Here is a 112467-nt window from a genome sequence, read left to right on the forward strand (position 1 = left end):
GCGGCGAACGAAGTCGCCGTTGCGGCCTTTCTGCGGGAAGAGGTCGGCTTCCTCGACATTCCGGAGCTGATTCGCGAGGCACTCGAGCGGCACGAGGTCGGCAGGCTCACGACAGTTGATGATGCACTGGCCGCCGATCGCTGGGGGCGTCAGGAGGTGCGCAAACTGATGCTGGAAAGGGGTTCTGAACGCCTATGATCTACCTCGTCTCCGGAATCATCATGCTCGGGATTCTGATCTTTGTTCATGAATTCGGGCATTTCTGCGTCGCCAAGTGGAGCGGTGTCAAGGTTCTGAAGTTTTCCCTCGGTTTCGGACCGAAGATCGTCTCCCGGCAATGGGGCGAGACGGTCTACCAGCTCAGTCTGATTCCTTTGGGCGGCTACGTGCAGATGCTCGGCGAGGGGAGCGGGCAGGGGGACGAGCAGCCCGTCGATCCGGCCGACCGCGGCCGCTCGTTCGCCGAAAAGCCGCTGGCCAGGCGGACCGCCATCGTCGCCGCCGGGCCGCTGATGAACCTTCTGCTCCCCTTCGTGCTGCTGCCGGTCGCCTACATGATCGGCGTCAATGTCCCGGCCTTTCTCGACCGCAAGCCCTGCGCCGGCTACGTCTATCAGGAAAGTCCCGCTGCCCGGGCCGGCTTCCGCGCCGGCGACTGCATCCTGGCCATCGACGGCAAGAAGGTGGAGAGCTGGAACGAGGCCAACCAGGCGCTGGTGGGAGCCGCCGGCGGTCATGTCGAGGTTCGCATTCTGCGCGCCGGTGAAGAGAAGGTTCTTGCTCTTTCGGCGGATGTGGCCAATGTCGAGGACCTGCAGCTGCGCAACCTCGGCATCTTCCCCGTGCGCGAGGCCGTTGTCGGTGCCGTCATGAAGGGACTTCCCGCCGAGGAGGCCGGGCTGCGCGCCGGAGACCGGATTCTTGCCATCGACGGAACCCCGGTGCGCTCCTGGTACGATCTGACGACCCTGATTCAGCAGGGCGGAGGCCAGACGCTCAGCATCCGTCTGCAGCGCGGCGATCGGGAATTTACTGTCGAACTGAAGCCGGAAAAACAGCCGGAGCAGGGGCGCTTTTTGATCGGTATCGAGCCGCAGGTCGATACCGTCTTCAAGAAATATGGTCCCGTCGACGCCATCGACGCCGGTTTTGATCAGGCGATGGAAATCATCTCCCTGACCCTGGTCTTCATTCAGAAGCTGTTCAGCGGCCAGGTTTCGACCCAGAATATCGGCGGTCCCATCATGGTCTTCCAGATGGCGGGGCAGGCGGCCCAGACGGGGGTGACCACGGTTCTCACCATGCTGGCCTTCCTCAGCATCCAGCTCGGCATTCTCAACCTGCTGCCCATTCCGATTCTCGATGGCGGCCACCTCTTCTTCTACTTCTGCGAATTCGTCTTTCGCAAGCCGCTGTCGATGCGGGCGCGCGAACTGGCCCAGCAGATCGGTCTGGCCCTGCTGATCATGCTGATGATTCTGGCCTTTTACAACGACATCAATCGCATGGACTGGGTGCAGAAGTTCTTCGGCCTGGTTTTTGGAGGCTGAGATGGGGGGCAGGGTTCTGGTCGTCGACACCTCGACGCCGGCCGGCAGCGTCGCCCTGTGCGAAGACGGCCGGGTGCTGGCCGAGTATTTCCGGCGTCTGCCCGGCACCCATACCGACTGGCTGCTGGCGGCCGTCGATCGCCTTCTCGCCGACGCCGGCACGACACTGGGGGAACTGTCGCTGCTCGCCGTGGTGCAGGGACCGGGGTCGTTCACCGGCCTGAGGGTCGGCATTGCGACGGTCAAGGGACTGGCCATGGCCGCCGGTCTGCCGGTGATCGGGCTGTCGTCCCTGGAGCTGCTCGCGGCTGCTGTCCCCTTTGCCCGCATGCCGGTCTGCGCTCTGCTGGATGCCCGCAAGAAAGAGGTCTATGCGGCGCTGTTCGATACCGCCAATGGACTGCCCGTGCCCCTGGGAGTCGAGCGGGTTCTGCCGCCGGAACGGCTGGCCGGAGAACTGGACGGCGATATCCTCTTTGTCGGCGAAGGGGCCGAGGTCTACCGTGCTTTTCTTGCGAAGCGGCTCGGCGCGCGCGCTCATTTCGCCGGGGCGGCGTTCCAGCTGCCGCGGGCGTCTTTCGGCGGTCGGCTGGCCCTGGCGAAGGAGGCCGCCGGCGAGGCGGTGTCGGCGGCAGTTCTCAGGCCGGTCTACATCCGGTCGTCGGAGGCAGAACTGGCGCGAAAGGGGGGTGTTGCCTGTTGACAAGGTCTTGGCGGTTCGTTATTTTGGACCTGACCTGTCAACCCAGCACAAACACATCAGGAGGTGCCCATGCCGGTGAGCGATGAGGTTCTGGTTGAAAAGCTCTGCAACGAAAATCCCAGGTTCAGAAAGCTTTACGAAGAACATCAGTTGCTGGAAAAACAGCTTGCCGAATTGGATCAAAAAGCCTACCTGACAGCGGACGAAGAGATGGAAAGAAAAAAGGTACAGAAGCTCAAACTCGCCGGCAAGGATGAGATGGAAGCCATCCTCCGAAGCTACCGTTCCTGACCCATCCCAGATAAAGGTTGCCGGCAAAGGGTTTAAGCCAAAAGGCTTGAACCCTTTGCTTTTATGGGGTTTTTTAGATTTTTCAAATCAATGTTTGATCCGGCCGAAGCCGGCCAGAGGGAGTGGCAAAAGAATATGAGCGAAAAACGCAGCGACGCGATCACCAGCGGTTTTGAACGGACGCCTCACCGCGCCCTGCTCAAGAGCACGGGAGTGCCGGAAGGCCAGATGGATCGGCCGTTCATCGGCATCGCTTCTTCCTTTACCGACCTGATACCGGGCCATACCGGGATGCGGGATCTGGAGCGCTTCATCGAAAAGGGGGTTCATTCCGGCGGCGGCTATTCCTTTATTTTCGGCATCCCCGGCGTGTGCGACGGTATTGCCATGGGGCACCGGGGCATGCATTATTCGCTGCCGACCCGCGAGCTGATCGCCGACATGATCGAGTCGATCGCTGAAGCGCATCGACTCGACGGTCTGGTTCTGCTCACCAACTGCGACAAGATCACCCCCGGCATGCTGATGGCGGCGGCGCGGCTCAACATTCCGGCCATCGTCGTGACCGCCGGGCCGTCGCTGACCGGCGCCGGCAGGGGAGGCAAGCGCTATTCCTTCGTGACCGATACCTTCGAGGCCATGGGACAGTACAAGGCCGGTGTGATCGATGAGCAACAACTCAAGGTCTGCGAGGACCATGCCTGCCCGACGGCCGGTTCCTGCCAGGGGCTTTTCACCGCCAACACCATGGCCATCCTGACCGAAACCATGGGCATGAGCCTGCCCCGGTGCGGTACGGCGGTGGCGGTTTCTTCACTGAAGCGGCGCATCGCCTTCGCCTCAGGCGAAAAGATCGTCGATCTCGTCCGCAACGAGGTCAGGCCGCGGGACATTCTGACCCGTGCCGCTTTCGAAAACGCCATTCGGGTCGATCTCGCCCTGGGCGGGTCGTCCAACACCGTCCTGCACCTGCTCGCTATCGCCAGGGAAGCCGGCGTCGAACTTCCCTTGACCCTGTTCGACGAGCTGGGACGCACCACGCCGCAGCTGGCCTCGATGAATCCTGGCGGAAAGCATTTCATGGAAGACCTCGATGCAGCCGGCGGAGTTCCCGGCGTGCTGAAACAGCTCGGTGAGTTGATCAGGGACTGCCCGACGCTGCTCGGTCCTTCCACCCGCCAGATCGCCGCCAGCATCGCCGAGGTCGACGAAGAGGTGATCCACCCGCTTTCCGATCCGGTTCGGCCGGAGGGCGGCATCGCCATCCTGCATGGCAATCTGGCGCCGAAAGGGGCAGTGGTCAAGCAGTCGGGAGTGTCGGAGACGATGATGACCTTCGAGGGTACGGCCCGCTGTTTCGATTCCGAAGAGGCCGCCATGGAGGCCCTGATGGGGGGGCGGATCAAAGCCGGCGATGTCGTCGTCATCCGCTACGAGGGGCCCCGGGGAGGACCCGGAATGCGCGAGATGCTGGCGCCGACGGCGACTCTGATGGGCCTGGGCCTGGGCGAGTCGGTGGCCCTGATCACCGACGGCCGTTTCTCCGGCGGCACCCGCGGCCCCTGCATCGGTCATATCTCGCCCGAAGCGGCCGAGGGCGGTCCCATCGCCCTGGTCGAGGACGGTGACCGGATCCGGCTCGACATTCCCGGTCGGACCCTTGAGCTGCTGGTCGGCGATGAGGAACTGGCGGCGCGGCGGGCGAAATGGACCCGTCCCGAACCGAAAATCGCCTCGGGCTGGCTGGCCCGCTATGCCAAGGTTGTGACTTCGGCCCATACCGGGGCGATTTGCGAATAGGATGTCAACGCCGGCGCGAACCTCAGCCCGGGGTTCGGCGGCCGGCACGGGGAAGCCTGAGGTGATGACAGGCCGCCAGGGTGCTGGCATCGCCCTCTACAGTGCACGGGGAGGAGGTTTTTGTGAAGAAGACAGGTTCTCAGATTCTACTGGAATGTCTGCAGCTCGAGGGGGTCGACACGGTTTTCGGTTATCCCGGCGGAGCGGTCATCAACATCTATGACGATCTGGTCGACTATCCGTCGATCAAGCATGTCCTGACCCGCCACGAGCAGGCGGCCGTTCACGCCGCCGACGGTTACGCCCGGGCGACGGGCAAGGTCGGGGTCGCCATCGCCACCAGTGGACCCGGAGCGACCAATACCGTGACCGGCATCGCCACCGCCTACATGGATTCGATCCCTCTGGTGGTCATCACCGGCCAGGTTCCGACCCCGCTGATCGGCAACGACGCCTTCCAGGAAGCCGACATGGTCGGCATCACCCGGCCGATCACCAAGCACAACTATCTGGTCAAGGATATTCGTGATCTGGCCCGCATCGTCAAGCAGGCCTTCTACATCGCCCGCACCGGCCGTCCGGGACCGGTGCTCATCGATCTGCCCAAGGATGTCCAGGTCGCCTCCTGCAAGTTCGAATATCCCGAAAAGGTCGAACTGCGCGGCTACAAGCCGACCTATACCGGCAACCCGCGGCAGATCGCCAAGGCGGCCAGAATGATTCTCGGCGCGAAAAAGCCGGTCATCTATGTCGGCGGCGGCGCGACCCTCGCTGACTGCGGTCCGGAGCTGCTCGAACTCTCCGAAGCTTTGCGCGCGCCGGTGACCACTACCCTGATGGGGATGGCGAGTTACCCCGGCAGTCACGATCTTTCGTTGGGGATGCTGGGCATGCACGGCACCTACTACGCCAACATGGCGGTGACCCATGCCGACCTGCTGATCGCCGTTGGTGCCCGCTTTGACGACCGGGTCACCGGTAAGATCGATACCTTCGCGCCCAACGCCAAGATCATCCATGTCGATATCGATCCCACCTCCATCAAGAAGAATGTGCGGGTCGATCTGCCGATCGTCGGCGATCTTAAGCAAGTGCTGCAGGTGCTGATCCGCAAGCTTCACGAAGAGGGGGACGGCGTCAGGGAGCTGGCGCAGCGCAACGCCGAGTGGCTGGCGGAGATCGCTGCCTGGAAGGAGAAGCATCCGTTGACCTACACCCCCTCCGACAGCGAGATCAAGCCGCAGCTCGTCATCGAAAAACTGAGCGAGATGCTGCGCGAGGACGCCATCATCACCACAGAGGTGGGGCAACACCAGATGTGGACCGCCCAGTTCTTCCGTTTCAAACAGCCCCGCACCTTCCTGACCTCCGGCGGCCTGGGCACCATGGGCTACGGCCTGCCTGCCGCCCTCGGCGCCCAGATGGCCTTTTCCGACCGGCAGGTGATCGACATCTCCGGCGACGGGTCCTTCCAGATGAACTCCCAGGAGCTGGCCACCCTGGTGCAGTACCAGCTGCCGGTGAAGATCATCATCCTCAACAACAACTACCTGGGCATGGTGCGCCAGTGGCAGCAGCTCTTCTTCGAGCGGAACTACAGCCAGACACCCCTCGAGGTGCCGATCGATTTCGTCAAGCTGGCCGAGGCCTACGGCGCCCGGGGCTTTCAGGCTTCCCGCCCGGAGGAGGTTGAGGCCGTCCTCCGGCAGGGACTGGAGACGCCCGGTCCGGTGATCATGGAATTCAAGGTCGCCAGGGAAGAGAACGTCCTCCCCATGGTTCCCGCCGGCCGCAGCATCCATGAGATGGTGCTGGCATCCTGATCCGTCTGCATTGTGACCAAGGAGGATAGAGCATGAGACATACCATTTCCGTTCTGGTTGAAAACGAATTCGGCGTTCTGGCGCGCGTCGCCGGGCTCTTCTCCGGACGCGGATTCAATATCGAGAGCCTGTCGGTCGCGCCGACCCTCGATCCGAGCCTTTCGCGCATGACCATCGTCACCACCGGTGATGACCGGATTCTCGAGCAGATCAACAAGCAGCTCAACAAGCTGATCGACACGGTGAAAGTGATCGATTTCACCAGCGAGGACTACGTTGAACGGGAGCTGGCGATGATCAAGGTCAATGCCGACGAGTCGGTGCGGGCCGAGGTGCTGCGCATCGCCGACATCTTCCGCAGCAAGGTGGTCGATGTCACACCCCGTTCCTATACTCTAGAGGTGACCGGCGCCCCGACCAAGATCGACGCCATCATCGAGCTGTTGCGGCCGATCGGCATCAAGGAACTGGTGCGTACCGGCCCGGTCGTTCTCGGCCGCGGCCCCAAGGGCTGGCGGCAGGCCGAATAGGTTTCGGCCCGGCTGCCGGCGAAAGAATTTTGCACGCCCTGTATGGCTGTGCTATAAGTCGCCCTGCGACTGAGCAACCACTAGATACAAGGAGGAAGGACAGGGATGAAGGTCTATTACGATAAGGATGCCGATCTCTCGATCATCCGTGGCATGAAGGTGACCATCGTCGGCTATGGTTCCCAGGGACATGCCCATGCCAACAATCTCAAGGATTCGGGCGTCGAGGTCACCGTTGCCCTGCGCGAAGGTTCGGCGTCTGTCAAGAAGGCCGAAAATGCCGGTCTGACCGTTCGCCCGGTGGCCGAGGCCGTGGCCGCCGCCGACCTGGTGATGATCCTGACGCCGGACGAGTTCCAGGCCCGGCTCTACAGGGACGAGATCGAGCCCAACCTCAAGCAGGGAGCGACCCTGGCCTTTGCCCACGGCTTCAGCATCCATTACAATCAGATCGTTCCCCGTTCCGATCTTGATGTCATCATGATCGCCCCCAAGGCGCCCGGCCATACCGTGCGCAGCGAGTTCGTCAGGGGCGGCGGCATTCCCGATCTGATCGCCGTTTTTCAGGACGCCTCCGGCAACGCCAAGAATGTGGCCCTGTCCTACGCCAGCGCCATCGGCGGCGGCCGCACCGGCATCATCGAGACCACCTTCAAGGACGAGACCGAGACCGACCTCTTCGGTGAGCAGGCGGTGCTGTGCGGCGGCGTGGTCGAGCTGGTCAAGGCCGGCTTCGAAACCCTGGTCGACGCGGGCTATGCTCCCGAAATGGCCTACTTCGAGTGTCTGCACGAGCTGAAGCTGATCGTCGATCTGATGTACGAAGGCGGCATCGCCAACATGAACTATTCGATCTCCAACAATGCCGAGTACGGCGAGTATGTTACCGGGCCGAAGATCATCAACGAGCAGAGCCGGCAGGCCATGCGCGAGTGTCTGGCCAACATCCAGAACGGCGAATACGCCAAGCGCTTCATCCTTGAAGGACAGACCAACTATCCGGAGATGACCGCGCGGCGGCGGCTGATGGCGGCCCATCCCATCGAGCAGGTCGGCGAGAAGCTGCGCAGCATGATGCCCTGGATTCAGAAGATCGTCGACAAGAACAAGAACTGAAATTGACCGGGCCGGGCCGACCGGAATGGCGGCCCGGCCGTTTCCCTTTCGAGGTTGTGCCCAAGGTGCTAGACCGGAATCAGCCGATAGCCGATGAAGGCTATCCCTTCATTGTCGTTCCCGCATTTCTGACCCTGATCTGCGCCCTGCTGGGCTGGAATCTGCCCACCCTGCTGCTGTTGGGGCTGACCCTGTTCATCATCTACTTCTTCCGCAACCCTGAGCGGGTCGTACCCGGGCAGCCCGGTGTCGTGGTCGCGCCGGCCGACGGCAGGATCGTCTATCTGGGCAAGGTCGACAGCGCGCCGATGCTCGAGGGCGAGGCGTTGAAGATCAGCATTTTCATGTCGGTCTTCAACGTCCATGTCAACCGTTTTCCCTGTACGGGCCGGGTGGTCGACAGCTACTATCGCAAGGGTCGGTTCTTCAACGCCGCCCTGGACAAGGCGAGCGAGAAGAATGAACAGGCCGGTCTGCTCATCGAGGCGGACGACGGGACCAGGGTGGCCTGCGTCCAGATCGCCGGGCTGATCGCGCGGCGGATCGTCTGCTATCCGGAGGTCGGCGATGCGCTTGAGGTCGGCGAGCGTTACGGGCTGATTCGCTTCGGCAGCAGGGTCGACATCTATCTGCCGGCGGAATTCGAGCCGAAAGTGACGCTCGGACAGACGACGGTGGGCGGAGAAACGGTACTGGGGAATCTGCAATGAATGTCAGCCAGATGAAGGACCGCAAGCAGAATCTGCGCCGGGGAGTCTATCTGCTCCCCAACCTCTTCACCACCGGCGGGCTCTTTGCCGGCTTCTACAGCATCATTTCGACCATCCACGGCAACTACGATGTCGCCGCCTGGTTCATCCTGATCGCGACGGTCTTCGACGGTCTCGACGGTCGCGTTGCCCGCATGACCGGCACCACCAGCCGCTTCGGGGTCGAATACGACTCCCTGGCCGACCTGGTCGCCTTCGGGGTCGCGCCGGGGGTGCTGATGTACATGTGGGCCCTGCGCCCCTTCGGCAAGCTCGGCTGGCTGGCGGCCTTTCTCTACGTCGTCTGCGGTGCCTTGCGCCTGGCGCGCTTCAACGTGCAGATCAACACCGTCGAGTCGAAGCGCTTTCTCGGCCTGCCGATCCCCGCCGCCGCCGGCATGGTCGCCTCCTGCGTGCTCCTTTTCTACTATCTTGGCGGCGCCGGCACCATCAAGAAGGTTTCTGTGCTGCTGCTCATCTATTCCCTTGCCTTCCTGATGGTCAGCAGCATCCGCTACTATTCGTTCAAGGACCCCGAGCTGGTCAAGCGGCAGCCCTTCGGTTTTCTGGTGCTGCTCATCTTTCTCATCATCGTCATCGTCGCCCGTCCGGAGATCATGCTTTTTACCTTCGGTCTGATCTACGTCGTCTCCGGACCGCTTGGCCTTGTTTTCGGCGCCGGCAAGCATGGGCCGTGGGATGATTCGTCGGATCAGGTGGTGGCCGAAGTGAACGAGGAGAACGGTCTGTCCGGGGAAGATGAGTGAATTTTTCTTGACAGCCCGCCGACGAGTCTGTTTTATTGGGAGCTACATCGATAGCAAAGGCGTTGAAGAGGAGTAGTAGGCCTCCCTGCCGTTTCAGAGAGCCGGCGGTCGCTGCGAGCCGGTACGGAAAGGGGCTGAACTCGCCTTGGAGCCGCGATGGTCAACAGCCCGGTTGCGGGTTGCAGCCAGCGCCGTGAGCCTGCGTCAAGGGCGAATGAAGGCCTTCCCTGCGGGGAGGGTGAAACAGGGTGGTACCGCGAAGCCTGAAGGCTCTCGCCCCTGACGGGGCGGGAGCTTTTTCTTTTTGGGAGAGTTGACAACATCCGGCGAAAGGGGGTGGTCCTGCTGGAATCCGACCTGGGTGACCTGAAAGGAAGAGTTGTCGTGTATCGGTCAGCAAATGGAAACAAACAGCTGGACCCCGCCTTGCGGACGGTCCTGGACGGGAGGAAGGAATGAGCGAAAAGAGACGGATCATCATTTTCGACACCACCTTGCGCGACGGCGAGCAGAGCCCTGGCGCCAGCATGAACATCGACGAGAAACTCAGGGTCGCCCATCAGCTCGAGAAGCTGAACGTCGATGTCATCGAGGCCGGGTTTCCGATCGCTTCGGACGGTGATTTCGAGGCGGTCAAGAAGATCGCCCAGACCATCAAGAAGCCCCAGATCGCCGGCCTTTGCCGGGCGAACTTCAAGGATATCGATCGCGCATGGGAAGCGCTGGAACATGCCGGGGAGCGGGGACGCATCCATACCTTCATCGCCACCTCCGACATCCACATGGAGCGCAAGCTGCAGATGCCCCCGGAAAAGGTACTGGAAACCGCCGTCAGGGCGGTCGAGCATGCCAAGAAATATACCGACAACATCGAGTTTTCCTGCGAGGACGCCGTCCGGACCCGGTTGCCGTTTCTGGCCCAGGTGGTCGAGGCGGTCATCGACGCCGGTGCCACGACGGTCAACATCCCCGACACCGTCGGCTATGCCATCCCGCATGAATTCTACGAGATCATCAAGTATCTTCGGGACAACGTAAGGAACATCGACCGGGCGATCATTTCCGTCCACTGCCACAACGATCTCGGCTTGGCGGTGGCCAACTCCCTGGCCGCCCTGCGGGCCGGGGCCGGCCAGATCGAGTGCACCATCAACGGCATCGGCGAGCGGGCGGGCAACTGCTCCCTCGAGGAGGTGGTCATGGCTCTGCGCACCCGCCATGACATCATGCCCTATACCACCGACGTGGTGACCGAGCATATCTATGCCAGCAGCCGGCTGCTCTCGACCGTGACCGGCATCTCCGTACAGCCCAACAAGGCGATCGTCGGCGCCAACGCCTTTGCCCATGAAGCAGGCATTCATCAGCACGGCGTGCTCATGGACAAGGAAACCTACGAGATCATGACTCCCGAGTCGATCGGCCTGAACAAGAACAAGCTGGTGCTCGGCAAGCACTCCGGCCGTCACGCCTTTGTGGCGCGGCTGAAGGAGTTGGGCTATGATCTGGACAAGGACGATATCGAGCGGGCCTTTGTCCGCTTCAAGACCCTGGCCGACGCCAAGAAGGAGATCTTCGACGAGGACATCGACGCCATCGTTGCCGACGAGATCATCCGCATCGACGAGCGCTACAAGCTGCTGCAGATGAACGTCACCTCCGGCTCTTTCGCCGCTCCTACGGCGACGGTGCAGATGGAGGTCGACGGCCAGATCAGGAAAATAGCCGTGCTGGGCGCCGGGCCTGTCGACGCGACCTTCAAGGCGATCCGCGAGCTGACGGGCAGCCAGGCCAAGCTCGAACAGTACGCTGTCGGCGCCATCACCGGCGGTACCGACGCCCAGGGCGAATGCACGGTGCGTTTGCGCGAGGACGGTCGCGAGGTGATCGGACAGGGCGCCGACGAGGACATCATCGTCGCTTCCGCCAAGGCCTATATTAACGCCCTGAACAAGATGGCGTCGGTGATGGAACGCCGCCGGGTTTCGATCTGATTCGGTGCGATCAACGGGAACGCTGATACGACCGGCGGGGCGGGTGCCCCGCCGGTCAATTTCGGTATCAGGGTTGAGCAAGGAGAAAAGATGGGACAGACAATAGCAGAGAAGATTTTCGCCGCTCATCTGCGCGATGAGCCCTTTCCGGGAACCAAGGTTCTCGATCTCGACCGGGTGCTCTGCCATGAAATCACCACGCCGGTCGCCATTGCCGACCTCGAATGGCGGGGCAAGGACCGGGTCTTCGATCCCGACAAGATCAAGGCAGTCATCGACCATGTCACCCCCTCCAAGGACAGCAAGACGGCGCTGCAGGCCAAGATTCTGCGCGATTGGGCCCGCCGGCACCGGATCAGGGATTTCTTCGATGTCGGACGCAACGGCGTCTGTCACGCCATTTTTCCCGAAAAGGGCTATATCCGGCCCGGCTTCACCGTAATCATGGGCGATTCCCACACCTGCACCCACGGCGCTTTCGGCGCCTTTGCCGCCGGAGTCGGTACCACCGACCTCGAGGTCGGCATCCTCAAGGGGGTCTGCGCCTTTCGCGAACCGAAGACCATCAGGATCAATCTGACCGGCGAGCTCTCCGAAGGAGTCTACGCCAAGGATGTCATACTCCATGTCATCGGTCAGCTGGGTGTCAACGGTGCCACCGACCGGGTGATCGAGTTTCACGGCCCGGTCATCGCCGGCATGAGCATGGAATCGCGCATGACCCTGTGCAACATGGCGATCGAGGCCGGCGGCACCTGCGGCATCTGCGAGCCGGACCGGGTGACCGTCGACTACCTCTGGCCGTTCATCAAGGACGAGTTCGAGTCGCCCGAAGCGGCGCTTGCCGAGTATCGCCGCTGGTGCGCCGATCCTGACGCCGAATACGCGAAGGTTTTCGATTTCGACGTCAGCAGTCTCGAACCGCAGGTGACCTACGGCTACAAGCCCGACTGCGTCAAGCCGGTGGCCGAGATGGCGGGACAGCGGGTCGACCAGGTCTACATCGGCAGCTGCACCAACGGCCGGATCGAGGATCTGCGGGAGGCGGCGCGCATTCTGCGTGGCCGGAAGATCGCCGATTCGGTGCGCGGCATCGTCTCGCCGGCCACGCCGCAGATTTTTCGGCAGGCGCTGGCCGAAGGGATCATCGATGTCTTCATGGAAGCCGGTTTTTGCGTCACCAATCCGACCTGCGGCGCCTGCCTGGGCATGAGCAACGGCGTTTTGGCCGAGGGCGAGGTGTGTGCGGCGACAACCAACCGCAACTTCAATGGACGCATGGGCAAGGGCGGCATGGTTCACCTGATGAGCCCCGCCACCGCGGCCGCCAGCGCCGTCACCGGTGTCATTACCGATGCCCGCGAGCTGCTGCGGCAGCCCGCGGCCTGACAGGAGGATTCGCATGACCAGCAAACAGTTCGGCGGACCGGCTCTGTTGCTCGACCGCTCCGATATCAATACCGATGAAATCATTCCGGCCAAGTACCTGACCGAAGTGACCAAGGAAGCGTTGCAGCCCTACATGCTCGAGGATCTCAAGCTGGATGGATTCGATCCGAAATCGGAGCAGGTCAGGCAGGCGCGGGTGATTGTCACCCGCGAGAATTTCGGTTGCGGCTCTTCGCGCGAACACGCGCCCTGGGTATTCGAGGTCAACGGCGTTCACACCATCATCGCCGAGAGTTATGCCCGCATCTTCCGGCAGAACATGTTCAACTGCGGCATGCTGGCCATCGAGCTGCCGAAGGAGGACATCGACAGTCTGTTCGCTATGGGCAGGGCGGGGCAGCTGGTTGTCGACGTCGATGTTGACGGCCAGCGGTTGACGGCGCGGGCCGGCGGCGAAAGTCGTGAATTCGGCTTCGACATCAGCCCGTTCGACAAGGCCCTGGTCCTGGCAGGAGGCTGGGTCGAGTTTGCCGACGCAAGATACTGACCCCTGCATCCTGACCTTTTTCCGCAGCTTGGTTTGACGGCAAAGACCGGCCGGATGCTCGCATCCGGCCTCAGGCTGCTGGAAAAGGCCCGTTTGCGGCGGTTCCTCATTTCCCGGCATTTGGCATACAGGTCAAAATACGCCTCCTGCCTCGACATTCCGGATGCCAGGCACCAAGACCTTATTGGTCAGTCTGGTTTGGCTTGTTTGGCCAGTTGGTCGCTACTTTTTTGGGGAGATGGGCTTTTTCTAACATTAATTTTCTGCGCTTTTCCGGACATTCGGCCGAAATGAAGTAAAATGATACGCATGCTGTCGCAGGCATTTTTCAGGAGGCTGAAATGTCAGAGCAACTCTCATCCCAGCTGACCCGTGACGAACAGGACCTGATCCGTTTCTACCGTGAACTGCCCCAGGAGAAGCAGCTCGAGATTCTTGAGGCGGCCGAATACGGCGTCAATGCCCTGCGGCGCATGCGTCTGCTTGCCGGCCGTCCGGTCGAAAAGGGGCTGTTCGATCCCGACGCCGGTCATGCCTGACCGGTTTTTCCAATCCCCTGAATCAGTGAGCTCATCACCGGCGGATAGCACAAGTCATTTACCCGCCTGCGTTTTTCAAAAATCACCGGCGAACCTGTGGGTGCGCCCAAGATTTTTGCAAACCGCATTCAGGCCAAGTACCTGTACTCTCCATCCGGCGTGAACTCACTGATTCAGGAATCTGCGCCGCAAATTCGTTGACATCCGTCCTGCCTCTTCCTATAGTGGCTTCCGTTTAAAAATCGCCTGGTTACAGGGTTTGGGATTGCCATAATCCGGTTTGTCCAGGCCAACCAGAGGAGGGTTGGATGTCGCAAGAGTTCAAGATAGCTGTTCTGCCCGGGGACGGAATCGGTCCGGAGGTCATGGCCGAGGCGATGAAGGTTCTCGATCGGGTCGAAGAGAAGTTTTCGGTGAGGTTCGCCAGAACTACGGCCCATGTCGGCGGCATTGCGATTGACCGTGAAGGAAAGGCGCTTCCCGATACGACGGTCGAGCTGTGCCGGCAGTCCGACGCCATTCTGTTCGGTTCGGTCGGCGGCCCGAAATGGGAATCCCTGCCGCCGGACGAGCAGCCGGAGCGGGGAGCGCTTCTGCCCCTGCGCAAGATTTTCGGGCTGTTCTGCAACCTGCGGCCGGCGATCGTCTTTCCGGCCCTGACCGGGAATTCCTCTCTCAAGCCGGAGGTGGTCGAAGGCGGTTTCGATCTGCTGGTGGTCCGTGAACTGACCGGGGGGATCTATTTCGCCCAGCCGAAGGGCATCGAGGGGACGGGGCCGGAACGGACCGGTTTCGACACCATGAAATACAGCGAGGCCGAAGTCGAGCGCATTGCCCGGGTCGCCTTCGAAGCGGCCGGCAAGCGGCGTAAAAAGGTCTGTTCCATCGACAAGGCGAATGTCCTTTCGACCTCCGTTCTCTGGCGCGAGGTGGTAGAACGGGTGGCGAAGGACTATCCCGACGTCGAGCTGAGCCACATGTACGTCGACAATGCCGCCATGCAGTTGTGCCGCTGGCCCAAGCAATTCGACGTCATGCTCTGTGGCAACATGTTCGGCGACATTCTGTCCGACGAGGCCGCCATGCTGACCGGTTCGCTCGGCATGTTGCCGAGTGCCTCGCTGGCCGAAGGCTCGTTCGGGCTCTACGAGCCGTCGGGCGGCAGCGCGCCGGACATCGCCGGTCAGGGGATCGCCAACCCCATCGCCCAGATTCTTTCAGCGGCCATGATGCTGAAGTATTCCTTCGGCCTGGCCGAAGCGGCCCAGGCTGTCGAAAAGGCGGTCGAGGCGGTGCTGAACGAGGGCTACCGGACCGCCGACATCTATCAGGGGCAGCCCGGCGAGATCAAGGTCGACACCGCAGGTATGGGGGATGCCATCGTCGCCCGCATCTGATCCGGTGTGGCATCGACAAGATCCTCGGGCCCGGACCGTTTCCGGGCCCGGTCTGTTTGAGGGGTTGTGTCCGAGACCGTGTATCCGCTCCACTGCGACGAACGACATGCCGGCCCCGCCAGGGGGGCGCCGCGGTTTCTGCACCGGCTTGATCCGAGGGCGAAACTGGCTGTTGCCTGCTTGCTGATCGTGCTGGCCTTTCATGAGAACAGCGCCGGCGGCCTGTTGCTGCTGACCGGCGTTCTTGCCTTCGGCGCCCTGGCAGCGGGCGGGCCGAGGCCTGCCGACTGTCTGCGCTGGCTGCGGCCGTTGCGCTGGCTGTTGCTGTCGACGGTCCTGCTGCATCTGCTTTTCTCCCCCGGGCACACCCTGTTCGGGCTGCCCTGGCTGTCGCGCGACGGGTTGCTCTTCGGGCTCTGGACCTGCTGGCAGATTCTGCTGGCCTTCGGTTTTTCCTCCCTGCTGGCCGCCACGACCGAGAGCGAACGGCTGGCGCAGGCGCTCGGCTGGTTTTTGGCTCCCCTGAACCGGCTGGGACTGGCGAGCGGCTCCCTGCGCGTTCTGCTTCCCCTGGCGCTACAGCTGCTGCCAGAACTGCGGCGGGAAACCGGGGATGTCTGGCGAAGTCATTCCGAACTTGCCCGGCAGATGGGCCGTGGCGCTCTCTTGCGGCGGGCCCGGGCGGCCGGCGAGCTGATCGAGATTCTGGTGATCAAACTGGCCGACCGGGCCGACCGGCTGGCGGTTTTGCGGGCCCATGCGGGACCGGCGGAGGCGGGAAGCGATCTGCCGCCCATGCCCTTTCCGGTTCGGTTGGGGACTTTGGCGGTCTGTTTCTTTCTGCTGTTGTGGATCTGGTCATGACCTGCATCCGACTGACGCTCGAATATGACGGCACCGACTTCGCCGGCTGGCAGGTGCAACCGAACGGCCGGACGGTGCAGGAAGAACTGGAAAGGGCTCTGTCGCGTCTGCTCAAGGAGGAGGTTCGGGTGCATGCCTCCGGACGCACGGATGCCGGTGTGCACGCCCGGGAGCAGGTTGTGCATTTCCATACCGGGAAGAAGCTGCCGCTCAAGGCCTATGTCGAGGGACTGCGCGCCCTTCTCCCCCGTGATCTGGCAGTTGTCGGCGCCAGTGAGGCCGGGGAGGGTTTCCACGCCCGCTTTTCGGCGCGGGGCAAGTGGTACCGTTACCGGATTCTGCGGACCGGCGTGCCGCACCCCCTGCAGGCCCGGTATTGCTGGCAGCTGGCCGGACCGCTGGAGGTGGCGGATATGCGCCGGGCGGCGGAACGGTTTGTCGGCGAGCACGATTTCGCCGCTTTTTGCGCTGCGGGCTCCGATGTCCGGACCACGGTCCGCCGCATCGATGCCTGCGAGCTGCGCGAGGACGGCGACCTGCTTCTTTTCGATGTCAGGGGGAGCGGTTTTCTGCGCAACATGGTCCGTATCATGGTCGGCACCCTGGTCGAAATCGGCCAGGGGAAGCGGCAGCCGGAGTCGATCGACAGACTGCTTGCCTCGGGGCGGCGGGAAGACGCCGGCAAGACGGCTCCGCCCCAGGGCCTCTGTCTGATGCGGGTCTTCTACTGAACCCGCCTGTTGCAAACCGTGGAGCGGCGGTTATAGTCAAGAAGAATCCCGGATCCGCCGATGGCTGCCCCCGCAAGTCCGGGACGATGAAAGGGGAGGTTCCGGAGTTTGAAGAGGGCGATGTGCATCCTGGTACCCATCGATTTCTCGGTCTACAGCTGGGAAAGTCTTCGCTATGCCGTCGGTCTGCAGGAGTTGGTCGAGCCGGTTCTGATTCTGCTGCATGTCCTGCCGCCGCTGGACGACAGTCTGCCCCTGTTCGCTCCTGACGCTCCGTTTCTGCTGGACCGTGAAAAGACGGCGTTCGACCACCTGCAGAAGGAAACGGCGCCGCATCTGCCGGAAGGCGGCGGCATCGAGGTCCGCTACCGGGTCGCCACCGGGGTACCTTTCAAGGAGATCTGCCGGGTCGCCGAGGAGGAAAAGGTCGAAATGATCGTCATCGGCACCCACGGCCGGACCGGTCTTTCCCACCTGTTGATCGGCAGTACCGCCGAACGTGTGGTGCAGCACGCGTCCTGTCCGGTTCTGAGCATTCGACCCAAGCTGATCTGACGAAAAAGGCTCTTGACTTTCCGGCGGGTTTCAGCTAACTTCTGTGTTTCTGTGAGCCCCGTAAAATCACAGTTGCCAATAGAGAGGATAGCATGAGCACCAAAGCTGCAAACCCTGCCACCGTGCAGAAGAACTGGTACGTTGTCGACCTCGAGGGGAAGGTTCTCGGTCGCGCCGCCGCGCAGATCGCGCGCATCCTGCGTGGCAAGCACAAGCCGATTTACACTCCGCATGTCGATACCGGCGATTTCGTCATCGTTCTCAATGCCGACAAGGTCCGGCTGACCGGGAACAAGCTTGCTGCCAAGACCTATTATCGTCACTCCGGCTATCCGGGCGGCCTGAAGGAGATCACTGCCGAGAAGCTGCTGGAGAAAAAGCCCGAGGAGCTGATCAAGAAGGCTGTCAAGGGAATGCTCCCCAAGAACAGGCTCGGTCGGCAGATGTTCCGCAAGCTGAAGGTCTATACCGGTGCCGAGCATCCGCACGCGGCCCAGCAGCCGAAACCCCTTGAGATTCAGGACTGAGAACCAGGAGAAGATAGATCATGGCCGAGCAGAAATACTATGCTACCGGGAAGAGGAAGAGTTCTGTCGCCCGGGTCTGGATCAAGCCGGGAACGGGAGTGATCACTGTCAACAAGCGGGACATCGACGAATACTTCGGTCGCGAAACCTCCAAGATGATCATTCGTCAGCCGCTGGAGTTGACCAACAACCTTGGCAAGTGGGATGTCTGGGTCAACGTCTGCGGCGGCGGCGCTTCCGGACAGGCAGGAGCCATCAAGCACGGCATCACCAAGGCGCTGATCGAGGCTGATTCCGAGTTGCGGGGTGTGCTGAAAAAAGCCGGTTTCGTAACACGCGACAGCCGCGTCAAAGAGAGAAAGAAGTACGGTCGCCGCGGCGCCCGACGGAGCTTCCAGTTCTCCAAACGTTAAGCATTCCGGTTTTTCTGGCGTTTGTTCGCCAGACCGAAATCCGCTGGGGGAGCCGCATTTGCGACTCCCCTTTTTCTTTCGGTTCGACAACTCACAAAATAAGGTTTTTCGCAAAAACCGGCCACCAGGGCTCCAGGAACACCAAGAAAATCATTTTTAACGCAGAGACGCGGAGAGGAAGAGCCCGCGGCAAGAGACAGAAAAGATTCTGATTTCAAGCCTGCGAAAGTTACGCTTTTTCTCTCCGCCTCCGATCCTCTCTGTCTCCGCGTTGGAGAATTTCGTTTTTGACCTTTTGGGTGCCTTTGGTATCTTGGTGGCGGAGCGATGTTTGGGATGTAGGTCCGTTTCCTTTTTCCGAATCCACCAAGAGGTCGAGATGAAAAAACGCGTTGCCGTTCTCGGAGGTAGTGGTTACACGGGGGTCGAGTTGCTGCGTCTGCTCGCATCACACCCGAAGGTCGAACTGGTCTGCGTGACTTCCCGGCAGTTTGCCGGGCAGAAGGTGGAGAATGTCTTTCCGTCCCTGCGCGGCATGTGCGGACTCGAGTTTACCGACGGCGAACCCGCCGACATCGCCGGAGACGCCGATGTTGTCTTTACCGCCCTGCCGCATCAGGCCGCCATGGGGGTCGTTCCGGAACTGTTGCAGGCGGGACTGAAGGTGGTCGACCTGTCGGCCGATTACCGGCTGCGTGACGCCGCGGTCTACGAGGAGTGGTACCAGCCCCACAGCAGCCCGCAGCTGCTGAAAGAAGCGGTCTACGGCCTGCCCGAACTCTTTCGTGATGACATCCGGCAGGCGCGGCTTGTCGCCAATCCTGGCTGTTATCCGACCAGTGTCGCTCTCGGCCTGGCCCCGTTGCTGAAAGATGGTCTGATCGCCCCCGACAGCCTGATCATCGACAGCAAGTCGGGAACCAGCGGCGCCGGCCGCTCCGCCAAGCTCGACAGCCTCTTTTGCGAGGTCAACGAGGGATTCAAGGCCTACGGCCTGCCGCGGCATCGTCATACGCCGGAAATCGAGCAGACCCTCGGCCAGCTTGCCGGCCAGCCGGTCAAGGTCAGCTTCACGCCGCACCTGCTGCCGGTCAATCGTGGCATTCTGTCGACCCTTTACGCGACATTGCTCAGGCCGGTCAGTCAGCCGGAGCTGGACGAGCTCTATGCCCGTTTTTACCAGGATGAATTCTTTGTCCGCTGCACCGGCGGCGTACTGCCGAACATACGCCAGGTCGTCGGCAGTAACTTCTGCGATGTCGGGGCCGTGGTCGATGGACGGACAGGCCGGGTCGTCGTGGTTTCGGTCATCGACAATCTGCTCAAGGGGGCTGCTGGGCAGGCGGTGCAGAATTTCAACCTGTTGCTTGGCCTGGACGAAACGACCGGTTTGGAGGCGGTTGCCGTCTGGCCCTGAGCGGTCGCGGGCTTGAAGAAGGAGTGCCATGAACGGAGGTTGCAAAGCCGGAATCGACCACTGCAGCTGCACCTACACCAGCTGCGGCAAGCGGGGCAACTGCTGCCAGTGCGTCCTGTTTCACCGAAGCAGGGGGGAAGTCACCGGCTGTTTCTTTTCGCCGGAAGGGGAAAGAAGCTACGATCGTTCGCTGGAGAATTTCGTGCGCGACGCTGCGCGGCGGCAGGCGGCGGGAAGATAGCCAGACCGGGCGGCGGGTCAGGAGACGGCGTGAATCTCCTCCCGCCAGCTCACAACGCAGTTGCGTCCGTTTTCCTTGGCCCGATAGAGTGCCCGGTCGGCCATATCGAGCAGCTCGTAGATATCGGTGCTGTCGCCCGGATATTCGGCAATGCCCAGCGACAGCGTGAGGCAGCCGCCGGGCTGACTCTTCTCTTCGCCGGGGAAGTTCTCTGCCAGGATGTGGCTCCGGAGTTTTTCCGCCGCCGCTTCCGCCCCCGCCTTGTCCGTTTTGGGCAGCAGGATCACGAATTCCTCACCACCAAAGCGACCGACCAGGTCGATGCCGCGGGTGTTCTGCAGCAGGATGTCCGCCACTTTCTTCAGGACAATATCTCCCTTGAGATGGCCGTGAGTGTCGTTGAAGGCCTTGAAATGGTCGATATCGGCCATGATCAGGCTGAAATGGGAATGAAAGCGCCTGGCCTGGGCCGCCTCGCGCTTGAGGATCATCTGGAAATGTCGGCGGTTGGCCAGTCCCGTCAGTTCGTCGGTATTCGACAGGTCGCGGGCCTTTTCGAACAGTTGGCTGTTGTCGATGGAGATGGCGGCCTGGTTGGCGATAGCCTGCAGTAGCTTGAGCTCTTCGCCACTGAAAGCATCGGTTTCGATCTTGTGCAGGTTGAGAACGCCTACCAGCCGCTGCTTTACCACCAGCGGGATGGCGACCATCGAGCCGCGGGAGTGGTGCCGCCCCTTGTAGCCGAGGGTGCGCTCGTCCTTCTGCAGGTCGGCGACATAGATGATCTTCTGGGCCAGCGCCGCCTTGCCGGTGATGCCCTCGCCCAGGCTGAATGAAACACCGCGCAGCAGGTCCTGGTCGATGCCGTGCGCCTTTCGGACCAGCAGTTCCTCGTTGCCCGGATTGTAGGTGAAGAGGACCACGCGGTCGCAGAGAAACTGGTCGATAATGGTCGCCAGCATCCGTTCGAAGAGAATGTCGAGGTCGAGGGACGAGGTCATGGCCCGGTTCAGTTCCATCAGAGCAGACATCTCCTTCAGGCGCTTGCGCAACTCCCTGTTGACCCTTTCGATCTCCGCGTTTTTCGCCTCGAGGATCTCTTTGTAATGTTTTTCCTGGTCGAGGGTGGCCAGCTCCCTCTCCTTGGCGATCTTTTCCTGGTAGAGGATATCGAGCTGCCTAACCATGGTGTTGAACGAACGGGTCAGGATGCCGAGTTCGTCTTCGGATCTGACCGGAATCTCGATCTGGAAGTTGCCTGCGCTGATGGTCTCAGTGGCCTTGGCCAGCTCTCTGACCGGTGCCAGCAGCCTGCGGATGTGGCGGCTGAAGAAGAGACCCGAGAAAAGCAGGGCGGCGGCGAGGGTCAGGCTGGAGCCCAGGGCCAGGTTGCCGGCCAGGGTCGTCAGGCCTATGGTCGAGATGCCGACCGCGAGAATGACCATGTCCGTCGTCCCCAAGGGGACGGCAAAAAGCTGGTATCTTTCCCACCCCGTTGGAACCACGAGTTTTTTTCCAGCCGAAATTTCGGCAATTTGCTGGTTGTCCAGGCGGATCGGCGGGACGGTTCCGGTGGTGCCGGAAAGGTAGCGACCGTTGTAATCAAACAGAAAGCAGCGTCCCTGAAGGTTGCGCATCAGCCGCGAAAGAAAGGGTTTGCCCAGGGGTTCTGTACCGAGGAGAAAACGTGAGTGGCCATCGTTGGTTTGAAAAGGGCGGACCAGTACCAGCGCCGGACCGGTCCGGTCATCGTTCAGAAAGCGGATGCGTTCACGTCCGCTTTTGCCGGCATGTTTGAAAAGCTGGCGCAGTTCCCTGTTTTCTGTATGAACGATGTCGGTCGGCGTGAGGACGCGGAAGCGGTGCCGGTTCATGTCCTGAAGAATTTTGCGGTCATGCAGCGAACTGAGATCGATGCCCTGTTCCAGCATGGCGCTCACCAAGGCCGATTCACTCCGCAATCGGGCCTCCCGGTCGCGGATCGCCTGTTCGATGGTGGACTGCATGGCCAGCAGGTTGCTGTCGATGGTATCGGAAAGGGTTTTCCGGGTCTGGTAGACGACGCCGAGGGTTGCTATGACGCCGAGAAGAACGAGCAGGATGAAGAAAGGTGCCAGAATCCTGCCGGACAGCGGCAGGTTGCGCAGGCGTTGGAGGATGCCGCCGGTCATGACGCGAAGACCTGACTGGCCTGGTCTTCCTGCTCCATCATGGCTAGAAAGGCCTGGGCGATATCGGGGTCGAACTGGGTACCGGCGTGCTCCCTGATTTCGGCAATTGCGACTTCGTGGCTCAGGGCCTTTCGGTAGGGACGGTCGGTGGTCATGGCGTCATAGGTGTCGGCGACGGCCAGAATCTTGGCCTCGATGAGCATCTCGTCCCCCTTGATGCCGCAGGGATAGCCGCTGCCGTCGTAACGTTCGTGATGCTGCAGAATGATTTCCCGGACATGAGCGAGAAAACGGATCGGCTCCAGGATGTGGACTCCGATGGACGGATGTTGCCGAAGAGTGTGGATGTCGTCCTTGTCAAGGGCTTCTGTCTTGTGCAGAAGCGATTCGCAGATGCCGATCTTGCCGATGTCGTGCAGGATGGCCGCCTGCTCTATCTTGCGCTGTGTTTCGGCCGGCAGATCCATGAAGGCAGCCAGTCGCATGGCATAGCGTTTGACCCGTTCCGAATGCCCGCGGGTGTAGGCGTCACTCGCTTCGACCGCTGAAACCAGGGCCTGTACCGTACTCAGGTAGGTCTTTTCCTGCTCTTCGTAGAGTCGGGCGTTCTTGATGGCGACGCTCGCCTGGGCGGCGATGGTGGAAAGCAGTTCGAGGTCTTCGGAGGTAAAGCCCTGACCGTCGTGACGGTTGGCGATGGTCATGGTGCCGATGATCTCGTCGCCGCTTTTGAGCGGTGCGCAGACGACCGTTTCGCGGGTGAACCCCAGGCGGCTGACCCGACTGAATTCCCTGGCATGTTCGATGTCGGTGATCAGCAGCGGCTGCCGGTTGCGTACTACCCACTGGGAAACGCCCCCCGGTTTCATCGGGATCCGCATGCCGCGGTCGATGTGTTCGGGGATGCCTTCGGCCGCGCCGATGGTCAGGGTCCAGGAATCCTTTTCCAGCAGCAGGATGTATCCGATTCTTGCCTGCAGGGTTTCGACCGTCTGGTGGACCAGGGTGGTGAAGAGCTGGTCGAGATCCATGGTGGCGTTGATGTCGAGTCCCATGCGGTGCAGGGCCTGCAGCCGGTTGACGGCGTCCTGCAGGTTGGTGTTGCGCTCCTCGAGTTCGCTGGCCAGGTCGGCGATCTTGTAGTTGGCTTCCTCGATCTCCTCGATGCGCTCCTCGAGGGTGATGTTGAGGTATTCGATCTCCTTGAGCCGTTCCTCGAGGGTGATGTTCATGCTCTGGATTTCATCGTGATGCGCCAGTTTCTCCTGGGCTATGGCCATCTCCCGTTCCTGGGAGACCGTCCGGTCGATCAGTTCCCGCAGCCGGTCGACCATGCGGTTGAATTTTTCCGAGAGGATCGCCATTTCCTTCGAGCTGGTGATGTCGGTTCGGGCGTCATCGAAGTCGCCTTCCTCAAGATGGTTCATGGCCTTGGCGAAGCGGCGCAGGGGGCGGTCGACGTAGATGATGATAAAGGCGCTCAGGGCGACGACCATGATCAGCAGCAGTGCGAGAGAGGAGACGAGTGTGGCCTGCTTGCCCTTGCGCTGGATGGTCGCCATTTCGTCCAGGGAAAGATGGACATTGAGAATCCCGAGAACCTTGGCCTGGGGATCATGGCAGCGGTGGCAGACCGGGGCGTTTTCGATGGGAACGAGGGTGGAGTGGATTTCGTTGCCGGCGGTGGTATGGACAAAGGTATGTTCGTTTGAACGGTAGGCCAGCAGTTCGCTGCCCGGAACCAGGTCACCGACCTCTTCGGGCCTGGAGGAGATGAGAATGCGGCCGGAGTCGTCGAAGATATGGATGTCGTCGATGGCCGGTTCACGGCTGATGCGTTCAATGACCCGGGCGACTTCCTGGTTCTGGCCGGCGGCCATGTTGGCAATGATGCTGTTGCGGATGGTCTCTCCCAGCACCCGCCCGCTCTGGTCGGCGAAACGGCGCAGCATGGTTCTCTGGGTCTCCAGGTTGTGCCAGAGTGCCAGGCCCACTGCCAGGACCATGATGGCGGTGGTCAAACCGAGGATTTTGACCTTGAGAGAATTCATGCCAGCGTTATTGCCACCCGAAGTTGGAGTCCGCAGGCCGGTGTTATCCCGAAATTGCGGTGAAAAGCCTGAATGTCCCGTATACGTTCGTTCGGTCCGCCTTCACGGACGCAGCGAAGCAAAACATCTGAAAACATGACGGTTCCCGCCGCCGGACGAAGTATTGACAGGGTGCACCGGTGCAATCAAGAATGGTCCCGTGCTATACAAGCTCAGTCTGTTGCAATTAATCTGCCATCCAAGATATAGAAAATTTTAAGGTTTTTATGGAAAAACTGATGCTCGGTTTCGGCCTGATGCTGGTTTTCGAGGGAGTTCCCTGGTTCCTGTCTCCCGAACGGATGCGGCGTTTCGTCCTGCGGCTGTCGACGCTTCCGGAAGGTTCTTTGCGCCTGACGGGATTTCTGAGCATGATGGCCGGCCTGCTGGTGGTCTATCTGGCGACCGGCGGCTAGGTCCGATGGCGGAGTGGAAGCTGGACCTGGCCGGTTGAACTGCGTTGACTTTCGCCGTCGAGTATGGTCTTGTTAGTCCCCCGTTTCCGACTGACGCCCTGCTGAATCGACTGGCCCGGAATCGCATGCGACTGGATGATTTCAATTTCGACCTTCCCGAGGAGCTGATCGCCCAGCAGCCGGTTGAAAAGAGGGATGCCTCCCGGCTGCTGGTGGTCGACCGGGCCGGCGACCTGATCGCTCACCGCCGGTTCCCCGATCTCGTCGATTACCTTGCTGCTGGTGATTGCCTGATTCTGAACGACACGCGGGTCATGCCGGCCCGGCTCCAGGGCAGGAAGGAGACCGGGGGGCAGGTCGAGGTCCTGCTGGTGCGCAGGATCGGCGATGACGAGAGCTGGCTCTGTCTGACCCGGTCCTCCAGACCGGTCCGGCCCGGTGTGGATATCGTTTTCGCGCCCGATGTGCGGGCCGAAGTGGTGCGAGACCAGGGGGATGGCTTCCGCATTCTTCGCTTCCATTGCCCCGGATCGTTCCGGCAGGTGCTCGACGAGATCGGCGGGCTGCCGCTCCCGCCCTATATCCGTCGCCAGCCGGAGCCGGCAGACTGGGAGCGCTACCAGACCGTTGTCGCCCGCAACGAGGGGGCGGTGGCGGCGCCGACGGCAGGGTTGCATTTTACGCCCGAGGTACTGGAGCGGATCCGGAACCGGGGCTGTCATGTATGCACCCTGACCCTCCATGTCGGCATCGGCACCTTTTTGCCGGTGCGCTGCGACGATATCCGCCAGCACCGGATGCACGAAGAGTTCTACGACATCCCGCCGGAAACGGCCGCGACTGTGGCCCGGGTCAGAGAGAACGGCGGCCGGGTGATTGCGGTCGGCACCACGGTCACACGCGCCCTTGAGGATGCAGCCAGGAAAAGTGGCCGTGTCGAAGCCGGCTGCGGCTTCAGTGACCTTTTCATCTATCCCGGTTTCGAATTCCGGGTGGTGGACGCCCTGGTCACCAACTTTCATCTGCCGAAATCGACCCTGCTGATGCTGGTGTCGGCCTTCGCCGGACGGGAGCGGATTCTGCGGGCCTACCGGGAGGCGGTTGCGCTAAGGTACAGGTTTTTCAGCTACGGAGACTGCATGCTCATCCTGTGAGCGCAGGTTCGCGACCGAAGAGAATGGACAGACAGGGATTTCATTTTCAGCTGCTTGCCCGGGATGGCGAGACTTGTGCCCGCAGGGGGCGGATGCAGACCCGGCGTGGCGTGGTCGAAACACCGGTCTTCATGCCGGTCGGTACCCAGGCCACTGTCAAGGGGATGCTGCCCGAGACCCTGAGGCAGATCGGCGCCCAGATCATTCTCGGCAATACCTACCATCTCTATCTGCGGCCGGGGCATGAACTCATCAAGCGCCTTGGCGGGCTGCATCGGTTCATGAACTGGGACGGTCCTATCCTGACCGACAGCGGCGGGTTTCAGGTTTTCAGCCTCGGCGAACTGCGCAGGATCGACGAGGAGGGGGCCGTGTTCCAGTCGCATCTCGACGGCAGCAGGCACCAGCTGACGCCGGAAAAGTCGATTGCCATCCAGGAGGCGCTCGGTGCCGACATCATTATGGCTTTCGACGAATGCATCCCCTATCCGGCCGACAGGGCCTATGTCGCTGCTTCCACCGCCCGTTCCGGCCGCTGGGCCCGACGGTGTCGCCATGCGCGGAGGGAAGGGGACGGCGCCGCTCTGTTCGGCATCGTGCAGGGAGGGATGGAGCCCGACCTGCGACGGCGAAGCGCCGAGGAGCTGATGGCGATCGGCTTCGAGGGATATGCACTTGGCGGACTGTCGGTCGGTGAGGAGACCTCCCTGATGTATGACGTCATGGAGTACAGCCTGCCGCTGCTTCCGGAAGAGGCTCCCCGCTATGTCATGGGGGTCGGTACGCCGGAGAACCTGATCGAGGGTATCGCCCGCGGAGCCGACATGTTCGACTGTGTCATGCCGACCCGCAACGCCCGCAACGGTGTTTTGTTCACCAGCCGCGGCAAAATCAGCATCAAGCAGGCCCGTTATCGCGAGGATGAACGCCCTCTGGACGAGAACTGCAGCTGCTATGTCTGCCGACATTACAGCCGGGCGTATCTGCGACATCTGTTTCAGGCCAATGAAATTCTTTCATCGGTATTGAATACTCACCACAATCTGCACTATTATCTGCACCTAATGGCCAGCGCCCGGGACGCGATCGAGGCCGGCCGTTTTGGCGAGTTTCGCAGAGAGTTTCATGCACGCCGACAGAATGTGGAGTCCTGACGGACCGGAGACTGCCGGCCGAAACGTTTTATCATTTATCAATCAACGAAAGACCCAGCCAAGGAGGAACACATGGTTTCAACTGCTTACGCCATGGCGGCCAACGGCGGCGCAGGAGCGCAGCAGAACCCTTACAGCGGCATCATCATGCTCGTCATCATGTTTGCCATCTTCTATTTTCTGCTCATCCGTCCGCAGCAGAAAAGGGCCAAGCAGCACCGGCAGCTGATCGAGAATCTCAAGGTCGGTGACCAGGTGACGACGGCCGGCGGCATCCATGGCCGCATCAGTGCCCTGGCTGACGACGTGGTGACCGTCGAGATCGCCCAGGGCGTCAAGGTCAAGTTCAGTCGCAGCTCCATCGTGGCCGTACCCGGACAGAACAGCGACCAGTAGTCCGTTGGCGGCAACGGCCAGTCAAAGCCGGCCCGACCGGCGCATGTTCCCCTGAAAGGAGTTCAATCTGTCATGTCCAGGAGTTTGAAGTGGCGGGGCCTGCTGGTCCTGTTCTGCCTGCTGCTCGCATTCGTCGCCCTGGCGCCGACCCTGGTCGGCAAGGATAGCCTGCCGGGCTGGTGGCCTGACGCCTTTGCGCCGATCCAGAAGGGGCTCGACCTGCAGGGCGGCATGCATCTGGTTCTCGGCGTCGATGTGGACAAGGCCGTTGAAGCGCGAATCGACAGTCTCGTCGACCAGGTAGAGGGGCTGCTCAAGGAGAAGGATGTCATCTACAAGCGGGTGGAGCGGCAGCAGGTCGACCGTCTGGCCGTCATCGTCTATGACGAGGAGGCTGCCCGCCAGGTCGATGCCATCATGCAGGAGAATTTCCCCAGCCTTGAGGCGCTGACCCTGCCCGCCGAGGGGGGCTATATCCAGAAGCATTACCGGCTCAGCGACCAGGAAATCGCCAGTATCCGCGACTATGCCATCCGCCAGGCCCTGGAAACCCTGCGCAACCGGGTTGACGAGTTCGGCGTTTCCGAGCCGACCCTGCAGCTGCAGAGCGGCAACCGGATTCTGGTCCAGCTGCCGGGGATCAAGGATCCGGAACGGGCCATTTCCCTGCTCGGCCAGACCGCCCGGCTCGAATTCAAGATGGTCCTGGACGATGTCAACCCGCAGGAGGCGCTGAAAGGAAATCTGCCGCGCGGCGCCCAGGTGCTCTACCTGCGCAACGTCAACCGGCGGACGGGGGCGGTGACCGAGACTCCCATCGTGGTCGAGAGCAAGGCGGTGATGACCGGCGATCTGCTGTCCAACGCCCAGGTCCGCATCGATTCCCGCTTCAACGAACCCTATGTGGCCATCGATTTCAACGCCATCGGCGCCAAGCGCTTCGATCAGGTGACGGTGGCGAATGTCGGCCGGCGCATGGCCATCGTGCTTGACGACACCGTATACTCGGCGCCGGTCATCCGCGAGAGGATCTCCGGCGGCAGTGCCCAGATCAGCGGCTCCTTCACCGAACAGGAGGCGACCGACCTGGCCATCGTTCTGCGTGCCGGCTCCCTGCCGGCGCCGGTCAAGATTCTCGAAGACCGTACCGTCGGGCCTTCGCTCGGCAAGGATTCGATCGACAAGGGCCGCATGTCGATCATCATCGGCGGCATCCTGGTGCTGCTGGCCATGGTGGCCTACTATCGCCTCTCCGGCGTCATCGCCAACATTGCCCTGATCCTCAACGTCGTCTTCATCATGGCACTGCTGGCGCTGTTCAAGGCGACTCTGACCCTGCCGGGCATCGCCGGTATCGTGCTCACCGTCGGCATGGCGGTCGACGCCAACGTGCTGATCTTCGAGAGGATCCGGGAGGAGCTGCGCCTGGGCAAGAGCCCCCGCGCCGCCATCGACGCCGGCTATGGCAAGGCCTTTCTGACCATCGTCGACGCCAACGTGACTACGCTGATCGCCGCCCTGGTTCTGTTCCAGTTCGGTACCGGGCCGGTCAAGGGGTTTGCCGTGACGCTCTCCATCGGCATTCTCGCCTCGATGTTCACGGCGATCTATGTTACGCGTCTGATCTATGATTTCTTCCTTGACCGCCGCCAGGTCAAGAGCCTGAGCATCTGAGAAGGAGGCGGCCATGCAACTGATCAAACCGGATGTCAATTTCGATTTCGTCGGCCAGCGCAAGCTGGCGTTCGGCCTTTCCGTACTGCTGATTCTGGTCGGCCTCGTCTCCCTGGTGGTCAAGGGCGGGCCCAATTACGGCATTGATTTCGCCGGCGGCTCCCTGGCGCAGGTCCGGTTCGCCGAAACCACCTCGGCGGCCGAGATCAAGGAGGCCCTGGCGCCTCTGAACATGGGTGGCGTTGTCGTCCAGCAGTTCGGGGATGACGCCAACGAATTTCTGATCCGTGCCCAGGCGACCAGTTCGGAGCTCAAGGGGCTCGGCAAGAAGGTCAAGGAGACGCTCGAGGCGCGTTACGGCGCCGGCAAGGTCGATATCCGCCGGGTCGAAATGGTCGGCCCACAGGTCGGCAAGGACCTGCGGCAGAAGGGGATGAAAGCCGTTCTCTTCGCCATGATCGCCATCCTGATCTATATCACCCTCAGGTTCGAGTTCCGGTTCGCCGTCGGCGCCGTGCTCGCCCTGGTGCATGACGTGCTGATCACCCTCGGCGCCTTCTCGCTGTTCAACAAGGAGATCGACCTGCCGATCATCGCCGCCTTTCTCGCCATCATCGGTTATTCGCTGAACGACACCATCATCGTCTACGACCGTATCCGTGAGAACATGGGGCGCTATCACAAGGAACGCTTTCCCATTATCGTCAATCGCAGCATCAACGAAACCCTGTCGCGCACCATTCTCACCTCCGGCACGACCCTGCTGGTGGTGCTGGCGCTCTTCATCTTCGGCGGCGGGGTGATCCACAACTTCGCTTTCGCCCTTCTGGTCGGCGTCGTCATCGGCACCTATTCGTCCATCTTCGTCGCCAGTCCCCTGCTTATCCTCTGGCAGGACGTCAAGCGCCGCCGCGCCGAGGTGAAGGCGGTGGGAGGTAAGGCCTGATGAAAAACAAGGAAACCCTGGTCTTCACCATCATTGCCTTCATCGTCGGCATCCTGGTCGGCTTCATGATTGGAACCAAGGTCGGTGGTGGTGGCCCGGTAGTGACGGCGCCGCCGGTTCAGGCGCCGCCGGTCGTCAACCATCAGCAGAATATCCGCCGACTGGAGGAACTGCTGGCCAAGGAGCCGGAGAATCGCAACGCCTGGGTGCAGCTGGGCAACACCTATTTCGATTCCCAGCAGCCGATGAAGGCGATCGAGGCCTATGGCAAGGCGCTGGAGCTCGATGGCAACGATCCCAACGTGCTGACCGACCAGGGGATCATGTTCCGCCGGATGGGCTGGTTCGACCGGGCGATCGCCAACTTCGAGAAGGCGGCCGAAATCGATCCGCAACATGCCCAGAGCCTGTACAACCTCGGAGTGGTCTATCGCTACGATCTGCAGGATTTTCCCAATGCCGTCAAGGCGTGGGAAAAGTTTCTCGCTCTCAATCCTTCCGGTCCCGGTGCCGAGCAGGTGCGCAAGGAACTCGAGTTTCTGAAGTCCCATCCGCCGATTCCGGCGGGTCAGCCGGCTCCGTCGGCGGGGCAATAGGTAAGGAGGCCGGGCGCAAGCCCGGCCGTCTGTTTTCGGGGACTTTTCCCTTTGCGATCGATGCGTCTGCTGTCGCTCATATCGTTGCTGGCAATCACCTTGCTGACCGCCTGCACCCCTGCGCGTCTATACCGGGCGGAGGTGTTGCACGGGGATGTCGTCTGGCAGGGGAGGGTTGACATTGCCGGCGATCTGGTGCTGGCGGAAGACAGCCGGCTGACCATCCTTCCGGGAACGGAGGTCATTTTCCATTCTCCCGCGCCCGGTGACGACCGCTGGCGGGAGCATCCCAATTTCACCGGATCCGAGCTGATCGTCCGGGGAGTCATTGATGCTCGCGGAACGGCACAGGCCCCCATCCGCTTCCGGCCGGCGACACGGACCATCGCGCCCGGAAGCTGGGGCGGAATCAACATCGGCGACAGTTCCGAAGCAGTCTTCGCCTACTGCCGTTTCGAGGGGGCCGACAGCGCCCTGCATGCCCAGAATTCCACCGTCTACGTCGAACAGAGCGTTTTTCGTCGCAACCGGATCGCCGTGCGCTTTCATTCCAGCGAGATTCTGATCGAGCACAACCGCTTCGAGCGAAACGGCAGCGGCATCCGTTTTCATTATGGATCACCGGTGATCTGTCACAACGAATTTGTCGACAACGGCCGCAGCATCTTCATTACCGCGCATCCGAAAGAGGTGCACATCGAGTACAACAACTTCGTCAGCGCGGTCGATTATCATCTGGTGCTGGGCGAAGAGGTTCCGGAGGATGTGCCGGCGGGTCGCAACTGGTGGGGCGGTACGGAGCCGGAGCGCATCGGGGAGTTGCTGTTCGATCGCCAGCGCGATCCCTATCTCGGACGGATCGAGATTCAGCCCCTGCTGAAAGCCCCGGTCGATGGAGCCGGACCGCGATGAAGCCGGTGCAGCTTCGCCGTTGGCGGTCCAGGGACGAGACGTCCTCCGAAGCGGTTGGCCGGCTGGTGTCGGCCCTTGGCATCCATCCTCTGACGGCGAGGGTTCTGCTCGGCCGGGCGATTGATGACGAAGCCGCGGCCAGGGCTTTCTTCAGCCCGCGTCTGGCCGATCTTCCCGACCCCTTTCTGCTTCGCGGCATGCCGGAGGCGGTCGAGCGCCTGACCGCCGCCCTCAAGCGGGATGAGGCAATCGCCGTGCACGGCGACTACGATGTCGACGGCATCACCGCCACCGCCCTGCTGGTCGCCGTTTTGAGCCGGCTCGGTGGCCGGGTCGACTACCATATTCCCCTGCGCCTGAAGGACGGCTACGGACTCTCCGCGGCGGCGCTGAAACAGGCCGCCGGACAGGGAAGCCGGGTCGTTGTCTCCGTCGACTGTGGCGTTTCGGCCCTGCAGGAGGCCGAGCTGGCCGCAAGCCTCGGCCTCGATCTGATCATCACCGATCACCATCAGCCTCCCGAGACGCTTCCCGGGGCCACCGCCCTGGTCAATCCCCACCAGCCGGGCTGTGCCTTTCCCGACAAGTACCTGTCCGGGGTAGGGGTGGCCTTCATGCTGCTGGTCGCCCTGCGCCGTCGGTTGCGGCAACAGGGCTGGTTCGCCAGCCGGCCGGAGCCGGACCTGCGCGACTGGCTCGATCTGGTTGCTCTTGGCACCGTCGCCGACCTCGTTCCGCTCAGGGGGATCAACCGGGCCTTCGTCCGGCACGGTCTGTGGCTGATGGAGCGGCAGCCCCGTCCGGGTATCGGCGCCCTGAAACGGGTCGCCGGCGTACGCGAGGTCACAGCCGGCGCCGTCGGCTTTCGCCTGGCTCCCCGGCTCAATGCCGCCGGCCGGCTGGAGGATGCGGCAACCGGTGTGCGTCTGCTGCTGAGCGAGGATGCACGCCAGGCCGGGGAACTGGCCGAGCGCCTGGATGCCTGGAACCGGGAGCGGCAGCAGATCGAGCAGCAGACCTTCGACGCGGCGGTACAAAAGCTTGCCGGTTTACCGGAGAATTACACCATCGTGCTGGCGGATGACTCCTGGCACCAGGGTGTCATCGGCATCGTCGCCAGTCGCCTGGTGGAGCGCTATGGACGGCCGACCCTGCTGATCGCTCTCGACGGGGATCTGGGCAAGGGATCGGGGCGTTCGATCCGCGGTTTTCACCTCTACCAGGGATTGCAGCAATGCGCCGACCATCTTTCCGGCTTCGGCGGCCACGAGTACGCGGCCGGTTTTTCGCTGTCGCGTTCGGCGGTCGGGGAGCTGGCGGCTGCCTTCGAACGAACGGCCAGACAGCTTCTGGCCGCCGACGATCTGCGGCCGGTTCTGCTCCATGACGGCGTGGTGCAGCTGGACGAGATCGATCCGGAACTGGTCGACGAGCTGGAGCGCCTGGCGCCTTTCGGCATGGGGAATCCGGAGCCGGTCTTTGTCGCCGAACAGGTGGAGCTGCACCGGATCGAAACGGTCGGCGACGGCAGACATCTGCGCTGTCTGGTGCGGCAGGCTGGAACCAGCCTGCCGGCCATCGCCTTCAACATGGGACCGCAGGCGGAGTCGTTGCGCGGTTTCCACGACATTCTCTTCACCCCCGCCTTCAACCGCTGGAACGGCCGTGTCAGTCTGCAGCTGCGGCTGAAAGACCTGCGGCCGGCATCTCCGGCGGCATGAACCGCCGTATCGATTTTTTCCTTTGGCCTAGGCCAGATTGAAGTCGGCCGCCAGTTGCTCCCACGCCGGCAGACTGCGCTCGATCACCTCGAGGTCGATACAGTAGGCGATGCGGAAGTAGCCCGGCGCGCCGAAGCCGCTGCCCGGAACCAGCAGGATGTTCCGCGCCTGGGCGCGGCGGACGAATTCGACGTCGTCTTCGATGGGCGATTGCGGAAAGAGGTAGAAGGCGCCGCCCGGCTTGACCATCCTGAAGCCGAGTCCGGTCAGGCGCTCGTAGAGCAGATCCCGTTTCTGCTGGTAGGGCGTGATCGGAACGCTCTCTTCCTGCAGTCCGGCCACCAGCCTTTGGGCCAGGGCCGGAGCGTTGACGAAGCCGAGAACCCGGTTGCAGAAGACGGCTCCGGCCATGAAGGCCTCGCAGTCGGCCATTTTGGGGCTGGCGGCGAGAAAGCCGATGCGCTCGCCCGGCAGGGCGAGGTCCTTGGAGTGGGATGTGACGATGACAGCATTGTCGATGCAGCTGAAGACGGACGGCACCCGGATGCCGTCATAGGCGATGCGGGCGTAGGGTTCGTCCGAAATGACCACCACTGCGCGGCCGGTCTTCTTTTCGTGCTGCTGCAGCAGGGCGTTGAGCCGCCGCAGATCCTCGGCCGGGTAGACGACGCCGGTCGGGTTGTTGGGCGAATTGACGATGATGGCGGCGGTCTTCGGGCCGAGGGCGGCTTCGATGGCCGCCAGGTCGAGCTGAAAATCCGTGCCGGTCGGCACCTCTTTGGCGCAGCCGCCGTGATTGTCGATGTAGAACTTGTATTCGACGAAGTAGGGGGTGAGGATGATGACCTCGTCGCCGGGATTGAGCAGGGTCTTGAGCACCACGTTCAGGGCACCGCCGGCGCCGCAGGTCATGATCACCTGGTCGCCGGTGACGGTCAGGCCGCTTTCCCGGCTCAGCCGCGCCGCCACCGCGGCCCTGGTTTCGTCGTAACCGGCATTGCTCATGTAGCGGTGCATGCCCGGTTCCGGGTTGGCGGCCAGCTCGCGCAGCCGCCGGTGGAAGGCGGGCGGTGGCTCGACCGTCGGGTTGCCGAGGGTGAAATCGAAGACATTTTCCGGTCCGTGGATTTCCCGGAGGCGGGCGCCCTCCTCGAACATCTTGCGAATCCAGGACGAACGGTCGATAAAGGTCTGAATCTTGTCGGCGACAGGCATGGGTTGCAGGCTCCTTGAGAGTGGCGATGGTCCCTTCGCGGGGCGTCGCAGCAGTTTACGGGGTTCGCGGGGCGAAAATCAAGAACGACCTGTGGATCCTGGCGCCGGGATGAGGCGGTCGAACAATTGTTTGGCGTCCTGCAAACGGGGGCGGTAGGTTTGCTTTTTGCCGGTGAATCGGCTAATGTTTCGTTCCGCCTGAAAGGGGGAGCCAAGGCATGGACCAGAAACATCTGCAGCGGCTGCGTGAACGGATCGACGCCATCGACGATCGCATTCTCGACCTGCTCAACCAGCGGGCGAAGGTGGTCATCGAGGTCGGCAAGGCCAAGAAGGGAGCCCGCGCCGACTTCTACGTTCCCAGCCGGGAGAAGGCCATTTTCGACCGGCTGATCTTGAAAAACAGCGGCCCATTCCCCGAAGAAGGGGTGCGTCGGGTCTTCCGCGAGATCATCTCGGCCTCGCTTTCCCTCGAAGAGCCGATGAAGGTCGCCTTTCTCGGCCCGCAGGCGACCTTCACTCATGTCGCCGCCATGCAGCAGTTCGGGCATTCGGCCAAGCTGGTTCCGCAAAAGAGCATTCCCGCCGTGTTCGAGGAGGTAGGGCGCGGCCGGGCCCACTACGGGGTGGTGCCGGTCGAGAACTCCAACGAGGGGATTGTCAATCACACCCTCGACATGTTCCTCGATTCGGAGTTGAAGATCATCACCGAGATTCTGCTCGAAATCTCCCACGACCTTCTTTCCCGCAGCGGACGGATGCAGGATATCCGCAAGGTTGTCTCCCATCCACAGGCGCTGGCCCAGTGTCGGGGCTGGCTGGAAGAGAACCTGCCGGACGCCAGTCTGGTCGATGTCGCCAGCACGGCTCTTGCCGCCCGGATCGTTGCCGAGGACGAAAATGCCGCCGCCATCGCCAGCGAGCAGGCTGGGGCCATGTACGGGCTGAAGGTGGTGAAGAAGAAGATCGAGGACAATCCGAACAACTTTACCCGGTTTCTGGTGATCGGCCGCAACACGCCGCCGCGCAGCGGCAAGGACAAGACCTCGCTCATGTTCAGCGTCAAGGACGAACCGGGCATTCTCTACCGCATGCTCGAACCCTTCAGCCAGAGAGGGATCAACCTGTGCAAGATCGAGAGCCGGCCACTGCGCAGTAAGGCCTGGGAATACATCTTCTTTCTCGATCTCGATGGTCATATTGACGACCAGGAAGTGGCCGACGCCATTCGCGATCTGGGTAAATACTGCCAGTTTCTCAAGATTCTCGGATCCTATCCCAAGGTGCTCTGATGTCTACTCAAGACCGATTTTTCATCGACCGGCTCGCCATTGTCGGCGTCGGCCTGATCGGCGGTTCTCTCGCCCTGGCTCTGAAGGAGGCAGGCTGTGTCGGTGAGGTGACCGGCATCGGCCGGGGACTGCCCAACCTGAACCTGGCTCTGGAGCTCGGGGTCGTCGACAAGATCACCCGGGAGCTGGAAGAGGGCGTGCAGCAGGCCGACGTGGTCTTTCTGGCCACCCCGGTCATGACCATTCCCGACCTTGCCCGCCGAGTTCTTCCGGCCATGAAACCGGGCGCGATCCTCACCGACGGTGGCAGCGTCAAGGGGGAGATCGTCGAACGGATCGAGCCGTACCTGTCCGGCGAGGTCGCCTTTGTCCCTGGTCATCCCATCGCCGGGACCGAAAAGAGCGGCGCCGCCGCCGCCTTTCCGACCCTGTATCGTGACCGCCGCTGCATCCTTACCCCGACTGAAAGGACACCGGCCGCAGCGACCGCGCTCATTCGCCGGATGTGGGAAACGGTCGGCAGCGAGGTGGTGGTCATGGATGTCGACAAGCACGATCGGATTCTGGCGGCCATCAGCCACCTGCCGCACATGATAGCCTACACCCTGGTCAACGCCGTCGGCTCCTACGACCATTTCGAGGAGAACATTCTCGAATACTCGGCCGGCGGCTTCCGGGATTTCACCCGCATCGCCTCGTCCGATCCTGCCATGTGGCGCGACATTGCCCTGAGCAACCGGCAGGCTCTGCTCGAAATGCTCGAGCGTTACGAGAACTTTCTCGGCGAACTGAAGCGGGACATCGCCGCTGCCGACGGACAGAAGCTGTTTGAATTCTTTCTCAATTCCAAGACCTTGCGCGACGCTATCCTGTAAAATGGTTCAAGTCATGAATACGACCGAAACGATTCAGCCGGCACGCCGGATCGCCGGCGAGATCGAGGTGCCGGGCGACAAGTCGATCTCGCACCGTTCCGTCATGTTCGGCGCCCTGGCCCGGGGCCGCACCCTTGTCACCGGATTTCTCCAGGGCGAGGACAACTACGCCACCCTCAATGCCTTTCGCATGATGGGGGTCTCTATCTGCGAATGCGGTGAGGGTCGGCTGGAGATCGACGGCGCCGGACTCGATGGACTGAGGGAGCCGGCCGATGTTCTCGACTGCGGCAATTCCGGCACTACCATGCGCCTGATGGCCGGGCTGCTCTCCGGCCAGAACTTCTTTGCCGTTCTCACCGGCGACCAGTACCTGCGCCGGCGTCCCATGCGTCGGGTGACCGTGCCGCTGCGGCAGATGGGGGCCCGCATCCAGGGGCGGGAAGACGGCGAAAAGGCGCCGCTCGCCATTCAGGGCGGTCCTTTGTCCGGCATTGCCTGGAATTCGCCTGTTGCCAGCGCACAGGTCAAGTCGGCTCTGCTGCTCGCCGGCCTTTACGCCGAGGGCCCGACCACGGTTTTCGAGCCGCACCTGTCGCGGGACCACAGCGAGCGGATGCTGTCCCATTTCGGCGCCCGGGTCGAAAGGCTGGAAAACGGGGTGCGCATCGAACCCCGACCCGATTTGCGGGGAGGCGAGATCGCCGTTCCCGGCGACATCTCCTCGGCCGCCTTTCTCATCGTGGCGGCGCTGATCGTCCCCGGCAGCGAGCTGCTGATCCGCAACGTCGGTGTCAACCCGACGCGCAGCGGCATCATCGACATCCTCCAGGCCATGGGGGGGGATCTGAAACTCGAAAATTTCCGGGAGCGCTCGGGCGAGCCGGTCGCCGACCTGCTGGTCAGGCACAGCCGCCTCGAGGGGATAGAAATCGGTGGTGAGCTGATTCCGCGGGCCATTGACGAGCTGCCGGTGGTCAGTGTAGCCGCCGCTTTCGCCGAGGGCGAAACCCTGATCCGCGACGCCCGGGAGCTGCGGGTCAAGGAGACCGACCGGATTGCCGCCATGGTCAGCGAACTGGACCGGATCGGCGCCGAAGTCGAGGCTCTGGAGGATGGCATGCGCATCGTCGGCTGCGAGCAGCTCGCCGGCGGCGAGGTCGATTCCTGGGGGGATCACCGGATTGCCATGAGCATGGCCGTAGCCGGCTTGCGCTGCCGCGAGCCGCTGTCCATCGGCAACACGGCCTGTACCCGCACTTCTTTCCCCGGTTTCTGGGACCTGCTGCGGAAGGTCAGCCATGACTGAGGTGCGACGGGAACTGATCATCGCCATCGACGGTCCGTCCGGTTCCGGCAAGAGCACGCTGAGCCGGCTGCTGGCTGAGCGTCTCGGCTACCTGAATATCGACACCGGAGCGATGTACCGCTCGGTGGCCCTGGCGGCCAGCCGGGCCGGCATCGATCCCGGAGAGGAAGAGCGGTTGGCGGCCTTGTGCGCCGGTCTCGACATCCGCTTCCGGCAGAACGGCGACGGCGGGCTTCGTGTCCTGCTGAACGGTGAGGATGTCAGCGGCCCGATCCGGCAGCCCGCCATCAGCCGGCTGACTCCCCGGATCGCCAGCGTGCCCGCCGTCCGCGAGGCCTTGGTTGCCCAGCAGCGCCGTCTGGGCGCCGAGGGCGGTGTGGTGCTCGAGGGGAGGGACATCGGCAGTGTGGTCTTCCCCGATGCCGATATCAAGTTCTATCTTTTCGCTTCCGCCGAAGAGCGGGGCAGGCGCCGCTGGCTCGAACTGAAGGCGAAAGGATTCGAAGTCGAGCTCGATCAGACCATTCGCGAGGTCGAAGAGCGGGACCGCACCGACATGGAACGTGAGGTCGCGCCGCTGATCCGGCCCGAAGACGCCGTCGATATCGACACCGGCGGGCTGTCGATCGACGAGGTTCTCGAGCGCCTGCTGGCCGCGGTCGAGACCATCCGGAGACGCCGGGGGCTGCCCCCGATTAAGGAGTCGTGTCATGCCTGAAATACTGTTGGCCAAAAGCGCCGGTTACTGTTTCGGTGTCAAACGAGCCACCCAGATGGCTTTTGAGGCGGCCGACGAGCATGAGGATATCTGTTCGCTGGGGCCGATCATCCATTCGCCGCAACTGGTGAAAAGGCTCGAGGGGCAGGGGGTTCGGGTCGTCGACGCAGTGGGGGCGGTCGAAAACGAAGCGGTCATCATCCGCTCGCACGGAATTACCGCCGGCGAACTCGACGAGCTGAAAAAGAAGCAGGTCACCATCGTCGACGCCACCTGCCCCTTCGTCAAGAAGGCGCAGGAACATGCGGCGCGTCTGAACGGCGAGGGATACCACCTGGTGCTGGTCGGCGAGGAGGAGCACCCCGAAGTCCAGGGCATCATCTCCTACGCCGAAAAGGATCGTGTCCATGTCGTCGCCAATGTCGAGCAGGCGGAAGCCCTGCCACGTTTCAGCAGGTTGGCGGTCATCGCTCAGACGACGCAGGCCTTCGACAACTTCCGTGACATCATCGCCGTCTGCCTGACCAAGGCCCGGGAGTTGCGCGTCTACAATACCATTTGCGACGCCACCTCGGTCCGGCAGAAAGAGGCCAGGGACATTGCCTCCCGGGTCGAACTGATGCTGGTGGTCGGTGGCTACAACAGCGCCAACACCACCCGGCTTGCCGCCATCTGCCGGGAGATCCAGCCCCGGACCCACCATGTCGAGACAGCGGACGATCTCGATCCCGCCTGGTTCGCCGGTGTCGTACGGGTCGGCGTCACCGCAGGGGCCTCGACGCCCGACTGGCTGATCGAGCAGGTGCTGGAGCGGATTGAAGAAGTCGGCGAAAAATAGATAATTCTATTTGTTTTTTATTTGGCCATGTGCTAATTTCACGATTTCCGGGGGGCGTTTTCGGCGCATCCGGACTGCCGATGAGGCAGAACATCCTTAGGGGGTAACTGGGTTAATGGTGGATAACAACGAACTGACCAACCAAGAAAACGAACTGCTCGAAAACGAAGAGGTGGAAGACACCGAGGAGATGGAGAGCTTTGCCGAGCTCTTTGAAAACAGCCTGAAAGACAGGGAGATCCGGCGCGGCAATGTCGTGCAGGGGACTGTCGTTCAGATCAATTCCGATTCCGTCATCGTCGATGTCGGCGGCAAATCGGAGGGCGTCATCAGCATCAGCGAATTTGCCGGCGAAGATGGTGAGATCGATATCAAGGTCGGTGATACTTTCGATGTCATGATCGAAAGTACCGAGAACGAGGCTGGTCTGATCAGTCTCTCGAAGGAGAAGGCCGACCGGCAGAAGGTCTGGGCCACTCTGGAAGAGGGGGCAGTCGTCGAGGGTCGCATCGCGTCCCGGATCAAGGGCGGACTGACCGTCGACATCGGGGTCAACGCCTTCCTGCCCGGTTCGCAGGTCGACTTGCGTCCGGTGCGCAATCTCGACAAGCTGATCGGCGAAACCTTCCAGTTCAAGATCATCAAGCTGAACAAGCGGCGGGGCAATATCGTTCTGTCGCGCCGGGTGCTGCTCGAGGAGGAGCGTGCCAGCCTGCGGGAAGAGACGCTGAAGGTGCTCGAGGAAGGCAAGGTGATGGAAGGCGTGGTCAAGAACCTGACCGACTACGGCGCCTTTATCGACCTTGGCGGCATCGACGGCCTGCTTCATATCACCGACATGTCCTGGGGACGGGTCAATCATCCCTCCGACATCCTCGCCGTCGGTGACAAGATCAACGTCAAAATTCTCAAGTACGACCAGGAGAAGGAGCGGGTCTCCCTCGGCCTGAAGCAGATTACGCCCGATCCCTGGCTGTCGGTTGCCGACAAGTACGAGATCGGCGCGAAAGTAGGCGGCAAGGTCGTCAGCCTGACCGATTACGGTGCCTTCGTCGAGCTCGAGGAAGGCGTCGAGGGCCTGATTCACGTTTCGGAGATGAGCTGGACCAAGCGGGTCAAGCATCCTAACAAGATCCTCAGCGTCGGCGATGAGGTCGAGTCGGTGGTTCTGGCCGTCGACACCGAAAACCGCCGCATTTCCCTCGGCCTGAAGCAGGTCGAACCCAACCCCTGGGATGTGGTCGGCGAGAAATTTCCGGCCGGTACCATCATCGAGGGACAGGTCAAGAATATCACCGATTTCGGTATTTTCGTCGGCGTCGATGAGGGCATCGACGGCCTGGTGCACATTTCCGATCTCTCTTGGACCAAGCGGGTCAAGCATCCCTCCGAACTTTACAAGAAGGGGGACGTTGTCAAGGCGGTTGTGCTCAGCATCGACCGCGAGAACGAGCGTTTCTCTCTCGGCATCAAGCAGCTGGTACCCGATCCGTGGACCGAGATTCCGCAGCGTTACTCTCCGGGGACCATCATCAAGGGCAAGGTGACCTCGGTAACCGATTTCGGCATCTTCCTGGAGCTTGAGGAAGGGATCGAAGGCCTGATTCACGTGTCCGAAATCAGCCACGAGAAGGTCGATACCCCGAAGAGCTTCGCCCAGGTCGGCGACGAGCTGGAAGCCTGCGTGCTCAACGTCGACACCCAAGATCGCAAGATTGCCCTTTCGATCAAGCAGCTCGACGAGCAGAAGCAGAAGGCCCAGATCAACGAACTGATCGGCGCCGAAAAGAGCGCCACCTCGAACCTCGGGGAACTTCTGCAGGGTGCTTTCGGCAAGGCCGGGGCCAAAGACAAGAAAGACTGATAAACCATCTGTGGGGGGACCGGTTGTACAGGGACCGGTCCCCCCGTCTCTTTTCGGTCGGGCCATCAGCCAGGGAACGGCCGAATTCTACGCCATGAAAAACCTCGACAGGATGCCGAAGCGGCGGCTTCGGCGCGGGGAGCCGGTATGAGAAAACATCCGTTTTTGATGGCGCTACTCCTGGTCGGGTCTGTCTTTGCCTTCTTTTTCGTTTCCGTCGTGGTGCTAGCCATGGTCTTCGGTCGGCCGACCGCCTTTCACGTTGGCGAGAAGGTTGCCGTGGTTGAAATTCAGGGAGTCATCTCCTCGTCTCGCGACATCATGGAGGAGCTGGTCGACTATCGGGAGAACCCGACGGTCAAGGCGGTGGTGCTGCGCATCAATTCCCCCGGTGGTGCTGTAGGCCCGGCACAGGAAATCTACGAAGAAGTCGGCAAACTGGCCAAGGTCAAGCCGGTTGTGGTGTCGATGGGAGCGGTAGCTGCTTCGGGCGGCTATTATGTCGCCGTGCCTGCCAGCCGCATTCTGGCCAATCCGGGTACGCTGACAGGGAGCATCGGCGTCATCATGCAGTTCACCAACATCGAGGAACTGCTGGCCAAGATAGGGCTGAAGAGTCAGGTGGTCAAAAGCGGAGCCCACAAGGACATCGGTTCGGTGACCCGGCCGATGACCGAGCAGGAGAGGGAGATTCTGCAACAGCTGATCGACGATGTGCACCAGCAGTTCGTCACGGCCATCGCCGAAGGTCGCAAGATGGATCTGAAGCGGGTCAAGGAGCTGGCCGATGGGCGGATCTATACCGGTCGGCAGGCGCTCAAGATCGGCCTTGTCGACGAACTCGGCAATCTGCAGGACGCCGTGGCGCTGGCCGGCAAGATGGGCGGCATCCAGGGACGGCCGCAGGTGATCTATCCCGCGTCCGATCGGCCCGGTTTGCTGCGCTATCTGCTCGAGGAAGGAAGGACACAGCTCGGTCAGGTCCTGAACGGGAAGGAACTGTCCGGACTCAAGTTTCTCTGGACTGGATTTTGATCAGGAGGTAGGCATGACCAAGAGTGAACTGATTGAAAAACTCTCCTACAATGCCGGGGGACTGAACAAGAAGGAAGCCGAGGTCGTGGTCAACACGATTTTCGAGAGTATCGGCAACGCCCTGGCCCAGGGAGATCGGGTCGAAATTCGCGGCTTCGGGTCGTTCACTGTCCGTGAGCGCGAAGCGCGTCAGGCCCGCAATCCCAAAAGCGGCGAAATCGTCTCTATCCCGGCCAAGAAAACGCCTTTTTTCAAGACGGGCAAGGAGTTGCGTGCCCGGGTCAACAACGGCAACGGCGCTTCCTGAACGGGAAGCGGTTCCCCCTGCAAGAACGAACGAAAGGCTCCGCGATTTCATCGCGGGGCCTTTTGCCGCAAGGTCGATCCGGGATGCCGGTCGCGGTTTCAGGCATGAACCCCTTTTTTCGTATCCGACTGGGCCGGCGGCCTGCTTCAGGCTTCCCGCTCCCGGGCGGGCTTGCTCACCACATGCCGACGCGGCCTGGGTCAAACTGTCTGTTGGTCATGACTGGAAACCGGCGTGCCGTGCATCCCAGAAACCTGGATTGATCTCTCCTTTCCTTTAATCTAGCATGGAAAACGCTCCTGTCAAAACGGGAGGATGATCCACGGTGGCTCAAGAGGGAGACGGAGTTTTCCAGTTGCCTGTAGCAGGCCCGAAGCACTTGATTTTTCACGTTGACGAAGCTCATCACGGGCAGCGTCTCGATCGCTTTCTGACGGCGGTCTGTCCAGCCATCAGCCGAGGTGACTGGAAAAGAATCATCTCTGTCGGCGGAGTCCATCTCGACGGCCGGCGGATGAGCCAGTGCTCGCTGCCCATTGCCGCCGGCTGTTCGGTCGAGGTCTTCATCGACGGCCGGCCGCTGGAGAAGTGGCTGCCGACAGATGAGCAGATACTCTGGCGGGACGACTATCTGCTGGCCCTGAACAAGCCGGCCGGCATCGACTGCCAGCCGACTCCGGCCCGGTTCCAGGGAACGGTCTACCAGGGAGTGCTCGATCTTCTGGGGCGCCGGCATCGCTTCGGCCGAAAGCCGGAGATCGGCATGGTCCAGCGCCTCGACCGCGACACCTCGGGGGTGATGGTTTTCAGTATCCATCCCCGGGCGCACCGCGGACTGACCCGGCAGTTTTCGGAGCACAGCGCCCGCAAGTTCTACCTGGCCCTGGTTCATGGCCGGCCGGAGGTCGAGAACGGTGAATTTCGCTCCTGCCTGGCCCGCATCCGGGCGACGAATCTGGTGCGTTCCGTCGAAAGGGGAGGACGGCATGCCCACACCCGATACCGGGTTCTGCAATCGTCCGAGCAGGCTTCGCTGGTATTGGTCGAGCCGGTCACCGGCCGGTCCCATCAGATCCGGGCGCATTTCTCCGAGGCTGGCTGTCCCCTCGTTGGTGACGTGAAATACGGCGGCGATCCTGCCCTGGCCGGCGTGGATCTGGCCGGCCACCTGCTGCATGCCTGGCGACTGGCGATAAACCATCCCGTGACCGGCGAGCCGATGGTACTGGCAGCGCCGCTGCCGGTTCTGTGGCGGCGACTGCTTGCATGTCTGGAGCTGGATTTGCCCGATGCATCGTCCGTCGGAGACATGGGGGGGCCGACTGTCGGTTCCGTCTGAACGAACAGCTGTTACAGCCGGCCTGTCATCTGGAGTAAACATGCTGACCTACCCGAATTTCGATCCTGTCATCGTTCGCGTCGGGCCGCTGGCGATCCGCTGGTACGGCCTGATGTATCTCATCGGTTTTGCCGCCGCCTGGTTTCTGATCGGATTTCTGGCCCGGAAACGGCAGCTCGATCTGACCGGAGACCGTCTGTCCGATCTCCTTTTTCACGGGGTGCTGGGCGTGATTCTCGGCGGCCGGATCGGTTACGTGATTTTCTACAATTTCGGATACTTCGTTCGCCATCCGCTCGAAATTTTCGCCGTCTGGCAGGGGGGGATGAGTTTTCACGGCGGACTGATCGGCGTGACGCTGGCCGGGCTATGGTTCTGCCGCAAAAACAGGCTGCCGCCGATGCTGACCGCCGATATCATTGCCACCAGTGCCACCATCGGGCTCGGTCTCGGTCGGCTGGGGAATTTCATCAATGGGGAGCTCTGGGGCCGGGTGACCGATGTCCCCTGGGGCATGGTCTTTCCGCAGGCCGGTCTGATGCCGCGTCATCCGAGCCAGCTCTACGAACTGGCTCTGGAGGGCGTCGTGCTCTTTCTGATTCTCTTCTGGCTGAATATGCGGCAGGTGTGGGAGGGGATCCCCTTTTTCACCTTCTTCCTCGGTTACGGCGTTTTCCGTTTCATCGTCGAGTTCTTTCGTCAGCCCGATCCGCAGCTCGGTTTCCTCTGGGGAGGAGCGACCATGGGACAGCTTCTCTCCCTGCCGATGGTGATTTTCGGCCTGGGCGGTCTGTGCTGGGTTTTCAAAAGGAGGGGCGGTTGATGCAGGTACGCGGTCTCGTCTACGACTGTGACGGGGTGCTGTTCGAAAGCCGCCGGGCCAACCTGGCCTATTACAACGCCATCCTGCAGGCATTCGGCCATGAGCCGGTGACCGAAGACCAGCAGGAGCTGGCCCGGCTCTGCCACACCGCCGACAGCGCCACGGTTCTGCGGCGGCTGCTCGGTCCCGGGTTGGCCGAGCGGGCGCTGGAGATGGCCTCCCGGCTCGACTATCGCCAGTTCATCGGTTTCATGTCCCCCGAGCCGGGCATGGTCGATACACTGCGTACCCTGGCCCGGCGCCTTCCCTTGGCCGTGGCCACCAACCGGGGAGGCAGCATGCCGGCTATCCTGTGCCACTTCGAGCTCGAATCCTGTTTTTCGGCGGTGGTGACCAGTCGTGACGTGCAGCGACCCAAGCCGGCTCCCGACATGCTTCTGCTGGCGGCCGAACGGCTGGACGTGGCACCGCACAGTCTGCTCTTCGTCGGCGATTCCCATCTCGACCGCCAAGCTGCCGAAGCCGCCGGCATGCCTTTTGTCGCCTACGGCGGCGAGGTGACGGGAGACTGGACGGTCAATTCCCATCGCGAGCTGAGAGAGCTGGTGGATCGCGTCAGCGCAGATGCTTGATCATTTCCAGGACATATCCGTCCTCGTGTTGCTGATAGTCGACCTCGTCCATGAGAGAACGGATGATATAGACACCCCGGCCGTGTTCGTCCAGCCGGCGGAATTCGTGATTGCCGAGGGCCGTCAGATCGAATCCTGATCCCTGATCGTAGACCCTGATGATCAGGCGGTCGTTTTTGACCCCTATGCAGACCCGGATCTCCTTCTCCGGATCGTCCTCGTTGGCATGCCGGATGGCGTTGGTGATCGCCTCGGTCAGGACCAGGTTGATGTGGTAGGCGAGCTCCTCCCTGTCCCCCCGGTAACTTCTGAGGGTATGGGCGATATCTTCGCCGATCCTGCCGATCAGACCGAGATAGCGGGTCTGGTTGGGGACTCTGATATCGATCTTCAGCCGCTCCATGATTTCCAGGACGAACCGGGAGGCCGATCGACCTCCCGGTGATCATCCAGATTTATTCGAAGCTGGCCAGCGCTTCGTCGGCGTTGGGGTAGATTTCGAAGACGCGGTGCAGGCGTGTCAGTTCGAACATCGATTTGACCTGCGGCTGCAGGCCGCAGAGCTTCAGGCTGCCGTTGCGGGCGCTGGCGTTCTTGAAGCCTGAGACGAGGGCGCCCAGTCCCGACGAATCGACGAACCGGACCTCTTCGAGGTTGACGACAAGGTTGTTCTTGCCCTCTTCGAACAGGTTGAGCATCTGGGTTTTCAGCTCGCCGCTGTTGTGGGCGTCGAGGCGCTCCTCCTTGACGTTGATGAGAACCGCGGCTTCTCTTTCATCGATCTGGACAATCATCGTATAGTCTCCTTTGCTGACGGGTCTGGTATGAATCGGACAGCCGGTGAGGCTGTTTCAGGATACCATTTCTGTCTTTTCTTTTCAGCTTTCCGTTCCTGCCGCGCTGTCGTCGACTGGCTCGATTTTCATGACCACCAGGGAAATGTCGTCCCGGAAGCTGTGACTGCCGGTGAATAGCCTGACCTGCTGCAGCAGGTATTCGATGATCTCCTGCGGCGATCTGTCGGCGCAGGAGGTGAAGAGTTCGGCCAGGCGCTGGTCACCGAAAAAGTCGCCGCGACTGTTCTCCGCCTCGATAATGCCGTCGGTGAACAGGAGCAGCAGGTCCCCCGGCTCCAGCCTGGCGGTGCGGGTTTCGAAACTGACCGATTTCTTGACGCCGAGAATCAGGCCGTCGGCATCGAGCCGTTCGATTTCGCCGGTCGACGGTCGGAAGAGGATGGGCGGGTTGTGTCCGGCGCTGGAATAGAGCAGCCTGTTCTGATGCGGCAGGTAGCGCATGTAGATCAGGGTGATGAAGAGTTCGGCCTTGGTCAGGTCGTCGTAGAAGAATTCGTTGAGGGACTGCAGAACACTCTCGATCGATTCGATCCTGCCGGCGTGGGCCCGGATGAAGGTTCGGGTTTCGGCCATGATCAGGGCGGAGCCGACATTGTGGCCGGAGACGTCGGCGATGACCAGGTCGAGGGTCTCGTCATCCCGCTGCAGGTAGTCGTAGTAGTCGCCGCCGACTTCTTTTGCCGGCACGCAAATCCCGGCGAGACTGACTCCGGGTATCTGGGGAGTGGTCTGGGGCAGCAGGCTGAGCTGGATGGTCTTGGCGATCTCCATCTCCTTCTGCTGCTCGCGCGCCGCTATCAGGTCGCGGGTCTGCTGGTTGTTGCGCCAGGCGACGCCGACCTGACCGGCCAGGCTGGTGAAGAGCTCGATGAATTCGTCGGTGAAAATCCCCTTGGCCGTGCGCGAGAAGGCGGAGAGTACGCCGATCGGTTCTCCTTCCATGGTGATGGGCGCGTGGGCGAAGGAGAGGATACCTTCACGGCGGGCGATCTGCACCGTCTGTGGCCGGTTGACCAGTTCGTCGGTGTCGTTGACCACTACCGGCGTGTTGGTGAGAAAAGCCTCGCCGATGCTTGTTTCCATGGTCAGCTCCCGCGCCGACTGGCCGAGATGTTCCGAACTCATCCCCTTCTGGCTGCAGACCTTGAGCGTCATGGTTTCGTCGTCGAGCAGCCGGATGACCACCAGGTCGAACTTGAACTGCTGCACCAGCAGCTCGAGAATGTTGTCAAAGATCGTCTGCAGCGGCGCGCCGCTTGCGACCACCCTTGCCGCCTCGTAAAGGACCGAAAGCTGCTCGCGGCTTGAAGTGCGGCTGAGGGTGACCGAGCCGAAAATGTCGAAGACGTCCTCCATCTTGCTGCCGCGCGTTGCCAGGTAGTTTTCGACGATGATGTGGGCAGCCGCGGCACCGACTGAGCCCGCCAGGGTGCGTTCGGTGAACCGCTTCAGATTGGGCAGCTCGTATTCGGAAAGGCGGCCGCGCTGGTCGATTTCGCGGTCGCCGATATATTCGGCAATAGCCGTATGGGCCTGTTTTTCGCCAATGAACTTGGTCATCAGATCGACGAACTCCATGATCGTCGGCGCTTTGCTGATGCGCTGCCGTTCGATGGGAAGCGTGCGCCCGCCGAAGACGCCGATGAATTTGTCCGCCTGTTCCTCTTCGTTTTTCGAAGGGCTGGTCAAAAGGGAGAGGGTGAGGAAAGCGCCGATGTTGAAGAAGAGGGCCCAGAAGAGGGAATGGGACCACATGTCGAAGCCGCTCAGGCCGAAGAGCTCGAGGGGGCGCAGGATTGACACACCGAACGGCCCTTCGTCGAGTATGCTGCTGTCCAGCCAGCCCGAACGCGCGAATGAGGGGATGATCAGGGTGTAGAACCAGACGATGAACCCGAGAATCAGTCCCGTGGCCGCTCCCTTGCGGTTGGCCCGTCGCCAGTAGAGACCGCCGACCAGGCTGGGGGCGAACTGGGTTGCGGCGATGAAGGAGATGAGGCCGATGTTGACCAGTGCGTATGAGTCGCCGATGACCCGGTAGAAGAGATAACCGAGAAAGACCACCAACAGAATGGCCAGGCGTTTGAGGTTGAGCAGCACCACCCAGTAATTGTCGACGACGATGCGGAACTTGAGAATCAGGGGGATGATCAGCTGATTCAGGATCATGGTCGCCAAGGCGACCGACGAGATCATGACCATGCCGGCCGCGGCCGACAGGCCGCCGACAAAGGCGAGCAGTCCCAGCCAGTAATGCCCGGTCTCGATGGGCAGGTGCAGGACGAAGTAGTCGGCGTTGCCGGTATCGCCGCCGTTGAGGAGCAGGCCGCCAAGGGCGATGGGAATGACGAAAATGTTGATGGCGAAGATATAGGCCGGAAAGCGCCACATGGCGTGGCGGATGTGGTTTTCATCCGAGTTTTCGATGACCATGATATGGAACTGGCGTGGCAGGAACATGAAGGCCATCATCGAAATGAAGGTCAGACTGAACCAGGAGATGTAAGGGATCTGTTCGGTGTCGATGACCACCAGGTTGACGCGCTCGGGAAATTCCCTGAGAAAACGGTCGAAAATATCGGTAAAACCGTCGAAAAGTCCGTAGGTAACGAAAACGCCGACCGCCATGAAGGCCACAAGCTTGATGATCGATTCCAGGGCGATGGCGGCGACCATGCCCTCATGCTGTTCGGACGCGTCGAGATGGCGTGCCCCGAAGAGCACGCCGAAAAGACCGAGCAGCAGGGCGGTGATGAAGGCGGTGTCGACGTAGCCGGGAAGCCGCGGCAGGAAATGCCCCACCCCTTCACTGACCACGGCCGGCGGCAGGGTCAGGATGTCGAATGTATGGGAGACCGCCTTGAGCTGCAGGGCGATGTAGGGCATGATGCCCACCACCGAAAAGATGGTGACCAGGGCGCCGAGGTAGGCCGATTTTCCGTAGCGGCTGGAAATGAAGTCGGCGATGGTAGTGATGTTCTGTTCCTTGCTGACGCGGACGATGCGGCGCAGCAGAAACCACCAGGTGAAGGCGATGAGGGTCGGCCCCAGATAGATGGTCAGAAAATCGAGGCCGATGGTCGCCGCCCGGCCGACGCTGCCGTAGAAGGTCCAGGAGGTGCAGTAGACGCCGAGCGACAGGGAGTAGATGGCCGGGTTGGAAATGATGCTCCGACCCGCTTCCCGTCTCTTGTCGGCATAATAGGCGACAAGGAAGAGCAGCCCGAGATAGAGCAGGGAGATGGTAGCGACAAGTTTGACTGAAATCATGGAAGTTTCAGGTCGTCTCCGTTGCCATGGCTGTCGTCATGGTCGAGCTGAAGGGAGAACAGGAAGATGACCAGGATTGACAGTGGCCATCCGAGCATCAGGTAGAGGACCAGAACGGGAATGCCGAACAGGGTATCAGGCTTGTTGAAGATATGAATGAAGGGATAGTTGAGCATGATGATGCCCAGCAGAAAGCAGAGAATCCAGGCTTCGCGCAGCCGGTGTGGTTCGCTCTTCTTCATGGCCTTTTCCGGTCCCCCGTTTTTGCCCCGCCGCACCTGGGGTTTTGCGCGGCAATGCCGGCTCTGCGCTTGACGCCTGCGCCGGGGCCTGTAACAATGGCAAAATCCCGTGTGGGCCAGGGCGATACTTGTCAACTTAACCCGTTGAATTTACAATTACATTAACACAGTTGCCGGAGCTGTAAAGAGATCGGTTTCCGGTTGTTTCCCGCAACGGGGCGAAAGAGAACTCCCGGCTCCCCGTTTTTTTCTGGCCTGAATCCCGCCATCCTCCGCCGGGGGACGGCGCTGTCTGAGGATCGATGCAGCCTTTGACGAAATTCATCCCGCTTGTTCTGGTCTTTTTCACGGTTCTTCTCTTCTGGGGCTGTTCGCCCGCAGGCCGAAACGTGGCAGGTACCCCGGCAAACCCGGCCGGCCGGGGGCTTCGCCTGCCCGATCCTGAATCGCTCGCATTCTATCACTACACCCGGGCACGGCTGCTGGCGAACGATGGCCAGCTTCAGGAAGCGGAAGCCGCTCTGTTGTCGGCGCTCGACTTCGATCCACGTTCGAGTCAACTGAGGCTTTATCTTGGGCAGTTGCGGTTGCAGATGGACGATCCCAAAGGCGCGGCGCGGGCGGTCGAGGAAGCCCTGATCGAAGCGCCCGACTTTCTCGATGGCCACCTTTTCCTTGGCGGTCTCTACTTCAATCTGCGCGATTATCGTCTGGCCGCGGCCCATTTTGCCGAGGCGGCCCGAATCGCCCCGGAAAGGGAAGCCGTCTGGTTGCATCTGGGGCTTTCCTATTTCAGGCTCGGCGAGCACGACAAGGCGGTCGAGGTTTTCAAAAACTTTCTGGACAAAAAGCCCGATTCGGCCGCCGGGCTGGTTCAGCTGGCACGCAGCTACCGAGCGGCGGAACGTTTTGACGAGGCCGAAACGGCCTACCAGCATCTGATCGATCTGCAGCCTGACCATCCCGTGGGTTATCTCGAGCTGGGAGAGATGCTGATCGAGCAGGGAAATTTCGCGGCGGCGGAAAGGGTTTTCCGGCTGGGCGTAGACCGGGTCGGGCAGCCGAACCTGCTGCGGCATCGCCTGGTCGGTATCCTGGTTCGCCAGCAGCGTCCGGACGAGGCCCTTGACCTGCTCGACGTACTGCTGCGCGACAATCCGGATGATCTTGAGGCCAAGCGCAAAACCGGCCTGCTGCTGCTGGAAAAAGGGGACTGGAGTAGGGCCGCCCGGGCGTTCAGGCAGGTGCTGGAACGCCGGCCGGATCTCGACCGTGTTCGTTATTTTCTTGGCCTGGCCCAGGAACGTGGCGGACGCTGGCAGGAGGCGCTGGCGACTTTCGAACTTATCTCCGACACGTCCGAGCTCCATCCTGACGCCGTCTTTCACCGGGCTTTCGTCCTGCAGCAGATGGAGCGGTTTGAACAGGCTGTTGCCCTTCTGCTGGAGCTGATCGATTCTGGACATGGACGATCGGACGTTTACGATTATCTTGCGGCGCTGTACGACCGACTGGGGCAGAAAGAGAAAGCCCTGCAGACTCTCGAAAAGGGGTACGGTCTCTATCCCGATGCCATCGATCTTCTGTATCGGCAGGGAGTGGTCCTTGAGCGAAACGGTGAACACGAAGCGGCGGTCGACATCATGCGCCAGGTTCTGGTCCGTGATCCGGATCATCCCGAGGCTCTCAACCATGTCGCCTACAGTTACGCCGAGGCCGACAAAAATCTCGACGTCGCCCTCGAAATGGTGCAAAAAGCGCTGAAACGGAAGCAGGCGCCCCATATCTACGACACCCTGGGCTGGGTCTATTACCGGCTAGGGAGGCTGACCGAGGCCCGGAGCGCCCTGGAAAAGGCCATTTCCGGTTTGCCGCAGGACGCCATTGTCTGGGACCATCTGGCGACGGTCTATGCCGAACTCGGCGAGAGCGCCATGGCCGCGGAGGCCTGGAAGAAGTCGCTGGAACTGAAACCCGACCAGCCCGGCATAGCCGACAAACTGAACCGGCTGGAGAAAGCAGGTCGTCGATGAACCGCGTGCTTCTGCATTTGCTCATGCTGCTCTCGCTGGCCGCCTGCGCACCGCTGGCCGGCAGGGAGGCTGCTCCGGTTGCCGTCGATCCCGCTCCGCTTCTCGCCAGTGTGCGTCGGGCCGCCGACCTGGCTGACAGTCTGCGCGGCCTGGCTCAGGTCAGCAGTGACAGTCCGGGAGGACATTTCAGCGCCAGCCAGGCCATCCTTGCCGCCAGGCCGGACCGGCTTCGGACCGAGGCTTTGAGCATGTTCGGTTCGCCTCTGATGATTTTGGCGACCGACGGCGCCACCCTGCACGCCTGGCTGCCGGGACAGAACCGTTTCTATGCCGGGCCGGCGACAGCGGACAATCTCCGCCGCTTTCTGCATCTGCCTCTTTCCCTGCCCGATCTGGTGCGCCTGCTGCACTATGACATTCCGCTGATGGGGGGCGAGGCTGCAGGTAGCAGGGTCGGGGATGCCTGGCAACTGGTGGTGACCGAGGGGGAGCGGCGGGCGGTTGTCCGTTTCGACGCGAAGTTGCGGCCGGTTTCTTTCCGGCTGTTAACAGGCGAAAAGGAGCTGTTCAGCGTCAGTTACGGGCATTTTGCCGCCAGTGACGGCTTTCCGCGCCGCATTCGTTTCGAACAGAGGTCCGAGAACAGAAGACTGCAGATCGATTTCAAAAGCCTGGAACTCGGTCCCGGGCTCGATGACAGCCTTTTTCGCCTGAAGCCGCCGGCAGGTGCGGTTTTCTATCCGCTGCAAGGAGCCGATTCATGAACAGAACGACAGTTCTGGCCGCTCTGTTTCTTCTGGCCGTTCTGGGGCTTGGAGGGTGCAAGGAAAGGACGGCCGAGGTCGCCATGCCGGAAAAGGATGCCCCCCCGGCCTACGGCGATACCTTCATCGAGGCGTCGATTGCCGAACCGAGCAATCTGCTGCCCATCCTGGCCACCGATGCCTCGTCGGCCGACATCAACGGCCTGGTCTACAACGGGCTGGTGCGCTACAACAAGGATCTCATCCTCGAGGGGGAGCTTGCCGAATCCTGGGAGATTTCCCCGGACAACCTGACCATTACCTTTCACCTGCGCAAGGGAGTCAAGTGGCACGACGGTACCCCCTTCACCTCGGCCGACGTGCTGTTCACCTACCGGCTTTACGTCGACCCCAATACCCCGACCGCCTACGCCGAGGCCTACCGGCAGGTGGAGAAGGCCGAGGCGCCCGATCCCTACACCTTTCGCGTGACCTATCCCAAACCCTACGCCCCGGCACTCGGCAGCTGGGGAATGAACATCCTGCCCAAGCACCTGCTCGAAGGCAAGGATATCACCAAAAGTCCGCTGTCTCGTCATCCCGTCGGTACCGGGCCCTATCGGTTTGTCGAGTGGAAGCCGGGTGAAAAGGTCGTTCTCGAGGCCAACGAGAATTATTTCGAGGGGCGTCCCTACATCAAGCGGGTGGTTTACCGTATCGTTCCCGACCAGTCGACCCAGTTCATGGAATTGCGCTCCGGCGGGCTCGACTTCATGGAGCTGACGCCGATCCAGTATCGGACACAGACCGACACGACGGCCTTCAAGCGGTTGTTCGCCAAGTACCGCTATCTGGCATTCAGCTACACCTATCTCGGCTACAATCTCGAGCGTCCCCTGCTCCAGGACCGGCGGGTCCGGCAGGCTCTGAGTTACGCCATCGACAAGCAGGAGATCATCGAGGGGGTGCTGTTGGGGCTGGGCCAGGTGGCCACCGGGCCCTACAAGCCGGATACCTGGGTTTACAATGCCAACGTAAAGCGGTACAGTCACGACCCGGACAGGGCGCGACGCCTGTTGGCCGAAGCCGGCTGGAAGGATACGGATGGTGACGGAATACTGGACCGCGATGGCGTTCCCTTCCGTTTCACCATTGTCACCAACCAGGGGAACGACTTGCGCGTCAAGTCGGCCGAGATCATCCAGCGCCGGCTCAAGGAGATCGGCATCGAGGTCAAAATCCGTGTGGTGGAATGGGCGACCTTTCTCAAGGAGTTCATCCATCCCGGCAATTTCGACGCCTGCATTCTCGGTTGGCGTGGCGGGCCCGAGCCCGACCAGTACAATATCTGGCATTCGAGCAAGATTGGTCCCAGGCAGCTCAACTTCATTCACTATCGCAATTCCGAGGTGGATGAGCTGCTCGAAAGGGGGCGCCGGACCTTCGATCGGGCTGAGCGGAAGAAGATCTATGACCGGTTCCAGGAGATTCTGGCCGAGGACCAGCCTTATACCTTCCTCTACGTTGCCGAGGCGCTGCCGGCCGTCTCACGCCGTTTCCGTGGTATCGAACCGGCGCCGGCCGGCATTTTTCACAATTTCATCCGCTGGTACGTTCCGGCCGGTGAGCAGAAATACGCCCGCTAGGAGCGGGACGAAATGGGGGCAGGGGAGGTGACCAGGTGCTGAGATATCTCGGCAAACGGCTGTTGCTGATGATTCCGCTGCTGATCGGGATCACCCTGATCTCCTTCGTCGTCATTCATCTGGCGCCGGGAGAGCCGACCGACCTGCAGACGGAACTGAATCCCGAAGCCAGCGTCGAGCTGCGTGATCGCCTGCGCGCCCAGTACGGCCTCGACCGGCCGATACACGTCCAGTATGTCGACTGGCTCGGACGGATGGCGAAACTCGATTTCGGCCGCTCGTTCTCCGGCGACCACCGGCCGGTTCTAGACAAGATTCTGGAGCGGTTGCCGGTCACCATCCTGATCAACGTGCTGTCGATCACCCTGATTCTCGTCGTCGCCATCCCGGTGGGAATCCTGTCCGCACTGCGACGCAATTCGCTGTTCGACCGGGCAACGACGGTGCTGGTCTTCATCGGCTTTGCCATGCCGTCATTCTGGCTGGCGTTGCTGATGATGGACTATCTCGGCGTCCGGCTCGGCCTTTTTCCCATCGCTGGCCTGCGTTCGCTGGGGCATGAATACCTGAGCACGTTCGGCCAGGTGAAGGACTATGTCGCCCATCTGGTCATGCCGGTGTTCGTTTCCGCCTTCGGCGGTTTGGCCGGATTCAGCCGCTACATGCGTTCGAACATGTTGGAAGTCATCCGACAGGATTACATTCTGACCGCCCGCGCCAAGGGGCTGCCGGAAAGGGTGGTGATCTGGCGACACGCCCTGCGCAATGCCCTGCTGCCGCTGATCACCATTCTTGGCCTTTCGGTCCCTGGGCTGATTGGTGGCAGCGTCATCTTCGAGACCATTTTTGCCATACCCGGCATGGGCAAGCTTTTCTACGACGGTGTCATGATGCGCGACTACCCCCTGATCATGGGCGTGCTTGTCCTCGGCGCCATGCTGACGCTGGTCGGCAATCTACTGGCCGACATCGGTTACGCCCTTGCTGATCCGCGCATCAGAAAGTCCTGACCGCAGGACGTCAGTCATGAGGTATTCGTACATGATTTTCAGATGGTGTTGTGTTGGACTGCTCATTCTGTTTGTGGCCGGTTGCGCCGTTCACCGTCAGTCCGAGGTGGTGATTGTCGATACCGACGATGATGGCATTATCGACGCTCTCGATCGATGCCCGCAAACACCCCCGAAACAGGCTGTCGACCGTTTCGGCTGCTCGGACGACGCCGACCATGACGGTGTGTTCGACAGTGACGACCGCTGTCCGGATACCCCGCCGCAGGTGGTGGTCGACCTGAAAGGATGTGGCAGGGACGGCGATGGCGACGGCGTGTTCGACGGTATCGACCGCTGTCCCAAGACGCCGGCCGGCGTTGCTGTCGACGCGGAAGGTTGCCGTCGCAGGGAACCCGCTGGTGAACGGATGCCTGAACCGGAGCCGGACAACGTTCAGACACCCGAGTCGCTCGAGCTCAGCCTGCGTTTCCATACAGGGAGCTGCCGGCTTCTGCCCGGTAATCGCGACGAACTGGAACGGGGCATCCGTTTTCTGCGACGACATGCCGCCGCCGAGGTCGTGGTGGAAGGACATACCGACAGCGTCGGGCCGGCCGGTTACAATCTCAAACTATCGAAAAAGCGCGCCGAGGTCGTGGCCCTGATGTTGCGGCAGGCGCTTGGGACCGATGCGCCCCGCATGCGGGTCGTCGGCTTCGGCGAAACCCGGCCGGTTGCCGACAACGCCACCCAGCAGGGACGCGAACGCAACCGCCGGGTCGTGCTTCGCATCATCAACAGACACTGATATCGGTCGCCACCGGCCGTGAAAGGGGTTGGCGCCCAACGGCGCCGGCAGGACATGAAGAAGATGGCACGCAAGAATCTGAAACTGGGAGAAATGCTCGTCGGCGCGGGCATCATCGATGAATTCCAGCTCAACTCGGCCCTGTCGCTGCAGCGGAATCTCGGCGGCCGGCTCGGGCAGGCACTGATCCGACTCGGTTACATCAGCGAGGACAGGCTGCTGAGCTTTCTGTCCGAGCAGCTCAATTGCCCGCGGGTGAACCTGGCGGAGGAAAGGATACCGGCTGATCTGAGGGAGCTCGTTCCCGAAGAGAAGGCGCGGCAGTTCAACGTCGTGCCGATCCGTCGCGGTGCCATGTCGGGAACGGCCTATCTGCTGGTGGCCATGAGCGATCCGACCAACCTGATGGTCATCGATGCCCTGCAGTTCATGACCGGCTGTCGTATCCGGCCGGCCATCGCCCCGGAAAGCGAGATCAGCCAGGCGATCGATCGCTGCTACGGCAGGGACGGGAGCGAAGCGCCGCATCCGCCGTTGCGACAGGACGGCGACGGCCCGGTTGCCGGCAGCAAACGGCAGGGTGTCGAAAACGGTGTGCTGCAGCGCCCCCGTTCCACCGAGATGAAGCTGCAGGCGCTGCTGCAGAAGCTGCACGAACTCGGCGTACTGACCCGGCAGGAATACGAGGAACTGAAGTGAGTCACGGCTGACATGGCGCGAGGTTTTTTCAAGGAAATCGTCTGGCGGCGGTTGCGGCACAATCGCATGGCCATGGTCGGGGCGGGGCTGGTTCTGGTCATGTGCCTGCTGGCTCTTGTCGCCCCTCTTTCGTCGGTCGATCCCGGTGCCATCGATATCGGTGCCCGGCTGCAGCCGCCCGGTCCGGGCCACTGGCTCGGGACCGACGATCTGGGACGGGATGTCTTCATCCGTCTCTGCCACGGCGCCCGCATCTCGCTGCTGGTCGGTTTTGTCGCCGTAGGCATCGCCACCTTCATCGGCGTGATCCTCGGCGCCGTGGCCGGTTACTACGGTGGTGTCTGGGATGCGGTTATCATGCGCTTCGTCGACATCATGCTCTGTTTTCCGTCCTTCTTTCTCATCCTTGCCGTCATCGCCTTTCTTGAACCGTCGATCTGGAACATCATGATCATCATCGGCCTGACCGGCTGGATGGGCGTGACGCGCCTGGTACGGGCCGAGTTCCTCTCCCTGCGCGAACGGGAATTCGTCCTGGCCGCAAGGATCATCGGCGCGTCCGATTTCAGGATTATCTTCCGTCACATTTTGCCCAATGCCCTTTCTCCTGTTCTGGTTCACGCCACTCTCGGGGTCGCCGGCGCCATTCTGACCGAAAGCGCCCTGTCCTTTCTCGGCATCGGCGTTCAGCCGCCGACGCCCTCCTGGGGCAACATGCTCATTGCCGGCAAGCAGATGCTGGGGACCGCCTGGTGGCTTTCGGCCTTTCCCGGCCTGGCCATCCTGCTGACCGTGCTCGGTTACAACCTGCTGGGCGAGGGGATCCGTGACGCCCTCGACCCGAGAATCAGGGACTAGGCGCATGAAAGTGCAACCGATGATCGCCGCCGATCCCGAAACCTTGGTTCGGCAACGGGTGGAAGCCTTTCGCCGGCGGGATTTCGGTTTTATCTACGATTCCTACCATCCCGAAGCGCTCTTCCGGCAACAGTTTCCCGACCGCGACGGCTATCTGCGTTACGCAAAAGAGGAGATCGCGTCGCAGATGCGCATTGAACGATTCCGGATTCTGAAGGCCCGGCAGCGTCAGGAGCGGGCGGAGGTGATTTTTCACCAGCTGCTGATGACCGCTTCCGGCGCCCAGGAAAGTTTCGAAATGGCCCTGCTGGAGCGGATCGGCGGTCGCTGGCTCTACCTGGGCAGCCAGCGCATGGATCGCGCCATGTTTCAGGGCCGGCCCGAAGAGCTCGGCTTTGCCGATTTCGAAACGGCGCCGGAGCGGATCTTCTTCTGATGACCAGATGTTGCCGGTGGCGAACGGAGGCTGTCCATGCCTGAACTGCCCGAGGTGGAAACGACCCGTCGGGGGATCGAGCCGTTGCTGCGAGGCCGGCGCGTCAGCGGCCTGACCCTGAGGGCCGCGGGGCTTCGCCGGCCCTTCGCCACCGATCTCGCCGACCGGCTGACCGGTCGCAGGCTTAGGGCCGTGCGCCGGCGGGCCAAGTATCTGCTGTTCGACTTCGCCCACGGCAGTCTGTTGCTGCATCTCGGCATGTCCGGCAGCTTGCGGGTGGTCGATTCGGAGGCCCCCGCCGGCAGGCACGACCATGTCGACATCGATTTTTCCGGCCGCATCCTGCGCATGACCGATCCCCGGAAGTTCGGCGTTCTGCTCTGGGCCGGAACCGACGTCGACTCCCACCCCTTGCTGAGGTATCTGGGGCCCGAACCTTTGTCCGACGCCTTCGACGGCGCCTACCTGCTTGGTCGCTGCCGAAAACGGCGGACTGCGATCAAGGCCCTGCTCATGGACCAGAAAGTGGTTGTCGGTGTCGGCAACATCTACGCCAGCGAGGCACTCTTTCGCGCCGGAATTCGCCCGGATCGCCCCTGTGGTCGGCTGTCGGCCGCGGAGTGCGACCGGCTCGTAGCGGCGGTCAGGGACGTTTTGACGCGAGCGATTGCGGCTGGAGGTACGACGCTGCGCGATTTTCAGCGGGCGGACGGTCGCCCCGGCTACTTCAGTCTCGAGTTGCAGGTCTACGGACGCGGCGGCGAACCCTGCGTCGCCTGCGGTCAGGAACTCGAACAGATGCGGCTTGCCGGCCGTTCCACCTTTTTCTGCCGCTACTGCCAGCACTGAATTCGGGAGGACGCCATGAACGGTTTCCGCTTCACCGTGCCCATCAGGGTTCGGGTTGCTGACATCAACTACGGCGGCCATGTCTCCAATGCCGTGGTGCTCAACTTCTTTCAGGACGGCCGGATCGGCTACCTCGAACGGATCGGCGGTTTCAGCGAGCTCGATATCGGTGGCTGCGGCATCATCCTTCCCGAAGCGCACGTTCACTATCGCGCCGAGATGTTTTTCGGCGACGAACTGCTGATCGGCGTGCGTGCGCGCGATCTGGGCCGTTCTTCATTCGTCGTCGATTACCGCATCGAGCGGGCGGGAGAGGTGACGGCCGAAGGCTGGACCAGCCTGGTCGCCTTCGATTACGCGCGGCGCAGGGCGGTCCGTTTGCCGGCAGCTTTTGTCGAGGCGGTCAGAAAATTCGAAGAGATGGAGTGAGCGATGGACGAGATTCGGGTTTGCCAGATCTGCGGTTACCAGAGGGGATTCCACGTTGCCGTCAGGAAGGTGGACGGCGGCCAGAAGGTCGTGCTTATCTGTCCCGACTGCGGCCAGAGTGTCGATCCGGGCTGGATGGTCACCAGATTGCACATGCCGCCCCAGCACGGACGCCGGTACGAATAGCCGGGGCGGCTCGAAGCATCGAGCCGCCCATTCTTTTCATCGGGGGTCAATGTGCCGGCACGATCCGTTCGAGGGTCAGTTCGTAGCGCAGGGCTTCGCCGGCCAGCGGGTGGTTGGTGTCGAGGGTGACGAAGTCGGCGCCGATCTCCGTCACCCAGGCTGGATAGACCTCGTCGTTGTCTCCTGCCAGTTCGAGCATCATGTGCTCCTGCAGGGTGAAATCTTCCGGAAATTCGCTGCGGGGCACGGCGATGATGCCCCGTTCGTCCCTTTCGCCGAAGGCCTGTTCGGCCGTCAGCTCGACCACCCGGGTTTCACCCACTTCCATTCCGATGACCGCCTCCTCCAGGGCGGGGAAGACCTCGTCGCCGCCAATGGTGAATTCGAGGGGGCCTTCGCCGCCGCAACCGCAGTCGTCGCCATGTAGCTCGTCCGATGAATCGAAAACGGTTCCGTCACTGAGAGTGGCGACGAAGGTGAAGCTGACCCGGTCGCCCGGTTTGACCTTGCTCATGCGCTGTCCTTTCTGCTGCTTTTGTCATCGATGGGAGCGGGGAAGTGCCCCCGCCCCGTTTATTCAACCCTAACCCGGTTCGCCGTTGGCGGCAAGGGCTCAGAACAGAAAGGCCCCGGACATGTCTGTCCGGGGCCTGCGTGGGAAATGAAAAACGTCATGAGGGCAGGCAGGACAAGGCGAAAACAGCCAAAGCGCAGTTTGCAAAGCCGCTAGATGAACGTTTGAGGCTGTTTCCAACGCCGTATCGCCAACCGCAAAATAGTTTTTCAGAGTCCGAGCTGCTTGAAGAAGTCGTTCCCCTTGTTGTCGACCAGGATATAGGCCGGGAAGTTCTCGACCTCGATCTTCCACACCGCCTCCATGCCGAGCTCGGGAAAGTCGATGCATTCGACCTTCTTGATGTTCTGGTCGGCCAGCAGGGCGGCCGGGCCGCCGATGGAGCCGAGGTAGAAGCCGCCGTGCTTCTTGCAGGCGTCGGTCACCTGCTGGCTGCGGTTCCCCTTGGCGATCATCACCAGCGAACCGCCGTGCGACTGCAGCAGGTCGACGTACGAATCCATGCGGCCGGCGGTGGTCGGACCGAAGGAGCCGGAGGGGCGTCCCGGCGGGGTTTTGGCCGGACCGGCGTAGTAGATGGGATGTTTCTTCAGGTAGTCCGGCAGCGGCTTGCCGGCATCGAGAATCTCCTTGAACCTGGCGTGGGCGATGTCGCGGCCGACGACGATGGTGCCGCTGAGCAGCAGGGCGTCGCCCACCTTCAGCTTGTCGAGCTCGGCCAGGATTTTCTCCATCGGCTGGTCGAGGTCGATCTTGTGCCCGTGTTCGTGTCTGGCCAGCCGCAGCTCTTCCGGCAGCAGGCGGCCCGGATCGCGGTCGAGCTGCTCGACGAAAAGGCCTTCGCGGGTGATCTTGGCCTTGATGTTGCGGTCGGCGGAACAGGAGACCGCCATGCCTACCGGGCAGGAAGCGCCGTGGCGGGGCAGCCGGATGACGCGGACGTCATGGGCGAAATACTTGCCGCCGAACTGGGCACCGATGCCGAGCTTGTGCGCCGCTTGCAGCAGTTTCTCTTCCAGTTCGACATCGCGGAAGGCGCGCCCGTGCTCGTTGCCGCTGGTCGGCAGGCCGTCAAGGTACTTGGTCGAAGCCAGCTTGACCGTCTTCATGCAGGCGTCAGCCGAGGTGCCGCCGATGACGAAGGCGATGTGGTAGGGCGGGCAGGCGGCGGTGCCCAGGGTCTTCATCTTTTCGATCAGGAACTTTTCCAGCTTTTCGGGATTGAGCAGCGCCTTGGTCTCCTGAAAGAGCATGGTCTTGTTGGCGCTGCCGCCGCCCTTGGCGAGAAAGAGAAACTTGTAGGCGTCGCCGTCGGTTGCGTAGATGTCGATCTGCGCCGGCAGGTTGGTGCCGGTATTCTTTTCGGTGTACATGTCGAGGGCCACGGTCTGGCTGTAGCGCAGGTTTTCCTCGGTGTAGGTCTTGAAGACCCCTTTGGAAATCCACTCCGCATCGTCGACGCCGGTCCAGACCCGCTGTCCCTTCTTGGCGATGACGGTGGCAGTGCCGGTATCCTGGCAGATCGGCAGTTCGAACTTGGCGGCGACCATGGCGTTGCGCAAGAAGGCCATGGCGACCCCCTTGTCATTCATCGACGCCTCGGGGTCTGAGAGGATCTTGGCGACCATCTCGTTGTGCTCCGGGCGCAGCAGAAAAGAGACGTCGCGCATGGCGGTGTTGGTCAGCACCGTCAGCGCCTCCGGGTCGACCTTGAGAACCTCCCTGCCGTCGAAACTTTCGACGGAGACATACTTTTCGGATCCTTCGATCTTGTAGTAGCTGGTTTTGTCCTCGCTCAGGGGGAAGGGCTCCTGATAGAAGAAGTCGGGCATGGTCTACTCTCCTTTGCTCTGGGAATGCAGGCCGCGAACGGGAAAGGACAGGGCCTGATAACAGCCGTTGCATTATAGGGAAATTGTATACACATGCAAAGTTAAAAAAGGTCTCATTCCGGCGCGGGAAACGGGTTTTTGTCAGCCATTCTTTGCATTTGCCGGTGGTTTTGCTATGGTGTCGCGACAGACGGGGGATGCCATGCAGAAGATCCTGAAGAATATCCTGACCTCACGGGTTTACGAGGCGGCGGTCGAGACGCCGCTTGAACGGGCCGAAAACCTCGGGCGGAGGCTCGGCAACCGGATTCTGCTCAAGCGGGAGGATCTGCAGCCGGTCTTTTCCTTCAAGATCCGTGGGGCCTACAACCGGATCGCCCACCTGAGCGAGGACGAGCGCCGCAGGGGGGTGATCGCCGCTTCCGCCGGCAACCACGCCCAGGGCGTGGCCTTTTCCGCCCGCAAGCTGGGCATTCCCGCCACCATCGTCATGCCGGCGACCACGCCGCAGATCAAGGTCGACGCTGTCCGAAAAATGGGGGCACAGGTGGTGCTCAGGGGAGACAGCTACTCTGAAGCGGCCGAGCACTGCCAGCACCTGGTCGCACAGACGGGGATGGTGTTCGTCCATCCCTTCGACGACGAGCTGGTCATCGCCGGCCAGGGGACGGTGGCCGACGAAATCCTGCGGCAGAATTCCGGCTCGCTCGACGCCGTTTTCGTACCCGTCGGCGGCGGTGGACTCATCTCGGGAATCGCCGCCTACATCAAGGCATTGCGGCCCGAAATCCGGGTGATCGGCGTGCAGCCGAAAGAGAGTTCCGCCATGGCGCAATCGGTCCGGCAGGGGAGGCGGATTCGCCTCGACTCGGTCGGCATATTCGCCGATGGCGTCGCCGTGCGCGAGGTTGGCCGGCTGACCTTCAATGCCTGTCGCAGCTATGTCGACGAGTTCATCCAGGTCGACATCGACGAGATCTGCAGCGCCATCAAGGCCATCTACCAGGATACCCGGTCGATCGTCGAGCCGGCCGGCGCCCTCGGGGTGGCCGGAATGGTCCGCTATGTCGAACGGGAAAGGGCCCGGGGGATGACCCTGGTCGCGGTCAACTCCGGCGCCAACATGAACTTCGAGCGGCTGCGTTACGTGGCCGAGCGGACCCAGGTCGGCGAAGGCCAGGAGGCCCTGTTCGCCGTCACCATCCCCGAGAAACCAGGTTCCCTGCGCCGCTTCTGCAACGAGATCGTCGGTGACCGGAACATCACCGAGTTCAACTACCGTCTGGCTGGCCGGCAGGAAGCACAGATTTTTGTCGGCATCTCGGTACGCAGCAGCGAAGAACGTTTCTCTTTTGCCCGTGAACTCAATGCCGCCGGTTTTCGCAACGTTGATCTGACCGAAAACGAGTTGGCCAAGACCCATGTCCGCTACATGGTCGGCGGCCGCAGCGAAGCGGCGGTCGGCGAGGTAGTCTACCGCTTCTGGTTCCCCGAGCGCCCCGGGGCCCTGACGCGTTTTCTCGCTGCCATGGGCGAAAACTGGAATATCTCCATGTTTCACTACCGGATGCAGGGCGGTGACTACGGCCGGGTGCTCATCGGTCTGGAGATACCACCGGACGAGCAGGATGAGCTGCAGGACTTTCTCGACCAGCTCGGCTACCACTATATCGAGGAGACGGGCAACCCCGCCTATCGGCTTTTTCTATAGCATTCCCTGAACAGGATGTTGGAAACATTCCGGCTTGCAGCGGGTTTTCGTTTCCTCGGCCGCCGTCATTTTGTCATCGAAGCGCTCCGGACACTCTTTCCGGAGCTTTTTTTGTTTTTCACCCTGGTGTGGACGCTGGCATGCGGAATGCATGAGTAAAAGAGAGCGCTAATAAAATTCCATTCACGCGTCTCTTTCAGGCCGGAGGGTTGTGTGGCTGCCAGAGTGCTCATCGTTGACGATGACAGGCTCATGCGCCAGGTCCTCGGTGATCTGCTTCGGGAAAACGGTTTTGTGGTCATCGAGGCTGTCGACGGCAGGGAGGCCTGTGAAAGATGCCTTCGGGCCTCCCCCGACGCTGTCATTCTCGATCTGGTGATGCCGGTGATGGACGGCGCCGAGACCTGCAGGACTCTTCGAAAACAGCCTCAATTCAGGCATCTTCCCATTCTGATGCTCACCTCGCGGGTCGATTCGCCCGGTACGGTCAATCCCTTTACCCTCGGCGCAGACGACTATCTGGCCAAGCCGTTCGATGCCGAGGATCTGCTGGCCCGGCTGCAGGCGTGCATCATCAAGAAGAACGCCCAGGAAGCGCTGGAAACCCGGGCCAGGGATTACCGGGCGCTGCTCGACATCTCCGAATCGATCGCCGACAGCGTCGAAACCGGCCAGATCCTGCGCCGTATCGTTCGCAAAATCGCCGGTCATATCGCGGACATCGAACGCTGCAGCATCGCCGTCATTCAGGAAGACGGTGCCGCCGGCTACATTCTCGCCTCGAGCGACGATGATTCGCTCAGGGAATTGCGCATCGACCTCGGCAACTATCCCGAAATCAGGCAGGTCATCGAAAGCGGTGAGCCGCTGCTGGTGACCGACATCGAAAGCGATCCCCTGTTCGACCGGGTCCGTCACCTGCTGATCGATCGTGATTTCAACGCCGTTCTGGTGTTGCCGGTTCACCACCAGCAGAGGGTGATCGGGGTGATGGTCCTGCGCGCCCGCCGGGAGCGGCCGGCTCTCAGTCCGAGCGAAATCGAATTCTGCCAGCTGATCGCCGACGTGGCGGCCGGTCCGCTGACCAATGCCCGGTTCTTCAGTCATCTGCGCCGTGAATCGGCGGCCCTGCGCCAGGCCAAGTCGGTGCTGGAAGACGAGTTGCGCATCAAGGCCATCTACGAGGAGCTGTTCGACAATGCCTCTGACGGCCTGGTGGCCGTCAACGCGGCCGGGCAGATCGAGTTTGTCAACCGGCGGGCCCTGGAGATGGTTGGACTGACGCGTGACGAACTGCAGGGGGCGCTGGTGGAGAACCTGCTCGACCGGCCGGCTCTGCGCCGGGCCATCGTCTGCTGGCGTTCCGGCCGCGGGGAGGAGGAGGGCGGACGCGTCCGTTTCGATCTCGTCATGCAGACCCGCAACCGGGGACGGCGCTGCTTTTCCGTCAGCGCCAACCGCGAGCCGGTACTGAACGATCTGACCATCGTCGCCTTTCGTGACGTCACCGAAAAGCGCCGCATGGAGGCCGAGCTGCGTCAGACCCATGCCCACCTCGCCGAGTCGAATCGCCGGCTGCGCGAGCTCGACCGGTTCCGGGCCGAATTTCTCAACACCGCCACCCACGAACTGCGGGTACCGGTGACCATCGTCCACGGTTACTGTGCCCTGCTGCGTGACAGCCTGGGGAACGCCCTGAACGGCAGCCAGCGGGAGTTTCTCGACGCCGCCTTCGAAAGCAGCGAACGGTTGGTCGACCTGGTCAACAACATGCTCGACCTTTCCCGTTTCGAGGCGGGAAAGATGCGCATCGACATGGGACCGAACGACATTGTCGACACCGTTTTCGAGGTTTGCCACGATCTCGGTTCCATCGCCGAAAAAGAGGGCCTGACGCTCAGAATCGACCCGCCGCCGGAGCGCAAGGCCCTGTTCGACCGGCAGACCATCCAGAGGGTGCTGGTCAATCTGCTCAGCAACGCCATCAAGTTCACCCCGGCCGGGGGCGAGGTGCGGATCCGTTTCGACCGGAACGAGCATGAGCTGCTGGTTTCGGTCGAGGATACCGGCAAGGGGATACCGGCCGAGCAGTTGCCGCAGCTCTTCGACGAATTCACCCAGGTCGGCCGCGACGATGCCCGGCGCGGCAGTGGCCTCGGCCTGTCCATCTGTCGCAAGATCGTCGAATCGCACGGTGGCCGCATCTGGGCCGAAAGCCGGCCCGGATGCGGCAGCCGCTTCACCTTCACCCTGCCGCTGGCCTGAGAGCGGCCTGTCGTTACCCGCATGCAGGTCCGCTCGCTATTGCGTCATGGAGACCATCCCTCAGGTCGCTCTGCTGCATGCTTTCAGTTTGCCGCCATCACGCCGTTTTTTCAGTCGTTTTAACTGACGGATTTTGTCAGAAAAATAATTGACAGCATCACTCAGGTATGTTAGTTGTTTGGGCATCGTCCGCAAGGGGACGATGCGATTACCGAGGGACGGAGGCTGCCGTGTTTCAGACATTGCGCGAAGACTTCAAGGTTGTTTTCGAGAGGGATCCCGCCGTACGCAGCGTGCTGGAGATTATCCTCTGCTATCCGGGTTTCCATGCCATCCTCTTCTACCGGCTGGCGCACTGGCTCTGGACCCGCAAATTCTACCTGCTCGGCCGCTTCGTTTCGCATCTCGGGCGGTTCTTCACCGGCATCGAAATCCATCCCGGGGCCAGAATCGGCAAGGGGTTCTTCATCGATCACGGCATGGGCGTGGTCATTGGCGAGACGGCCGAGATAGGCGACAACTGCACCCTCTACCACGGCGTCACTCTCGGCGGTACCTCCTGGGCCAAGGAGAAGCGGCATCCGACGCTCGGCGACAATGTTATCGTCGGTTCCGGCGCCAAGGTTCTTGGCCCGTTTCGTGTCGGCGACAACAGCAAGATCGGCTCGAACTCGGTGGTGGTCAAGGAGGTTCCAGACAATTCGACGGTGGTCGGCATTCCCGGCAAGGTGGTGATTTCCGAGGGCAGAAAGGCCGAGCAGAAGGTCGATCTCGAGCACGGCAAGCTGCCCGACCCCGAGGCCAAGGCCATCTCCTGCCTCTTCGACCAGATCCGGACCCTCGAGAAGCAGGTGAAGGAGTTGACCGCCGAACAGGAGCGCCTCCGGGCCGAGCTGGCGGCACAGGACCAGGCCAAGAGTGCCTGAGGAAAAAGAGGACGGTTCATGCGTCTGTCGACAAAGGCCCAGTATGCGGTGCGGGCCATGGTCAGTCTCAGCCTCCACGCCGACGAAGGGCCGGTTTCCATCAAGGACATTTCGGCCCGGGAAGCGATTTCGCTTCCCTACCTGGAGCAGCTTTTCGTCAAGCTGCGGCGGGGAGAGATCGTCACCAGCGTGCGGGGTCCCGGCGGCGGTTACCGGCTGGCCCGTCCGGCTTCGGACATTCGCATCGACGAGATCATCGACAGCGTCGAGGAGACGCTGGTTCCCGTCTCATGCATGGATGAGAAGGGCCGCTGTGTCTGCGACGACCAGTGCGTCACCCACAATGTCTGGCAGGGGCTGGGAGAGCGGATCCGTTCCTTTCTCGCCTCGATCACCCTCGAGGATCTGACCCGCGAGGCCAGGCAGAAGTTAGAACAATAAAGGAATTTTCGGGCCTGCGCATCGGGCCTGCAGGAGGCAAAAGGTGAAACAGATCTATCTCGACAACAACGCCACCACTCCGGTCCATCCCGAAGTTCTGGAGGCGATGCTTCCCTTCTACCGCGACCAGTTCGGCAACCCCTCCAGCGTTCACTGGGCGGGGAGGGCCGTGTCCGGAGCGGTCGAAAAGGCGCGGGAGCAGGTGGCCGCCCTGATCAACTGCTCGCCGGCGGAGGTCGTCTTTACCTCCTGCGGCAGCGAAGGCGACAACATGGCCCTGAAGGGGACGGTCGACGCTCTGCGCGACAAGGGGAATCACATCATCACCACCAAGGTGGAACATCCCGCCGTGCTCGAAACCTGCAAGTATCTCGAGCGCACCGGCTGCGAAGTGACCTATCTCTCCGTCGACCAGGACGGCATGCTCGATCTGGCCGAGCTGGAAGCCGCCATCACCGAAAGGACCATTCTGATTTCGGTGATGTGGGGCAACAACGAAACCGGCAATATCTTTCCCATCGAGGAGATCGGGCAGATCGCCCGCAAGTACAAGATCCGTTTCCATACCGACGCGGTGCAGGCGGTGGGCAAGGTTCCGGTCGATGTGAAGAAGGCCGGCGTCGACATGCTGGTGCTTTCGGGGCACAAGATCGGTGCGCCCAAAGGGGTCGGCGCCATCTACATCAAGCGGGGCACCCGCATGACGCCGCTGCTGCACGGTGGGCACCAGGAGCGGAACCGGCGCGCCGGCACTCACAACGTCGCCGGCATTGTCGCCCTCGGCAAGGCCTGTGAGATAGCCGGCCGCGACCTGGAGAAGAACGCCGCCCACATGCGTCGGCTGCGCGACAAGCTCGAGGCGGGAATCAAGGCTGCCATTCCGCAGATCAAGCTGAACGGTCATCCCGATCCCGACAAGCGGCTGCCCAACACCCTCAATGTCAGCTTCGCCTACATTGAGGGTGAATCGCTGCTGCTCAATCTCGACATGTACGGCATCGCCGCTTCCAGCGGTTCGGCCTGCACCTCCGGCTCGCTGGAGCCGTCGCACGTGCTGGGCGCCATGTGCGTCGAGGTGACCCTGGCGCATTCGAGCACCCGCTTCTCCCTGGGGCCGCAGAATACCGAAGAGGAGATCGATTTCGTCCTCGACGTACTGCCCAAGACCGTCCAGCGGCTGCGCGAAATGAGCCCCCTGTACAACTGCCGCAACGAAGAACAGTGCGAAACCTGCGAAACCATCCGGCGACTCTGACCTGAAACATGTGAAGGAGACAGTGAACGATGTACACCGAAAAAGTCATGGACCATTTCCAGAACCCGCGCAATGTCGGCGAGATTCCCGATGCCGACGGAGTCGGTGAGGTGGGCAACGCCTCCTGTGGCGATATCATGAAGATCTACCTCAAGGTCGAGAACGACGTCATCAAGGACATCAAGTTCAAGACCTTCGGCTGCGGCGCCGCCATCGCCACGTCGTCGATGGTGACCGAAATGGCCCTGGGCAAGACCATCGACGAGGCGCTGGAGCTGACCAATCAGGCTGTCGCCGAGGCCCTCGACGGGCTGCCGGCGCAGAAGATGCACTGTTCCAACCTGGCGGCCGACGCGCTGCACGAGGCGATCAAGAACTACCGGGAAAACCGGAAGAAGAACTGACGTCGCCGCAAGGTGCCGTCGTCAGACCGGGAGGGCAGGCCGCGCGGCGGTTTGCCCTTCTGTTTTTTCCGGTCGTCGGCCCGCTGGCGTTTTCCCCGGCTTTCGGCTATAGTTGCGGCGCTTCGGACCCGCACAAGAGGATGTAGTCACACCGATGGACGATCTGCTGCTGACAAAGGAAAGAAAGCGTGTCGTCGTCGCCATGAGCGGCGGCGTCGACTCCTCGGTCACCGCCGCCCTGCTCAAGGAGCGAGGACACGAGGTGATCGGCATGACCATGCAGATCTGGGACTATTCCCGCTTCGAGGCGCCGGATGGCGAGACCTTCGGCACCTGCTGCTCGCTGGACGACGTCTATGACGCCCGCCGGGTCGCCGAACAGCTCGACATCCCCTTCTACGTGATCAATTTCGAGGACGCTTTCCAGCAGGCGGTCATCGATCCTTTCTGCGACGCCTATTTCAACGGACGCACGCCCAATCCCTGTGTGCTGTGCAACCAGATTCTCAAGTTCGAACGGCTGCTGCGCAAGGCCCGCGAGCTGCAGGCCGACTATCTGGTGACCGGCCATTACGCCCGCATCGAGTTCGCCGACGGCCGCTACCGCCTGCGCAAGGGGCTGGATGACAGCAAGGACCAGTCGTACTTTCTCTTCACCCTGACCCAGGAGCAGATGGCGATGGTCCGGTTTCCGCTGGGAGACATGACCAAACAGGAGGTCAGGGAGCACGCCGAACGTCTGGGCCTGCGGGTGGCGGAAAAGCCCGAAAGCCAGGATATCTGTTTCGTTCCCGACGGTGACTATGTGCGTTTTCTCGAGGAGGAACGCGGCGCCGGCCGCAAGGACGGCGACATCGTTCACGTCAGCGGCAAGGTGCTGGGACGTCACCGGGGAACCTACCGTTACACCATCGGCCAGCGGCGGGGGCTTGGCCTGAGCTGGAGCGAGCCGCTGTACGTTGTCGCCATCGACGCCGAAAAGAACCGGGTCGTCGTCGGCGAAAAACGCCACCTTGCAGCCGGGGAGCTGCACATGGAGCAGGTCAACTGGCTGATCGCCCCGCCTGTCGGGGCCTTTCGCGCCGCCTGCCGCATCCGGTACCGGCACCGGGAGGTGCCGGCAAGCGTCAAAGCGGTCGATGGCGGCCGCGTCCGCGTGGTTTTCGACCAGCCGCAGACGGGTGTCACTCCCGGCCAGGCGGCGGTCATCTACGACGGCGACGAGGTGATCGCCGGAGGCTGGATCGCATGAGCCGGACCGTCGCCATCGCCACTTTAGGCTGCAAGACCAACCAGTTCGAGTCGGCGGCGATCGAGGAGCAGCTCAAAGACGCCGGCTACTGCATCGTCCCCTTCGAGGAGGGCGCCGATCTGGTGGTGGTCAACACCTGCACCGTCACCGCCCGCACCGACGCCCAGAGCCGCAACCTGATCCGCCGCGCCCGACGACTCAACCTGCAGTGCCGGGTCATCGTCACCGGCTGCTACGCCCAGGTTGACCCGGAGGCGATCCGCAGGATTCCCGGCGTGGCGATGGTGATCGGCAATGACGAAAAACGGGATCTGCTGCGCTACCTGGCCGAAGAGCAGCAGCGGCAGCTGGTCGCCGTCGAAGAGCCGGGGCGGGGCAGGGGCGCCGCACCGTTTTCGCTGTCGACCTTCGCCGATCGCAGCCGCGCCTTCGTGCAGATCCAGAACGGCTGCGACGCCTTCTGCTCCTACTGCATCATCCCCTACGCCCGTGGCAGCAGCCGCTCGGTCCCCTTCGACGAGGTTCTTGCCCGAGTCGACGGACTTGCCCGCCAGGGCTATCGCGAGGTGGTGCTGACCGGCATCCACATGGGCGCCTACGGCCTGGATCTGGAACCGGTGCGCAGCCTGACCGAGCTGGTCGTGGCCATCGAGGAAGGGATCGCGCTTCCCCGCCTGCGTCTCGGCTCCATCGAGCCGACCGAAATTTCTGAACGGCTGATCGAACGCATGGCCGTCTCCGACCACATCTGTCCGCATCTGCACATTCCGCTGCAGTCGGGAGCGGACAGCGTGCTGCGGCGGATGAACCGCCATTACGACGCCGCCTTCTTTCACGATCTGATCGTCCGCATTCACCGCCAGGTGCCCGAAGCCGCCATCGGCGTTGACGTGATCGCGGGCTTTCCCGGCGAAAGCGACGAGGAATTCGAGCAGACCCGCCGCCTGCTCGATGAGCTGCCTTTGGCGCACCTGCATGTCTTTCCCTACAGCCGGCGTCCCGGCACCCCGGCCGCCGACATGCCCGGCCAGGTCGCCGGCGACGAGATCCGGCGGCGTTGCGCCGTCCTGCGCAGCCTGGGCGAAAGGAAGGCCCGGCAGTATGCCGAGCGATTCGTCGGCCGGACGCTCGAACTGGTCGTCGAGGGTGGAGTGGCGGACGGCTGGCGGCGCGGCTTGTCGCGCAACTACCTCAATGTCCGTTTCCGGCACGACGAAGACCTGCAGGGGCAGTGCGTCCGGGTCCGGGTCGAGGGCTGGGAACCGGCGGGGCTTTACGGTTCTCTGCTCTGACAGGGCCGGCCGTCGCTACTTGATGACCGTCACGCCGATCTTTCCGCTGCGCTCGAGAATGTTGATGCCGACATCGTCGTGGTAGCGGGTGAGCCGTAGACTTATGCGGCCGCCGGCGAGTCGCAGGTCGCGCAGGGTGACCTGGTCGAGAAAGTCGGGCAGGACCGGGTGCCGGAAGCAGACGGTCCGCCGGCGGGCGTCGATATCCAGGCCGAGGCAGGCCTGCAGCAGCATGAAGACGGCACCGGCCGCCCAGGCCTGCGGAGAACAGGCCAGCGGATAGAGCACCGGTCCCTGGCCGGGAAGGCGCCTGAAGCCGCAGAACAGTTCGGGCAGCCGCTGCAGGTCGACCTGCATGGCGAGATCGTAGAGCGCGCTGAAAATTTTCAGCGCCTGGCGGGTCTTGCCGTAGCGGGCCAGGCCGAGGGCGATCAGGGCGTTGTCGTGCGGCCAGACCGAACCGTTGTGGTAGGACATCGGGTTGTAGCGGGCCACGCCCTCGGCGATGGTGCGGATACCCCAGCCGCTGAAGAAATCGGGCTGAAGCAGCCTTTCGGCCAGCCTTTCGGCGTGTTCGGGAGCGGCTATGCCGGTGAACAGGCTTTGGCCGGCGTTGGACGAGGGGATCAGGCAGGGACGCTTCTCTCCATCCAGCGCCAGGGCGTAGCAGCCGAGTTCGTCGTTCCAGAAGGCGCGCAGAAAGAGTTCCCTGAGCCGTTCGGCCCTGTTTCGCTGGATGTCGGACATCTCCCGCTCGCCGAGCTGTTCCGCCATCTCGGCGGCGGCCAGGCGCGCGGCATAGACATAGCCCTGCACCTCGCACAGGGCGATCGGTCCTTCCGCCAGACGGCCGTCGGCATGAAAGACCGAATCCCACGAATCCTTCCACCCCTGCTGCACCAGACCGTCGGCCGATTGCCGGTGGTATTCGATCAGCCCGTCGCCGTCGATGTCTCCGTAGCGGTCGATCCAGTCGACGGCCTTTTTCACCTGCGGCCAGATCTGCCGGACAAAATCGAGATCGCCGGTACGTCGCAGCCAGGCGCCGGCCAGCAGAACGAACAGCGGCGTGCTGTCGACGCTGCCGTAATAGCGGCCGAAGGGGATTTCGTCGAGCGCCGCCATCTCTCCCTGCCGTGTTTCGTGCAGGATCTTTCCCGGTTCGGCGTCCTGCTTCGGATGGTGGCTGTCGGCCTGGTTTGCCGCCAGAAAGGCGAGCACGCCGCGGGCGATGTCCGGGTTCAGCCACAGGGTCTGCAGGGCGGTGATCAGGCCGTCGCGGCCGAAGGCGGTGCTGTACCAGGGGACGCCGGCATAGGGATAGATGCCCTGCGGCGTTTCGGTCAGCAGCATGTTCAGGTCGTCGAGGGAGCGGTTGAGCCACTCGTCGAAATGCTGCTTGCTGGTTTCGATGCCGCAGTTTTTGCCGCGATAGCCTTCGAGCCGTTTCAGGCTGGCGTCGAATCCCCGGTCGAACGCCGGCAGGTCGAAATCCTCCTCGTCGACCAGGCAGACCACGGTCAGGTAGATGCTGCGTTCCTCGTGGGGAGCGAGGCGGAGCCGGAAACTGGCTTCTTCCGCCGACAGCCGGTCGGGTCGTGGTGCGAACTGCAGCAGGGCGCGCCGCCGGCAGCCGTCCAGACCGAGGTAGGGGAGGGTGACCCGGTCGGGCCCCGTTTTGGGACTTTCCATCCGTCCGTGCTTGCGCCGCCGCATGCCGCGCACCTCGAAGATGTCGTGAAAGTCGGCGGCATAGCGGAAGCAGAGTTCGATCTCGACGGCATCCGGGGCAAAATTTACCAGCCGCAGCCGTTCGAAGCAGCACCGGTTCCAGAGAAATTTCGAACGGAACAGGTGCAGGCTGCCGCGCGGAACCTGCCGGTCGCCCAGCACCAGGTCGGGATTGGTCAGGTCGACCGCCAGCAGCTCGTTGCGGTTGTTGACGGTGGAACTGAGGATCAGCGGCCGCTGGCGGTTGACGAAGAACTCGAGCCGGGAGAGGAACCGCGTCCCCTGGTGGTAGAGCCCCTGCTCGCCGCGGCCGACAGGCTGGATGTCGCCGCGGCAGTCGTGGACGGCAAAAGTTTCCCCCTGCTTCAGCACCCGGGTGCGGTCGTCGGCCAGGCAGGAGGATGCCTGGATGTAGTACTGGTCCCTGACCTGGATGATTTCGTCCATCAGGCCACCCGCTGAATGGTCTGCGGCGACGGCTGCGGCCGGGTCGGCCGGCCCAGTTCGCACAGTTGCCGGTAGAGGCGCAGATAGGCGTCAGCCATGGCCGGCGTCGAAAAACGCTCCTCGAAGACCCGCCGGCAGCGGGTCCGGTCCAGCCTGTCGATTTCGCCGACCCGCCTGATGGCCGTCTCCAGATCGTCGACGATGTAGCCGGTGACGCCGTCGACCATCACCTCTGGCACCGAGCCGTTGCGAAAGGCGATGACCGGCGTGCCGCAGGCCATCGCCTCGATCATCACCAGGCCGAAGGGTTCCGGCCAGTCGATGGGAAAGAGCAGCGCCAGCGCCCCGCCGAGAAACTCCTCCTTTTCCCGGTCGTTGATCTCGCCGACGAATTCCACCAGCGGATGGTCGAGCAGCGGGCGGATGATCTGTTCGAAATAGTCCTGGTCCGCCTTGTCGACCTTGGCGGCGATCTTCAGCGGAATGCCGGCCCGGCGGGCGATGATGATCGCCCGGTCGGGACGCTTTTCCGGCGAGATGCGGCCGAGAAAGGCGAGATAGGTGCCGGGCTGCGGCCGAAACCGGTACAACTCGCGCGGCAGGCCGTGGTAGACGGTGCCGATCCAGTTGGCGAAGGGTAGCGGATGGCGCTGGGCGTCGGAAATCGACACCAGCGGCATGTCACGGTATTCGCGAAAGAGCGGCTGCAGCTCCGGGATGTCGAGCCGGCCGTGCAGGGTCGTCAGCTGCGTCACGTTCGACCGCCGGGAGAGGGGGAAGTGGAGGTAGTCGACGTGAAAATGCACCACGTCGAACTCCTCCACGTGCCGGGCCACCTCTTCGAGCATGCACAGATGCATAGCCAGAGGATCCCGGCAGCCGGCCAGACGCAGGGCCTCCGGCGCGCAGGCGACGAGCCTGGCACCGGTTTGGGAATCACCGCTGGCGAACAGGGTGACATCGTGTCCGCGGCGCACCAGTTCTTCGGTCAGATAGGAAACGACACGTTCCGTGCCGCCATAGCATTTCGGCGGCACGCTTTCGTAAAGAGGGGAGACCTGTGCGATTTTCATGGGACCTCTCTTTTTCGTAACGTGAAATTTAAGTGCCCGTTCGGTGCAGGGCGTTACAAAAAACAGAAGACGCAGAAAAACGCAGTTGGCGGTATGGCAGAAGCATAATTTAACCCCCGTCGCCGAAATTTCAAGGGGGCGACGGGGGCTGCAGGATCAGGCCGGCTTGCGACCGGAGAGGAAGGTCCAGCGCTCCAGGTAGGAAGGAATCAGCACCCGCTGTTCGATCAGGTCACAAAAGTGGCGGCCCGCCTCCTTGCGGATTTGTGCCAGCAGGTCGCGGCTTTCCGCCGCCAGCTCGTCGTTGCCCTCGCCCTCGCCGCAGCACTGCATGCTGAAGACGCCGCCCGACCGCAGGGCGCGGGCGATCATGGCCAGGGTTTCGGCCATGAATTCCTCCCGGCTCTGGCCTTCGCGTACCGGGTCCATGGTCAGGTCGTAGATGACGGCGTCCAGGTCGCGGGCTTCGGCGATCCAGGCGAAGGCGTCGGCGGTCAGGATCTCCGCCTGCGGATGGTCCCATATCCGGCCGCAAAGCCGCGACAGATGGGTTCTGCACAGGCGGAGCACCTCGCCGTCGATATCGATCATGGTCGCCTTTTCCAGCGGAATCTCCATCCGCTCGGCGGCCTGCAGCAGCTCCCAGAGCACGCCGCCGTCGCCGCCGCCGAGAATTGCGACCCGCCGCAGCTGCCGCAGTTGCAGCAGCGGGCTGACCATCGCCACACCGTAGGCGTGATCGCTTTCCGAGATCTGCAGATCGCCGTCGATGACCAGCTGATGGCCGAAGATCGGGTGGCGGGTGATTTCGATTTGCTGCCAGGGGCTTCGGGCGGTTTCGACTACTTCCGCCCGCAGATGACTGGCAAAATCGGGATTGCGGTCTTCCTTGCGAATCATGGTCCTTTTTCTACCGTTTTTCTGAACTTGGATGGGGTTGCGGGTTGATCCGGTGGCGTACTATGCCACAGTTCACCGGTAAAATCCAACCCGCCTCATCTCGAGGGCGAACATCGCAAAAGCCAAAAGCAAGTGCTGTTCGGCCGCGAAGGGGGAGGACCCGTCTTTTGGGTTAGCCAAGGACGATTCTGAAGCGTTTTCTGCACTCTATCCGGCAAAACGTTGAGTCGCGGTCGATGGTGGCAATGGTGTCGCTGCCGAGCTTTTCGCCGGTCAGACCAGGCAACAGTCCGCAAAATCCATCGGCAAATCGGGGTATTTGATGGGCAGGTCTCGCAGGCGGCTGAAGTCGGCGTTTTCGACGTTGTGAGTTTCGACAGCTCCCCGGTCGATCCATTCAAGCAAGTCGATCCGGGCATCCCGGTTGAAATCGCGCAGGTGATAACTATCACTGTTTTGTTTTTGCCAACAGCTCCCCCTGCCTGATGTCGACGCTCAGCAGCAGGGCCGCGCCGAGCAGGAAGAAGAGCAGCTGGGACAGGATCGCCAGCCGCACCGAGCCGGTCAGCTGGTTGACCAGGGCGAAGGCAAAGGGACCGCAGATGGCGGCCAGCTTGTTGCTGACGGCGAAAAATCCGAAGAACTCGGCAGTCTTCTCTGCCGGCACGAGTCGGGCGAAGAGGGAGCGGCTCAGGGCCTGGATACCGCCGAGCACCAGGGCGACCATGACGCCGAGCAGCCAGAACTCCCAGGAATGACGCATGAACACCGCCCACAGGGTGGCCAGGGCGAAAACGGCGATGATGACGAAGAGGGCAGGCCGGGGACCGATCATTTCGGCCAGCCGGCCGCACAGCAGGGTGCCGGGCAGGGCCAGAAACTGAATGAGCAGAAAGCAGCCGAGGATGGCCTGCTGGCTCATGCCGAGTTCCTGGCGCGCGAAGAGGGCCGAGATGACGACCATGGTCTGCACGCCGTCGTTGTAGAGCAGGAAGGCGAAAAGAAAGCGCAGCAGATGCGGATGGTTTCTGAGATCGCGGTAGACGGTGAGAAAGCCGGCGGCAGGCATGTTCAACCGCGGGGGAATCGCCGGCATCCACGACAGGGCCGGAAGAGAGAACAAAAGCCACCAGGCGCCGGTCAACAGCAGCCCCAGCCGGGTGGCCGAGGCATTGTCCAGGCCGATGGGGAGCGCCCCCTGAACCAGGGCGAAAACGAGCATCAGGGCCAGCCCGCCGCCGACATAGCCCACGGCGAAACCTTGTGCCGACAGCCGGTCGAGCCGATCCCCTTCGGCCAGGACCGGCAGGAAGGCGTTGTAAAAGATGGTGCCCGCGGCGAAGCCGAGGTTGGCGATGCAGAAGAGCAGGGCGGCCGCCGGCCAGTGGGGCGGCACGGGCAGGGCCAGTCCCATGGTCGCCAGGCTGCCGAGCAGCACGAAGAAACGAAAGAGTTCTCTTTGCCGGCCGCGCCGGTCGGCCCAGCGGCCGAGCTGCGGGGCAAAAAGGACGATGAGCAGAAGCGAGGCCGATACCAGGTAACCCCAGAGGACCGTTGCCGAGACCGGCTCTTTTGTACCGGGGAGGATCACCCCGTCTGCGGGCAGCAGGCTTGCGAACCAGACCGGAAAGACCGCCGTCAGCACAACGGTCGAAAAGCCCGAATTGGCCCAGTCGTAAAGGCACCAGGCCTGCCGCTGCTTCTTTTGGCCCGCTTCGTTCATCGCATTGCCCGTTTTCCGGCGAAATCCGCCGGCCTCACGAATGCCCCCATCCCGGGGCGATGGAAAGAGGGGACGCGCCGGGCCGGGCAGCCAAAAAAAGACCCCGGGCCCAAAGGAGGAGAAAGCGCCGGGGTCGATAGTCCATGTCGTCCTGCTGTTCAAGCACAGGCAGTGCCAAACGCCACAACTGCCTGAAAACAGGTCAGCGACCGGATCTTTTGCGCGCCGTGCCCCGTCTTTTCGCCGTCTTCTGTCTCTTTTTTGACACCGGTTTCTGCGCCGGTTGATATCCGGTCTGGGCATCCAGCCAGGCGACATAGCCGCAGTCGCGCGGCAGCCAGAAGGCGTCGCGGACCGTCTGCGGATCGAGCCTGATGCATTCCTCTTCGACCTCGAAACGTTTGTGGTAGACCTTGCAGCGGCGGCTGGCCACATCAAGATAGCGGCAGGCCTGGTCGGTTTCGACAACGGTGCCGTCTTCTTCGATCCGTTTCTCGAAGCAGCAGCGGCCGCAGCGGCGGCAGAGGGCTTCCCAGGTCGTGTCTTCCGGAACTGCCATCAGGCTACCCCGTTCATCGTCCCGGCCAGGCCAGCCTGACGCCGAGTCCGATCAGCACGCCGCCGGCGATTCTGTCCAGCCAGCGTCCGGCCCGGGGGCGCTGCTGCAGCCAGCGGCCGAGACTGCCGGCGAACCAGCCGATCAGTCCGAAGAAGAGAAAGGTCAGCAGGACGAAAAGGATGCCAAGCAGCAGCATCTGCACCGCAACATGACCGCGCTCGAGGGAGACGAACTGGGGGAAGAAGGCCATGAAGAAGATCGCCACCTTCGGATTGAGCAGGTTGGCGATGACCGACTGGTTGAAGATGAGTAGCGGCCGGGCCAGCTCCGGGTTGCCGCGGGTGTCGATGGTGCCGGCGCTGCGCAGCAGCTTGACGCCGATCCAGACCAGATAGACGCCGCCGGCCAGCTTGACCGCGCCGTAGAGGGCGGCCGACGAGGCGAGCAGGGCCGACAGTCCGAGGATGGCGAACAGGGTGTGTCCCAGGTTGCCGAGAGCGAAGCCGGCAGCCGCCGACAGGGCGGCGGTCCGTCCCTGTGTGATGCCGCGGGTCAGGACGGTCAGGTTGTCCGGTCCCGGCGTCAGGATCAGCAGGATGGAGGCGGCGCAGAAGAAGGAAAGGCGGGTCGGATCGAGCATCGCTGTTTTTCCTGTTTCTTTCAGTGTCTGACCGTTTTCGAGAAGAGGTGAATGACCATCACTCCGGCGACGATCAGTGCCATGCCGATGATCGCCGGCAGATCGGGAATCTGCCGGTAGAGCAGGATGCCGGCGAGGATCACCAGGACGATGCCGGCCCCGGACCAGACCGCGTAGGTGATGCCCACGGGGATGGTTCTGATGGTGAGGGTCATGAAATAGAAGGCCAGCCCGTAGCCGGCAACGACGATCAGACTGGGACCCAGCCGGGTGAATTCGGCCGTCGCCTTCAGGGCGCTGGTGGCGACGACCTCGGAGATGATGGCGATTGCCAGATAGAGATAGGGCATTTGTCCGTTCGATCTTTGCTGGTGATGTTCCACGGCGGTCGGGATGTCGTGGTACGGTTCAAGCTGGCGCCATGGTGAACGGATTTCGCACCGGCGTCAATGTCCGGATGGGCCGACGGGTCATCGTGCCGGCGGGTCGAGGTGCAGCGCCAGCCAGACGGTGTTCCGGTCCGGGTCTGTCCAGCTGACCCGGTGCCTGCGTCCGGCCTCGATGAGCAGGTGGCTGCCCGGTTCGAGTTCGACCTCTTCTTCCGGCTCGGCGAACAGGAGACGGGCACGGCCGGAAAGCAGCAGAATCCACTCGTCGTGGTCCTGGTCGTACCAGTTTTCTTCCGGCGTGGTGTGACCGCGGGAGACGATGCGCTCCAGTTTCATTCCCGGACGCTGCAGCAGGATGGTGAACAGTTCCAGGGGCAGGTCGTCGGGGATGTCTGCGAAGAGATTTGCGGTTTTCGGCTGCTGCAGGGTTTCGATCCACCAGATCTGTTTGTGGCCGCCGGCGGAGAATTTCTTTTGTGCCTTCTGCGCTTCTTCCAGAGAGGCAAAGGAGGCGACCAGGTACTGGACGCCGTTGTCGTCCTGTCGCCAGAGCTGGTATGGGAGTTCTCTGTTCATTCGTCCCTCCTCACGGGGCCGCGCAGCGCCTTGGTGCGTCCCCGCCTCTTCTTGGCCTCGACCCGTTTTCTGACGGCGGCCGCTGCCGGGCGGGTGGGAATGCGGCGTCGGGGGCCGACGGCGGCCCTGGCGACCAGATTCCGCAAACGGTCGAGGGCCTCGCGGCGGTTCATCTCCTGCGAGCGATGCCCGCGTGCCTGGATGATCAGTACGCCCTTCCGGTTGATCTGGCCGGCGGCCAGGGTGAACAGGCGTTTTTTGACCGAGTCCGGCAGGCAGGAATCGGCTATGGCGAAGCGGAGCTGGATGGCCGTGGCGTTGCGGTTGACATGCTGGCCGCCCGGTCCGCCGGCGGGGATCGCCGCCAGCCGAATCTGGTGCAGGGGGATGTCGAGCCCCGGTCCGATTTCAAGACGCTCCATGATGCGCTCTCTCACCTTTTCGTGGGCGGCCAGAATCCCTTCTGCCGCAGTTCGGCCAGCAGGGCCTCGCCCGGGCCGATGCTGTCGAAAATGTTCGCCGAGGTCATGGTCGCGGCGGTCATGTTCGACGGTCGCCAGCCGCCGGCAGGCAGCCGGGAACAAGCAGCACAAGCTGACCGGCGAAGGTCGGAGCAGGCAGGACGATGCGGTAGCTCATGGGCCGGTCTCTTCCAGTATGGTCAGGATTTTCGGCGTACAGCGTTTGCCGCCGCAGGGGCCCGAACCGGCGCCGGTGGCGGCGCGCAGCTCTTCCAGGGTGCGTTTGCCCTCGGCGATGTGGCGGAGAAAGACCCGTTTCTTGATGTTTTTGCACAGACAGACCGGTTTCAGTCCGTCGATGATCTGTTGTTCATCCATGGTCGGCCTCCGATGGATGGATCGTCGGTTGGGATGTCGAAACCTTCGGGCGCCGCGCTGTCAGTCGACGGCGAGGTCGACCAGGCCTTCGAGACTCGACAGGGTGGCGGTGGGGCTCAGCTCCCAGGGATCGAAGACCGCGTCCGGATTGCGCCTGATCCACGCCGCCCGCATGCCGGCCGACAGTGCGCCCAGAACATCGAACGGATTGCCGGAGACCATCCAGGCCGTATCGCCGGCGGCGCCGGCCCGGCGCAGAAAATGGGCGTAGACCGCCGGATTGGGCTTGAAGCTCCTGATCTCGTCGCAGCTGACGATCTCCTCGAAATACTCCCTGATGCCGGCCTGTTGCAGCAGCGACTCGAGATCGTCCGGTTTGCCGTTGGAAAAAGCGAACAGCCGACAGCTTTTTTGCCGCAACAGTTCGAGTGCCTTCTCGACATCGGCAAAGGCCGGCAACCGTCGGTAGGCGGCCAGCAGTTCCGCCTTTTGCACCGACGACAGCTCGACTCCGAGGGCGGCGCAGGTGTAATCGAGTGCCTGGGCAGTGCAGACCGAGAAGTCGCGGTAGTTCTGCATCAGGCCGCGGCGAAAGGAATATTCGAGCTGCTTGCTGCGCCAGAGGTCGGAAAAGGCCCGGGCCCTGGCGGGCAGCATGCGCTCGAGCAGCGCGACGACGCCGGCGGTGTCGATGAGGGTGCCGTAGACATCGAAGGCAAAAACGGTGGGCATGACGTCCTCCTGACAGGGAAGGAAAGGGTTCCAACCCGACTATCTTAGCGCAGGCGACGTCGTTCGGCCAGAGTGGCAATGGGCACAAAAAAACGCCGCGGCAAAGCCGCGGCGTTTTTGTTTCGACTCATCAAGCGGTTCAGAGCTTGACGATACGGGTGGCCTGGGGGCCTTTCTGGCCTTGGGTCACCTCGAAGGAGACGCGGTCGCCTTCGGAGAGGGACTTGAAGCCTTCAGCATGAATTTCCGAGAAGTGCGCGAAAACGTCAGGACCGTTGTCCTGCTCGATGAAGCCAAACCCTTTCGCGTCGTTGAACCACTTGACTGTACCTTCTGCCATTTTGTTGCTCCTTGTGCCTTCCCTGCGGGAAGTTTTGCTGGGCTGTGCTCGAGGTGTCGCCGAAAAGAAAAGCCGCATGGCCTGAGAAATCGGCCATGCGGCTTTTTTCTGTTTACCCTATGAATCAGTCGGCTGTGCCTGTCGCACAAACATTTTTCAACTGTGGCCAGTCTAGCAACGGCCGGCCGGAAAGGCAAGGAGAAAAACACAGCAGGCACATTTTTTTGTCGCATTCCGGGTCAGGCGCACTCCGAGTAGCCGCAGGCGTGGCAGACGCAGCAGCCGCCCTCGTGCTCCACCGGGCCGCCGCAGTCGGGGCAGGCGCCGCCGTTGCCGACGAACTGGGTCGGGGCGTCACCTTCGGGCAGCATGTGCAGCTCGATCGCCTTGGCGACGGCATCGGCGCAGGAGGTGATGCGGTTGGCGCCGAATCCCGCCGGCTTGTGGCAGGTGATGCCGATCAGCTGCTTGACCGCCTGACGCGCCTGAACCCCGGAGCGCCAGGCCAGGGAGACCAGACGGCCGATTGCCTCGCACTGGCTGGCGGCGCAGCCGCCGGCCTTGCCCATGGTGGTGAAGAGCTCGAAAACCCCCTTGCTGTCCTCGTTGATGGTGACATAGAGGGGACCGCAACCGGTTTCCATCTGGTAGGTGGTGCCCCGCAGGGCCCGCGGTCGCTCACGCTTGCGGGATTTCTTCTCGGTCTCAATGGGGATGTCGGCGGCCTTTTCATCCGCTTTCTTGACCGAAAGAACCTGCAGGTCACGGGAACCGTCGCGATAGATGGTCACCCCTTTGCAGCCTAGCTGGTAGGCCAGGCGGTAGACGGTGGCCACGTCCTCGCGGCTGGCCTCGTTGCGGAAATTGACCGTCTTGGAGACGGCGTTGTCGGTGTACTTCTGAAAGGCCGCCTGCATGCGAATATGGTCTTCGGGGGTGATGTCGTGGGCGGTGACGAAGACCCGACGCACGTCTTCGGGAATTTCGGGAATGTCCTGCACCGTGCCGTGTTCGGCGATCTTCTCCATCAGCTCCTTCGAATAGAAGCCGCGCTCGCGGGCGATCTGCTCGAACAGGGGATGCACCTCCACCAGCTTGTCGTCATCGAGCACCTGGCGGACGAAGCTGACCGCGAACAGCGGCTCGACCCCGGACGAGGTGCTGCTGATGATCGAGATGGTACCGGTCGGGGCGATGGTGGTGCAGGTGGCGTTGCGGATCGGTCTGCCACCCTTGACGTCGTAGATGGAGCCCTTGAAGTTGGGGAAGGGGCCCCGCTCCTCGGCCAGTTCGACCGACATCTGGTGGGCTTCGTCGTTGATGAATTTCATCAGCTTCTCGCCCAGCTCGATGGCCTCCTGCGAGTTGTAGGGGATGCCGAGCCTGATCAGCATGTCGGCCCAGCCCATGATGCCGAGACCGATCTTGCGGTTGGCGCGTGTCATCTGGTCGATTTCGGGGATCGGGTAGTTGTTGACCTCGATGACGTTGTCGAGGAAGCGGGTGGCCAGGCGCACGGTTTCCCGCAGCCGTGGCCAGTCGACGTCGTCTTCGTGCGCGAAGCGGGCGAGGTTGATCGAACCGAGGTTGCACGACTCGTAGGGGAGCAGAGGCTGCTCGCCGCAGGGGTTGGTCGCCTCGATTTCGCCGACGTGCGGCGTCGGGTTGTCGCGGTTGAGACGGTCGAGGAAGATGATGCCCGGTTCGCCGTTGTGCCAGGCCATGTCGACAATGTGGTCGAAGATCTTGCGGGCCGGCAGCTTGCCGACCGGTTTGCCGGTGCGGGGGTTGACGATATCGTATTCACCGTCCTTTTCGACCGCCTCCATGAAGGCTTCGGTCAGGCCGACGGAAATGTTGAAATTGGTCAGCACGGTCTGGTCGCGCTTGGCCATGATGAAATCCATGATGTCGGGATGGTCGACCCGCAGAATGCCCATGTTGGCACCACGCCGGGTGCCGCCCTGCTTGATGGTTTCGGTGGCGGCGTCGAACACCTTCATGAAGGAGATCGGACCGGAGCTGATGCCGCGGGTGGAGCTGACCACGTCGTTGGCCGGCCGGATGCGCGAAAAGGAGAAGCCGGTGCCGCCGCCGCTCTTGTGAATCAGGGCGGTGTTCTTGATCGCCTCGAAGATCTCCTCCATCGAGTCGCCTACCGGGAGCACGAAACAGGCCGAGAGCTGGCCCAGCTCGCGACCGGCGTTCATCAGCGTCGGCGAGTTGGGCATGAACTCGAGGCTGGTCATCATCCGGTAGAATTCCTTCTCCAGCTGTTTGGCGTCGACGCCGGTGTTCAGCTTCGTTTCGGCCGAGGCGATGGTGCGGGCGACCCGGGCGAACATCTCGGCCGGCGTCTCGAGGACCTTGCCTTCCTCGTTGCGCTTCAGGTAGCGGCGCTCGAGGACGGTGATGGCGTTTGCTGACAACTGCAGGGCGGTCTCTTTCTTGGACATTGGTTTTCCCTCTTTGTAACTGGAATTGAAAATGAGAATGGCGGGATGTCAACCCGTCGTCCGTATTGTCGGAATTTGGTGAAAAAGTCTTATATCGTGTGGAAATGCCGCGTTTAAACCACAATATGTTGTGGCTGTCAAGGTCTCTTTGCAGCCGGTTTTTGCCGGTCGACACGCCGGTTTCCCGGATCTTGTAAAAATAAAACCAAAAAACTCAGCAATTTAGCCTTTCGGTCGGGATCGGTATACGGGCGACGGAAAAATCTTTTGCCGGCCGGACGCTTTACAGGGGGCAGTCGCCGTGCTAGAAGAAAACATTTAATTTTATCAAATTTCTTTTCGGCAGCCTGACGGCCAGGCAAGGGTATGAGTGACGCGACACGAAAACCGGGCCAACTCGAAGAGGAGCTGCGCGGGCTGAAGAACATTCTCAGTGTCGCCCAGGTGGTGGTATCCTCTCTCGAACTGGACGAGGTGCTCGACAACATCCTCGGCAGCGCCATGGCGATCATGGAGATGCCGGCGGGCAGCATCGCCCTGTACGACGAGCGGACCGGCCGACTTGAACTGCGCGTCGCCCACGGCCTCAGCGATGCCTTCACCGCCCGGCGGCGCTGGAGGGTGACGCCGGGCGGACTGACTGCGACCATCCTCGACAAGGGCGACCTCTTTGTCGTCGAGGACACCGAAAAGGCCGTTTTCTTTCGCAATCCCCTCGCGCTGGCAGAAGGGATACGGTCGCTGATTGCGGTGCCCCTCAAGATTCAGGAGAAGCTGATCGGCATTCTCTACGTCGACGATTTCGTTCCCCGCCGGTTCGATGCCACCAGCCTGAAGATGCTGTCGATCCTCGGTTCATTCGCTTCCATGAGCATCGACAATGCCAGGCTGCACGCTCGCACGCTGGAGCTGGCCTGTACCGACGGACTGACCGGGGTCTACAACCATCGCCATTTCAAGAAACTGTTCGCCGACGAACTGGGACGCGCCCGGCGCTATGGCAAAGAGCTGGGCCTGATCATGTTCGATATCGACGATTTCAAGGCCTTCAACGACCGCTACGGACATCCCGTGGGCGACAGGGTGCTGGCGGCGGTGGCCGAGATCCTGCGGGAAACCCTGCGCGACTGCGACCAGCTCTTTCGCTACGGCGGCGAGGAGTTCATCGCCCTGCTGCCGGAAACCGACCTGCAGTCGGCCCTGGCAGCGGCCGAGCGCTGCCGCCGGTGCATCGAGCGCGAATCGGCCGATTGCCTGGCCGGCATCACCGACCGGGGAGTGACGATAAGCGTCGGGGTTGCCGTCTTCCCGCGCGACGGCGAAACCTTCGACGGCCTCTTGAAGGCGGTGGACGATCTGATGTACGTTGCCAAGCGCGAGGGGAAGAACAAGGTCTATCACATGCCCTGAGGGGCGAATCGAAGAAAGCGCGGATATCCGATGGCAGGAGAAAAGATCCTCATCGTCGATGATGAAGAGGGGATGCGGCGGCTGTTGAGCCGCATTCTGGTCAAGGAAGGCTACGAAACCTTCGCCGCGGCCAACGGCCAGGAGGCGCTGCAGGCGGTGGCGCTGGAGGAGTACGATCTGGTCATCACCGACCTGAAGATGCCGGGGATGGACGGCCTGACACTGCTCAACGAGCTGAAGGACTACGATCCGCGGCTGCCCATTATCGTCATCACCGCCTACGGCACGGTGGAGAACGCCGTGCAGGCCCTGCGTTCCGGCGCCTTCGACTATATCACCAAGCCCTTCGAGGCGGACGAGATCCGTCTGACGGTGGCCAAGGCCTTCGAGCGGGAACGGCTGATCGCCGAGAACCGCTACCTGCACCAGGAACTGGAGGGGCGCTACAGCTTTTCCGGCATCGTCGGCAGTTCGAAGGCGATGCAGCAGGTCTTCGATGTCGCCGGCTCGGTGGCCAATTCCAACGCCAACGTCCTGATTACCGGCGAATCGGGCACCGGCAAGGAGCTGATTGCCCGTTCCATCCACTTCAACTCGCCGCGCAAGGAAAAACCGTTCATCGTGCTCAACTGCGCCGCCTTGTCGGAGAGCGTGCTGGAGAGCGAGCTGTTTGGCCATGAGCGGGGGGCCTTCACCGGCGCCCTGCACCAGAAGAAGGGACGGTTCGAGCTCGCCGATCAGGGGACGCTGTTCATCGACGAGGTCGGCGAGATGAGCCTGGCGGCCCAGGTCAAGTTGCTGCGAGTGATTCAGGAGCACGAGTTCGAGCGGGTCGGCGGCAACCGCACCATCAAGGTCGACGTGCGCATCGTCGCCGCCACCAACAAGAACCTTGAGGAGGAGGTCAAGGCCGGGCGTTTTCGCGAGGATCTCTTTTACCGGCTGAACGTGGTCAACATCGAGCTGCCGCCGCTTCGCGAACGGCGCGAGGACATCGAGCCGCTGGCCGCTCATTTTCTCGAAAAGTACACCCGGGAGACGGGCAAGAAGATCGAGCAGATCTCTCCCAAGGCGCTGGCCTGTCTGGTCGCCCACGACTGGCCCGGCAATGTGCGCGAACTGGAAAATGTCATCGAGCGGGCGGTGGTGCTGGCCAAGGGGGAGGTGCTGACGCCGCGCGACTTTCCCCAGGGCATCCAGAGCCGGGACCAGATCTGCCTGTCGCTGCCCGAATCGGGCGGCAGCCTGACCGAGATTCTGGAGGACCTCGAGCGACAGCTCATCATCCAGACGCTGAACCGGGAAGGGCGTTCCCAGACCCGGGCCGCCGAAGTGCTCGGCATCAAGCGCACCACCCTGCGCTACAAGCTGGAGAAGTACAACCTGCTCGGCAAGGGCCTCGATGACGACACCGGTGAGGACGATGCCGGCGAATCCGATGAATCCGATGACGGTGAGTCCCGCTGATTTTCGTCTGTCAGACTTCCTTTCTGCCGCTGGTATGCCCCTTGCTTGATTCTCTTGTCATTCTGGTGAACCGATACCTGCCGCCGGACGGATGAATCATGTCCCGAACCACGCTGTTGCTCCTTTTCGTTCTGCTGCCGGTCAGCGCTTTCGGCTGTTTCGGCCCCAAGCTCTATATCGCCACCGGCGATTCGTACCGCCAGCAGGCCTTCTATGCCCTGGTTTCCATCTACATCAAGGAGAAGACGGGCACCGATTCGGTTCTGGTCGCGCGCGGGGAGGCGGATCCGGGCGCTCTGATCGCCGCCAGCCGGGCCGATCTGGAAATCGTCGACGGAAACGAGCCGGCCGCCGGTCGCATTCTCTTTCGCAAGGCCGGCCTGCCCTTTCTGCTGAGCGGTTCCCGCCCGCTGGAGGATCTGCAGTTCAGCCTGATCCCCCGGGCGCTCGATCGCCTCTGTCGGCAACTGACGGTGGCGCAGTTCGACCGGCTGGTCGCCCGAATCGCGCAGGGGGAGGCGCCCATGGCGGTGGCGCGTGAATTCCTCCGGCAACAGGACTGGCTCTGATGCGGATGCTGATACTCTTTCTTTTCGGATTTGTTCTGGTTCTGGCCGGCTGCGCTCCTGAAGCGCCCCGTTTCTATCGACCCGAACCGCTGCCGCGTCTGGCCGGTGTAATTGGCGGACAGCTGCATCTGTCGGGGGAAGTGGTGGTTGCCGACGATGTGCGGATTGCTCCTGGCGCCGAACTGGTCATTGAGCCGGGAACCACCCTCTGGATCATGCCCGCCGGCTCGACCAAGATCGAACCCGATTTTCTTTCGCCGCGCACCGAGATCCTGGTCCAGGGGCGGCTGCGCATCGCCGGCAGCGAGGAAGAGCCGGTCCGCTTCGCCACCCTGCGGCCGCAGCTCGATGTCGCGCCGGGCGACCCGCTCTGGGCCGGGATCATTGTCGTCGATGGCGGCCGGGCCGAGCTGAGCCATGTCCGGCTTCAGGCGGCCGATTACGGTCTATGGCTGCTGGAGGGCGAGGGCAGGCTGCGGGCGGTGGAATTCGCCGATTGCCGCTACGGCATTGCCGTGCAGGCCGAAGGGCATCTCGAGCTTGCCGACAGCCTGTTGCGCGGCGGCGAGATCGGTCTTTTCTGCCCCGGGCCGGGGGCGGTGCAGTTGCGCCAGGTCCGGTTCGATGGCCAGGACGAGGAGGGAATCCATATCGGCTCATCCTGCCGGATCGCCGGCGAGGATGTCGCCGTCGAGAGGGCCCGGGTCGGTGTTGCCGCCGCCGAGCGGCCTGCGTTCATCAGATTTGGGGACAACGGTCGCGACTTTCTCCGCTTGCGGAGGCGGCCGTGAAATGGCTCCCGGCTCTGCTCTTTCTTTTGCTTTTTGTCCCGTCGGTCCGGGCCGAGACCGTCTACCGCGGTGAACAGACCCTCTGGCAGGATACCGTCTGGCAGGGTGAGGTGCTGATCGACGGAATCCTGACGGTCGCCCCCGAGGTGAGGCTGGAAATCCGCCCGGGAACCACCGTTCGCTTCACCTTTTACGATTCCAACGGCGACGGCATCGGCGAGCACGAAATGTTCGTGCAGGGCAGGATTGTCGCCCTGGGCAGCGCCGAACGCCCCATTCGCTTTACCGCGGCCGGAGACAACCTCTTTCCCGGCGCCTGGGGGGCGGTCAACATGATGGGCAGCGACGCGGAGAATCTTTTTCGGCACTGTGTGGTCGAGTACGGCGCCATGGGTTTCCATTCCCATTTCGGCCGGGCGCGGATCGATCACTCCCTGTTCCGCCGCAACCTGCGGGGGCTGATGTTTCAGGACTCGACCGTCAATCTTCTCGATTGCCGCATCGAGGACAATTTCAACGGCCTGCAGTTTCGCGATTCGACGGTCGTTCTCCGCTCGTGCGTCGTGACCGGCGGCAACTGGGCGGTGCGCTGCGTCTACAGCACCCTGGAGATGGTCGGCTGCCGGATCGAAAACAACCGGGTCAACGGTGTCAACCTGCGCGATTCGACCCTGACCGCCCGCGGCAACCTGATCCGCGGCAACCGCAGCGGCATCTATGTCCAGGGCGGAGAGGCGGAACTGACCGGCAACCTTGTCAGCGACAACCTCGAGCATGGCACCCTTTTTGAAAATGCGATCGTGATGGTCAAGAAGAACCGGATCATCCGCAATGGCCGGGCCGGTGTGCGCTGGATCGACGCGCGCGGCGAACTGTCCGGCAACGATCTGTCCGGCAATCTCGAATATGCCTTCGTCAACGACGGCCGGCAGGATGCCCGGCTGGGGAGCAACTGGTGGGGGACGGCGGATCCGGCGCGGATTGCGGAGCTGATCCGCGACCGCCGGGAGCGCGACGATGTCGGGGCCGTCATCTTCGCGCCGCCGTTGACGGCTCCGCCCGCAATCGAAGCCGCAACAGGCCGGCATTCAACCGTGAGCGAGTAAAAGGACTGCCCGCATGCGTTGTCGTCATTTTCTTCTGTTCCTCTCCGTTCTGCTCGTCTCCATTGCCGGCTGCCGGCAGAGTGCGGTCGACGGGCCGGTCTACAAGATCGGCTACATGAACTGCAACAGCGAGACGGAAACCCGCCAGCGCTTCACGCCGCTGACCCGCTACCTCGAGCAGAAGCTCGGGGTGCGGTTCGAACTGGTGCCGGTCGACACCCAGGATTTCGAGGAGCGCTTCGTCAGGGAGAAGTTCGCCTTCACCCACACCAATTCCCTGATCTACCTGGTGCTGCACGAGGATCACGGCGTGAAGCTGATGGCGACGGAAAAACGGGGGCAGTTCGGGCCGCGTACGGCCGGGACCATCATCGCCCGCCGGGGCAGCGGCGTCCGCACCCTGGCCGACCTGAAGGGCAAACGCATGCTCTTCGGGCCCCAGCTGGCACCGTCCGGCTACCTGGCCCAGTACGACCTGATGCTGCAGGCTGGCCTCGACCCCGAGGAGGATCTCGCCCTCTACGGCATTCCGCACGGCTCCTACAAGCACGAAAAGGTCATTTATGGCGTCTATTTCGGTGCCTGGGACGTTGCCGCCGCGCCCGCGCTCGACCTCGAGCTGATGATCCGCGACGGCCGCATCAGCGCCGACGATTTCAACGTCATCGCCCAGAGCGAGATCTTTCCCTACTGCACCTTCGGTGCGTCCCCCGATGTCGATCCCGGCCTGGCCGAGCGTTTTCGTCAGGCGCTGCTCGAGCTGACGCCTCAGACCACCGTATCGATCGACGGCGAGGAGGTGAAGGTGCTCAAGGCTGCCTGGATCGACGGTTACGACGCCCTCGCCGACAGCGATTACGACATCCTGCGGCAGATGGCCCGTCGGGCCAACATGCCGCCCTACCAGAAATTCTGAGCCGGGCATGAAACTCAGCGACCGTTTTGACCTGTTTCACCTGCTGATGCTGGCCCTCGCCCTGGGCGGCGCGCTGGTGCTCGGATTTTCCGGCAGCGGATCTTCCGCTGTTGTCACCGGAACGAGCCGGCAGCTCGAGCAGGACCTGGCCTACCGGGCGCGCATCGCCTTTCTGCGCGACGTCTATGCCCCGGTCGAAGAGCTGATGACCCAGGGGCGCGACCAGCAGGCGCTGCTGAAACTCGCCGAGATCGCCCGCCGTTATCCCGGCGAGGGCTACGGCCTGCTTCTGCGCGGGCGCATTCTGCACCGTCTCGGCGCTGTCGAGCAGGCGGCCGCCGCCTATGCCGAGGCGGTCAGGAAGAATCCCGACTTCGTCGATGCTCAGGCGCCGCTGTCGGCGCGGCAGGAGATCGCAGCCCTGCTCGAAACCGAACTGCAGCCGGTCAGGCAGCGGGCGGTCGGGCAGGGGAAGAGCCCGTCGGCGCGTCGGGCGCTGAGCGATCTGCGCTATCTCCAGAGCCGACTTGCCGGAGGCTGCGAATAGGCCATGCCCGTGTTCGATCGACAGTTCTGGCTGATTCTGCTGGCCAGCGTCCTGCTGGGGCTCTGCGGCGTCGCCCTGGCGGTGCTGGGCAATCCGCAGAACTCGGGCATCTGCATCTCCTGTTTTCTCGAGAACAGCGCCGGCGCTCTCGGCCTGCACGGAAACGAGCGCATGCAGTACCTGCGTCCGGAACTGATCGGTTTTGTGCTCGGCGCCCTGGCCAGTGCCCTGGCCGGGCGCGAATTCCGCTCTCGCGGGGGCAGCGCTCCCATGCTGCGGCTTCTTTCGGGCGTCTTCCTGATGGTCGGCTGCGCCGTTTTCATCGGCTGCCCGATCAAGCTCTTTCTGCGCCTGACCGCCGGTGACCTGACCGCCCTGAGCGGTCTGGCCGGACTGCTGGCCGGGGTCTGGACCGGACTGAAGGGGCTGGCCGCCGGCGTAGGCTTCGCCCGTGCCGAAAAACAGGGCGGGGCGGCGGGAGTGTGGATTCCGCTGTTCTTTTTGCTGGGGCTGGCGGCCCTCTTTGTCCGCCCCGCCTTTCTGCACTTTTCGACCCGCGGCAGCGGCGCCGAACATGCACCGCTGCTCATTTCCCTCGGCGCCGGACTGCTGCTCGGGGTGCTGGCCCAGCGCAGCCGGTTCTGTGTCACCGGCAGCCTGCGCGACACCTTTCTCATGGGACGCAGAAATCCGCTGCTCTGGGGACTGGTCGTCTTTGTGCTGACCGCGACGGCGGCCAATCTGGCCACCGGCAACTTTCATCCCGGTCTCTATGGTCAGCCGGGGGCGCATCTCGAGTTTTTCTGGAGCCTGCTCGGCATGTACCTGGTCGGCTGGCTGTCGGTGCTGATCGGCGGCTGTCCCTTCCGCCAGCTGATCAAGGCCGGCGAGGGGGATGCCGACGCCGGGCTGGTGGTGATCGGCATGCTGCTCGGCAGTGCCGTGGTCCAGGCCTGGGGGCTGGCCGCCACCGCCGCCGGCGTGCCCCTCTACGGCAAGGTGGCCGTGCTGGCGGGGCTGGCTTTCGTTTCCTTCAATACGCTTTCGGGCCGGCGGGCCGAAGCCTGACCGGCGGGATGGGATGCAAAGCATGAAACGTCCGATACGCAGAGAAGATATCGTCTGGCGTCATGAAGCCAGGCGCGAACAGGAACTGCTCGCCGCCATGGAACGCGGCGAGGATATTTCGGATCGCGGTACGGTGATCCTGGTCGTCGACGGAACCATGCACCAGCTCAACCTGCTGGGCGGCGAGATCTGGCGGCGCTGTGACGGCGAACGCAGCGTCGAGGCGATCGTCGACGAGCTGGCGGCCGAATACAATGTCGGACGCGACGAGCTGGCGGCCGATGTCGAGGCCTTTCTGGCCGATCTCAACCAAAGGGGCTGGATTCATTATGAATGATGCCAACCGGGGCCTGCTGAGCGCTCCTCTGACCTTCAACTGGACCCTGTCGTATCGCTGCAACTTCAGCTGCAGCCACTGCTACAGCCGGGAAGAGCAGGCTGAAGAGCTGCCGACCGGGGATCTGCTTGCCATCGTCGACATCCTGGCCGACAAAAAGGTGCCGTTCATCAATTTCGGCGGCGGCGAGCCGTTGATCCGCGACGACCTGTTCACCGTCGCCGTTCATGCCGCGGAAAAGGGGCTCAATGTCTCGATGAACTCCAACGGCTGGCTGGTCGACCGGCAGGCGGCCGAGCGGCTGAAGGCGAGCGGCTTCAAAAGCGTCGGCATCAGCATCGACAGCGCCGAGGCCGCCCTGCACGATGATTTCCGCTGCATGCCCGGCTCCTGGCTGCGGGCGGTGGCCGCCCTCGACAATCTGCGCGCCGCCGGACTGCGCACCACCATGAGTTCGGTCATCTCGCGCATCAATTACCGGAACTTTCGCGACCTGCTGCAGCTGGCGCGCGAGCACGGCGTTCACACCGTTTACCTGCACAATTTCAAGTGCAGCGGCCGGGGATTCAAGAACCGTGAAGAACTCGACCTGACGCCCGAAGAGTGGAAGGCCTTCTACCTGGAGGCGCTCGCGGTCAAGAACGAAACCGACGATCTGGTCATCTCCTTTGACGATCCGGTGATCGCCTCGCTGCCCGGCTATGACGCCGATCCCCTGGTCAAGGGGAGTAGCTGCGGCAAGCTGTCGCTGCATTTGCGGCCGAACGGCGACATCACCCCCTGCGGTTTCATCCCGCTGGTGGTGGGGAACATCCTGAAACAGGACTTCGACGACATCTGGTACAACTCCCCCGTTCTGCAAAAGATGCGCAACAAGCAGGCCAAGGGCAAATGCGCCGGCTGTTCGGCCTACGAGGACTGCCTCGGCGGCTGCACCGCCCGCGCCTTTGCCGTGACCGGCGATTTTTCGCAGCCTGACCCCCACTGCTGGAAGTAGTCATGGCCATCGATCTGCTCGACGCTCCCCTGCGCCTGACCTGGACCATGCGCCGCGGCCGGCTCGACGAGCCGGCCCTGCTGCGACTGGCCGGGCGGCTGGCCGATGCCGGCCTGTTTTTTGTCACTCTGCGGGGGGATTTCGCCCGTTTTCCCCGGCTGGCGGACCTGCTGGCGATCCTGCTCGAAGCCGGCGTCCAGGTCACCGTGCAGGCCGACATCCGCGATGATGAGCTTCCAAAGACGCCCGTCGGCGTCGCCTGGCAGTTTGATCTGACGGCGGCGCTGCTCGCAGGGGCCGAAACGTCGACTGTCGGCCGCCTGATCCGGCGTCGGGCGACAAAACCTGGACAGCCGCACCTTGCCCTTGTCCCCCTGCGGCCGCTGCTGCCCCGGCTTCCGGAGGTGCTCGAACTGGCCGGGCGGGAAGGCATTGGCCGCCTGGTGCTGCCCAATGTGCCGCTGGTAGACGATGCGGAGGCGCTGGCGCCGCTGGTGCCCGACGCCCGCGATCTTGCATCCTTTCGCCGCGAATTCGAACGGCGCACGGCCGCCGGTTTCACCGGCGAGCTGGTGGTGCACGACCTTTTTCTCTGGGAGATCCTCTGCCCCGGACGCGAGCGTGACCACTACGTCGGCTGCCAGGCGGGCAACAGCCTGGCCCATCTCGATGCGGCGGGGCATCTCCATCCCTGCATCTCCTGGCCCCGCGATCTCGGCAGCCTGCTCGATCACTCCCTGCACGACCTCTGGCAGGCGGCGGCGCGCAGCGAGGTCCTCGCCGCCATCGGTGAGCTGCCCGCGGACTGCCGCGCCTGCGCCATTTGCGACCGCTGCCACGGCGGTTGCCGCGGTTTGGCCCTGACGCTGCCGAAAGACGCCGCCGGCCGCGACCTGCTCTGCGACCGGCCGCGTCGGTGAAACGGAGCGCCTATCCACTCATGCGCCAGCCGCGGTACAGTGGTCGGGGCGAATTTTTCCGGTGGCAAATGCATTCCAATCCAGTATGATAGCGGCAAATGGCGATCTATCTCGATAACGCGGCGACATCATTTCCAAAACCGGACGCGGTATGCGAGGCCGTCGGCTGGACGCTGAAAAACGCCGGCGGCAATCCCGGACGCGGCGGTCACGGCTTTTCCCTCGAGGCGGGGCGGGTGCTGTTCGAGGCCCGCGAGACCGTGGCGCGTTTTTTCGGAGTGGCCGACTCGGAACGGATTGCGCTGCTGTCCAGCGCCACCGAGGCGATCAACCTGGCCCTGTTCGGCTGGCTGCGCCCGGGCGATCGGGTGCTGACCACCCGCATGGAGCACAACGCGGTCAGCCGTCCGCTGAACGCTCTGGCCGATCGCGGGGTTCAGGTTGTCCGTCTTCCCTGTGATGCCGATGGCCGGCTCTCTCTCGACGCCCTGCGCCGGGAAGCCGGCGTCGGAGCCAGGCTGATGGTGCTGTGCCACTGCTCCAATGTCACCGGCACCCTGCAGCCGCTGGAAGAGATCGTCGATATCTGCAATCGGTACCGGATCCCGGTTCTGGTCGACGCGGCGCAGAGCGCCGGGCACTTTCCACTCGATATCGGAAGGCTCGGCGTCGACATGCTCGCGGCGCCCGGCCACAAGGGGCTGCTCGGGCCGGCTGGTACCGGCTTCCTCTACCTGCGGCCGGGCATCGAGCTGCAGCCGCTGATTTACGGCGGCACCGGCATCAATTCGACGGCCAAGCAGATGCCTGAGCAGATGCCGGAACGGTTCGAGGCCGGCACCCGCAACGTGCCGGGGCTGGCCGGTCTCGCCGCCGGCATCCGTTATCTGGAGACGGCCGGACCGCAACTGGTCGAGGCCCGTCTGTCGGCCCTGACCGGGCAGCTGCTCGAAGGGCTCGCCGGTATCGGCGGGGTAAAGGTCTTCGGGCCTGGCCCCGAAGAGAAGAGAGGGAGCGTCGTCTCCTTCGTGGTCGAGGGCCGCGATCCGGCCGAATTCGCCTTCCGGCTCGACCGCGAATTCGCCATCTGCTGCCGGGCCGGCCTGCACTGCGCGCCGGACGCCCATCGCACCATTGGCAGCTATCCCGAGGGGACGGTCAGGCTGAGTCCCGGCCCCCTGACCACGCAGGACGAAATCGGGCAGGCGCTGGAGGCCGTCAGGGCCCTGGCGCGCATCCGGTGATTATTCGTAAAACGAGGAGTCGGACCATGCGAACGATGCGGACAATCTTTCTGGCCTTTCTGGCGGCGGCTCTGCTGGTCGCCTGCTCTTTGCCGCCGGACAAACCGGTGACCCGGCAGGAGCTGATGGCCACCCGGATCTACAACTACTACATTATCGAGGAATCGCCGGAGATGATCCTCAACGCCCTGAACCGGGACGGCGAGGTGGTGATCGCCACCAAGCGCAACATCCCCGGCAAGAACTATCCTGTCCATCTCAAACTGCTTGCCACCGCGGAAGGGATCGAAGTCGTCGATTACGACCGCTGAGAGGGTGAAACCGCCTGATGAAAAAAATCTTCATACTCGACACCAACGTGCTGCTGCATGATCCTCAGGCCATCTTCAAGTTCCAGGACAACGATGTCGCCATTCCGATTACGGTCATCGAGGAGATCGACGGCTTCAAGAAGAGCCTGAGTGAAACCGGCCGCAACGCTCGGCAGGTTTCGCGGCTGCTCGACAGCCTGCGCCTCAAGTACAGCCTGACCCAGGGCGTGCCGCTCGAGTCGGGCGGCATGCTTTCGGTCCATCTCTACACCGAGGATGTCCTGCGGCGTCTGCCGCCGGAGCTGCGCAACGAGCGGGGCGACAACCGCATTCTGGCGGTGGCCCTGAAGCTGCGCGACGAGCGGCAGCACCCGGTCATTTTCGTCACCAAGGACACCAACCTGCGCATCAAGGCCGATGCCCTCGGCCTGCGGGCCGAGGATTACGAGTCGGACAAGGTCGACATCGACGAACTCTATCCCGGTGCGACCGTGGTCCAGGTGAGCAAGGAGGAGGTCGACCGCTTCTACAGCGAAGGCCATCTCGATCTGGAGGGGGATTTCTTTCCCAATCAGTGTCTGACCCTGGTCGACGAGAGTAATCCGTCCCATACCGCCATCGGGCGTTTTCAGGCGCCGCTCAACAGGGTGCTGCCGCTGATTCCCATACCCAAGGAAGGCCTCTGGGGCATCCATCCGCGCAACCGGGAACAGCAGTTCGCCTTCGATCTGCTGCTCAACGACGACATCCAGCTTGTCACCCTGATTGGCATGGCCGGCACCGGCAAGACCCTGCTCGCCCTGGCCGCCGGCCTCTACATGACCGCCGACGAAAACAACTACAGCCGGCTGTTGGTTTCCCGCCCGATTTTCCCCCTGGGACGGGATCTCGGTTTTCTCCCCGGCGATGTCGAAGAGAAGCTCGCCCCCTGGATGCAGCCGATCTTCGACAATGTCGAGCTGCTGCTCGGTTCGGTCGACGAGCAGGGGAAGCGCAAGCGGGGATACCGCGAACTGGTCGACATGGGCCTGATGGAGATCGAGGCCCTGACCTACATCCGCGGTCGCTCCATTCCACACCAGTTCCTGATTGTCGACGAAGCGCAGAACCTGACGCCGCACGAGATCAAGACCATCATCACCCGGGCGGGGGAAGGAACCAAGATCGTCCTGACCGGCGATCCCTACCAGATCGACAATCCCTATGTCGATTCCTCGAGCAACGGCCTGACCTACGCGGTCGAAAAGTTCAAGGGACAGAATATCGCCGGGCACATCACCCTGAAGAAGGGGGAACGATCCTGTCTGGCCGAGCTGGCGGCGAATCTGTTGTAGTGATGGAGGAGTCAGGCTTCAGAAGCCAAAAGCCGGGAGAGGCTGTCCCCGGGAGGCTGGTTCTTGTTTTTCTCGGATTCTGACTCCTGATTCCTGTCCCCTGAATGCTTTTTTACTATGTTGTTGCTCTGCGTTGAAAGTTCCTGTGACGAGACGGCGGCGGCGGTGGTGCGCGACGGCCGGCAGATTCTGTCGAGCGTTGTCGCCTCGCAGGTCGATGTCCATGCTCTCTATGGCGGCGTGGTGCCCGAGCTGGCGTCGCGTCATCATCTCGAGGCGATTACGCCGGTCATCGAGCAGGCGCTCGACGAGGCCGGCGTCGGGATCGCGGATGTCGAAGGGGTGGCGGTCACCCGTGGCCCCGGTCTGGTGGGCGCTCTGCTGGTCGGTCTCTGTGCCGGCAAGGCCCTGGCCTGGGCCCGCGGCATCCCCGTTGTCGGTGTCCACCACATCGAAGGGCACATTCTGGCTCACCTGCTCGAGACGGAACTCGCCTTTCCCTTTGTCGCCCTGGCCGTTTCCGGCGGCCACACTCACCTCTATCGCGTCGACGGCATCGGCCGCTACCGGCTGTTGGGGCAGACTCTCGACGATGCCGCCGGCGAGGCCTTCGACAAGGTGGCGAAGCTGCTCGGTCTCGGTTACCCGGGCGGCGCCGTCATCGACCGGCTCGCCGCCGAAGGGAATCCGGACGCCATCGACTTTCCACGGCCGATGCTGAAGCGGAAGAACCTGCAATTCTCTTTCAGCGGCATCAAGACCGCGGTGATGAATCACGTGCGTGGCCGCGACGAACTGGACCAAAAGGCCGTGCGCGACATCGCCGCCAGCTTTCAGGCTGCGGTGGTCGAGGTGCTGGTGCGCAAGACGCTGCTTGCCGCCGAGCAGGAGGGCATCGACAGGATCGTGGTGGCCGGCGGCGTGGCCTGCAACAGCGGCCTGCGCCGCCGCTTCGCCGACCTTGCCGGCGAGCGGGAACTGCAGGTTGTTTTTCCGTCGCCGCGCCTGTGCGGCGACAATGCGGCCATGCTTGGCGTGGCCGGAGATTACTACCTCGACAACGGACATGCTTCGGGACTCGACTGCAATGCTCTGCCCGTCTGGCCGTTGGAGCAGGTAAGGGTGAAAGGCTGACCGGGAGCATGTATCGGCGTTGGGGTTTCGTCAGGCTGCTCAAGCTTCTCTTTATCCGCTTCGTTCGGCTCAAGGGAACGCCGCACGAGGTGAGCCGCGGCATCGCCCTCGGCATCGCCATCGGCCTGACCCCGACCTTCGGTTTCCAGATGCTGCTCGGTGCCCTGGCCGCCTGGATCCTGCGTGAAAGCAAGGTGGCGGCCATTCTCGGAGTCTGGATCACCAATCCGGTGACGGCGCCGTTCATCTACGCCCTCGAATACGAAACCGGCCGCACCATGCTGCAGATGGAACACGCCCGCCTGCCGGCCGAGTTCACCTTCGAGGCCTTGAGTCGTCTCGGCTGGGATGTCCTTGTCCCGCTCTGTCTCGGCAGCCTGGTCTGGGCAATGATCGGCTGGATTCTCGCCTACTACTTCTGCCTGCAGCTGGCGCCGCTGGCGCGCAGGATTCACATCAGCCGCTGGCCGCGACCGAAAAGAAAGACATGAATCAGCCCCGCCACCGCGCCCGAAAACGCTTCGGGCAGAATTTTCTGCGCGATCAGAACATTGTCGCCCGCATTCTGCAGGCCGCCGAGCTTGCTGAGAGCGACCGGGTGCTCGAAATCGGCCCCGGCACCGGCGCCCTGACCGATGGTCTGCTGCAGCTGGCCGGCGAGGTCGTGGTAATGGAGCTCGACCGTGACCTGGTCGCCTACTGGCAGCAGCGCCGGCATCCCGGACTGCGCGTTGTGTCCGGCGACGCATTGAGGCTCGACTGGTCCGATATCCTCGGCCGGGAACCGGTCAAGATGGTGGCCAACCTGCCCTACAACATCTCGTCGCAGATCCTTTTCCGGATCATCGAGCATCGCCGGCTGTTCAAGCGGCTGGTGCTCATGTTTCAGAAAGAGGTGGGAGACCGGCTGCTGGCGTCGCCGGGGAGCCGCGATTACGGTATCCTTTCGGTGTTCGCCCAGCTCTGGTTCGACATCAGCCGGGTGTGCAACGTGCCGCCGCAGGCCTTCCGCCCGGCCCCCCGGGTCGATTCGGTGGTCCTGCTGTTCAAGCCGCTTGGCGGCCCCCGGGTCGATGTCGTCCGGCCTGAGCTGTTCGATCGCCTGGTGCGGGGCGCTTTTCGCCAGCGGCGCAAGACGTTGCGCAACACCCTGCAGTCGGCCGGGTTTGTCGCTGCCGACCTTGACCGCGCCTTCGAGCTGGCCGGCATCGAACCGACCCGACGGGGAGAGACTCTCTCCCTCGAAGACTTTGCCAACCTGACGCGGGCCCTTGCCCGGCAGGAGGCCCCCTGAACCAGCGCCGGACCGGGGGAACGTCTACCGCCCGTTCGGGGCGGACATCCGGGCCCGGCATCCGGCATTACGTGCGGATTTCGCAAACAAGGAGAACCGGCAACATGGATAAGAAACAGCAGTGCGTCGCGCGGGTCAACGGAACACCGATCAGTCGTTTCGACCTCGAGAACGCCATGCAGGGATACGCCATGCAGGAACACCGCAAGACCCTCGACCAGCTCGACGCCGATCAGTTGCGCGAGGCGGAGAGCTTCGCCATGGAGAAGCTGATCGCCCGCGAACTGATCTTTCAGCAGGCCCTGGCCGAGGGCTTCGTTGCCGACGAGGCCGCCATCGCCGAAGAACTGCGCAAGATCGTCGACAACTTCCCCAGCGAGGAGGAGTTTCACGCCACTCTGGCCAAGGCGGGTCTCAGCGCCGCCGACTACCAGCGAATGCTGCGGCAGGATGTCACCGTCAACCAGATGTCGGAAAAATACCTCGCCGACCTGGACGACCCGTCCGATGAGGAGATCGAGGACTTCTACCGGCAACATGCCGATCGTCTGGTGCGGCGGGGCCGGGTGCGGGCCAGCCATCTGCTGGTCAGGGCGGGTGGCGACAACCGGGAGCAGGCCCTCGAACGCATCCGCCGGTTGCGCGACGAGGCGACCGCCGACAATTTCGCCGATTTGGCCCGCAAGCACTCGGACTGCCCCAGCGCCCCAGGCGGCGGCGACCTGGGGTATTTCCGCCGCGGCGACATGGTGAAGCCGTTCGAGGATGCCGCATTTTCCCTGGCGGTCGGCGCCATCAGCGAACCGGTGGAGACCCAGTTCGGCTTCCACCTGATCCGAGTGCTCGACCGCGAGGAGGACCGTCCCCTGACGCGGGAGGAGGCGCGGCCGCAGATCGTCAGTTTCATCAGACAGCAGGCAGGTGCCGGCAGGCTGAAGCAGTGGGTTGAAGAGCTGCGGGCACAGGCCGATATCGAGATCATGGACAACCGGGCCGACTGACCCGGAATGCCGGCCGAGACGGCCCAGGACCCGGAGGCGCCATGAAGACCATCGTCGACCATCACGGAAATCGTCTGGCCAAGGAAAAGATCGAGGAGAAGATCGCGACCGCCCTGCTGCTGTTGACCCAGCGGAATCGCGAAAACGCCGACCAGATCAGGAAGATGGCGGAGATTCTGCGTGATCACACCCCACTGAGTTTTTTCGTCTCTCCCACCACCGACCGGCTGGCTCACTGGGTCGACTGCTTCTACAACTTTCTGCGCCAGCGACAGGACGCCGTCGCCGTCGCCTTTCATCCGCACCGCTCCGAACGGCGCGGATTTCTGCTCACCAACTGCCGGGACGTTCCCTTTCTGCTGCATACCGTTCAGCTCTGCCTGACCCGCCTGGGAGTCCGCTACCAGGTGGTCTGCCATCCCATCATGAGCATCCAGCGGCAGAAGGGAGTGCTGACCGCCCTGGGGCGGGCCGACCGGGGCGAGCTCGAATCCTTTATCGTCCTCGAGCTGGAGGACGTGTCCGAGGCGCGCCAGACCGAGGTCGTTGATGCGGTCCGGCGGCATCTCGAACTGGTCCTGCTTGTCGACGGCGACCGGGACCGGTTGCGGCAGCGGCTGGTCGAGGTGGCGGAATGTGCGGGCAGCAACGGCGCTTTCTGGAACTGGCTCGGCGCCGGGGCCTTTCTGCCGCTCTCCTACAAGCAGCTCGAGCTGACCGGCGACAGCGAGGATCGGTCGCTGCGGGAAACTCCCGAGCGAAGCTGCGGCCTCCCCTGGAAAGTCGTCCAGTTCGATGTCGGCGAGAAGCGCAGGCTGGCCGACCTGCCCGACCGGTTTCGCACCCGGCTGCTGCGGCAGACGCTGGAGGTGGTCGAGGAGAGCGAACGGTCCAGTCCCCTGTATCGCGACGAGAAGCTGGTCTATATCGGCTTCCGCGAGCACCGGGACGGGATGGAGCTGGAACACGCCTTCCTCGGCCTGTTCGCCCCGGAGGTCGAGGACGATCCGGCGCTGAATGTCGCCACCCTGAAGGAGCGGCTCGAGGCGGCCCTCGACCGGCTCTGCATTCCGCGCGGCAGTCACGACCATCGCAAGATCGTCGAGATCTTCAACTCCTTTCCCAAGGTCGAACTCTTCTTCATTTCCGACGATGAGCTGACGCGGCTGGTCCATTCCTTCACCCAGCTCTACCGGCACGAGAGCGTCCGGGTGGTGCCGGCGCACAGCCTCGCCGTGCGCGGCCTGACGCTGCTGGTGATCATGCCGCGTGTCTTTTACGGGCCGATGACCAGTCCCCGACTCGACGCGTTTTTGCGGCGCTTTTTCCGCACCGAGCAGATTGAAAGCCGCATCATCCACCTGTCGAAATCCTACCTGAGCCTGCATGTCGGGGTGCAGACCGGGGCCTTCGATATCCGTTTCGACGAGGAAAAGCTGGAACGGGGGCTGACCCGCATCTGCCGGCCCTGGGAGCTGACGCTGCGCCGGATTCTCGAGCGGAACGAGACGGCGGAAAAGGCCGAATCCCTCTGGCGACGCTACCGGGAGAGTTTCACTCCGGAATACAAGCATCTCTTCCATCCCCGGTTCGCGGTGCGCGACATCCGGGCCATGGAGCGCCTGCTGGAGAACGGCCGGGACACCTTCGAGATCTGGGGGCCGGTCAGCGGCCGGGAGGAGATCTACCGGCTGCAGTTCTACAGCCGACGGCAGAGCTTTCTCAACGAGCTGATGCCCTTTCTCGAAAACCTCGGCCTCAACGTGATCGACGAGGTCGATTTCCGCTTTGTCATTGACGGCGCCGAGGTCTTTCTCAAGAGCTTCGCCATCCGGGGCGGCGAAGGGAGTCTGCCACTGTCGCCGCTGCGGCACAAGCTGGTCGCTGCGCTCGACGCCCTGCGCGCCGGCGAGGCGGAAAACGACTATCTCAACCGGCTTCTGGTTCTGACCGGGCTCGACTGGAGGGAGATCGACGTCTTTCGCGCCTACCGCAACTACTACTTTCAGCTCGGGTCCCGCTACACCAAGCGCCGGGTGGCGTTCGCCCTGATCAGCAACCCGAGGGTTGCGCAGCTGCTCTACCGCTACTTCGAGGCCCGGTTCCGTCCTGATCCGCAATGGGAGGATCCGGCCGAACGCGAGGAGCAGGTGCTCTCGCCCCTGCGCCTGGAGCTGGTCGAGGCGCTGCAGGGGGTGCGGGATCCGAACGAGGACGAAATCCTGCGCGTGCTGTTCAACCTGATCGACTCGACCATCAGGACCAACTTCTTCGTGCGCCGCGACGCCGAAGACTACTTCATCGCCTTCAAGCTCAGCGCCCTGGGCATCATCGACATGCCGGCGCCGCGCCCCCTGTACGAAACCTACGTGCACAACGCCCGCATGGAGGGAATCCACCTGCGCGGCGGCAAGGTCGCGCGCGGCGGCATCCGCTGGTCGGACCGGCCGGATGATTTCCGCACCGAAATTCTCGACCTGATGAAGACCCAGATGACCAAGAACGCCCTCATCGTGCCGGTCGGCTCGAAGGGCGGCTTCATCGTCAAGACGCCCTTTTCGACCCGGGAAGAGGGGATGGAGCTTTCGAAACGAGCCTACCAGACCCTGATGCGCGGTCTGCTCGATCTGAGCGACAATCGGGTCGACGGGCAGATCCGGCGGCCGGAGGGGATTGTCGCCTACGACGGCGACGATCCCTACCTGGTGGTCGCCGCCGACAAGGGAACGGCCCACCTGCCGGACACCGCCAACGCCATCAGCGCCGAATACGGTTTCTGGCTCGGTGACGCCTTCGCCAGCGGCGGTTCCAAGGGCTACGATCACAAGAAGCTCGGCATCACCGCCCGCGGTGCCTGGGAGAGCGTCAAGCGGCACTTCCGCGAGCTGGGCGTCGATGTGCAGTCCGAGTCGGTCACCGTGGTTGGCATCGGCGACATGAGCGGCGACGTCTTCGGCAACGGCATGCTCCTGTCCCGCAAGATAAAACTGCTGGCCGCCTTCAACCACATGCACATCTTTCTCGACCCCGATCCGGACCCCGAGACGAGCTGGCAGGAGCGCAAGCGGCTGTTCGACATGCCGCGCTCGACCTGGGAGGACTACGATCCGAAGCTGATTTCCCCCGGCGGCGGGGTCTTTCGCCGCGACGCCAAGGACATCCCCCTGTCGCCGCAGGTCCGCGAGTGGCTGGGCGTGCGGCACGAGTCGATCGATCCCAACGGCCTGATCCGGCTGCTGCTGGCCGCCGATGTCGATCTGATCTGGAACGGCGGCATCGGCACCTACGTCAAGGCGAGTTTCGAAAAGCATGTCGACGCCGGCGACCGGGCCAACGATCCGGTACGCATCGACGCCACCGAGTTGCGCGCCCGGGTGGTTGGCGAGGGCGGCAACCTCGGCATGACCCAGTTCGCGCGCATTGAGTACGCCCTGCACGGTGGTCGGCTGAACACCGACGCCATCGACAACAGCGGCGGCGTCGACTGCTCGGACCACGAGGTCAACCTGAAGATCTTCCTCCATCACCTGATGACCAGTGGCGAGGTGGAGGATCTCGAGGATCGCGACCGCCTGCTGGAGGAGGTGACCGACGAGGTCTGCCGGCTGGTTCTGCACAACAACTATACCCAGAGCCTCTGCCTCAGCCTCGATCTCGAACGCTGCCGCGAGGATGTCGGCCCCTTCCTCGATCTGTGCGACCGGCTGGTCGATGTCGGATTGCTGGACAGGGAAGGGGAGAACCTCCCCTCGGCCAAGGTTGTGCATGCCAGGGCTTCGCGGTCCTTTGTCCGCCCCGAGCTCTCCAAGCTGCTCGCCTACGCCAAGATGCAGCTCTACCAGAACCTGCTGGAGAGCGACCTGGTGCAGACCGACCTCGCCTTCGAGGATCTGGCGAGCTATTTTCCGCAGCAGGTGCGCAAGCGGTTCGGCCGCAAACTGGCGGGGCATCCCCTGGCGCGGGAGATCGTCGCCACGGTCATGACCAACCGGATCATCGACCAGGCCGGTTGCGCCTTCTGCGACCGTCTGGCGCGGGCGACGGGCTCGTCCCTCACGGCGGTGGCCGGCGCCTACCTCTTCGCCGACCGGCTGTTCGACGCCTCCTCCCTGCGCCTGCACGTCTACCAGCAGGACAACCGGATGCCGGCGGAGCAGCAGCACCGGCTGCTGCGGCTGATCGAGGATGCTCTGGCCCGCTTCTGCCAGCGGGCGCTCGTTTCGGGGTTCGACCTGCCGTACCGGAAGAAGCAGGTCAGGGAGCTGAAAAAGGAATTCGACAGCTACCTGCAGCAGGTCGCGGACACCCCGCAGGCGGAAACGGACCTTTTCGCGGGCCTGCCCGACGAGGTGGCGGCCGCCTTCGCCCGGCTGCTTCGTGTCGACCACTTTTTGCCGGCGGTCGTGCTGGCCCGCGGCGTCGGTCGCCAGGTCGCCGACGTCCTGCCCGTCTATCTGGAGCTCTATCGCCGGCTCGATCTCGATTCGCTGCTGTCGATGCTCGACCGGATGGCGGTCAGGGATCGCTGGGACCGCCTGGCCCGCGAAACGCTGCGGGCGGAGTTTGTCACCCTGGGCACCGAGCTGGCGGCGCGGGTCTTCACCGAGGCGGGCGGCGATATCGACCGCTACCTGTCGCCGCGCCGGACCCTGCTGCAGGTCTATCGCGGCCAGCGCAAGCGCCTGGGCGAGTCGCTGCCGGACAACCTGCATCCGCTGATGGTGCTCGCCGGCAGTCTCGGTCGGCTGCTGCAGGGCTGAAGACGTCCGGGGTCTGGCGGCGACCGGGCGGCAAAGGCTTCACCCGGTGCGAAAACGGAATCGAAAGGAATGGCTTGCATCATGATGAAAAAGAGAAAACTCGGTCCCTGCGTCACCTTCTTTCCGCAACCGACGACACTGGTCACTTCGGTCGACACCGCAGGAAAGGTCAACCTGATGACCGCGTCCTGGGCCGGTATCGTCAGCAAGACGCCGCCGACCATGGCGATTTCCCTCAACCGTTCGCGGCTGACTTACGAGCAGATCCGGCAGACCGGCTGTTTCGTCGTCAACATGGTGCCCGTCTCGCTGGCGGTGGCCGCCGATTTCTGCGGCATCCGTTCCGGCCGCGACCGGGACAAGGCCGTGGTCACCGGGCTGACCCTGGTGCCGGCCGAACAGGTGGCGGCGCCGCTGGTCGGAGAGTGCCCGCTCAATGTCGAATGCCGCCTGGTCCGGGAGGTCGAGCTGGGCGATTACCGGCTGATGCTCGGTGAAATCGTGCAGATCCACGCCGCCGAGCAGGCCTTCGCCGAGGACGGCGGCATGTCCGTCGCCGCTTTCGATCCCCTGGTCTATCTCGGCGGCATCCGCGAATACTGGTCGCTTGGCGGGCATGTCGCCGACGCCTATCGTGACGGACTCAGGCTGGAGGACGGAAAGTGAAATTTTTGCCGCCAGCGGCCGGCAATTTATGCTGGACCTGCCGGGGGGGGTATGGTATACGCTAAAACGCTTTTTTAATTCCGGAACGGCGGCACCGCCGGACCGGGGAACAGCTCCGCAACAGGCCCGGAACGCGAACCGGAGTCGACCATGTTGCGGGGTTGTTCTGTGTGGGCATACCGCCTGGATCTTCGGACCGGGACGGAAGGCGATCGCCATGGTATCCGCGCCTTGCGTGGAAGAGCGACCTGCGTCTTTCGGCCCGCCCGATCGGCGCAGTTTTCATTTATGGAGTCGCAAACGATGGGAAAGAAGAAAACCATTCTCGATCTGCAACGCATGAAGGATGCCGGCGAAAAGATCGCCGTTCTGACCGCCTACGACTATCCCTTCGCCCGGCTGATGGACGACGAGGGGATCGATGTCATCCTGGTCGGCGATTCCGTCGGCTCGGTTGTTTCCGGTTATGACAACACCCTGCCGGTCACCATGGACGAAATGGTCTATCACACCCGTGCCGTGGTGCGCGGCGTCGCTTCGGCGATGGTGGTGGCCGACATGCCCTTCCTTTCGTACCAGGTCGATCTGGCCGAGGCCCGGCGCAACGCCGGTCGCCTGATCAAGGAAGGGGGCGCCCAGGCGGTCAAGCTGGAAGGGGGGACGAACATGGCGGAAACCATCCGCGCCCTGGTCGACATCGATATTCCGGTGGTCGGGCACATCGGCCTGACCCCCCAGTCGGTGCACCGCATGGGCGGATACAAGGTGCAGGGCCGCCAGGAAGCCCAGGCCGAACAGCTGCTGGCCGACGCCCGCGCCGTGGAGCAGGCCGGCGCCTGCGCCATCGTCCTCGAGGCCATTCCCGCGTCCCTGGCCTCCCGCATCACCCGCGAGCTGTCCATTCCCACCATCGGCATCGGCGCCGGTCCCGACTGCGACGGACAGGTGCTGGTGATTCATGATATCCTCGGCCTGTGCGAAAAATATTCGCCCAAGTTCGTCAAGCGCTATGCCGACGCCGCCGGCGTGATCCGCGGCGGCATTCGCGACTACATCGACGAGGTGAAGAAGGGGGCTTTCCCCACCGAGGAGCACAGTTTCAAATGATTCCAGGTGCCAGGCACCGGGCGTTAGGCGTTGGGCAGCAGCGTCTTTCGCATCTGGTTTTGTCCGGGGCCTGGAGCCTGATGCCACGATCCTGAGTTATGCAAATCATCCGTTCCGTTCAACAGATGCAACAGCGCTGCCTGACGGCCCGCCAGGCCGGAAAGCGCATCGCCTTTGTTCCGACCATGGGCTGGCTGCACGAGGGGCACCTGTCGCTGCTGCGCGAGGGGCGCAGGCGGGGCGACCTGCTGGTCCTTTCCATCTTCGTCAATCCGACCCAGTTCGGCCAGAACGAGGATTTTGACAGCTATCCGCGCGATCTCGAGCGGGATGCGGCCCTGGCGCGCGACGTCGGTGTCGACCTGATCTTCGCTCCCGAGGCGGCTGACATGTATCCGCGCGGCTACCAGACCTTTGTCGATGTCGAGGGGGCCATGACCTCGGTTCTGTGCGGCGCCAGCCGTCCGGGTCATTTTCGCGGCGTAACCACCGTGGTGACCAAGCTGTTCACCATCGTCCAGCCGCATGTCGCCCTGTTCGGCCAGAAGGACTTTCAGCAGCTGGCCGTCATCCGGCGCATGACAGCCGATCTGAACCTGCCGGTCGAGATCGTCGGCATGCCGATTGTGCGCGAACCGGACGGGCTGGCCATGAGCTCGCGCAATGTCTACCTCACCGACGAACAGCGCCGTCAGGCCCTGGTCCTCTATCGCGCCCTGTGCGAGGCGCGGCGGCTGGTGGCTGGCGGCCGGACGGACTCTGCCGGGATTGTCGAAAGCCTGCGGGCGATGATCGAGGCCGAGCCGGAAACCCGTATCGACTATGTTGAGATCTGCCATCAGGCGACGCTCGAACGGCAACGGACCGTCGATGCCGATTCCGTTCTGTTGCTGGCGGTTTTTGTCGGCAAGACGCGTCTGATCGACAACGGCTATCTTCTGCCGACGGACTGAACGGACGGACGGCGGACAGACACAGGTTTTCGTCATGACACCGAAAGAGGCCGCCAAGGCCAACCTGGAAAATCTCTACCGCATCTTCACCATCCCCGAGGCTCCCGACTCGACCCTGGGGGCCATCGACCAGGCCATCACCCGCGATGTCGCCGGTTTTCTGCAGGCGCACATCGTCGCCCTGGAGCGGAGCCTGGAGGATATCGAAAAGGACTTCGCCGATCCGGAAATTCCCGAGGAACCGGCCTACGTCTCCGACTACACCGAGTTCATCAAGGAGAAGCTGGTCGCCCATTCGGTGCACACGGCGGCGCCCGGGTTTGTCGGGCACATGACCTCGGCCCTGCCGTACTTCATGCTGCCGCTGTCGCGCATCATGACGGCGCTGAACCAGAACCTGGTCAAGGTCGAAACCTCGAAGGCGTTCACGCCCATGGAGCGGCAGGTGCTGGCCATGCTGCACCGGCTGGTCTATGCCCGGGATGACGATTTCTATCGGCGCTGGATGCACGACAGCACCCACGCCCTCGGCGCCTTTTGCTCCGGCGGAACCATCGCCAACATCACCGCCCTGTGGACGGCTCGGAACATCCTTTGCGCGCCGTCGGGCGACTTTCGGGGGATCGCTCGCGAGGGCTATCTGCGTGCCCTGGAGCATCTCGGCTGCCGGGGACTTGCGGTGCTGGTTTCCCGGCGTGGACACTATTCGCTGGGCAAGGCGGTCGACCTGATCGGGCTGGGGCGCGACAACCTCGTCCGGGTCGAAACCGACGACAACAACCGCATGGATCCGGCGGCCCTGTGCAGCGAACTGGCGCGCCTGCGCGACGAGGGCATCCGGCCGCTGGCCATTGTCGGCATCGCCGGTACCACCGAAACCGGCAATGTCGATCCTCTCGACGAACTGGCCGACATCGCGGTCGAACAGGGTTGTCATTTTCATGTCGACGCCGCCTGGGGCGGTCCGACCCTCTTCTCCGAGCGGCACCGGCATCTTCTGCGCGGCATCGAGCGCGCCGATTCGGTGACTCTTGACGCCCACAAGCAGCTCTACGTGCCGATGGGAGCGGGGATGGTGCTGTTCCGTGATCCGGCGGCGCTGCGCGCCATCGAGCATCACGCCGCCTACATCCTGCGGCAGGGTTCCAAGGACCTGGGCAGCCATACCCTCGAAGGCTCGCGTCCCGGCAAGGCGATGCTGGTGCATGCCGGGTTGTCGATCATGGGCCGCAAGGGGTACGAACTGCTCATCGATCTCGGCATCGAGCGGGCCCGGCTCTTTGCCGGCAAGGTGCGGCGGCATCCGGATTTCGAGCTGATGACCGAGCCGGAGCTGAACATCCTGACCTATCGCTACGTTCCGGCCTGGGCGCAAGCGGCGATGGCCAGGGCCGATGCCGAAACGTGCAGGCAGGCCAATGCCGTTCTCGACCGGATCACCCGGCTGATCCAGAAGGAACAGCGGGAGGCGGGCAAGACCTTCGTCTCCCGGACCACCCTGCAGTCGGCCCGCTACGAGCGGCAGTCGCTGACCGTCTTTCGGGTCGTTCTCGCCAACCCGCTGACCACCGAGGAGATCATCGACGCCATCCTTCAGGAACAGTGCCGGATTGCCGGCCGCGAAGAAATCCGGCAGCTGCTGGCGTACCTGGCGCAGATTCTCGGTGCCGATCCGTCGCCGCGTCCCTGAAGCCGGAGACAGACCGTGGCGCACATCTACACCGCCCGATACCTGGTTCCCGTCGCTTCCCCTCCTGTCGAGGGCGGCGCCCTGCTGGTCGAGGGGGAGCGGATTGCCGCCGTCGGTCGGTTCGACGAGATCGTGGCCCAAACCGCCGGTGCCGAGGTGGTCGACTTCGGGGAGAGCGTTCTGCTGCCGCCCATGGCCAATGCCCACACCCACCTCGAGCTGACCGACCTGCCAGTCTGGATGGAGGCGGGCGAGGGACATCTGCCGGAGGGCGGCTTCGTCGACTGGCTGCTGCGGGTCATCATCGTCAAGCGGCAGCAGCCGGCCGATGTTTTCCCGACTTCGATTCGCCGCGGTCTTGACCTGTGTCTGGAGGCAGGGACCGGCGTGATCGGCGACATCCTGTCGGTCACTTCCGCCGTCGACGCCTACCTGCACACGCCGCTTCTGGGGACGGTTTTCGCCGAACTTCTCGGGCAGGAGCCGCAACTTTTCCGGCAGCAGCTCGAGCGGACTTCGTCTTTTCTGGCGCGGCGGCCGGCGCAGCACCTGAATACCGGCCTTTCGCCCCATTCGCCCTACACCCTCGGTTGCCGGACTCTCGAACTGGCGGCCGACAGCATTGCGCAGCACGGCTGTCCGGCCAGCATTCACGCCGCCGAGTCCGCAGCCGAGAGCCGGCTGGTTCGCAGCGGCGATGGCGAGCTGGCCGAGCGGATCTATCCCCTGGCCGGCTGGGAAGACTATCTCGATGGCGGCTGCGGACTGTCCGTGATCGCCTGGCTCGAGTCGTGCGGCCTGTTGCGGCCGGGACTGCTGCTGGTGCACGGGGTTCAGGTCGACAAGGAGGATGTGGCGCGAATCCGCCGGCACGGCTGCGGCGTTGTCCTCTGCCCCCGCTCCAACGAGCGGCTCGGCGTCGGACGGGCGCCGGTCGACCTCTACCGTCAGGCGGGGATTCCCCTCGCTTTGGGCACCGACAGCCTCGCTTCCTGCGACAGTCTTTCCGTCTGGGACGAAATGGCCGCCACCGCCCGTATCTATGGACGCGAACTGGCTCCCGCCGAGATTCTCCACATGGCTACCGCCGGCGGCGCCGGAATGCTCGGACTGGACCGGGTTGCGGGAACTCTCGAGCCGGGGAAGGGGGCGCACTTCCAGGTGGTTGCGGCGCCCGATGGCACGGGGAGCCGCGACCTGGTCGCGGCTCTGGTCTGCGATGGCGAGCGGGTACGGGTGCGCCAGCTCTATCTGCATGGCAAGGCGAGACTGCAGCCGGAAAGCGACGCCTGACGAAGCGTGATTCCACGCGGGCTGCCGTGATTCCCTGTCGTGGGTGCCTCTTTTTCCTCCACATCGGCAATGTTTCGGTTATAATGCCGTCCGCCCCGGATGCCGGGGAAGGGAAGGGCAAAGATGATTCAGGAAACAGGCATCGTCATCGAAAGCCGGCCGGACGGCATCGTCGTCGTCCGTTGCGTCAAGAGCAGCGCCTGCAAGCACTGCGAGGCCAGGGCGGCCTGCCATGCCGGCCACGATCAGGCCGAACGGCTGGTCGAGGCGCGCAATCTCATCGACGCCAGGGTCGGCGAAAGGGTGCGGGTTGCCATCAGCAGCGAAGCCTTTCTGCGTTCGTCCTTTCTGGTCTATATCGTTCCCCTGGTGGCCCTGGTCTTCTGCGCCGCCGTCGGCAACAGCCTGGCGCCGCGCCTGCTCCCCGGGGCCGATGTCGAACTGGTGACCGCCGTTTTCGGCATTACCGGCATGCTGCTGGCCTTTGTCGGAGTGCGCCTGCGCAGCCGCGGACTGGAAAAGGAGCGCTATCTGCCGCGCGTCGTCGGGCGGGTCGATGATACGGACGGGACCCCTGGAGAGAGCGGACATGGGCATTAAGGTCGTCGCCAACAACAAGAAGGCCTACCACGACTACTTCATCGACGAGACCATCGAGGCCGGCATGGTGCTGCAGGGGACCGAAGTCAAGTCCCTGCGGGCGTCGGCCTGCAACCTGCGCGACAGCTACTGCCGGATCAGAAACGGCGAGATTTTCGTCGAGAACATGCATATCAGCCCCTATGATTTCGGCAACCGGGAGAATCACGAGCCTCTGCGGTCGCGCAAGCTGCTGCTGCACGCCGAAGAGATCCGCAAGCTGGCCAAGAAGGTTGACGAAAAGGGCTACGCCCTGATTCCGACCCGGGTCTATTTCAAGGACGGGCGGGCCAAGCTGGAAATCGGCGTTGCCCGCGGCAAGAAACTCTACGACAAGCGTGAGACCCTGAAGCGCAAGCAGGATGCCCGCGAAATGGAGCGGGCGATGAGAAAGAAGGGCTACTGAAAAAAGAGTCGCTTTCTAAAAAGCTTTGTGGCATAATGAGATAGCTGGAAATCCATGAAGGATTTTCAGGTTCTTGTTTTCGATTTTTCCTGGCGCGTAAGCGCCTGACACCTGGCACCCGATTTCAAGGGGGTGACATGGTTTCGACGGGGATCGGAAGCTAAGGTTGCATGCCGGAGTGGGCTGGCTCCGTAAAAAAGCCCAAACAAAACAAACGCCGACAACGACGTTCGTTACGCTCTGGCTGCCTAATTTGCGCAGCCACGTCTCCTGACCTATCGCCCGTGTAGGGCTGGAGACGTCAAATCAGCGGGCTAGTCGTCGCGGAGGCCTGTGACGCGGCGGCGAAACTTCAGCAGGCTACCCCGAAGGAAATCCTGTTCGTGGGAGTTCCGAGGGTGAAGACAAAACACGAACTAAGCATGTAGACGCCTTATGTGGAAGATTTTCGGACGCGGGTTCGATTCCCGCCACCTCCACCAGTCTTCGCCCCGCAAGCACAGCTTGCGGGGCTTCGCCTTGGCAAGCCTGATTGCCGAGGCGAACCCGCAGGGGAAGACTGTCACGGCGAAGCATGGAATGCGAAGCCGGGCAAAACGTTCACGCCCTATACGCCTGTACCCGCAAGCACAGCTTGCGGGGCTTCGCCTTGGCAAGCCTGATTTGCTGAGGCAAACCCGCA

General features: G+C 62.7%; 109 protein-coding genes, 2 other RNA genes and 1 other annotated feature (1 of these 112 running past the window's edge). Of the genes, 88 read left to right on the forward strand and 23 right to left on the reverse strand.

Annotation, left to right across the window (positions count from 1 at the left end):
• From EDC39_RS02920 to EDC39_RS03025, 22 genes are all read left to right on the forward strand, one after another.
• Window positions 1–198: the end of a 1-deoxy-D-xylulose-5-phosphate reductoisomerase gene (locus tag EDC39_RS02920; protein WP_148894721.1), read on the forward strand. Its footprint begins 975 nt before the window's first position; only the last 198 of its 1173 coding nucleotides appear in the window; the start codon falls outside the window, past its left edge; it ends in the stop codon at window positions 196–198.
• The gene (gene rseP / locus EDC39_RS02925) at window positions 195–1550 is read left to right on the forward strand and encodes an RIP metalloprotease RseP (protein WP_148894723.1); all 1356 of its coding nucleotides are present in this window, start codon (window positions 195–197) and stop codon (window positions 1548–1550) included. Before EDC39_RS02920 ends, rseP begins: the two co-directional genes overlap by 4 nt.
• Window position 1551: 1 nt before the next feature.
• The gene (tsaB, locus tag EDC39_RS02930) at window positions 1552–2253 is read left to right on the forward strand and encodes a tRNA (adenosine(37)-N6)-threonylcarbamoyltransferase complex dimerization subunit type 1 TsaB (RefSeq protein WP_148894725.1); all 702 of its coding nucleotides are present in this window, start codon (window positions 1552–1554) and stop codon (window positions 2251–2253) included.
• 69 nt (window positions 2254–2322) lie between these two features.
• Entirely contained in the window at window positions 2323–2544 is a 222-nt protein-coding gene (locus tag EDC39_RS02935; protein WP_148894727.1) for a YdcH family protein, read from the forward strand.
• A 135-nt stretch (window positions 2545–2679) separates the two neighbouring features.
• On the forward strand, window positions 2680–4344 hold the full coding sequence (gene ilvD, locus EDC39_RS02940; protein WP_148894730.1) for a dihydroxy-acid dehydratase: 1665 nt from the start codon (window positions 2680–2682) through the stop codon (window positions 4342–4344).
• A 122-nt stretch (window positions 4345–4466) separates the two neighbouring features.
• Complete coding sequence (gene ilvB / locus EDC39_RS02945) at window positions 4467–6167, forward strand: biosynthetic-type acetolactate synthase large subunit (RefSeq protein ID WP_148894731.1); 1701 nt, start codon at window positions 4467–4469, stop codon at window positions 6165–6167.
• 32 nt (window positions 6168–6199) lie between these two features.
• The gene (gene ilvN / locus EDC39_RS02950; protein WP_148894733.1) at window positions 6200–6697 is read left to right on the forward strand and encodes an acetolactate synthase small subunit; all 498 of its coding nucleotides are present in this window, start codon (window positions 6200–6202) and stop codon (window positions 6695–6697) included.
• A gap of 105 nt (window positions 6698–6802) precedes the next feature.
• Window positions 6803–7813, forward strand: a complete 1011-nt coding sequence (gene ilvC, locus EDC39_RS02955) for a ketol-acid reductoisomerase (RefSeq protein WP_148894735.1) — start codon at window positions 6803–6805, stop codon at window positions 7811–7813.
• Between the two features lie 65 nt (window positions 7814–7878).
• Window positions 7879–8523 (forward strand): phosphatidylserine decarboxylase family protein, encoded by a 645-nt coding sequence (locus tag EDC39_RS02960; RefSeq protein WP_148894737.1) that lies wholly within the window; start codon window positions 7879–7881, stop codon window positions 8521–8523.
• Entirely contained in the window at window positions 8520–9329 is an 810-nt protein-coding gene (gene pssA, locus EDC39_RS02965; protein WP_148894739.1) for a CDP-diacylglycerol--serine O-phosphatidyltransferase, read from the forward strand. The genes EDC39_RS02960 and pssA overlap by 4 nt, the downstream gene beginning before the upstream one ends.
• 53 nt (window positions 9330–9382) lie before the next feature.
• Window positions 9383–9613: a binding site (T-box leader), on the forward strand.
• Between the two features lie 171 nt (window positions 9614–9784).
• Window positions 9785–11323, forward strand: coding sequence for a 2-isopropylmalate synthase (locus tag EDC39_RS02970; RefSeq protein ID WP_148894742.1), 1539 nt, complete (start codon window positions 9785–9787; stop codon window positions 11321–11323).
• A gap of 90 nt (window positions 11324–11413) precedes the next feature.
• A complete protein-coding gene (locus EDC39_RS02975; RefSeq protein ID WP_148894743.1) occupies window positions 11414–12712 on the forward strand; it encodes a 3-isopropylmalate dehydratase large subunit in 1299 nt (432 codons plus the stop codon).
• Between the two features lie 13 nt (window positions 12713–12725).
• Window positions 12726–13259: a 3-isopropylmalate dehydratase small subunit gene (locus EDC39_RS02980; protein ID WP_148894745.1), complete on the forward strand. Its 534-nt coding sequence runs from the start codon at window positions 12726–12728 to the stop codon at window positions 13257–13259.
• Window positions 13260–13600: 341 nt separating this feature from the next.
• On the forward strand, window positions 13601–13798 hold the full coding sequence (locus tag EDC39_RS02985; RefSeq protein ID WP_148894747.1) for a hypothetical protein: 198 nt from the start codon (window positions 13601–13603) through the stop codon (window positions 13796–13798).
• A gap of 308 nt (window positions 13799–14106) precedes the next feature.
• Window positions 14107–15195: a 3-isopropylmalate dehydrogenase gene (gene leuB / locus EDC39_RS02990; protein ID WP_148894749.1), complete on the forward strand. Its 1089-nt coding sequence runs from the start codon at window positions 14107–14109 to the stop codon at window positions 15193–15195.
• Window positions 15196–15261: 66 nt separating this feature from the next.
• A complete protein-coding gene (locus EDC39_RS02995) occupies window positions 15262–16059 on the forward strand; it encodes a CbiQ family ECF transporter T component (RefSeq protein WP_148894751.1) in 798 nt (265 codons plus the stop codon).
• Window positions 16056–16790: a tRNA pseudouridine(38-40) synthase TruA gene (gene truA, locus EDC39_RS03000; RefSeq protein WP_148894753.1), complete on the forward strand. Its 735-nt coding sequence runs from the start codon at window positions 16056–16058 to the stop codon at window positions 16788–16790. The genes EDC39_RS02995 and truA overlap by 4 nt, the downstream gene beginning before the upstream one ends.
• 120 nt (window positions 16791–16910) lie before the next feature.
• Window positions 16911–17345: a universal stress protein gene (locus EDC39_RS03005; RefSeq protein WP_148895080.1), complete on the forward strand. Its 435-nt coding sequence runs from the start codon at window positions 16911–16913 to the stop codon at window positions 17343–17345.
• A 92-nt stretch (window positions 17346–17437) separates the two neighbouring features.
• Window positions 17438–17872 (forward strand): 50S ribosomal protein L13, encoded by a 435-nt coding sequence (gene rplM / locus EDC39_RS03010; RefSeq protein ID WP_148894755.1) that lies wholly within the window; start codon window positions 17438–17440, stop codon window positions 17870–17872.
• Between the two features lie 20 nt (window positions 17873–17892).
• Window positions 17893–18285 (forward strand): 30S ribosomal protein S9, encoded by a 393-nt coding sequence (rpsI, locus tag EDC39_RS03015; RefSeq protein ID WP_148894756.1) that lies wholly within the window; start codon window positions 17893–17895, stop codon window positions 18283–18285.
• A 379-nt stretch (window positions 18286–18664) separates the two neighbouring features.
• Window positions 18665–19702 carry an N-acetyl-gamma-glutamyl-phosphate reductase gene (argC, locus tag EDC39_RS03020; RefSeq protein WP_148894759.1) on the forward strand — a complete coding sequence of 346 codons (1038 nt, stop codon included), beginning with the start codon at window positions 18665–18667 and terminating at the stop codon, window positions 19700–19702.
• 28 nt (window positions 19703–19730) lie between these two features.
• A complete protein-coding gene (locus tag EDC39_RS03025) occupies window positions 19731–19943 on the forward strand; it encodes a DUF6485 family protein (RefSeq protein WP_148894761.1) in 213 nt (70 codons plus the stop codon).
• A 17-nt stretch (window positions 19944–19960) separates the two neighbouring features.
• On the opposite strand, the gene EDC39_RS03030 is transcribed toward EDC39_RS03025, so the two are convergent.
• Window positions 19961–22114, reverse strand: coding sequence for a diguanylate cyclase (locus EDC39_RS03030; RefSeq protein ID WP_148894763.1), 2154 nt, complete (start codon window positions 22112–22114; stop codon window positions 19961–19963).
• The gene (locus EDC39_RS03035; protein WP_148894765.1) at window positions 22111–24165 is read right to left on the reverse strand and encodes an HD domain-containing phosphohydrolase; all 2055 of its coding nucleotides are present in this window, start codon (window positions 24163–24165) and stop codon (window positions 22111–22113) included. Before EDC39_RS03035 ends, EDC39_RS03030 begins: the two co-directional genes overlap by 4 nt.
• A gap of 266 nt (window positions 24166–24431) precedes the next feature.
• On the opposite strand from EDC39_RS03035, the gene EDC39_RS03040 reads away from it, so the two are divergent.
• From EDC39_RS03040 to recJ, 9 genes are all read left to right on the forward strand, one after another.
• Window positions 24432–24620, forward strand: coding sequence for a DUF2065 domain-containing protein (locus EDC39_RS03040; RefSeq protein WP_148894767.1), 189 nt, complete (start codon window positions 24432–24434; stop codon window positions 24618–24620).
• 125 nt (window positions 24621–24745) lie between these two features.
• Entirely contained in the window at window positions 24746–25774 is a 1029-nt protein-coding gene (queA, locus tag EDC39_RS03045; protein ID WP_148894769.1) for a tRNA preQ1(34) S-adenosylmethionine ribosyltransferase-isomerase QueA, read from the forward strand.
• 23 nt (window positions 25775–25797) lie between these two features.
• The gene (gene tgt / locus EDC39_RS03050; RefSeq protein ID WP_148894771.1) at window positions 25798–26928 is read left to right on the forward strand and encodes a tRNA guanosine(34) transglycosylase Tgt; all 1131 of its coding nucleotides are present in this window, start codon (window positions 25798–25800) and stop codon (window positions 26926–26928) included.
• Between the two features lie 72 nt (window positions 26929–27000).
• Window positions 27001–27324 (forward strand): preprotein translocase subunit YajC, encoded by a 324-nt coding sequence (yajC, locus tag EDC39_RS03055; RefSeq protein ID WP_148894773.1) that lies wholly within the window; start codon window positions 27001–27003, stop codon window positions 27322–27324.
• 72 nt (window positions 27325–27396) lie between these two features.
• Window positions 27397–28998: a protein translocase subunit SecD gene (gene secD, locus EDC39_RS03060; RefSeq protein ID WP_148894775.1), complete on the forward strand. Its 1602-nt coding sequence runs from the start codon at window positions 27397–27399 to the stop codon at window positions 28996–28998.
• 13 nt (window positions 28999–29011) lie between these two features.
• Window positions 29012–29944 (forward strand): protein translocase subunit SecF, encoded by a 933-nt coding sequence (secF, locus tag EDC39_RS03065; RefSeq protein WP_148894777.1) that lies wholly within the window; start codon window positions 29012–29014, stop codon window positions 29942–29944.
• Window positions 29944–30540 (forward strand): tetratricopeptide repeat protein, encoded by a 597-nt coding sequence (locus EDC39_RS03070; protein WP_148894779.1) that lies wholly within the window; start codon window positions 29944–29946, stop codon window positions 30538–30540. Before secF ends, EDC39_RS03070 begins: the two co-directional genes overlap by 1 nt.
• Window positions 30541–30684: 144 nt before the next feature.
• Window positions 30685–31452, forward strand: a complete 768-nt coding sequence (locus EDC39_RS03075; RefSeq protein ID WP_187426615.1) for a right-handed parallel beta-helix repeat-containing protein — start codon at window positions 30685–30687, stop codon at window positions 31450–31452.
• Entirely contained in the window at window positions 31449–33173 is a 1725-nt protein-coding gene (recJ, locus tag EDC39_RS03080; RefSeq protein WP_148894783.1) for a single-stranded-DNA-specific exonuclease RecJ, read from the forward strand. Before EDC39_RS03075 ends, recJ begins: the two co-directional genes overlap by 4 nt.
• Before the next feature lie 27 nt (window positions 33174–33200).
• Here recJ and EDC39_RS03085 read toward each other — a convergent pair whose 3' ends face one another.
• Window positions 33201–34388, reverse strand: a complete 1188-nt coding sequence (locus tag EDC39_RS03085) for a pyridoxal phosphate-dependent aminotransferase (RefSeq protein WP_148894785.1) — start codon at window positions 34386–34388, stop codon at window positions 33201–33203.
• Window positions 34389–34606: 218 nt separating this feature from the next.
• Between EDC39_RS03085 and pheA the strand changes: the two genes are divergently transcribed.
• The 8 genes from pheA to EDC39_RS03125 all read left to right on the forward strand — a co-directional run bounded on the left by pheA (window position 34607) and on the right by EDC39_RS03125 (window position 42626).
• Window positions 34607–35680: a prephenate dehydratase gene (pheA, locus tag EDC39_RS03090; protein ID WP_148894787.1), complete on the forward strand. Its 1074-nt coding sequence runs from the start codon at window positions 34607–34609 to the stop codon at window positions 35678–35680.
• Entirely contained in the window at window positions 35680–36555 is an 876-nt protein-coding gene (locus tag EDC39_RS03095; protein WP_148894789.1) for a prephenate dehydrogenase, read from the forward strand. Before pheA ends, EDC39_RS03095 begins: the two co-directional genes overlap by 1 nt.
• A 13-nt stretch (window positions 36556–36568) precedes the next feature.
• Window positions 36569–37864 carry a 3-phosphoshikimate 1-carboxyvinyltransferase gene (gene aroA / locus EDC39_RS03100; RefSeq protein WP_148894791.1) on the forward strand — a complete coding sequence of 432 codons (1296 nt, stop codon included), beginning with the start codon at window positions 36569–36571 and terminating at the stop codon, window positions 37862–37864.
• On the forward strand, window positions 37857–38582 hold the full coding sequence (cmk, locus tag EDC39_RS03105; RefSeq protein WP_148894793.1) for a (d)CMP kinase: 726 nt from the start codon (window positions 37857–37859) through the stop codon (window positions 38580–38582). The genes aroA and cmk overlap by 8 nt, the downstream gene beginning before the upstream one ends.
• A complete protein-coding gene (gene ispH / locus EDC39_RS03110; RefSeq protein ID WP_148894794.1) occupies window positions 38575–39420 on the forward strand; it encodes a 4-hydroxy-3-methylbut-2-enyl diphosphate reductase in 846 nt (281 codons plus the stop codon). Before cmk ends, ispH begins: the two co-directional genes overlap by 8 nt.
• A gap of 115 nt (window positions 39421–39535) precedes the next feature.
• On the forward strand, window positions 39536–41284 hold the full coding sequence (locus EDC39_RS03115) for a 30S ribosomal protein S1 (RefSeq protein ID WP_148894796.1): 1749 nt from the start codon (window positions 39536–39538) through the stop codon (window positions 41282–41284).
• 147 nt (window positions 41285–41431) lie between these two features.
• Window positions 41432–42319, forward strand: coding sequence for a signal peptide peptidase SppA (gene sppA, locus EDC39_RS03120; protein ID WP_148894799.1), 888 nt, complete (start codon window positions 41432–41434; stop codon window positions 42317–42319).
• A 13-nt stretch (window positions 42320–42332) separates the two neighbouring features.
• Complete coding sequence (locus EDC39_RS03125) at window positions 42333–42626, forward strand: integration host factor subunit beta (protein ID WP_148894801.1); 294 nt, start codon at window positions 42333–42335, stop codon at window positions 42624–42626.
• Window positions 42627–42697: 71 nt separating this feature from the next.
• Here the strand turns inward: EDC39_RS03125 and ssrS are convergent.
• A non-coding RNA gene (gene ssrS / locus EDC39_RS03130) (6S RNA) lies at window positions 42698–42882 on the reverse strand.
• A gap of 123 nt (window positions 42883–43005) precedes the next feature.
• Between ssrS and EDC39_RS03135 the strand changes: the two genes are divergently transcribed.
• Genes EDC39_RS03135 through EDC39_RS03145 form a run of 3 tightly spaced genes read left to right on the forward strand, consistent with a single transcriptional unit; the run spans window position 43006 to window position 45420 of the window.
• Entirely contained in the window at window positions 43006–43965 is a 960-nt protein-coding gene (locus EDC39_RS03135) for an RluA family pseudouridine synthase (RefSeq protein WP_187426616.1), read from the forward strand.
• A gap of 43 nt (window positions 43966–44008) precedes the next feature.
• The gene (gene lgt / locus EDC39_RS03140; RefSeq protein ID WP_187426636.1) at window positions 44009–44788 is read left to right on the forward strand and encodes a prolipoprotein diacylglyceryl transferase; all 780 of its coding nucleotides are present in this window, start codon (window positions 44009–44011) and stop codon (window positions 44786–44788) included.
• The gene (locus tag EDC39_RS03145; protein ID WP_148894807.1) at window positions 44788–45420 is read left to right on the forward strand and encodes an HAD family hydrolase; all 633 of its coding nucleotides are present in this window, start codon (window positions 44788–44790) and stop codon (window positions 45418–45420) included. Before lgt ends, EDC39_RS03145 begins: the two co-directional genes overlap by 1 nt.
• Here EDC39_RS03145 and EDC39_RS03150 read toward each other — a convergent pair.
• The 4 genes from EDC39_RS03150 to EDC39_RS03165 form a co-directional block, all read right to left on the reverse strand.
• Window positions 45404–45823 (reverse strand): ATP-binding protein, encoded by a 420-nt coding sequence (locus EDC39_RS03150; protein ID WP_148894809.1) that lies wholly within the window; start codon window positions 45821–45823, stop codon window positions 45404–45406. The two genes, EDC39_RS03145 and EDC39_RS03150, sit on opposite strands and share 17 nt — an antisense overlap.
• A 52-nt stretch (window positions 45824–45875) precedes the next feature.
• On the reverse strand, window positions 45876–46214 hold the full coding sequence (locus EDC39_RS03155) for an STAS domain-containing protein (RefSeq protein WP_148894811.1): 339 nt from the start codon (window positions 46212–46214) through the stop codon (window positions 45876–45878).
• Between the two features lie 84 nt (window positions 46215–46298).
• The gene (locus EDC39_RS03160; RefSeq protein WP_148894813.1) at window positions 46299–49547 is read right to left on the reverse strand and encodes a sodium:solute symporter family transporter; all 3249 of its coding nucleotides are present in this window, start codon (window positions 49545–49547) and stop codon (window positions 46299–46301) included.
• Window positions 49544–49789 carry a hypothetical protein gene (locus EDC39_RS03165; protein ID WP_148894815.1) on the reverse strand — a complete coding sequence of 82 codons (246 nt, stop codon included), beginning with the start codon at window positions 49787–49789 and terminating at the stop codon, window positions 49544–49546. Before EDC39_RS03165 ends, EDC39_RS03160 begins: the two co-directional genes overlap by 4 nt.
• A gap of 389 nt (window positions 49790–50178) precedes the next feature.
• On the opposite strand from EDC39_RS03165, the gene EDC39_RS03170 reads away from it, so the two are divergent.
• The 11 genes from EDC39_RS03170 (at window position 50179) to EDC39_RS03220 (ending at window position 59468) form a co-directional block, all read left to right on the forward strand.
• On the forward strand, window positions 50179–51822 hold the full coding sequence (locus tag EDC39_RS03170) for a tetratricopeptide repeat protein (RefSeq protein WP_187426617.1): 1644 nt from the start codon (window positions 50179–50181) through the stop codon (window positions 51820–51822).
• Window positions 51819–52586: a LolA family protein gene (locus EDC39_RS03175; protein ID WP_148894819.1), complete on the forward strand. Its 768-nt coding sequence runs from the start codon at window positions 51819–51821 to the stop codon at window positions 52584–52586. Before EDC39_RS03170 ends, EDC39_RS03175 begins: the two co-directional genes overlap by 4 nt.
• A complete protein-coding gene (locus tag EDC39_RS03180; protein WP_148894821.1) occupies window positions 52583–54211 on the forward strand; it encodes a peptide-binding protein in 1629 nt (542 codons plus the stop codon). Before EDC39_RS03175 ends, EDC39_RS03180 begins: the two co-directional genes overlap by 4 nt.
• A 35-nt stretch (window positions 54212–54246) precedes the next feature.
• Entirely contained in the window at window positions 54247–55221 is a 975-nt protein-coding gene (locus tag EDC39_RS03185) for an ABC transporter permease (RefSeq protein WP_148894823.1), read from the forward strand.
• Between the two features lie 31 nt (window positions 55222–55252).
• Window positions 55253–56011 carry an OmpA family protein gene (locus tag EDC39_RS03190; protein ID WP_187426618.1) on the forward strand — a complete coding sequence of 253 codons (759 nt, stop codon included), beginning with the start codon at window positions 55253–55255 and terminating at the stop codon, window positions 56009–56011.
• 63 nt (window positions 56012–56074) lie between these two features.
• Window positions 56075–56710: a GspE/PulE/PilB domain-containing protein gene (locus EDC39_RS03195; RefSeq protein ID WP_187426619.1), complete on the forward strand. Its 636-nt coding sequence runs from the start codon at window positions 56075–56077 to the stop codon at window positions 56708–56710.
• Window positions 56711–56722: 12 nt separating this feature from the next.
• The gene (locus EDC39_RS03200; protein WP_148894829.1) at window positions 56723–57568 is read left to right on the forward strand and encodes an ABC transporter permease; all 846 of its coding nucleotides are present in this window, start codon (window positions 56723–56725) and stop codon (window positions 57566–57568) included.
• Window positions 57569–57572: 4 nt separating this feature from the next.
• Window positions 57573–58004: a YchJ family metal-binding protein gene (locus tag EDC39_RS03205; protein WP_148894831.1), complete on the forward strand. Its 432-nt coding sequence runs from the start codon at window positions 57573–57575 to the stop codon at window positions 58002–58004.
• A 36-nt stretch (window positions 58005–58040) separates the two neighbouring features.
• A complete protein-coding gene (gene mutM / locus EDC39_RS03210) occupies window positions 58041–58853 on the forward strand; it encodes a bifunctional DNA-formamidopyrimidine glycosylase/DNA-(apurinic or apyrimidinic site) lyase (protein WP_148894833.1) in 813 nt (270 codons plus the stop codon).
• 15 nt (window positions 58854–58868) lie between these two features.
• Window positions 58869–59282 (forward strand): acyl-CoA thioesterase, encoded by a 414-nt coding sequence (locus EDC39_RS03215; RefSeq protein ID WP_148894835.1) that lies wholly within the window; start codon window positions 58869–58871, stop codon window positions 59280–59282.
• Window positions 59283–59285: 3 nt separating this feature from the next.
• The gene (locus EDC39_RS03220) at window positions 59286–59468 is read left to right on the forward strand and encodes a hypothetical protein (RefSeq protein ID WP_148894837.1); all 183 of its coding nucleotides are present in this window, start codon (window positions 59286–59288) and stop codon (window positions 59466–59468) included.
• A gap of 46 nt (window positions 59469–59514) precedes the next feature.
• On the opposite strand, the gene EDC39_RS03225 is transcribed toward EDC39_RS03220, so the two are convergent.
• Entirely contained in the window at window positions 59515–59982 is a 468-nt protein-coding gene (locus EDC39_RS03225; RefSeq protein WP_148894839.1) for an FKBP-type peptidyl-prolyl cis-trans isomerase, read from the reverse strand.
• 269 nt (window positions 59983–60251) lie between these two features.
• Window positions 60252–61874 (reverse strand): fumarate hydratase, encoded by a 1623-nt coding sequence (locus EDC39_RS03230; RefSeq protein ID WP_148894841.1) that lies wholly within the window; start codon window positions 61872–61874, stop codon window positions 60252–60254.
• Between the two features lie 175 nt (window positions 61875–62049).
• Between EDC39_RS03230 and ilvA the strand changes: the two genes are divergently transcribed.
• From ilvA to mtaB, 8 genes are all read left to right on the forward strand, one after another.
• Window positions 62050–63585 (forward strand): threonine ammonia-lyase, biosynthetic, encoded by a 1536-nt coding sequence (ilvA, locus tag EDC39_RS03235; protein ID WP_281289718.1) that lies wholly within the window; start codon window positions 62050–62052, stop codon window positions 63583–63585.
• Window positions 63586–63798: 213 nt separating this feature from the next.
• The gene (locus EDC39_RS03240) at window positions 63799–65850 is read left to right on the forward strand and encodes a hybrid sensor histidine kinase/response regulator (RefSeq protein WP_148894845.1); all 2052 of its coding nucleotides are present in this window, start codon (window positions 63799–63801) and stop codon (window positions 65848–65850) included.
• Between the two features lie 230 nt (window positions 65851–66080).
• Window positions 66081–66776 (forward strand): serine O-acetyltransferase, encoded by a 696-nt coding sequence (gene cysE, locus EDC39_RS03245; protein ID WP_148894847.1) that lies wholly within the window; start codon window positions 66081–66083, stop codon window positions 66774–66776.
• An 18-nt stretch (window positions 66777–66794) separates the two neighbouring features.
• Entirely contained in the window at window positions 66795–67217 is a 423-nt protein-coding gene (locus tag EDC39_RS03250; protein WP_148894849.1) for an Rrf2 family transcriptional regulator, read from the forward strand.
• A 43-nt stretch (window positions 67218–67260) separates the two neighbouring features.
• The gene (gene nifS / locus EDC39_RS03255) at window positions 67261–68472 is read left to right on the forward strand and encodes a cysteine desulfurase NifS (RefSeq protein ID WP_148894851.1); all 1212 of its coding nucleotides are present in this window, start codon (window positions 67261–67263) and stop codon (window positions 68470–68472) included.
• Between the two features lie 29 nt (window positions 68473–68501).
• The gene (gene nifU, locus EDC39_RS03260) at window positions 68502–68876 is read left to right on the forward strand and encodes a Fe-S cluster assembly scaffold protein NifU (protein WP_148894853.1); all 375 of its coding nucleotides are present in this window, start codon (window positions 68502–68504) and stop codon (window positions 68874–68876) included.
• A 166-nt stretch (window positions 68877–69042) separates the two neighbouring features.
• A complete protein-coding gene (mnmA, locus tag EDC39_RS03265; RefSeq protein WP_187426637.1) occupies window positions 69043–70128 on the forward strand; it encodes a tRNA 2-thiouridine(34) synthase MnmA in 1086 nt (361 codons plus the stop codon).
• Window positions 70125–71420: a tRNA (N(6)-L-threonylcarbamoyladenosine(37)-C(2))-methylthiotransferase MtaB gene (gene mtaB / locus EDC39_RS03270; RefSeq protein WP_148894857.1), complete on the forward strand. Its 1296-nt coding sequence runs from the start codon at window positions 70125–70127 to the stop codon at window positions 71418–71420. Before mnmA ends, mtaB begins: the two co-directional genes overlap by 4 nt.
• 15 nt (window positions 71421–71435) lie before the next feature.
• Here the strand turns inward: mtaB and EDC39_RS03275 are convergent, their stop codons facing one another.
• The 13 genes from EDC39_RS03275 to EDC39_RS03335 all read right to left on the reverse strand — a co-directional run bounded on the left by EDC39_RS03275 (window position 71436) and on the right by EDC39_RS03335 (window position 83825).
• The gene (locus EDC39_RS03275; protein ID WP_148894858.1) at window positions 71436–73598 is read right to left on the reverse strand and encodes an amylo-alpha-1,6-glucosidase; all 2163 of its coding nucleotides are present in this window, start codon (window positions 73596–73598) and stop codon (window positions 71436–71438) included.
• A complete protein-coding gene (locus EDC39_RS03280) occupies window positions 73598–74671 on the reverse strand; it encodes a glycosyltransferase family 4 protein (RefSeq protein ID WP_148894860.1) in 1074 nt (357 codons plus the stop codon). The genes EDC39_RS03275 and EDC39_RS03280 overlap by 1 nt, the downstream gene beginning before the upstream one ends.
• Window positions 74672–74827: 156 nt before the next feature.
• Window positions 74828–75571: a spermine/spermidine synthase domain-containing protein gene (locus tag EDC39_RS03285; RefSeq protein WP_148894862.1), complete on the reverse strand. Its 744-nt coding sequence runs from the start codon at window positions 75569–75571 to the stop codon at window positions 74828–74830.
• A 448-nt stretch (window positions 75572–76019) separates the two neighbouring features.
• The gene (locus tag EDC39_RS03290) at window positions 76020–77294 is read right to left on the reverse strand and encodes an MFS transporter (RefSeq protein ID WP_187426620.1); all 1275 of its coding nucleotides are present in this window, start codon (window positions 77292–77294) and stop codon (window positions 76020–76022) included.
• 202 nt (window positions 77295–77496) lie between these two features.
• The gene (locus tag EDC39_RS03295; protein WP_246140164.1) at window positions 77497–77853 is read right to left on the reverse strand and encodes a CxxCxxCC domain-containing protein; all 357 of its coding nucleotides are present in this window, start codon (window positions 77851–77853) and stop codon (window positions 77497–77499) included.
• 13 nt (window positions 77854–77866) lie between these two features.
• Window positions 77867–78493, reverse strand: a complete 627-nt coding sequence (locus EDC39_RS03300; protein ID WP_148894866.1) for a LysE family translocator — start codon at window positions 78491–78493, stop codon at window positions 77867–77869.
• 20 nt (window positions 78494–78513) lie between these two features.
• A complete protein-coding gene (locus tag EDC39_RS03305; protein ID WP_148894869.1) occupies window positions 78514–78843 on the reverse strand; it encodes a DMT family transporter in 330 nt (109 codons plus the stop codon).
• A gap of 120 nt (window positions 78844–78963) precedes the next feature.
• Complete coding sequence (locus tag EDC39_RS03310) at window positions 78964–79458, reverse strand: cupin domain-containing protein (protein ID WP_148894871.1); 495 nt, start codon at window positions 79456–79458, stop codon at window positions 78964–78966.
• On the reverse strand, window positions 79455–79880 hold the full coding sequence (gene arfB, locus EDC39_RS03315) for an alternative ribosome rescue aminoacyl-tRNA hydrolase ArfB (protein WP_148894872.1): 426 nt from the start codon (window positions 79878–79880) through the stop codon (window positions 79455–79457). Before arfB ends, EDC39_RS03310 begins: the two co-directional genes overlap by 4 nt.
• Window positions 79881–80093: 213 nt before the next feature.
• The gene (locus tag EDC39_RS03320) at window positions 80094–80297 is read right to left on the reverse strand and encodes a (2Fe-2S)-binding protein (protein ID WP_148894874.1); all 204 of its coding nucleotides are present in this window, start codon (window positions 80295–80297) and stop codon (window positions 80094–80096) included.
• Window positions 80298–80357: 60 nt separating this feature from the next.
• Complete coding sequence (locus EDC39_RS03325) at window positions 80358–81029, reverse strand: haloacid dehalogenase type II (RefSeq protein ID WP_148894876.1); 672 nt, start codon at window positions 81027–81029, stop codon at window positions 80358–80360.
• A 139-nt stretch (window positions 81030–81168) separates the two neighbouring features.
• Window positions 81169–81369, reverse strand: coding sequence for a cold-shock protein (locus EDC39_RS03330; protein WP_148894878.1), 201 nt, complete (start codon window positions 81367–81369; stop codon window positions 81169–81171).
• Window positions 81370–81608: 239 nt separating this feature from the next.
• Complete coding sequence (locus EDC39_RS03335) at window positions 81609–83825, reverse strand: vitamin B12-dependent ribonucleotide reductase (RefSeq protein WP_148894880.1); 2217 nt, start codon at window positions 83823–83825, stop codon at window positions 81609–81611.
• A 366-nt stretch (window positions 83826–84191) separates the two neighbouring features.
• On the opposite strand from EDC39_RS03335, the gene EDC39_RS03340 reads away from it, so the two are divergent.
• The 27 genes from EDC39_RS03340 to ssrA all read left to right on the forward strand — a co-directional run bounded on the left by EDC39_RS03340 (window position 84192) and on the right by ssrA (window position 112267).
• Window positions 84192–85235 (forward strand): GGDEF domain-containing protein, encoded by a 1044-nt coding sequence (locus EDC39_RS03340; RefSeq protein ID WP_148894882.1) that lies wholly within the window; start codon window positions 84192–84194, stop codon window positions 85233–85235.
• A gap of 30 nt (window positions 85236–85265) precedes the next feature.
• Window positions 85266–86702 (forward strand): sigma-54-dependent transcriptional regulator, encoded by a 1437-nt coding sequence (locus EDC39_RS03345; RefSeq protein ID WP_148894884.1) that lies wholly within the window; start codon window positions 85266–85268, stop codon window positions 86700–86702.
• Between the two features lie 98 nt (window positions 86703–86800).
• The gene (locus tag EDC39_RS03350) at window positions 86801–87271 is read left to right on the forward strand and encodes a hypothetical protein (protein ID WP_148894886.1); all 471 of its coding nucleotides are present in this window, start codon (window positions 86801–86803) and stop codon (window positions 87269–87271) included.
• The gene (locus EDC39_RS15260; protein ID WP_187426621.1) at window positions 87271–88062 is read left to right on the forward strand and encodes a hypothetical protein; all 792 of its coding nucleotides are present in this window, start codon (window positions 87271–87273) and stop codon (window positions 88060–88062) included. The genes EDC39_RS03350 and EDC39_RS15260 overlap by 1 nt, the downstream gene beginning before the upstream one ends.
• The gene (locus EDC39_RS03355) at window positions 88059–89168 is read left to right on the forward strand and encodes a right-handed parallel beta-helix repeat-containing protein (RefSeq protein WP_187426622.1); all 1110 of its coding nucleotides are present in this window, start codon (window positions 88059–88061) and stop codon (window positions 89166–89168) included. The genes EDC39_RS15260 and EDC39_RS03355 overlap by 4 nt, the downstream gene beginning before the upstream one ends.
• 13 nt (window positions 89169–89181) lie before the next feature.
• A complete protein-coding gene (locus EDC39_RS03360; RefSeq protein WP_148894890.1) occupies window positions 89182–90084 on the forward strand; it encodes a phosphate/phosphite/phosphonate ABC transporter substrate-binding protein in 903 nt (300 codons plus the stop codon).
• A gap of 7 nt (window positions 90085–90091) precedes the next feature.
• Window positions 90092–90631, forward strand: coding sequence for a hypothetical protein (locus tag EDC39_RS03365; protein ID WP_148894892.1), 540 nt, complete (start codon window positions 90092–90094; stop codon window positions 90629–90631).
• A gap of 3 nt (window positions 90632–90634) precedes the next feature.
• Window positions 90635–91699, forward strand: coding sequence for a YedE family putative selenium transporter (gene yedE / locus EDC39_RS03370; RefSeq protein ID WP_148894894.1), 1065 nt, complete (start codon window positions 90635–90637; stop codon window positions 91697–91699).
• Between the two features lie 22 nt (window positions 91700–91721).
• Window positions 91722–92036, forward strand: coding sequence for a GeoRSP system PqqD family peptide chaperone (locus EDC39_RS03375; RefSeq protein ID WP_187426623.1), 315 nt, complete (start codon window positions 91722–91724; stop codon window positions 92034–92036).
• A complete protein-coding gene (locus EDC39_RS03380; protein ID WP_148894898.1) occupies window positions 92029–93033 on the forward strand; it encodes a GeoRSP system radical SAM/SPASM protein in 1005 nt (334 codons plus the stop codon). The genes EDC39_RS03375 and EDC39_RS03380 overlap by 8 nt, the downstream gene beginning before the upstream one ends.
• Before the next feature lie 2 nt (window positions 93034–93035).
• Window positions 93036–93953, forward strand: a complete 918-nt coding sequence (locus EDC39_RS03385) for an SPASM domain-containing protein (RefSeq protein ID WP_148894900.1) — start codon at window positions 93036–93038, stop codon at window positions 93951–93953.
• Window positions 93954–94051: 98 nt separating this feature from the next.
• Complete coding sequence (locus EDC39_RS03390; protein ID WP_148894901.1) at window positions 94052–95197, forward strand: aminotransferase class V-fold PLP-dependent enzyme; 1146 nt, start codon at window positions 94052–94054, stop codon at window positions 95195–95197.
• Between the two features lie 26 nt (window positions 95198–95223).
• Window positions 95224–95508 (forward strand): hypothetical protein, encoded by a 285-nt coding sequence (locus tag EDC39_RS03395; protein ID WP_187426624.1) that lies wholly within the window; start codon window positions 95224–95226, stop codon window positions 95506–95508.
• Between the two features lie 17 nt (window positions 95509–95525).
• Window positions 95526–96842 (forward strand): PhoH family protein, encoded by a 1317-nt coding sequence (locus tag EDC39_RS03400; RefSeq protein WP_148894903.1) that lies wholly within the window; start codon window positions 95526–95528, stop codon window positions 96840–96842.
• A gap of 117 nt (window positions 96843–96959) precedes the next feature.
• Window positions 96960–97976 carry a tRNA (adenosine(37)-N6)-threonylcarbamoyltransferase complex transferase subunit TsaD gene (tsaD, locus tag EDC39_RS03405; RefSeq protein WP_148894906.1) on the forward strand — a complete coding sequence of 339 codons (1017 nt, stop codon included), beginning with the start codon at window positions 96960–96962 and terminating at the stop codon, window positions 97974–97976.
• An 8-nt stretch (window positions 97977–97984) separates the two neighbouring features.
• Window positions 97985–98467: a DUF2062 domain-containing protein gene (locus tag EDC39_RS03410; protein WP_148894908.1), complete on the forward strand. Its 483-nt coding sequence runs from the start codon at window positions 97985–97987 to the stop codon at window positions 98465–98467.
• Window positions 98464–99270, forward strand: a complete 807-nt coding sequence (gene rsmA / locus EDC39_RS03415; RefSeq protein ID WP_148894910.1) for a 16S rRNA (adenine(1518)-N(6)/adenine(1519)-N(6))-dimethyltransferase RsmA — start codon at window positions 98464–98466, stop codon at window positions 99268–99270. Before EDC39_RS03410 ends, rsmA begins: the two co-directional genes overlap by 4 nt.
• Before the next feature lie 104 nt (window positions 99271–99374).
• Window positions 99375–100271, forward strand: coding sequence for a peptidylprolyl isomerase (locus tag EDC39_RS03420; protein WP_148894912.1), 897 nt, complete (start codon window positions 99375–99377; stop codon window positions 100269–100271).
• A 41-nt stretch (window positions 100272–100312) separates the two neighbouring features.
• Window positions 100313–105031 carry an NAD-glutamate dehydrogenase domain-containing protein gene (locus EDC39_RS03425; RefSeq protein WP_148894914.1) on the forward strand — a complete coding sequence of 1573 codons (4719 nt, stop codon included), beginning with the start codon at window positions 100313–100315 and terminating at the stop codon, window positions 105029–105031.
• A gap of 81 nt (window positions 105032–105112) precedes the next feature.
• Window positions 105113–105697, forward strand: coding sequence for a flavin reductase family protein (locus EDC39_RS03430; RefSeq protein WP_187426625.1), 585 nt, complete (start codon window positions 105113–105115; stop codon window positions 105695–105697).
• Window positions 105698–106000: 303 nt separating this feature from the next.
• Window positions 106001–106804: a 3-methyl-2-oxobutanoate hydroxymethyltransferase gene (gene panB, locus EDC39_RS03435; protein WP_148894918.1), complete on the forward strand. Its 804-nt coding sequence runs from the start codon at window positions 106001–106003 to the stop codon at window positions 106802–106804.
• 98 nt (window positions 106805–106902) lie between these two features.
• Entirely contained in the window at window positions 106903–107757 is an 855-nt protein-coding gene (panC, locus tag EDC39_RS03440; RefSeq protein WP_148894919.1) for a pantoate--beta-alanine ligase, read from the forward strand.
• 34 nt (window positions 107758–107791) lie between these two features.
• Window positions 107792–109447 carry a pyridoxal-dependent aspartate 1-decarboxylase PanP gene (gene panP, locus EDC39_RS03445; RefSeq protein WP_148894921.1) on the forward strand — a complete coding sequence of 552 codons (1656 nt, stop codon included), beginning with the start codon at window positions 107792–107794 and terminating at the stop codon, window positions 109445–109447.
• Between the two features lie 15 nt (window positions 109448–109462).
• Window positions 109463–110740, forward strand: coding sequence for an amidohydrolase family protein (locus tag EDC39_RS03450; protein ID WP_148894923.1), 1278 nt, complete (start codon window positions 109463–109465; stop codon window positions 110738–110740).
• A 123-nt stretch (window positions 110741–110863) separates the two neighbouring features.
• The gene (locus EDC39_RS03455; RefSeq protein ID WP_187426626.1) at window positions 110864–111340 is read left to right on the forward strand and encodes a SoxR reducing system RseC family protein; all 477 of its coding nucleotides are present in this window, start codon (window positions 110864–110866) and stop codon (window positions 111338–111340) included.
• A complete protein-coding gene (gene smpB, locus EDC39_RS03460) occupies window positions 111330–111785 on the forward strand; it encodes an SsrA-binding protein SmpB (RefSeq protein WP_148894927.1) in 456 nt (151 codons plus the stop codon). Before EDC39_RS03455 ends, smpB begins: the two co-directional genes overlap by 11 nt.
• A 128-nt stretch (window positions 111786–111913) precedes the next feature.
• Window positions 111914–112267, forward strand: a transfer-messenger RNA (tmRNA) gene (ssrA, locus tag EDC39_RS03465).
• Window positions 112268–112467: the final 200 nt, after the last annotated feature.

The organism is Geothermobacter ehrlichii (assembly GCF_008124615.1).
Taxonomy (GTDB): Bacteria; Desulfobacterota; Desulfuromonadia; order Desulfuromonadales; family Geothermobacteraceae; genus Geothermobacter; species Geothermobacter ehrlichii.

Coding starts and splice junctions, on each gene's coding strand:
- rseP (WP_148894723.1), top strand. CDS start 195: ATGATCTACCTCGTCTCCGGAATCATCATGCTCGGGATTCTGATCTTT.
- tsaB (WP_148894725.1), top strand. CDS start 1,552: ATGGGGGGCAGGGTTCTGGTCGTCGACACCTCGACGCCGGCCGGCAGC.
- EDC39_RS02935 (WP_148894727.1), top strand. CDS start 2,323: ATGCCGGTGAGCGATGAGGTTCTGGTTGAAAAGCTCTGCAACGAAAAT.
- ilvD (WP_148894730.1), top strand. CDS start 2,680: ATGAGCGAAAAACGCAGCGACGCGATCACCAGCGGTTTTGAACGGACG.
- ilvN (WP_148894733.1), top strand. CDS start 6,200: ATGAGACATACCATTTCCGTTCTGGTTGAAAACGAATTCGGCGTTCTG.
- ilvC (WP_148894735.1), top strand. CDS start 6,803: ATGAAGGTCTATTACGATAAGGATGCCGATCTCTCGATCATCCGTGGC.
- pssA (WP_148894739.1), top strand. CDS start 8,520: ATGAATGTCAGCCAGATGAAGGACCGCAAGCAGAATCTGCGCCGGGGA.
- EDC39_RS02970 (WP_148894742.1), top strand. CDS start 9,785: ATGAGCGAAAAGAGACGGATCATCATTTTCGACACCACCTTGCGCGAC.
- EDC39_RS02975 (WP_148894743.1), top strand. CDS start 11,414: ATGGGACAGACAATAGCAGAGAAGATTTTCGCCGCTCATCTGCGCGAT.
- EDC39_RS02980 (WP_148894745.1), top strand. CDS start 12,726: ATGACCAGCAAACAGTTCGGCGGACCGGCTCTGTTGCTCGACCGCTCC.
- EDC39_RS02985 (WP_148894747.1), top strand. CDS start 13,601: ATGTCAGAGCAACTCTCATCCCAGCTGACCCGTGACGAACAGGACCTG.
- leuB (WP_148894749.1), top strand. CDS start 14,107: ATGTCGCAAGAGTTCAAGATAGCTGTTCTGCCCGGGGACGGAATCGGT.
- truA (WP_148894753.1), top strand. CDS start 16,056: ATGACCTGCATCCGACTGACGCTCGAATATGACGGCACCGACTTCGCC.
- EDC39_RS03005 (WP_148895080.1), top strand. CDS start 16,911: ATGTGCATCCTGGTACCCATCGATTTCTCGGTCTACAGCTGGGAAAGT.
- rplM (WP_148894755.1), top strand. CDS start 17,438: ATGAGCACCAAAGCTGCAAACCCTGCCACCGTGCAGAAGAACTGGTAC.
- rpsI (WP_148894756.1), top strand. CDS start 17,893: ATGGCCGAGCAGAAATACTATGCTACCGGGAAGAGGAAGAGTTCTGTC.
- argC (WP_148894759.1), top strand. CDS start 18,665: ATGAAAAAACGCGTTGCCGTTCTCGGAGGTAGTGGTTACACGGGGGTC.
- EDC39_RS03025 (WP_148894761.1), top strand. CDS start 19,731: ATGAACGGAGGTTGCAAAGCCGGAATCGACCACTGCAGCTGCACCTAC.
- EDC39_RS03030 (WP_148894763.1), bottom strand. CDS start 22,114: ATGACCGGCGGCATCCTCCAACGCCTGCGCAACCTGCCGCTGTCCGGC.
- EDC39_RS03035 (WP_148894765.1), bottom strand. CDS start 24,165: ATGAATTCTCTCAAGGTCAAAATCCTCGGTTTGACCACCGCCATCATG.
- EDC39_RS03040 (WP_148894767.1), top strand. CDS start 24,432: ATGGAAAAACTGATGCTCGGTTTCGGCCTGATGCTGGTTTTCGAGGGA.
- queA (WP_148894769.1), top strand. CDS start 24,746: ATGCGACTGGATGATTTCAATTTCGACCTTCCCGAGGAGCTGATCGCC.
- tgt (WP_148894771.1), top strand. CDS start 25,798: ATGGACAGACAGGGATTTCATTTTCAGCTGCTTGCCCGGGATGGCGAG.
- yajC (WP_148894773.1), top strand. CDS start 27,001: ATGGTTTCAACTGCTTACGCCATGGCGGCCAACGGCGGCGCAGGAGCG.
- secD (WP_148894775.1), top strand. CDS start 27,397: ATGTCCAGGAGTTTGAAGTGGCGGGGCCTGCTGGTCCTGTTCTGCCTG.
- secF (WP_148894777.1), top strand. CDS start 29,012: ATGCAACTGATCAAACCGGATGTCAATTTCGATTTCGTCGGCCAGCGC.
- EDC39_RS03070 (WP_148894779.1), top strand. CDS start 29,944: ATGAAAAACAAGGAAACCCTGGTCTTCACCATCATTGCCTTCATCGTC.
- recJ (WP_148894783.1), top strand. CDS start 31,449: ATGAAGCCGGTGCAGCTTCGCCGTTGGCGGTCCAGGGACGAGACGTCC.
- EDC39_RS03085 (WP_148894785.1), bottom strand. CDS start 34,388: ATGCCTGTCGCCGACAAGATTCAGACCTTTATCGACCGTTCGTCCTGG.
- pheA (WP_148894787.1), top strand. CDS start 34,607: ATGGACCAGAAACATCTGCAGCGGCTGCGTGAACGGATCGACGCCATC.
- EDC39_RS03095 (WP_148894789.1), top strand. CDS start 35,680: ATGTCTACTCAAGACCGATTTTTCATCGACCGGCTCGCCATTGTCGGC.
- aroA (WP_148894791.1), top strand. CDS start 36,569: ATGAATACGACCGAAACGATTCAGCCGGCACGCCGGATCGCCGGCGAG.
- cmk (WP_148894793.1), top strand. CDS start 37,857: ATGACTGAGGTGCGACGGGAACTGATCATCGCCATCGACGGTCCGTCC.
- ispH (WP_148894794.1), top strand. CDS start 38,575: ATGCCTGAAATACTGTTGGCCAAAAGCGCCGGTTACTGTTTCGGTGTC.
- EDC39_RS03115 (WP_148894796.1), top strand. CDS start 39,536: ATGGTGGATAACAACGAACTGACCAACCAAGAAAACGAACTGCTCGAA.
- sppA (WP_148894799.1), top strand. CDS start 41,432: ATGAGAAAACATCCGTTTTTGATGGCGCTACTCCTGGTCGGGTCTGTC.
- EDC39_RS03125 (WP_148894801.1), top strand. CDS start 42,333: ATGACCAAGAGTGAACTGATTGAAAAACTCTCCTACAATGCCGGGGGA.
- EDC39_RS03145 (WP_148894807.1), top strand. CDS start 44,788: ATGCAGGTACGCGGTCTCGTCTACGACTGTGACGGGGTGCTGTTCGAA.
- EDC39_RS03150 (WP_148894809.1), bottom strand. CDS start 45,823: ATGGAGCGGCTGAAGATCGATATCAGAGTCCCCAACCAGACCCGCTAT.
- EDC39_RS03155 (WP_148894811.1), bottom strand. CDS start 46,214: ATGATTGTCCAGATCGATGAAAGAGAAGCCGCGGTTCTCATCAACGTC.
- EDC39_RS03160 (WP_148894813.1), bottom strand. CDS start 49,547: ATGATTTCAGTCAAACTTGTCGCTACCATCTCCCTGCTCTATCTCGGG.
- EDC39_RS03165 (WP_148894815.1), bottom strand. CDS start 49,789: ATGAAGAAGAGCGAACCACACCGGCTGCGCGAAGCCTGGATTCTCTGC.
- EDC39_RS03175 (WP_148894819.1), top strand. CDS start 51,819: ATGAACCGCGTGCTTCTGCATTTGCTCATGCTGCTCTCGCTGGCCGCC.
- EDC39_RS03180 (WP_148894821.1), top strand. CDS start 52,583: ATGAACAGAACGACAGTTCTGGCCGCTCTGTTTCTTCTGGCCGTTCTG.
- EDC39_RS03190 (WP_187426618.1), top strand. CDS start 55,253: ATGATTTTCAGATGGTGTTGTGTTGGACTGCTCATTCTGTTTGTGGCC.
- EDC39_RS03195 (WP_187426619.1), top strand. CDS start 56,075: ATGGCACGCAAGAATCTGAAACTGGGAGAAATGCTCGTCGGCGCGGGC.
- EDC39_RS03200 (WP_148894829.1), top strand. CDS start 56,723: ATGGCGCGAGGTTTTTTCAAGGAAATCGTCTGGCGGCGGTTGCGGCAC.
- EDC39_RS03205 (WP_148894831.1), top strand. CDS start 57,573: ATGAAAGTGCAACCGATGATCGCCGCCGATCCCGAAACCTTGGTTCGG.
- mutM (WP_148894833.1), top strand. CDS start 58,041: ATGCCTGAACTGCCCGAGGTGGAAACGACCCGTCGGGGGATCGAGCCG.
- EDC39_RS03215 (WP_148894835.1), top strand. CDS start 58,869: ATGAACGGTTTCCGCTTCACCGTGCCCATCAGGGTTCGGGTTGCTGAC.
- EDC39_RS03220 (WP_148894837.1), top strand. CDS start 59,286: ATGGACGAGATTCGGGTTTGCCAGATCTGCGGTTACCAGAGGGGATTC.
- EDC39_RS03225 (WP_148894839.1), bottom strand. CDS start 59,982: ATGAGCAAGGTCAAACCGGGCGACCGGGTCAGCTTCACCTTCGTCGCC.
- EDC39_RS03230 (WP_148894841.1), bottom strand. CDS start 61,874: ATGCCCGACTTCTTCTATCAGGAGCCCTTCCCCCTGAGCGAGGACAAA.
- ilvA (WP_281289718.1), top strand. CDS start 62,050: ATGGTGTCGCGACAGACGGGGGATGCCATGCAGAAGATCCTGAAGAAT.
- EDC39_RS03250 (WP_148894849.1), top strand. CDS start 66,795: ATGCGTCTGTCGACAAAGGCCCAGTATGCGGTGCGGGCCATGGTCAGT.
- nifU (WP_148894853.1), top strand. CDS start 68,502: ATGTACACCGAAAAAGTCATGGACCATTTCCAGAACCCGCGCAATGTC.
- mtaB (WP_148894857.1), top strand. CDS start 70,125: ATGAGCCGGACCGTCGCCATCGCCACTTTAGGCTGCAAGACCAACCAG.
- EDC39_RS03275 (WP_148894858.1), bottom strand. CDS start 73,598: ATGGACGAAATCATCCAGGTCAGGGACCAGTACTACATCCAGGCATCC.
- EDC39_RS03280 (WP_148894860.1), bottom strand. CDS start 74,671: ATGAAAATCGCACAGGTCTCCCCTCTTTACGAAAGCGTGCCGCCGAAA.
- EDC39_RS03285 (WP_148894862.1), bottom strand. CDS start 75,571: ATGATTCGCAAGGAAGACCGCAATCCCGATTTTGCCAGTCATCTGCGG.
- EDC39_RS03290 (WP_187426620.1), bottom strand. CDS start 77,294: ATGAACGAAGCGGGCCAAAAGAAGCAGCGGCAGGCCTGGTGCCTTTAC.
- EDC39_RS03295 (WP_246140164.1), bottom strand. CDS start 77,853: ATGGCAGTTCCGGAAGACACGACCTGGGAAGCCCTCTGCCGCCGCTGC.
- EDC39_RS03300 (WP_148894866.1), bottom strand. CDS start 78,493: ATGCTCGATCCGACCCGCCTTTCCTTCTTCTGCGCCGCCTCCATCCTG.
- EDC39_RS03305 (WP_148894869.1), bottom strand. CDS start 78,843: ATGCCCTATCTCTATCTGGCAATCGCCATCATCTCCGAGGTCGTCGCC.
- EDC39_RS03310 (WP_148894871.1), bottom strand. CDS start 79,458: ATGAACAGAGAACTCCCATACCAGCTCTGGCGACAGGACGACAACGGC.
- arfB (WP_148894872.1), bottom strand. CDS start 79,880: ATGGAGCGTCTTGAAATCGGACCGGGGCTCGACATCCCCCTGCACCAG.
- EDC39_RS03320 (WP_148894874.1), bottom strand. CDS start 80,297: ATGGATGAACAACAGATCATCGACGGACTGAAACCGGTCTGTCTGTGC.
- EDC39_RS03325 (WP_148894876.1), bottom strand. CDS start 81,029: ATGCCCACCGTTTTTGCCTTCGATGTCTACGGCACCCTCATCGACACC.
- EDC39_RS03330 (WP_148894878.1), bottom strand. CDS start 81,369: ATGGCAGAAGGTACAGTCAAGTGGTTCAACGACGCGAAAGGGTTTGGC.
- EDC39_RS03335 (WP_148894880.1), bottom strand. CDS start 83,825: ATGTCCAAGAAAGAGACCGCCCTGCAGTTGTCAGCAAACGCCATCACC.
- EDC39_RS03340 (WP_148894882.1), top strand. CDS start 84,192: ATGAGTGACGCGACACGAAAACCGGGCCAACTCGAAGAGGAGCTGCGC.
- EDC39_RS03345 (WP_148894884.1), top strand. CDS start 85,266: ATGGCAGGAGAAAAGATCCTCATCGTCGATGATGAAGAGGGGATGCGG.
- EDC39_RS03350 (WP_148894886.1), top strand. CDS start 86,801: ATGTCCCGAACCACGCTGTTGCTCCTTTTCGTTCTGCTGCCGGTCAGC.
- EDC39_RS15260 (WP_187426621.1), top strand. CDS start 87,271: ATGCGGATGCTGATACTCTTTCTTTTCGGATTTGTTCTGGTTCTGGCC.
- EDC39_RS03360 (WP_148894890.1), top strand. CDS start 89,182: ATGCGTTGTCGTCATTTTCTTCTGTTCCTCTCCGTTCTGCTCGTCTCC.
- EDC39_RS03365 (WP_148894892.1), top strand. CDS start 90,092: ATGAAACTCAGCGACCGTTTTGACCTGTTTCACCTGCTGATGCTGGCC.
- yedE (WP_148894894.1), top strand. CDS start 90,635: ATGCCCGTGTTCGATCGACAGTTCTGGCTGATTCTGCTGGCCAGCGTC.
- EDC39_RS03375 (WP_187426623.1), top strand. CDS start 91,722: ATGAAACGTCCGATACGCAGAGAAGATATCGTCTGGCGTCATGAAGCC.
- EDC39_RS03380 (WP_148894898.1), top strand. CDS start 92,029: ATGAATGATGCCAACCGGGGCCTGCTGAGCGCTCCTCTGACCTTCAAC.
- EDC39_RS03385 (WP_148894900.1), top strand. CDS start 93,036: ATGGCCATCGATCTGCTCGACGCTCCCCTGCGCCTGACCTGGACCATG.
- EDC39_RS03390 (WP_148894901.1), top strand. CDS start 94,052: ATGGCGATCTATCTCGATAACGCGGCGACATCATTTCCAAAACCGGAC.
- EDC39_RS03395 (WP_187426624.1), top strand. CDS start 95,224: ATGCGAACGATGCGGACAATCTTTCTGGCCTTTCTGGCGGCGGCTCTG.
- EDC39_RS03400 (WP_148894903.1), top strand. CDS start 95,526: ATGAAAAAAATCTTCATACTCGACACCAACGTGCTGCTGCATGATCCT.
- tsaD (WP_148894906.1), top strand. CDS start 96,960: ATGTTGTTGCTCTGCGTTGAAAGTTCCTGTGACGAGACGGCGGCGGCG.
- EDC39_RS03410 (WP_148894908.1), top strand. CDS start 97,985: ATGTATCGGCGTTGGGGTTTCGTCAGGCTGCTCAAGCTTCTCTTTATC.
- rsmA (WP_148894910.1), top strand. CDS start 98,464: ATGAATCAGCCCCGCCACCGCGCCCGAAAACGCTTCGGGCAGAATTTT.
- EDC39_RS03420 (WP_148894912.1), top strand. CDS start 99,375: ATGGATAAGAAACAGCAGTGCGTCGCGCGGGTCAACGGAACACCGATC.
- EDC39_RS03425 (WP_148894914.1), top strand. CDS start 100,313: ATGAAGACCATCGTCGACCATCACGGAAATCGTCTGGCCAAGGAAAAG.
- EDC39_RS03430 (WP_187426625.1), top strand. CDS start 105,113: ATGATGAAAAAGAGAAAACTCGGTCCCTGCGTCACCTTCTTTCCGCAA.
- panB (WP_148894918.1), top strand. CDS start 106,001: ATGGGAAAGAAGAAAACCATTCTCGATCTGCAACGCATGAAGGATGCC.
- panC (WP_148894919.1), top strand. CDS start 106,903: ATGCAAATCATCCGTTCCGTTCAACAGATGCAACAGCGCTGCCTGACG.
- panP (WP_148894921.1), top strand. CDS start 107,792: ATGACACCGAAAGAGGCCGCCAAGGCCAACCTGGAAAATCTCTACCGC.
- EDC39_RS03455 (WP_187426626.1), top strand. CDS start 110,864: ATGATTCAGGAAACAGGCATCGTCATCGAAAGCCGGCCGGACGGCATC.
- smpB (WP_148894927.1), top strand. CDS start 111,330: ATGGGCATTAAGGTCGTCGCCAACAACAAGAAGGCCTACCACGACTAC.